This window comes from Methylobacterium ajmalii (assembly GCF_036448855.1).
GTDB lineage: Bacteria > Pseudomonadota > Alphaproteobacteria > Rhizobiales > Beijerinckiaceae > Methylobacterium > Methylobacterium ajmalii.
Genome location: NZ_JAZFXT010000011.1, coordinates 1 through 100,204 on the forward strand (window position 1 = coordinate 1; position 100,204 = coordinate 100,204).

At 71.7% G+C, this 100,204-nt stretch carries 97 protein-coding genes and 1 pseudogene; 49 read left to right on the forward strand and 49 right to left on the reverse strand.

Translation table 11 applies throughout. The features are described from left to right. The coding region (locus tag V3T34_RS04605; protein ID WP_331369106.1) for a transposase at window positions 1–156 on the forward strand (156 nt) is incomplete at its 5' end. A 455-nt stretch (window positions 157–611) separates the two neighbouring features. Here V3T34_RS04605 and V3T34_RS04610 read toward each other — a convergent pair. The 9 genes and pseudogenes from V3T34_RS04610 to V3T34_RS28530 all read right to left on the reverse strand — a co-directional run bounded on the left by V3T34_RS04610 (window position 612) and on the right by V3T34_RS28530 (window position 8,825). After that, on the reverse strand, window positions 612–1,535 hold the full coding sequence (locus V3T34_RS04610) for a 3'-5' exonuclease (RefSeq protein ID WP_305079784.1): 924 nt from the start codon (window positions 1,533–1,535) through the stop codon (window positions 612–614). Window positions 1,536–1,539: 4 nt separating this feature from the next. Further along, a complete protein-coding gene (locus V3T34_RS04615; RefSeq protein ID WP_305079783.1) occupies window positions 1,540–2,382 on the reverse strand; it encodes a metallophosphoesterase family protein in 843 nt (280 codons plus the stop codon). Between the two features lie 98 nt (window positions 2,383–2,480). After that, window positions 2,481–4,430 carry an AAA family ATPase gene (locus tag V3T34_RS04620; protein WP_305079782.1) on the reverse strand — a complete coding sequence of 650 codons (1,950 nt, stop codon included), beginning with the start codon at window positions 4,428–4,430 and terminating at the stop codon, window positions 2,481–2,483. A 147-nt stretch (window positions 4,431–4,577) separates the two neighbouring features. Continuing rightward, window positions 4,578–4,706, reverse strand: coding sequence for a hypothetical protein (locus tag V3T34_RS04625; RefSeq protein ID WP_305079781.1), 129 nt, complete (start codon window positions 4,704–4,706; stop codon window positions 4,578–4,580). Between the two features lie 381 nt (window positions 4,707–5,087). Continuing rightward, on the reverse strand, window positions 5,088–6,149 hold the full coding sequence (locus V3T34_RS04630; RefSeq protein ID WP_305079780.1) for a hypothetical protein: 1,062 nt from the start codon (window positions 6,147–6,149) through the stop codon (window positions 5,088–5,090). A gap of 259 nt (window positions 6,150–6,408) precedes the next feature. Then, on the reverse strand, window positions 6,409–6,714 hold the full coding sequence (locus V3T34_RS04635) for a hypothetical protein (protein ID WP_305079779.1): 306 nt from the start codon (window positions 6,712–6,714) through the stop codon (window positions 6,409–6,411). Between the two features lie 12 nt (window positions 6,715–6,726). Continuing rightward, the gene (locus V3T34_RS04640) at window positions 6,727–7,506 is read right to left on the reverse strand and encodes a hypothetical protein (RefSeq protein ID WP_305077785.1); all 780 of its coding nucleotides are present in this window, start codon (window positions 7,504–7,506) and stop codon (window positions 6,727–6,729) included. Window positions 7,507–7,813: 307 nt separating this feature from the next. Next, window positions 7,814–8,373, reverse strand: a pseudogene (locus tag V3T34_RS04645) (class I SAM-dependent methyltransferase); the annotation flags it as partial. Between the two features lie 203 nt (window positions 8,374–8,576). Continuing rightward, window positions 8,577–8,825 carry a helix-turn-helix domain-containing protein gene (locus tag V3T34_RS28530; protein WP_407942675.1) on the reverse strand — a complete coding sequence of 83 codons (249 nt, stop codon included), beginning with the start codon at window positions 8,823–8,825 and terminating at the stop codon, window positions 8,577–8,579. Between V3T34_RS28530 and V3T34_RS04650 the strand changes: the two genes are divergently transcribed. The 4 genes from V3T34_RS04650 to V3T34_RS04665 all read left to right on the forward strand — a co-directional run bounded on the left by V3T34_RS04650 (window position 8,751) and on the right by V3T34_RS04665 (window position 11,969). Next, a complete protein-coding gene (locus V3T34_RS04650; RefSeq protein WP_305077786.1) occupies window positions 8,751–9,692 on the forward strand; it encodes an 8-oxoguanine DNA glycosylase in 942 nt (313 codons plus the stop codon). The two genes, V3T34_RS28530 and V3T34_RS04650, sit on opposite strands and share 75 nt — an antisense overlap. Before the next feature lie 254 nt (window positions 9,693–9,946). After that, window positions 9,947–10,156 (forward strand): hypothetical protein, encoded by a 210-nt coding sequence (locus tag V3T34_RS04655; RefSeq protein ID WP_305077787.1) that lies wholly within the window; start codon window positions 9,947–9,949, stop codon window positions 10,154–10,156. A 152-nt stretch (window positions 10,157–10,308) separates the two neighbouring features. Beyond that, entirely contained in the window at window positions 10,309–11,340 is a 1,032-nt protein-coding gene (locus V3T34_RS04660) for a PfkB family carbohydrate kinase (RefSeq protein WP_305077788.1), read from the forward strand. After that, window positions 11,337–11,969 (forward strand): 7-cyano-7-deazaguanine synthase, encoded by a 633-nt coding sequence (locus V3T34_RS04665; RefSeq protein WP_305077789.1) that lies wholly within the window; start codon window positions 11,337–11,339, stop codon window positions 11,967–11,969. Before V3T34_RS04660 ends, V3T34_RS04665 begins: the two co-directional genes overlap by 4 nt. A 134-nt stretch (window positions 11,970–12,103) precedes the next feature. On the opposite strand, the gene V3T34_RS04670 is transcribed toward V3T34_RS04665, so the two are convergent. Both V3T34_RS04670 and V3T34_RS04675 read right to left on the reverse strand, forming a co-directional pair. Then, window positions 12,104–12,571 carry a hypothetical protein gene (locus tag V3T34_RS04670; RefSeq protein ID WP_305077840.1) on the reverse strand — a complete coding sequence of 156 codons (468 nt, stop codon included), beginning with the start codon at window positions 12,569–12,571 and terminating at the stop codon, window positions 12,104–12,106. Window positions 12,572–12,682: 111 nt separating this feature from the next. Further along, window positions 12,683–12,925 carry a hypothetical protein gene (locus V3T34_RS04675; protein ID WP_305077790.1) on the reverse strand — a complete coding sequence of 81 codons (243 nt, stop codon included), beginning with the start codon at window positions 12,923–12,925 and terminating at the stop codon, window positions 12,683–12,685. A gap of 1,416 nt (window positions 12,926–14,341) precedes the next feature. Between V3T34_RS04675 and V3T34_RS04680 the strand changes: the two genes are divergently transcribed. The 8 genes from V3T34_RS04680 to V3T34_RS04715 all read left to right on the forward strand — a co-directional run bounded on the left by V3T34_RS04680 (window position 14,342) and on the right by V3T34_RS04715 (window position 25,125). Beyond that, window positions 14,342–14,926 carry a hypothetical protein gene (locus V3T34_RS04680; protein ID WP_305077791.1) on the forward strand — a complete coding sequence of 195 codons (585 nt, stop codon included), beginning with the start codon at window positions 14,342–14,344 and terminating at the stop codon, window positions 14,924–14,926. A 466-nt stretch (window positions 14,927–15,392) separates the two neighbouring features. Then, a complete protein-coding gene (locus V3T34_RS04685; protein WP_305077792.1) occupies window positions 15,393–15,539 on the forward strand; it encodes a hypothetical protein in 147 nt (48 codons plus the stop codon). An 846-nt stretch (window positions 15,540–16,385) separates the two neighbouring features. Then, window positions 16,386–16,949, forward strand: coding sequence for a TnsA endonuclease N-terminal domain-containing protein (locus V3T34_RS04690; RefSeq protein ID WP_305077793.1), 564 nt, complete (start codon window positions 16,386–16,388; stop codon window positions 16,947–16,949). After that, entirely contained in the window at window positions 16,946–19,090 is a 2,145-nt protein-coding gene (locus tag V3T34_RS04695) for a Mu transposase C-terminal domain-containing protein (RefSeq protein WP_305077794.1), read from the forward strand. The genes V3T34_RS04690 and V3T34_RS04695 overlap by 4 nt, the downstream gene beginning before the upstream one ends. Continuing rightward, window positions 19,069–20,208 carry a TniB family NTP-binding protein gene (locus V3T34_RS04700; RefSeq protein ID WP_305077795.1) on the forward strand — a complete coding sequence of 380 codons (1,140 nt, stop codon included), beginning with the start codon at window positions 19,069–19,071 and terminating at the stop codon, window positions 20,206–20,208. Before V3T34_RS04695 ends, V3T34_RS04700 begins: the two co-directional genes overlap by 22 nt. Next, window positions 20,205–22,100, forward strand: a complete 1,896-nt coding sequence (locus V3T34_RS04705) for a TniQ family protein (protein ID WP_305077796.1) — start codon at window positions 20,205–20,207, stop codon at window positions 22,098–22,100. The genes V3T34_RS04700 and V3T34_RS04705 overlap by 4 nt, the downstream gene beginning before the upstream one ends. Next, window positions 22,051–23,970, forward strand: coding sequence for a TniQ family protein (locus V3T34_RS04710; RefSeq protein WP_305077797.1), 1,920 nt, complete (start codon window positions 22,051–22,053; stop codon window positions 23,968–23,970). Before V3T34_RS04705 ends, V3T34_RS04710 begins: the two co-directional genes overlap by 50 nt. Window positions 23,971–24,147: 177 nt before the next feature. Beyond that, window positions 24,148–25,125 carry a phosphoribosylaminoimidazolesuccinocarboxamide synthase gene (locus tag V3T34_RS04715; protein WP_305077798.1) on the forward strand — a complete coding sequence of 326 codons (978 nt, stop codon included), beginning with the start codon at window positions 24,148–24,150 and terminating at the stop codon, window positions 25,123–25,125. Window positions 25,126–25,517: 392 nt separating this feature from the next. On the opposite strand, the gene V3T34_RS04720 is transcribed toward V3T34_RS04715, so the two are convergent. The 12 genes from V3T34_RS04720 to V3T34_RS04775 form a co-directional block, all read right to left on the reverse strand. Further along, on the reverse strand, window positions 25,518–25,826 hold the full coding sequence (locus V3T34_RS04720) for a phage holin family protein (RefSeq protein ID WP_305077799.1): 309 nt from the start codon (window positions 25,824–25,826) through the stop codon (window positions 25,518–25,520). A gap of 103 nt (window positions 25,827–25,929) precedes the next feature. Further along, window positions 25,930–26,409: a nuclear transport factor 2 family protein gene (locus tag V3T34_RS04725; RefSeq protein ID WP_305077800.1), complete on the reverse strand. Its 480-nt coding sequence runs from the start codon at window positions 26,407–26,409 to the stop codon at window positions 25,930–25,932. A 137-nt stretch (window positions 26,410–26,546) separates the two neighbouring features. Further along, window positions 26,547–26,816, reverse strand: a complete 270-nt coding sequence (locus V3T34_RS04730; protein ID WP_305077801.1) for a hypothetical protein — start codon at window positions 26,814–26,816, stop codon at window positions 26,547–26,549. 102 nt (window positions 26,817–26,918) lie between these two features. Next, window positions 26,919–28,355, reverse strand: coding sequence for a dihydrolipoyl dehydrogenase (lpdA, locus tag V3T34_RS04735; protein WP_305077802.1), 1,437 nt, complete (start codon window positions 28,353–28,355; stop codon window positions 26,919–26,921). Continuing rightward, the gene (locus V3T34_RS04740) at window positions 28,356–28,751 is read right to left on the reverse strand and encodes an endonuclease domain-containing protein (protein ID WP_305077803.1); all 396 of its coding nucleotides are present in this window, start codon (window positions 28,749–28,751) and stop codon (window positions 28,356–28,358) included. It lies immediately after the preceding gene. A gap of 156 nt (window positions 28,752–28,907) precedes the next feature. Continuing rightward, window positions 28,908–30,401 (reverse strand): 2-oxo acid dehydrogenase subunit E2, encoded by a 1,494-nt coding sequence (locus tag V3T34_RS04745; RefSeq protein WP_305077804.1) that lies wholly within the window; start codon window positions 30,399–30,401, stop codon window positions 28,908–28,910. Window positions 30,402–30,405: 4 nt separating this feature from the next. After that, window positions 30,406–30,999: a Uma2 family endonuclease gene (locus tag V3T34_RS04750; RefSeq protein ID WP_060847632.1), complete on the reverse strand. Its 594-nt coding sequence runs from the start codon at window positions 30,997–30,999 to the stop codon at window positions 30,406–30,408. An 8-nt stretch (window positions 31,000–31,007) separates the two neighbouring features. Continuing rightward, complete coding sequence (locus V3T34_RS04755; protein ID WP_060847633.1) at window positions 31,008–31,292, reverse strand: DUF5076 domain-containing protein; 285 nt, start codon at window positions 31,290–31,292, stop codon at window positions 31,008–31,010. A 5-nt stretch (window positions 31,293–31,297) separates the two neighbouring features. Further along, window positions 31,298–32,761, reverse strand: a complete 1,464-nt coding sequence (locus V3T34_RS04760) for a pyruvate dehydrogenase complex E1 component subunit beta (RefSeq protein ID WP_305077805.1) — start codon at window positions 32,759–32,761, stop codon at window positions 31,298–31,300. A gap of 103 nt (window positions 32,762–32,864) precedes the next feature. Beyond that, window positions 32,865–33,857 (reverse strand): pyruvate dehydrogenase (acetyl-transferring) E1 component subunit alpha, encoded by a 993-nt coding sequence (gene pdhA, locus V3T34_RS04765; protein WP_091751467.1) that lies wholly within the window; start codon window positions 33,855–33,857, stop codon window positions 32,865–32,867. Between the two features lie 171 nt (window positions 33,858–34,028). Next, a complete protein-coding gene (locus tag V3T34_RS04770) occupies window positions 34,029–34,340 on the reverse strand; it encodes an FtsB family cell division protein (protein WP_048428464.1) in 312 nt (103 codons plus the stop codon). Window positions 34,341–34,383: 43 nt separating this feature from the next. Next, window positions 34,384–35,319: a helix-turn-helix domain-containing protein gene (locus V3T34_RS04775; protein WP_305077806.1), complete on the reverse strand. Its 936-nt coding sequence runs from the start codon at window positions 35,317–35,319 to the stop codon at window positions 34,384–34,386. Window positions 35,320–35,494: 175 nt separating this feature from the next. Here V3T34_RS04775 and V3T34_RS04780 point away from each other — a divergent pair, with 175 nt between their 5' ends. Continuing rightward, entirely contained in the window at window positions 35,495–36,412 is a 918-nt protein-coding gene (locus V3T34_RS04780; protein ID WP_305077807.1) for a DMT family transporter, read from the forward strand. Window positions 36,413–36,463: 51 nt separating this feature from the next. Here V3T34_RS04780 and eno read toward each other — a convergent pair whose 3' ends face one another. After that, entirely contained in the window at window positions 36,464–37,744 is a 1,281-nt protein-coding gene (gene eno / locus V3T34_RS04785; RefSeq protein WP_060847637.1) for a phosphopyruvate hydratase, read from the reverse strand. A gap of 194 nt (window positions 37,745–37,938) precedes the next feature. Between eno and queF the strand changes: the two genes are divergently transcribed. Further along, complete coding sequence (queF, locus tag V3T34_RS04790; protein WP_305077808.1) at window positions 37,939–38,403, forward strand: preQ(1) synthase; 465 nt, start codon at window positions 37,939–37,941, stop codon at window positions 38,401–38,403. Between the two features lie 78 nt (window positions 38,404–38,481). On the opposite strand, the gene V3T34_RS04795 is transcribed toward queF, so the two are convergent. From V3T34_RS04795 to kdsA, 3 genes are all read right to left on the reverse strand, one after another. Beyond that, on the reverse strand, window positions 38,482–38,814 hold the full coding sequence (locus tag V3T34_RS04795; RefSeq protein ID WP_091888534.1) for a hypothetical protein: 333 nt from the start codon (window positions 38,812–38,814) through the stop codon (window positions 38,482–38,484). A gap of 201 nt (window positions 38,815–39,015) precedes the next feature. Continuing rightward, window positions 39,016–40,218: an MFS transporter gene (locus V3T34_RS04800; RefSeq protein ID WP_305077809.1), complete on the reverse strand. Its 1,203-nt coding sequence runs from the start codon at window positions 40,216–40,218 to the stop codon at window positions 39,016–39,018. A 10-nt stretch (window positions 40,219–40,228) separates the two neighbouring features. After that, window positions 40,229–41,104 (reverse strand): 3-deoxy-8-phosphooctulonate synthase, encoded by an 876-nt coding sequence (gene kdsA / locus V3T34_RS04805; RefSeq protein WP_060847641.1) that lies wholly within the window; start codon window positions 41,102–41,104, stop codon window positions 40,229–40,231. Window positions 41,105–41,407: 303 nt separating this feature from the next. Here kdsA and V3T34_RS04810 point away from each other — a divergent pair, with 303 nt between their 5' ends. After that, a complete protein-coding gene (locus V3T34_RS04810) occupies window positions 41,408–41,869 on the forward strand; it encodes a DMT family transporter (RefSeq protein WP_060847642.1) in 462 nt (153 codons plus the stop codon). A 58-nt stretch (window positions 41,870–41,927) separates the two neighbouring features. On the opposite strand, the gene V3T34_RS04815 is transcribed toward V3T34_RS04810, so the two are convergent. Further along, the gene (locus tag V3T34_RS04815) at window positions 41,928–42,134 is read right to left on the reverse strand and encodes a hypothetical protein (RefSeq protein WP_305077810.1); all 207 of its coding nucleotides are present in this window, start codon (window positions 42,132–42,134) and stop codon (window positions 41,928–41,930) included. A gap of 518 nt (window positions 42,135–42,652) precedes the next feature. Here V3T34_RS04815 and V3T34_RS04820 point away from each other — a divergent pair. Both V3T34_RS04820 and V3T34_RS04825 read left to right on the forward strand, forming a co-directional pair. Beyond that, entirely contained in the window at window positions 42,653–44,206 is a 1,554-nt protein-coding gene (locus V3T34_RS04820; protein WP_091888538.1) for an ATPase domain-containing protein, read from the forward strand. Next, window positions 44,193–45,233, forward strand: a complete 1,041-nt coding sequence (locus V3T34_RS04825; protein WP_060847645.1) for a sensor histidine kinase — start codon at window positions 44,193–44,195, stop codon at window positions 45,231–45,233. Before V3T34_RS04820 ends, V3T34_RS04825 begins: the two co-directional genes overlap by 14 nt. A 33-nt stretch (window positions 45,234–45,266) precedes the next feature. On the opposite strand, the gene V3T34_RS04830 is transcribed toward V3T34_RS04825, so the two are convergent. After that, on the reverse strand, window positions 45,267–45,938 hold the full coding sequence (locus V3T34_RS04830) for an HAD hydrolase-like protein (protein WP_305077811.1): 672 nt from the start codon (window positions 45,936–45,938) through the stop codon (window positions 45,267–45,269). After that, window positions 45,929–46,705 (reverse strand): hypothetical protein, encoded by a 777-nt coding sequence (locus V3T34_RS04835; RefSeq protein ID WP_060847646.1) that lies wholly within the window; start codon window positions 46,703–46,705, stop codon window positions 45,929–45,931. The genes V3T34_RS04830 and V3T34_RS04835 overlap by 10 nt, the downstream gene beginning before the upstream one ends. Window positions 46,706–46,934: 229 nt before the next feature. Here V3T34_RS04835 and V3T34_RS04840 point away from each other — a divergent pair, with 229 nt between their 5' ends. Then, complete coding sequence (locus tag V3T34_RS04840) at window positions 46,935–47,705, forward strand: NAD-dependent deacylase (protein ID WP_305077812.1); 771 nt, start codon at window positions 46,935–46,937, stop codon at window positions 47,703–47,705. Window positions 47,706–47,724: 19 nt separating this feature from the next. Here the strand turns inward: V3T34_RS04840 and V3T34_RS04845 are convergent, their stop codons facing one another. Continuing rightward, window positions 47,725–49,590: an AsmA family protein gene (locus V3T34_RS04845; protein WP_331369105.1), complete on the reverse strand. Its 1,866-nt coding sequence runs from the start codon at window positions 49,588–49,590 to the stop codon at window positions 47,725–47,727. Between the two features lie 315 nt (window positions 49,591–49,905). On the opposite strand from V3T34_RS04845, the gene V3T34_RS04850 reads away from it, so the two are divergent. Continuing rightward, entirely contained in the window at window positions 49,906–50,661 is a 756-nt protein-coding gene (locus tag V3T34_RS04850) for a CoA transferase subunit A (protein ID WP_060847649.1), read from the forward strand. Between the two features lie 21 nt (window positions 50,662–50,682). After that, on the forward strand, window positions 50,683–51,348 hold the full coding sequence (locus tag V3T34_RS04855) for a 3-oxoacid CoA-transferase subunit B (protein ID WP_060847650.1): 666 nt from the start codon (window positions 50,683–50,685) through the stop codon (window positions 51,346–51,348). 241 nt (window positions 51,349–51,589) lie between these two features. On the opposite strand, the gene V3T34_RS04860 is transcribed toward V3T34_RS04855, so the two are convergent. The 5 genes from V3T34_RS04860 to V3T34_RS04880 form a co-directional block, all read right to left on the reverse strand. Next, window positions 51,590–52,417, reverse strand: a complete 828-nt coding sequence (locus V3T34_RS04860) for a phosphodiesterase (RefSeq protein WP_305077814.1) — start codon at window positions 52,415–52,417, stop codon at window positions 51,590–51,592. Window positions 52,418–52,502: 85 nt separating this feature from the next. Further along, complete coding sequence (locus tag V3T34_RS04865) at window positions 52,503–53,831, reverse strand: ABC transporter substrate-binding protein (protein WP_305077815.1); 1,329 nt, start codon at window positions 53,829–53,831, stop codon at window positions 52,503–52,505. Between the two features lie 14 nt (window positions 53,832–53,845). Next, complete coding sequence (locus V3T34_RS04870) at window positions 53,846–54,694, reverse strand: carbohydrate ABC transporter permease (protein ID WP_305077816.1); 849 nt, start codon at window positions 54,692–54,694, stop codon at window positions 53,846–53,848. Then, entirely contained in the window at window positions 54,691–55,617 is a 927-nt protein-coding gene (locus tag V3T34_RS04875) for a carbohydrate ABC transporter permease (RefSeq protein ID WP_305077817.1), read from the reverse strand. Before V3T34_RS04875 ends, V3T34_RS04870 begins: the two co-directional genes overlap by 4 nt. Window positions 55,618–56,153: 536 nt before the next feature. Next, on the reverse strand, window positions 56,154–57,551 hold the full coding sequence (locus V3T34_RS04880; RefSeq protein WP_091888555.1) for a cytochrome P450: 1,398 nt from the start codon (window positions 57,549–57,551) through the stop codon (window positions 56,154–56,156). Between the two features lie 171 nt (window positions 57,552–57,722). On the opposite strand from V3T34_RS04880, the gene V3T34_RS04885 reads away from it, so the two are divergent. The 5 genes from V3T34_RS04885 (at window position 57,723) to V3T34_RS04905 (ending at window position 60,533) form a co-directional block, all read left to right on the forward strand. After that, complete coding sequence (locus V3T34_RS04885) at window positions 57,723–58,154, forward strand: RNA polymerase sigma factor region1.1 domain-containing protein (RefSeq protein WP_305077818.1); 432 nt, start codon at window positions 57,723–57,725, stop codon at window positions 58,152–58,154. A gap of 77 nt (window positions 58,155–58,231) precedes the next feature. Then, the gene (locus V3T34_RS04890) at window positions 58,232–59,353 is read left to right on the forward strand and encodes a carboxylate-amine ligase (protein WP_091888559.1); all 1,122 of its coding nucleotides are present in this window, start codon (window positions 58,232–58,234) and stop codon (window positions 59,351–59,353) included. A gap of 306 nt (window positions 59,354–59,659) precedes the next feature. Beyond that, window positions 59,660–59,887, forward strand: a complete 228-nt coding sequence (locus V3T34_RS04895) for a hypothetical protein (protein ID WP_305077819.1) — start codon at window positions 59,660–59,662, stop codon at window positions 59,885–59,887. Continuing rightward, window positions 59,884–60,171 carry a type II toxin-antitoxin system RelE/ParE family toxin gene (locus V3T34_RS04900; RefSeq protein WP_305077820.1) on the forward strand — a complete coding sequence of 96 codons (288 nt, stop codon included), beginning with the start codon at window positions 59,884–59,886 and terminating at the stop codon, window positions 60,169–60,171. Before V3T34_RS04895 ends, V3T34_RS04900 begins: the two co-directional genes overlap by 4 nt. Further along, complete coding sequence (locus tag V3T34_RS04905) at window positions 60,168–60,533, forward strand: cupin domain-containing protein (protein ID WP_091888561.1); 366 nt, start codon at window positions 60,168–60,170, stop codon at window positions 60,531–60,533. The genes V3T34_RS04900 and V3T34_RS04905 overlap by 4 nt, the downstream gene beginning before the upstream one ends. On the opposite strand, the gene V3T34_RS04910 is transcribed toward V3T34_RS04905, so the two are convergent. The 5 genes from V3T34_RS04910 to V3T34_RS04930 form a co-directional block, all read right to left on the reverse strand. Next, complete coding sequence (locus tag V3T34_RS04910) at window positions 60,500–61,309, reverse strand: MBL fold metallo-hydrolase (protein ID WP_060847658.1); 810 nt, start codon at window positions 61,307–61,309, stop codon at window positions 60,500–60,502. The genes V3T34_RS04905 and V3T34_RS04910 overlap by 34 nt on opposite strands. A gap of 13 nt (window positions 61,310–61,322) precedes the next feature. Then, a complete protein-coding gene (locus tag V3T34_RS04915) occupies window positions 61,323–62,162 on the reverse strand; it encodes a TatD family hydrolase (RefSeq protein WP_305077822.1) in 840 nt (279 codons plus the stop codon). Then, complete coding sequence (metG, locus tag V3T34_RS04920; protein WP_305077823.1) at window positions 62,159–63,718, reverse strand: methionine--tRNA ligase; 1,560 nt, start codon at window positions 63,716–63,718, stop codon at window positions 62,159–62,161. Before metG ends, V3T34_RS04915 begins: the two co-directional genes overlap by 4 nt. Before the next feature lie 128 nt (window positions 63,719–63,846). Next, complete coding sequence (locus V3T34_RS04925; protein ID WP_407942673.1) at window positions 63,847–65,730, reverse strand: glycoside hydrolase family 15 protein; 1,884 nt, start codon at window positions 65,728–65,730, stop codon at window positions 63,847–63,849. Window positions 65,731–65,835: 105 nt separating this feature from the next. Then, window positions 65,836–66,072, reverse strand: a complete 237-nt coding sequence (locus tag V3T34_RS04930) for a DUF6894 family protein (protein WP_060847661.1) — start codon at window positions 66,070–66,072, stop codon at window positions 65,836–65,838. A 274-nt stretch (window positions 66,073–66,346) separates the two neighbouring features. Here V3T34_RS04930 and V3T34_RS04935 point away from each other — a divergent pair, with 274 nt between their 5' ends. Continuing rightward, the gene (locus V3T34_RS04935; protein ID WP_305077825.1) at window positions 66,347–66,886 is read left to right on the forward strand and encodes an RrF2 family transcriptional regulator; all 540 of its coding nucleotides are present in this window, start codon (window positions 66,347–66,349) and stop codon (window positions 66,884–66,886) included. 27 nt (window positions 66,887–66,913) lie between these two features. On the opposite strand, the gene V3T34_RS04940 is transcribed toward V3T34_RS04935, so the two are convergent. After that, entirely contained in the window at window positions 66,914–67,534 is a 621-nt protein-coding gene (locus tag V3T34_RS04940; protein WP_305077826.1) for a cation efflux transmembrane domain-containing protein, read from the reverse strand. A gap of 249 nt (window positions 67,535–67,783) precedes the next feature. Between V3T34_RS04940 and V3T34_RS04945 the strand changes: the two genes are divergently transcribed. Continuing rightward, window positions 67,784–68,905, forward strand: coding sequence for an alpha/beta hydrolase (locus tag V3T34_RS04945; protein WP_305077827.1), 1,122 nt, complete (start codon window positions 67,784–67,786; stop codon window positions 68,903–68,905). Between the two features lie 75 nt (window positions 68,906–68,980). On the opposite strand, the gene V3T34_RS04950 is transcribed toward V3T34_RS04945, so the two are convergent. Beyond that, the gene (locus V3T34_RS04950; protein ID WP_305077828.1) at window positions 68,981–70,651 is read right to left on the reverse strand and encodes a methyl-accepting chemotaxis protein; all 1,671 of its coding nucleotides are present in this window, start codon (window positions 70,649–70,651) and stop codon (window positions 68,981–68,983) included. Window positions 70,652–71,039: 388 nt separating this feature from the next. Between V3T34_RS04950 and croR the strand changes: the two genes are divergently transcribed. The 6 genes from croR to V3T34_RS04980 all read left to right on the forward strand — a co-directional run bounded on the left by croR (window position 71,040) and on the right by V3T34_RS04980 (window position 76,766). Further along, window positions 71,040–71,501, forward strand: a complete 462-nt coding sequence (gene croR / locus V3T34_RS04955) for a 3-hydroxybutyryl-CoA dehydratase (RefSeq protein WP_060847665.1) — start codon at window positions 71,040–71,042, stop codon at window positions 71,499–71,501. 28 nt (window positions 71,502–71,529) lie between these two features. Continuing rightward, window positions 71,530–72,330: a TrmH family RNA methyltransferase gene (locus V3T34_RS04960; protein ID WP_305077829.1), complete on the forward strand. Its 801-nt coding sequence runs from the start codon at window positions 71,530–71,532 to the stop codon at window positions 72,328–72,330. 178 nt (window positions 72,331–72,508) lie between these two features. After that, entirely contained in the window at window positions 72,509–74,080 is a 1,572-nt protein-coding gene (crtI, locus tag V3T34_RS04965) for a phytoene desaturase family protein (RefSeq protein WP_305077830.1), read from the forward strand. Continuing rightward, window positions 74,077–74,499, forward strand: a complete 423-nt coding sequence (locus V3T34_RS04970) for a DUF2141 domain-containing protein (protein ID WP_060847668.1) — start codon at window positions 74,077–74,079, stop codon at window positions 74,497–74,499. The genes crtI and V3T34_RS04970 overlap by 4 nt, the downstream gene beginning before the upstream one ends. 78 nt (window positions 74,500–74,577) lie before the next feature. Beyond that, entirely contained in the window at window positions 74,578–75,558 is a 981-nt protein-coding gene (locus tag V3T34_RS04975) for an ABC transporter ATP-binding protein (RefSeq protein ID WP_305077831.1), read from the forward strand. Beyond that, on the forward strand, window positions 75,555–76,766 hold the full coding sequence (locus V3T34_RS04980; protein WP_091888581.1) for an ABC transporter permease: 1,212 nt from the start codon (window positions 75,555–75,557) through the stop codon (window positions 76,764–76,766). The genes V3T34_RS04975 and V3T34_RS04980 overlap by 4 nt, the downstream gene beginning before the upstream one ends. 22 nt (window positions 76,767–76,788) lie before the next feature. Here V3T34_RS04980 and V3T34_RS04985 read toward each other — a convergent pair whose 3' ends face one another. The 3 genes from V3T34_RS04985 to V3T34_RS04995 all read right to left on the reverse strand — a co-directional run bounded on the left by V3T34_RS04985 (window position 76,789) and on the right by V3T34_RS04995 (window position 77,701). Next, entirely contained in the window at window positions 76,789–77,202 is a 414-nt protein-coding gene (locus V3T34_RS04985; protein WP_091888583.1) for a hypothetical protein, read from the reverse strand. A gap of 200 nt (window positions 77,203–77,402) precedes the next feature. Continuing rightward, a complete protein-coding gene (locus V3T34_RS04990; RefSeq protein ID WP_268926675.1) occupies window positions 77,403–77,534 on the reverse strand; it encodes a hypothetical protein in 132 nt (43 codons plus the stop codon). Then, entirely contained in the window at window positions 77,531–77,701 is a 171-nt protein-coding gene (locus tag V3T34_RS04995) for a hypothetical protein (RefSeq protein ID WP_165602076.1), read from the reverse strand. Before V3T34_RS04995 ends, V3T34_RS04990 begins: the two co-directional genes overlap by 4 nt. A gap of 275 nt (window positions 77,702–77,976) precedes the next feature. Here V3T34_RS04995 and V3T34_RS05000 point away from each other — a divergent pair, with 275 nt between their 5' ends. The 9 genes from V3T34_RS05000 to V3T34_RS05040 all read left to right on the forward strand — a co-directional run bounded on the left by V3T34_RS05000 (window position 77,977) and on the right by V3T34_RS05040 (window position 87,468). Further along, window positions 77,977–78,288 carry a polyhydroxyalkanoic acid system family protein gene (locus tag V3T34_RS05000; RefSeq protein ID WP_060847672.1) on the forward strand — a complete coding sequence of 104 codons (312 nt, stop codon included), beginning with the start codon at window positions 77,977–77,979 and terminating at the stop codon, window positions 78,286–78,288. A 188-nt stretch (window positions 78,289–78,476) separates the two neighbouring features. Continuing rightward, window positions 78,477–78,728, forward strand: a complete 252-nt coding sequence (locus V3T34_RS05005) for a hypothetical protein (RefSeq protein ID WP_288579995.1) — start codon at window positions 78,477–78,479, stop codon at window positions 78,726–78,728. A gap of 250 nt (window positions 78,729–78,978) precedes the next feature. Then, entirely contained in the window at window positions 78,979–79,068 is a 90-nt protein-coding gene (locus V3T34_RS05010; RefSeq protein ID WP_099905332.1) for a K(+)-transporting ATPase subunit F, read from the forward strand. Between the two features lie 11 nt (window positions 79,069–79,079). Next, a complete protein-coding gene (gene kdpA / locus V3T34_RS05015) occupies window positions 79,080–80,798 on the forward strand; it encodes a potassium-transporting ATPase subunit KdpA (RefSeq protein WP_305077832.1) in 1,719 nt (572 codons plus the stop codon). Between the two features lie 3 nt (window positions 80,799–80,801). Further along, window positions 80,802–80,987, forward strand: a complete 186-nt coding sequence (locus V3T34_RS05020) for a hypothetical protein (RefSeq protein WP_060847674.1) — start codon at window positions 80,802–80,804, stop codon at window positions 80,985–80,987. Between the two features lie 261 nt (window positions 80,988–81,248). After that, window positions 81,249–83,378 (forward strand): potassium-transporting ATPase subunit KdpB, encoded by a 2,130-nt coding sequence (gene kdpB, locus V3T34_RS05025; protein WP_091888589.1) that lies wholly within the window; start codon window positions 81,249–81,251, stop codon window positions 83,376–83,378. 30 nt (window positions 83,379–83,408) lie between these two features. Then, window positions 83,409–84,017 carry a K(+)-transporting ATPase subunit C gene (locus V3T34_RS05030; protein WP_060847676.1) on the forward strand — a complete coding sequence of 203 codons (609 nt, stop codon included), beginning with the start codon at window positions 83,409–83,411 and terminating at the stop codon, window positions 84,015–84,017. Further along, on the forward strand, window positions 84,014–86,782 hold the full coding sequence (locus tag V3T34_RS05035) for a sensor histidine kinase (RefSeq protein ID WP_305077833.1): 2,769 nt from the start codon (window positions 84,014–84,016) through the stop codon (window positions 86,780–86,782). The genes V3T34_RS05030 and V3T34_RS05035 overlap by 4 nt, the downstream gene beginning before the upstream one ends. After that, window positions 86,779–87,468 carry a response regulator transcription factor gene (locus V3T34_RS05040; RefSeq protein WP_060847678.1) on the forward strand — a complete coding sequence of 230 codons (690 nt, stop codon included), beginning with the start codon at window positions 86,779–86,781 and terminating at the stop codon, window positions 87,466–87,468. The genes V3T34_RS05035 and V3T34_RS05040 overlap by 4 nt, the downstream gene beginning before the upstream one ends. Here the strand turns inward: V3T34_RS05040 and V3T34_RS05045 are convergent. Beyond that, entirely contained in the window at window positions 87,444–87,635 is a 192-nt protein-coding gene (locus V3T34_RS05045; protein WP_060847679.1) for a hypothetical protein, read from the reverse strand. The genes V3T34_RS05040 and V3T34_RS05045 overlap by 25 nt on opposite strands. 358 nt (window positions 87,636–87,993) lie before the next feature. On the opposite strand from V3T34_RS05045, the gene V3T34_RS05050 reads away from it, so the two are divergent. Beyond that, window positions 87,994–88,149, forward strand: coding sequence for a hypothetical protein (locus V3T34_RS05050; protein ID WP_305077834.1), 156 nt, complete (start codon window positions 87,994–87,996; stop codon window positions 88,147–88,149). Between the two features lie 275 nt (window positions 88,150–88,424). Here V3T34_RS05050 and V3T34_RS05055 read toward each other — a convergent pair whose 3' ends face one another. Further along, window positions 88,425–88,757: a hypothetical protein gene (locus tag V3T34_RS05055; RefSeq protein ID WP_060847680.1), complete on the reverse strand. Its 333-nt coding sequence runs from the start codon at window positions 88,755–88,757 to the stop codon at window positions 88,425–88,427. Between the two features lie 333 nt (window positions 88,758–89,090). On the opposite strand from V3T34_RS05055, the gene V3T34_RS05060 reads away from it, so the two are divergent. Beyond that, on the forward strand, window positions 89,091–89,387 hold the full coding sequence (locus V3T34_RS05060) for a hypothetical protein (protein ID WP_305077835.1): 297 nt from the start codon (window positions 89,091–89,093) through the stop codon (window positions 89,385–89,387). Window positions 89,388–89,409: 22 nt separating this feature from the next. Here V3T34_RS05060 and V3T34_RS05065 read toward each other — a convergent pair whose 3' ends face one another. Further along, window positions 89,410–90,003, reverse strand: a complete 594-nt coding sequence (locus V3T34_RS05065; protein WP_407942674.1) for a helix-turn-helix domain-containing protein — start codon at window positions 90,001–90,003, stop codon at window positions 89,410–89,412. Between the two features lie 188 nt (window positions 90,004–90,191). On the opposite strand from V3T34_RS05065, the gene V3T34_RS05070 reads away from it, so the two are divergent. The 4 genes from V3T34_RS05070 to V3T34_RS05085 all read left to right on the forward strand — a co-directional run. Next, complete coding sequence (locus V3T34_RS05070) at window positions 90,192–91,178, forward strand: hypothetical protein (protein WP_305077836.1); 987 nt, start codon at window positions 90,192–90,194, stop codon at window positions 91,176–91,178. A 65-nt stretch (window positions 91,179–91,243) separates the two neighbouring features. After that, window positions 91,244–91,732 carry a nuclear transport factor 2 family protein gene (locus tag V3T34_RS05075; protein ID WP_305077837.1) on the forward strand — a complete coding sequence of 163 codons (489 nt, stop codon included), beginning with the start codon at window positions 91,244–91,246 and terminating at the stop codon, window positions 91,730–91,732. Continuing rightward, window positions 91,729–92,328, forward strand: coding sequence for a TetR/AcrR family transcriptional regulator (locus V3T34_RS05080; protein WP_060849437.1), 600 nt, complete (start codon window positions 91,729–91,731; stop codon window positions 92,326–92,328). The genes V3T34_RS05075 and V3T34_RS05080 overlap by 4 nt, the downstream gene beginning before the upstream one ends. Before the next feature lie 285 nt (window positions 92,329–92,613). Continuing rightward, window positions 92,614–100,204, forward strand: a 7,591-nt coding sequence (locus V3T34_RS05085) for an ExeM/NucH family extracellular endonuclease (RefSeq protein WP_305077838.1), incomplete at its 3' end; no start/stop codon positions are given.

Consider the following 100,204-nt stretch of genomic DNA (forward strand, 5'->3'; position numbering starts at 1 on the left):
CCCGAGATCTCGGGTCGCTACCACCAGGGCATTCTCTGGTCTCCGTCGTATTTCGTGGCGTCTTGTGGCGGCGCACCGCTTTCTGTGGTCGCCCAATACGTCCGACAGCAGCGAGAGAATGCGCGGCCTCCCCGGTCTGAAGGCCGAGGTTTCTAGGATATTTTGATGAGCTTCTTCGGCTGGGTACGGAAGCGCGCGAAGGTCGGATTCACGCGGTTCAAGCCGAGGTCGCGCTGGCGCAGCTTCGGCCTTCTGGAGGCCACGGGCCTGGGGCCCCGGGGGCGAGCGCATCCTGCTGGAGGATCGACCACCCCGTCCGCCTCAACCGCGAGCGGCCCCTGCCCAGCGAGCCAAGATCCTTGGCGTGACGTTCAAGAGCAAGAGGAAGCGGCGGCCCTGGTACGCCGCCTTCACCGTCAGGACCGTCGAGGTTACGGCGACGGCGCACACCGGCGGCGAGTCGATCCGCGGCGGCGTGGGCGTGGAGGCGCCGCTGTCGCTTTCGACCGGCGAGCTCATCCCGACCGTCCGCGCCGCGTCGCGTGCGAGACCCGCGTCTCCCGCCGGGCTCACGCTGACCGGGAGCGTGGCCCGGCATCGGACGCCGTCGGTCACCGAGCGGCTGGCTCGGTGGCGCGACCGCCGCGCGCGACATGCATGGGGGCGGGCCGCGCCGACGCGGCCCACCGGTCCAGGAAGGCCTTGAGGTGGGGACGCTGCACCCCCTCGCGCCGGAGGTAGTCGACGAGGCTGCGCATGGACGCGTCGTGCCCCGCCTCGTCGGACTGCCCGCAGAGGTAGGACCACCTGATGTACAGCCCCAGGGTGTTCAGGACGTCGCACTCGCAGTAGTTCCGGACGCGCTCGATGTCGCCCTCGGCGATGTGGTGCCCGACGTTCGAGCCGTGCTCGCCCGCCTTCCCGGGCAGGCCCATCGCGGCCGCCATCTCGTCGAGGCCCATGCGCGTCGAGGCGCCATGGGCCGAGAGCAGTTCCAGCAGATCGGCGTGGTACTCCTGCGAGTACCTCGCGGAGTACCCCGACCACCTGTCGCCCCGCCGGTACCAGGCACCGGCCGGGATGCCGTGGACGAAGGCGCGCAACTGCAGGACGGGCACGTCGAACGACCTGCCGTTCCAGGTGACGAGCCGGTGCGCGCCGGCGTCGAAGAGCCGCCAGAACCCGCGCAGCAGGCGCTCCTCGCCCCAGGTCGCCTCGCCTCCGCTCCGGCAGTGCTCCACGACGTAGGTCTCCAAGCTCGTCGCGGGATCGGTCACGATGCGCGCCCGGGCGTAGGACACGGCTACGACGCGGTGCCAAGCGGGCTTCGGGAACTTGTCCGCGGGCCAGTCCGCCGGCACGAGCTCCGTGTCCGGGACGGTCTCGATGTCGAGGCACAGCAGCGTCGTCGGCCGAACCGCCGGCGCGGTTCGCCCGGACGCGGCCGACCGGCCGGGAGCCGGCCGCGCCGGGACGGGGCGGCCGTGAAGTACCGACGCGGGGAAGGGCAGGATGCCCTGGGCAGGGGAAGGCATCGTGTCAGGTCTCCAGTACGAGGGCCGGATGGAAGGCTTCGAGGTCGCCGCGGCGGCCCCGCGGGTTGGCGACGACGCGGGTCCGCCCGATCCGGAGGTCCACGGGTCGGGGCACGTGGCCGTGGACCCAGAGGACGGGGGCGCCCCATGCCGTCATGAGATGCTCCAGGTCGGAAGCCTGCGCGGCCGCGCCCCAATCGACCGGGAGCCCGTGCGGGGGCCTCGGCGCCAGCGAGCGGCGGCTGGGCGCGTGGTGGGTCAGGACGATGGCGCGGTCCCCGGGACGCGTGCCGTGCACGAGCGCGACCGGGGAGGTCCCGAAGCTTCCCGACTGGACCTTGATGCTGACGAGCGCGTCCTCGATGAAGGCGCGGCTCCGGGCATGCGCCCCGGCGGCATCGTGCGGCAGGTAGCGGGTGCGCGGGCCGAGCCGGATGCGCCGGCAGTCCGGGTGGAATCGGCGGGCGTACCCGCGGGCAAGGGTCGCCCTGTCCCGTCCCTCGATGCCCCAGTCCGTCCAAAGCGTGCTGCCCAGGACTTGGACGCCCGTCCCGCCCGCGTCCGGGATCCGGACCGCCTCGTCGGAGAGCAGGGTGATCCCGAGGCGGGAGGCGAGGATCCGGCTTTCGCGCAGGGTGTCCGCCTTGCCCCGGCCGTTCCAGAACTCCGCGTTCCCGGGAACGAGCACGACGGGCCGCTCGCCCTGGCGCCCCGCGAGGTTGTCGGCCAACCAGGACAGGGAGGAGCCCAGGTCGTTCGACACGTTCCCGGCCACCAGGAGCACATCGAACGCGGGCAGGGGATCCGGCAGCCGGAGGGGCGCCAAGTCGACCCTGAGGTCCGACATGACCCAGACTCGCAGCTTGGCGGCCGGGGGGCTCGCGGGAACCCGCTGCGGGACCGGCGCTGGCGCGGCATGCCCGGCCGGCGGCGGGACGTGGCGCGTCATTTCCGCTTTCCCTCCGTCGCACGCCCGCCCGCCCCGTGGCCGGCCATCAACGCGCGCAGGGCGTCGCCGCCGACGACGCGGCGGTCGAGGAGTGCCTTGGCGACCGCCTGCACGGCCTCGCCGAACCGCCAGACGAGCTTCTCGGCCTCGGCCTGGAGCCGGGCGAGGTCGGCTTCGACGGCGCCGCGCAGACCGGGGTCGTCCCGGATCGAGCGCGCGACCTCCTCCATGGTGCCGCGGTAGGCGAGGGCGTCGCCGAGGCCCAGCGAGGCGTGGATGCCGGCGACGAAGGCCGTCGCCCGGGCGAGGTCCGACGCGGCGTCCCCGCCAGCGCCCGCGCTGGCCTCCCCTAGGAAGACGGCCTCGGCCGCGCGGCCGCACAGCAGGAAGATGACCATGCGCTCCAACTCGTCCCGGGTGGGGGAGGAGCCGAGGAGCGGCTTGATGCTGGTCGCGCCGGCGGAGTCGCCACGCAGGACGAGGTCGACCTGCGCGACGCGCCCGACCCGCAGGATCTCCGCTCCCACGGCGTGCGCGGCCTCGTGGAGGGCGCTGCGCGCCCGCTCCTGGTCCGAGCGCCCGTCCTCAGGCGCCACCACGCCGAAGAGGTCGTCGGCCCGCAGCGGCCGCTCCTCGGCACGGGCCCGGGCCCGTGCCTCCAGGACCCAGGCGGCCACCTGCGCGCCGGTGGCGCCGAGGGCGAATTCGCCTAGCGTGGCCAGGTCCACGTCCGCGAGTTCGGCGCCGAGGTGCTGGCGGAAGATCGCGGCCAGGTCGGACGCCCGCGGCGGCTCGATCCGGATCACCCGGTTGAGCCGTCCCGGCCGGACCAGCGCGGCATCGAGCTTGTCCGCATGGTTGGTGGCGCCGATAATGCAAATATCTGCCGCATTGTTTGCTGTGTAGTTGTCAATCGTCAAAAGCATATGAGTTACAATAGAGTTCCAATATTCCCTGGCTCGCTCAGTCATGGTTGCTCTGTTTGGAATACTATCGATTTCGTCAAGGAAGATTATAGACGGCGCCAACGATGCCGCATGCGAGAATTCCGTATCTATCTGTTTAATAACCGCGTCGAGATAACCACTAGAGGATGAAAACCAAGCCGATACAGATGTAATGATGAGTGGCAAACCCGACGCTCTTGCAAGCGACCTAACGTAAGTAGACTTTCCGAGGCCCGGGTCCGATGCCAGCACCACGTTCCTGTCGATGCAGCGGAACGGGATCTCCCCTCGCTTCCAGAGGTCGAGGTCGCGAAGCAGCCTCTTGCCCCAGTCGTGGGCGGCGCCGTAGCCGCACAGGGTTTCGAAGGCTGGCGCTTCCGCGCCGGAGGCGTCGGCCACCGACTTCGCCTCCTTCGCCGCGACCAGCCGCTGGACGCACGCCCGGGCCGACGTTCCGCGGATCGCGCTGCACAGCTCCCAGTAGCCCAGCCCGGCCGCCACGCGGGCCGGCATCGCGGGCGGTCGCTGGCCGGTCGCCGACCGGATGACACGCGCGACGACGTCGTTCGAGGGGACCGATACGCGGATGCGCACGTCGACGGCGGCGACGAGCGCCGCCGGAAGGTGGCGCTCGCAGGCGTGCGACACCCCAAGCACCCGTCCACCTTGCGCAAGGGCCTTGGCGACCTTGTCGTTGCCCTTGTCGGGCCGGTCCTCGTTCCGGGAGGAGCCGGTCCGGGCGAAGGTGGCCGACCATTCGCACAGCGCCCGGCACGCTTCCAGGACCGGATCGACCCACTCGGCCGATGGGACCTCGACGACCATGGCGAGCGCTTCGGCGCGCCTCACGCGTCGCCGCGGGCGGTCGCCGAGCGCGTCCTCCACGGCGAGGCGAGCGAGGGTTTCCGTGGCAGGCATGCGCCGGCCCCGGCGGTCGGCCGGGGAGGAGGCGGCCTCCGTGTCGTCGAGGTCTTCGCGCAGGAAGGCAAGGTCATGCATGTGAGGTCTCGCGCATGGGGATCGGCACCGGCCGGGAGGGACGGCGCGGGCGTTGTTAGGGGTGTGGGCTTCGATGCAGAGGGATGGCGGTAGGCGCCGGGCGGGCGAGACCGAGGGGACGGCACCGGCCGCGTGCGGCCGTGCCCGCTAGCGGCCGCCGACCTCCGCGGGGTTGCCGTCGAGGGCGCTGCGGCGTGACAGGACGGCGAGGTTGTGGGCGAGGACCAAGGCGGCGACGTCGCAACCGGCCCGCGCATGGACGAGCAGGCAACTCATCGCGAGGTCGCCTGCAAACTCGTCCGACCCTCGGCCGTGCACGACGTCCACGGCCACGGCGACCATGGCGGCAGCGTCGCCGCTTACGGCTTTGCGCCACAGCCGATGGTGCAGCAGGACGGGGCCGGCGAGCGCCCGGCGGATCTCGTCTAGCGTCGCGGCGTCGACGGCGCCCGGGCCGAGCACGCGCCACGCGGCAAGCGGATGGCACGCGGATAGGGTGGGGGGAGGCCCCCGACGGTCCCCGAGGGCCGCGTTGGAGGGCTCGTCGGCGTCGGCCGGGCGGCTGTGGGGCATGGGACCTCCGGGTCGGGCATGGCTCCGCCATCCCGGCGGACGGCCGGGCGGCGCGGGTGGATGTCTTCGGATGGGTAGGACCTGCTAGTGCAGACCGCCGCCGTCGATGGGGCGGGCAGGCTTGCCGAGCAGGTAGTACCGCGACAGCGTCCGCGCCCAGGTCGCGCCATCTGACGCGTAGAGGTCGGACGTCAGGATCCGCTGGCCATCCCGGATATTCGGATGTCCGTAGACGCGGCCGGTGACGACACGGACGTGGCGCGTCGCCTCGCTCCAGTCCTCCAGGCGGGGAGCCGATGCCAGGTCCTCCCCGGTCGGCTTCACGCCGTCGCGGATGCCCTGGAGCTCGTCGGCGAGGTCGCGGAGCCTATCCCCGGCCTCCCGCTCGTCCGGCCGGCCGGCGTTCGGGAGGACGGCGCGGAGTTCGTCGGCGAGCGAGCTCCCGTCGATGGATGCCGCATTGGGGTTCCCGGCCGCGGCTCGCAGGGCGGCGAGGAGGGTCAGCCCGGCGACGAGGGTCCTCGCCGTCCGGTCCCCCTCGACGACGCGGAGCGCCTCCTTGCGGCTCAGCGCCGGCAGGACCACGGGAAGTACCCGTGCATGGCGTCCGGCGGCCATGCCGCCGAGGAGGCGTCCCACCGCGTCCTCGAAGGCCCGCGCGGCCGGGGCGCCCCCGCCTCGCCCGCATCCCAGGAGCCAGGGCGGAGCGACCTCGGCAAGAGCATCGGGCACCTGGCGGCCGGCGTCCCGTTCCGCGTGCGGATCGGCGGCCAGGGCGCACGCCGCGGCATTCTCGTCGAACGGGGTCGGGCCGACGGCGACGACCGATACGTCGGCCCGCATCCGGAAGGCCCGGTCGGCAAGGCACCGCGGCGGGAGATCGAGCACGACGTGACGCCCCGCTCGGACCGCTTGAGCGGTTTCCCGTTCGACGAGGACGCCGGCGGCCCGCAGGGTCGATGCTTCGTGTTCCACCAGCCGCATCGCATCGGGCCGGATGGCGAGGGCGGGAAGGCGCGGCTCGCCGGGAAGCGTGACGCGCACGAGGGTCGTGGCATCGCCTGCCACGGCGTGAGCGTCGGCGAGGATGAGGGCGGCATGCGCGGCGTCCGTGCGCCCGGGGCAGCCGAAGATGGCGGCGATCAAGGAAGCCTCCGTGAAGGGGGGCGCAGCCCGACCGTCGAGCCGGTCAGGGCGTCGAGCGGTTCGGGTTATGGGCCGAGGTTGACAAGCAGGTATCGAGCACTGGCCTCAATCCAGCGCAGCCTGAGAGGTCGTGGATACGCCAGGTGAAGCGCGGCCCACGTATTCCCGTCTCGTCGGCGACTTGCCGCGTTCGCTTCAGCACCCCTCCCCCTTTCCTAGGGGAGAGATATCGCAGGGCGGCGAGGCTCGGGCCCGCCTGTCACCCGTTCGCGGACCAAGCGTCTTCCTCATCGCGGACGGCGCGGTGCATGTGCCTGGCGGGGGCGAGCGCGTAGTCGTCGTCCTGCCGGTCGAAATCACCGTCCAGGAGGTCTGCCGTCAGCGCCTCCAGGTCCAGGTGCTCCCGCTCGTCGACGAGGAGGGCATCGGCGAGGAGGTGCGGGGCGAGCGGGGAACGGGTCCGGTCCAGGGCTTGGCGCCGGGCGGGGCGCCCGCGGCGGCGGGCGTTCCGGGGCGGGTCGAGCGCGGCGACGGGGTGCGGGACGGGCGTGGCGCGAGTGGTCATGTCTTTCCTCCTTCAACCGGCGACGGTGCAGGTGCAGCGGGCGGGGGGGCGGGACGCGAAGCCTTCGTGGCGGGGCGCGACAGGCCTGCGCCGTGGCGCGAGGTGGCGGGCTCGCCTCGCGCGCTCGGCGCCCGCGGGGCGCGACGGCCCTGTCGAATCGGCGTCGCCCCCGTCGAGGTCGCGGGCGAGGTCCAGGAGCCTGGACCGGAGCTCGACCTCCGAGGCCGTGGCCGGCCCGGCCAGGAGCGCGGCGAGGTCGGCCGGTTTGATGGAGGCAGCGCGGGGATCCTCGGCCGCCAGGCAGAGGGCAGCGGCGAGGCCCGCCGCGCGGGCCGCCAGGGAAGGGCCTGGCCACCCGCGGCGGAGGTGTGCCGCCTCGTCGCAACGCAGAGGCGGCGAGGCGACGGGCAGCACGCGCAGCCCGTAGGGACGCGCACGGGCGCAGCAGGAGAGCATCCATGGAGGATCCAAGGCGGGGTCGGGGGAGGCGCTCACGCAGGCCATCGCGTACCGGGCGACTGCCGTGGCGAGGGGCGTCGGCCCGTGGCAGACAACCGAGAGGTCGACGCTGCCGCGTACGGCGCGGTCGGCAAGGCGCGCCAACGGCAGGGCGACGGCGAGATGGCGGTTCTCCGCGCGCGCGGCGCCCAGGGCCTCTAAGAGGGCGGCGGTGGCGCCGGGCGCGAGGTCCGGCCCCACCTCCGCGGAGCCCGCCAGGCGTGCGAGGGCGGCTCCCGCCAGGAGGGCGGCATGGAGAGCCGACGTGTCGTCAGAGAAGAACGCGATGATCACGGGAGACCTCCGTTGGTGGCCCGCTTCACTTCTGATGTTGGAATTATAAGGCCAGGAATATTATCCCGCCACCGAAATCTCTAAAAGCTAGAGGTTTGAGGTTGTGATGGTTAACGAGGCGTTGCGGCTTTGGACGCGGTTGCGCCCCCTCCGTGTCCGTACGCCGGTCCGGGAAACCGGGACGAGGTCCGAGGCCGCGCCGGTCGAAACGGGCGAAGACTGATCGGGCGTGATCCTCGCCGCGGCGGTCGCAGCAGTCGCCGAGGTGCCGGACGGTGTCGTCGGTGCCCACAGCGGTATTCCGGTGCGTAAACGGGCGCGAGCCCCGGGCGTAGCCAGTGCGCAGGTCAATCAGCCCAAAACCTGCGCCTCGGCTGAGATCGGCGATGGGGCGGTTAAGGTGGCAGCCGCCGGCGAGCGGCTTCCAGGCGGGCGTGACCCAGTCCTGCCAGCGCGTGACCCACCGGTCGGGGCGCGGCCATGCTCCGCGAACAGCAAGGTGCCACCGAAGCGCAGCACGCGCCGCATTTCGGCAAGACCTGCCATGGCGTCAGGCATGGAGCAGAGGGTCCATGTGGTCACGACCGTGTCCACGCTGCCGCCGGCGAGGGGGATGGCCAACGCGGATCCCGCGACGAACGCGACGGGAAGGCGGCCCGCCACGGACCGCCGCTCGGCGAGGGCCAACAAAGGACGTGAGGGTTCCAGTGCCATGAGGTGGCTCACCCCGGAGCCGTAGAACGGAAGGTTCAATCCGGAGCCGAGACCGACCTCCAGCACGCGGCCGGCGGCTGCACCAGCCACCCGCGGCCGATAAGGAACGAGTTCCTCGTTCGCCATGGCCCAGTCCAGGAGTCGGGGCAGCATGAAGTCGGTGAGAAGCTCATGGCCGTCCCTGACCTCCCTGGATTCGCACCGAACAAGGCCCCACGTGCCCCTGCCGCGCGGGCGATCAAGTGCGGCGGGCGATCGTGTTCCGTGGCCGCGACCGAACCGCAGCTCGCCTGTCGAGGCGGCAGGAATCCTGCCAAGCTGCGCAGCGTCCCTTCGCATCCCTCGGGCGCGCCGCATCATTCATTCTCATTCATGAGCAGGAGGGCGGCATCGACCATGTCGCGGAACGCCTTCGAGCGCTCGCAGGCCGCCAGCAGGCGCCCCTGCCACGCCGAGGAGAGGCTCTCGGGCGTTGCGTGCCGCGTCGCAAGGTAGGTTCGGATTGCCTTCGCCAGTGCGGGACGAGGGACGTGTCGTCCACGGAGCAGCTTCGAGACATTAGCCTGGCTGGAGCCGAGGGCGCGGGCGAGCGCCTGCTGGCTCAGGCCGTCCTCCCTGCGAGCCCGTTCGAGCGCCGCCGCGAGCGCCTCGCGCCCGTCGTCGGTCGATCCTGCCTTGCGCGTTTCCATCGCATGAATGAAAATGAATATTCAGGAGCGACGTCAAGGGGCCGGGAAGTGATGCTCGAACCGAACCGCCATATGCCGTTCGCGGGGCGCCCGCAGCCCGACCCGGAGGCCGAGGTGGTGCCCGGCGTCCGCTGGGGGCGGCCGGAATGGGTGCCCAGCGCCGCGTTCTGGGCTGACATGGTCAGCCGGGCGTGCGAGCAATCCGACGGGTTCGTGAACCACGACGGGAGCCTGCAGGAAGAGGTCGGGTTCTGCCTGCTCGGCGGCTACGGCATCACGGCCGAGGTCAACCATGCCGTGCATGACCGGTTGCTGGAAGAAGGCCTGTTCGTGCCCGGACGCCGGCCGAGCGAGCGGGAGATCGAGACCCTCCTGCTGCAACCTGTCCTGCTCCACGGTCGCCCGATCCGCTACCGCTTCCCGCACCAGCGGGCCCGCCGGCTCTCGGTCGCGCTGCGGATGATCGAGGATGATCCGCCCCCGACCGGCGAAGCCCTGGCGTTCCGGCGCCACCTGATGCGGATTCCGGGCATCGGGCCGAAGACGGCATCCTGGATCGCGCGCAACTGGCTCGGCAGCGACGAGGTCGCGATCCTCGACATCCACATCATCCGGGCTGGCATCCTGATCAACCTCTTCGACCGCTCGATGCGGGTCCCGCGTGATTACGAGGTCCTGGAGCGGCGCTTCCTCGAATTCTGCAGCGCCCTCGGCGCCAGGCCGTCGCTGCTCGACGCGGTGATGTGGCGCGCGATGAGGAATATCGGCCGTGGACCCGTTTGACGGCGATTAACAAAAGAGGCCACAATCCTTGGGAATTGCGTCCAGGGATCTCGATGTCAGGCGGCAGCAAGTCCAGCACGCGCAAGGGGGCCCGCTCAGGCCCGGGTGCCCCGGCCTCCCGGCCGACCGGCCGGGTCGGGGAGACCGGAGGTGGGACCGGCGGCGGGGGCAGCGGAGATCCATGCGACCTTCGCTGCGACACCGAACTCATCAGCGTGCGTGTCCCCGTGCTGGCAACGGTGCGGGAGCGCGACGTGCTCGACGTGATCCTCCACCGGGACGACGCTTTCGAGACGGCCGTATGCCGCACGCGGCCGACGGCCCAGATCGCGGGATCGCTCGCGGGCATCGAGGGCTTGGACCAGCTCCTGGGATGCCTGCGGGCGGGACACCGGTACGAGGCTCGCGTCATCGAAGTGGACCGCACCCGCTGCCACGTCCTGGTCGAGCGGGTGACGCGTTGATCATCGCCGGAGGCTGTTACCTCGAAGTCTGTACCGTTCCGCGTTGGCGGCGCCTGTTCGGGTCCGGCGGTCGGGCCGCCGCGGCCGTCGGCCGACTCTCCCCCGGGACGCAACTGCACACCTACGCCCACCGGACCTGGGTTCCCGACATCGTGAGCTCGCTGCACGCCTTCGGGGTAACCGCGAGCGTGCGGCCCATCGACCAGCGGATCTCGTTCTCCTACTTCCATCCCCTCTCGCCCGCCCTGCTCGAACCCGCCGAGCCGACGCCGCAGGCGGCCCTTTCCGTGTCCGGCGACGTCGTGCTGCGCTTCGGCTTCGTCGAGGGCGACGCCGTCGTCGAGGCGCGACGCGCGGTCCACGACCCCCAGACCGGCCAGGCGGCACAGGCGTTTCGCGCCAACGGCTCCCGGGCCGAGACCCTCGCCATAGTCCTGAACCAGGGCGAGGCTGAGGTGGCGACAGGCGCGGCGGGCGACGACGTCGGCGCCGCGCTCCTGGCGTCGCACGACGCCGAGGTCGTCGTCGTCAAGCGCGGGTGCGAGGGGGCCCGGGTGTTTCGGGCCCAAAGCGCACCGAGCGACATCCCGGCCTATCGCTCGGAGCGCGTCTTCAAGATCGGTTCCGGCGACGTCTTCAGCGCCGCCTTCGCGCATCATTGGGGCGAGCGCGGCCTGGAACCATCCGTCGCCGCGGACCTAGCCTCGCGCCACGTCGCGCATTTCGTGGATTACCACGCGCTTCCCCTGCCCACGCCCGCGGAACTCGGGGCCCAGACGCCGCTCCCCGCCGGTCGCCGCCCTGGCCTGATCTACCTGGCCGGCCCTTTTTTCGACCTCGCGCAGCGCTGGCTGGTCGAGGAGGCACTCGAACGGCTGCAGGCGCTCGGCGCGCCGGTGTTCTCGCCCCTGCACGAGGTCGGGATGGGACGCCCGGCAGAGGAGACCGCGGCTGCCGACCTCGAAGGCCTCGACCGATGCGCCGCGGTGCTCGCGCTGCTCGACGGCGCCGATCCCGGCACCCTGTTCGAGGTCGGCTACGCGCGGGCCCACGGGAAGCCGGTGGTCGTCCTCGCGGAGCGGGTCGAGGACCTGCACCTGACGATGCTCACCGGCAGCGGCTGCGCGGTCGTGCGGGACCTGACCTCCGCGCTCTACCGCACGGTCTGGGCTGCGATGGAATGAGGCTCCTCCTGCTCTCCGGCGGCCTGGACTCGGCGGCCATCGCCGCTTGGCAGCGGCCGGACGCCTGCCTGACGGTCGATTATGGGCAGCGGCCGGCCAAGGGGGAGATCGCCGCGGCTGCCTCGGTCGCCCACGAACTCGGGCTGCGCCACGAGGTCGTCCGGGTCGACCTGTCTGCCCTCGGCCTCGGACCGCTCGCCGGGCGGCCGCCCTCGGACCTGGCGCGGGCGCCCGAGTGGTGGCCCTACCGCAACCAGATGCTGGTCACCCTGGCCGGCATGCGGTTCGTCGGGGAGGGACTGACCGAGATCCTGCTCGGTGCGATCGACACGGATGTGCACGCCGATGGGCGGGCGCCCTTCCTGCGCGCCGTCGACCGGCTGATGCACCTCCAGGAGGGCGGCGTGCGGGTGACGGCACCGGCGCGCCGCCTCTCGGCCCTGGAGCTTCTTCGAGTGTCGGGGCTGCCCCGTTCCCTCCTGGGCGCGACCTTTTCCTGCCACGTCATGGAATACGCCTGCGGGCAATGCCGCGGCTGCGAGAAGCACCGCGAGACCTTGGCCGGCCTTGCGCGGGAGGAGGACACCCGGGACGCGGCTGACCGGTTCGCCGAACGAGCGAGGGTCTGAAGACATGTCGGGACTGCCGCTCGGGCGTCGGCGACCGCTGCCGAAGCCCCGCCGCCCGGACGCCAGGGCCGATGCGGGCGACCTCCTGTGAATCGGCGTGGAAAAGGGCACTGGCGCGGTTTTGATGATACAGCTCACGGGTTTGGGCCGATGAGGCGGGCCTGGAGAAGGTCGAGCTTGCCGCGCCCATACATCGCGCACTTCACGAGCTTCAGCTTCATGACGCGCCAGCCACGCTCGTCGCGGACGAAGCGGTAGCTGACCGGCGGCCCCGGCGGCAGGGTCGGGTCGAGCGCGTGCAGCCGGTGCCGGATGAGCCCGTCGGCGACGGTGTGGCGCCCGTGCCCGAACCAAAGGCCATCGAGGATCACGGAGTGGATGCAGGTGCCGTTCGAGGCAAGGTAACCGCCGTCGGCGAGGTGGGCGACGGCACGGGGCAGCCTGAGTTCGAGACTGAACGTACCATCCTCGCGCGGGTTGAGGCGCACGAAGGCGTTGCCGTCAGTCTTGCCCGCATTGCCCTCGCTGACGAACTGGGCGGACCGCGCGTCACGCCAAGCCTTGCGCCATTCCTCGTGGCTGGCGAAGCCGTTCTTGAACAACGCGTGCTGGGCGGCGAAGAGGTCGCGGGTTCCGAAAGCGAACGACGGGTCTGCGGCGCGCTCGTCGAGCCGCCTGGCGTCGGCGAGCAGCGCGTCGGCCTTGCGCCTGTGCTAGTGGATCGGGTGCTTGAGGCGGTCGATCAGCCGGTCGGCCTTCTCCACCTTGCCCTTCTCGGCGGCCCTGGCCTTGCGCTTGGCGGCCTTGGGGTCTGGCTCCGGCTCGCGCACGGCAGCGACGGCGTCGTGGAGCGCCTGTCGCCTGGCGTCGAGCTTCTCGCGCTTGAGCCGCTCCTTGGCAAGGCGCTTGTCCTTGGCCTCGGCCTGGGCGGTCTTGGCCTTTGCCTTCTCCCTCAACCCCTGGGCCTGGGCTGCCGCGCCCTCGCAGACAGCCTTGAGCTTGGCTTCGAGGCCGCGTCTGACGTGGTCGACGTAGTCGGAGGTGACGTCGAAGCGCTCGTAGAGGGTGAGTTGGAGGTCGCCGCTCCATGGTCTCCCGCCTTCATGGCGGCGTGGAGGGTTCGCTCGATGCGTCCGTACAGGTCGTCCATGGCGTCGAGGGCCGGGTGGTCCGGCAGCCGCGTCTGGACGGTGGGGAAGGTGGACGGCACGCGGGCCCGCAAGCGGTTGACGAACTGGAACGGAGCATGAACAAGGTTGCCATGGTGTCAAGGCGAAAACGCTGCCATCAACAAAGGTTTCTCGCTACCCCATATGACCGAGTGTAGTGACGACGTCGGTCTCGGTGCACCTGATGAAGCGTTAGCCTGCGCGGCGTGGCGCTCGCCGCAGCCGTGTCCTACGGCACATTGGTCGGGCCGTCTCAAGTCGGAGCCCGTATCGTCGAGATGGCCAACAAGATCCGGCATCCCTTGCCCCGGACGCCGACTGCCGTCGTGACCCTCGTGGTGCTCGGACCAGCCATCCCGGCTGTCGGCATCCCTGTGGCCGGCATCGCCTTGGTGCCCTGCGAGGCGCGCAACGGGACCTCCTCAGTCGCCAGAGGCACGGTGCCGCTCGCGCCTTGTCCGGGGGCGGAGCGCCACCGGTCCCGGTGGGCCACCTGGCTCGGGCGGGCCTGGGCGCCCAGGCCCTCGTCCCATCGGCGGGCGCCACGGCACTCACGTACGGTGCCTCGACACGGACCATGCTTTTCCGGCGGCGCACGAGCTGGCGAACGTTGGCCGGGCGCGCGCCTAATGGGCTACGCGGCCAGGAGTGGGCGGCACCCATCGCGACACTCAGTCATACCCGAGGGGCGGGTGGTCCGCGTCGCCAGAAAAGTCGAAGGGCCGCTATCGGGAGTGACCCTACGATACGCGTGGTCGCTCCGGTGCGGAACTATGGTGCCCAAGACCGGATACGGGGTCGGCTATCTGCGGGACATGGCCAAGCGGTGGGCCGGCGGACGCAACGGTTTGTTAACCATAGACTCAGCAGGAGTCTTGCCATTTCTATTAGAGCATTGCATGTTTGGCGGTTTCCTTGCTAATATTCCTAGACTCAAGCCCATACGGTTGATGGGCTCATTGCGAACGCGGATCCGGTGGCGCCACCGAGGTATGGCCCCTCGCGGGCCGTACCACCGAAACGGTTGCGCCGAGGGTGCGACGGCGGACCGGACCTGGACCTGACGACACCGGAATGCGGCAGGGCGCGTAGGCATGGAGGCATCTCTGCATTGCCGACGACCACCATGCCTGGTCCATGTTTTTACAGTTGACTCCGGAACGCGAGCGCCCCAGATTGGCGGCAGGGGATGCCGGAGCATTCATGCGGACGAACGCCGACCTATTGACCGAGGAGCTCAAGGCCTACGAAGAGCTGGACGCGAAGGTACACGCGCTGATGACGATGTTGGTCGGAGCGCAGAACGCGCTACTGGAACTTCAGGCCACCACTGCCGCCGGACGCGCAAGGGTGGCCGGCCGGCTCGCCGAAGTTACCGTCCGCGTGGCTGCCGATCCGCCGTCAGGCGAGTGTCTCGACGTCGCTCAGGCAGCCGAGCGCACCGGCTCGGACGGCCAGGCGCAGCCAATCCCGCGGCTCCGGTCCCGGGTGGCCCAGCTCATCGTTGATGCCTTGGCTGAAGCTGGCGACGCAGGATTGTCGGGCCAGGCTATTAATGAGATTGTTGTCAAATCCCAATATGGCAAAGACGCGAGCGAGAAAGCTAAGCTATTTTTGAAGCGCAACGGCTTGGTTCGTCATGATAGACAAGCAATGCATTGGTATTCAATCGGAAATGGTCCCAAAAATATTGCCGGCGAGCAGAATGATCGGAAGCGTGGAATTCCTGAAAACCTAGGCCGCGTAAGAAGCAAGTCTAGAATAAATGCGAACTCAACTATAAAGTAAGTAAATATCTGACCGTAAACCTAAACTTTGAATATATACTGCAGTTAAATATTTAAGTCACACTACGTCTACTAGATAAACTAACTGCGTCCGGACGAAACATGTCAGGACGTTGGCTGAACCTATCACTTAACCAGCGGGAGCGTGCGGTGTGGAGTAGATCATTGCCGGCAATGGCGCGCGGCCCACCTCTGGCAAACGGAAGCGTTCCCTTGGCCGATCCACAAGGCGGCTCCCCGGCGCGATGTTGTCATCGCGTCGGGGAGACCTTGATCGCTCGGCGTGTCCAACCACGCCAAGCGACCGCTCGGCCATTCCCTTTACGGAGCTTCGTACCGGCCGGACTCGCAGGGCCAAAAACCCGACGAGGAATCCTCTTTATGCCCGCTCCACGCGCTCATTGCAAGCGGGAAGGCGGATTTCTGCGGGCACGCGCCGTGGTTTTCCACAGCGAGGAGGACTGCAGTTGATCGACGAGGATATCAAGGCGCTCGACGACGCACCTGACATGGGGCTGGCCGATGCAGTCGGCCTGCTCGACGCGGACTTCGATTACCAGCCGACGGACGAAGTCCACGCCTCACCCAAGGCGTTCGGTGCTTCAAAGGGCTGACGTTCTACCGGACAACCTTGTCTAGCATGGGACCTACGGCCCCGCAACGGGCCGTAGGTCCCGCACCCCCTCACCACAACGATCAGGCTCCGGCGCCGGCCGCCGGGCCGTGGGAGATTTTCCATGTGCGAGGACACCCTCCGACCGGCCGACCGAACCCTTTTCAGCATCGTCGGCATCGTCCTACCCGTCCACCGCGCGCCTCGACGGCCCGCTCTCCCCAAGAAGCCGGCTGTCGGTACGACCACGGACAAGGCCGGGGCGGAGCCCAGGCCCGGCGACCCTGTGGGCGCCTGAGAAGCGCGGTCCCTTCAATGAGGGCTGCCCGCCGCGGCGTCCCTCCCACTACCGAATTCTCGTCACGCGAACGGACGCGCCCATGCCACAATCCCGCAAATCGCGCGACGCTGTCGTCGCACATGATGCAACGACGCAAACGAACGAGGCCACCCGACGGCCGCGCTGCGTGGCTGCCCTCGACGATGCCGTTCGCGGGAGACAGCAGGTGCTTGCGGCGCTTGCGGCGGTCGCCCATCGCCATGTGGAAGCTGTTTCGTCCCCCTGCCAAGTCCCTCGCTGGCAGGCCGGGTTTGACGGGCGCGGCACGCAAGAGACGGCCATTCTCGACCGTCGTTGGATGAGCGCGCTCGTCGTCCGCCGCTGCGGCGAGCCGCCGGTGCGACGCCGCGTGCTCATGGGCATGTATTCCGGCAAGTCGGCCTTGGGGGTGGCGGTCTCATGCGAGCCCCGGGGGCGCCGCATATGAGGCCCATGCGACCGCCGGCCAGGAAAGTGGTCACCGGCCGCCGGACGGGGGCCCTGACCGGTTATCACCCGAGCCGCAAGATGGGGGCGCCCGTCCCGTTCGAGAGCCTGCTCGAACTCGACGCCCTCGTGTTGCTGGAGGTGGACTGGAAAGTCGTGCAGTTCGCGACCCAGCCGGTCACGTTCCAGTGGCGCGATGCCGGCCGTGTCCGCCGTTACACGCCCGATCTCCTCGTCGTCACGGCGCTCGGCCGCACGTTTCGGGAGGTCAAGCCTGCACGCCGGCTCGCCCGAGATCCCGTCCTGCGGGGTCGGAGGGAGCGCATCGAGGCGGAGTGCGCGGCGCTCGGGGCCGATTTCGAGGTCTGGACCGACAAGGACATCAGGCGCGAGCCGCGCCTCTCGAACTCCCGGGCGGTCCTCTCCGAGGGTCGCCGTGTCGGCGACGCATTGGCGGAGCAGCGCGTCCGTGCCGTGCTGCCGCGTTGCGCGACGGTCGGGGAAGCGGCCTGGGCAGGCGGCCTGCCGCCGGTCCGTGCCCTTCGGGCGGCCATGCGCCTCGCCGCGCGCGGCGAGGTCGGCCTGGACCTGGACCTCGCGCTCGGGGCGTCCACGCGGATACTGGCAGGAGGTGCATCACGATGAGCGGCAGCCCGCAACGGTACGTGGAGGGCGACCATCTCCGAATCACGGAGGCGGACGGTACCCCGCATCTCTGGGTCGTGCGGAAACGCGTCGTCCGGGGCTGGCGCCTGGAACCGGTCGGCGGCGGCGACACACGCACCATGACGGACCATGACATCACCCGCACGCGCCAGCAGATCGAGCACTATCCCCAAGGCCGGGCCGGTTTGACGGCGGACCAGGAGGAGCTCCTCAATAGGACGTTCGAGAGCAACAAGACGGAGTCGTGCATCGAGGCGATGCGGCGCGCGGAGTATCTCTGGCATGCGTACCGATTGCACAATGAAGGCATTCCTCTGAACACCGCGTTCGAGCGCGCAGCGTCGGAGATTTTCGCCGAGAAAGGACCGACGTGGCAGAAAGAGGACGACGAGGCCGCCGCCGCCCGCGAAACGGCGCGCGCCGAGCGCCGCCGCGTGCCCCCCGAGTTGCTGAAGAACCCGGACAAGCCCCGGGAGCCCCTGGCCGCGCCCAAGCCCAGCACGATCGAGAGCTGGTATCACCCCTGGATGGCGGTGAGCCGGGACATTCGCATCCTGGTCCCGTTGATCGAGAAGCGCGGGAACCGAACATCGCGGTTCAAGGATGAAAAAGCCTTCATCCCTGAGAGAATGAAGATCTACATTGAAACAATGTTTCTCAACGACCGCCGGGCATCGCTGAGCGAAGTCCACAAGCTTCTGAATAAAGAATTAAAATCAAAAGGCTTCAAAGTAAGCTATAAATGCTTTAGAGCATATCTTCTGAAAAACTACTCTGAACATGAAGAAATTAAGAAACGTTTTAATTGGCGGAAAGCGCATCTCGAAACCGGCGTGTTTAAACGCAAGCGCCCGCCTGCGAAGCCACTCGAAGAAATCGAGGTCGATCACAGCCTTCTAGACATCATCGTCGTCAACGAGACGTCAGGTAGACCCTTGGGCAGGCCGTGGATTACCTTGGCTTTGGACAGATGTACTCGGATGGTGCTCGGGGTGCACGTGAGCTTCGAGCCCCCGAGCTTCGCTTCACTGCAGCGGTGTTTAGCCCACGCATTCTGGCCCAAGGACCTCACGGGATTGGGGCTGAGGAATCCGTGGCCTGCCGAGGGCATCCCCCGGCTGGTGTTCTGTGACAACGGCAAAGAATTCCACAGTCGGTCCCTGAAGCTCTCCGAGTTGTCGATGGGCTTCACGGTCGTCAACTTACCTCCGCGTCAACCCTGGTTGAAGGGTAAGGTCGAAAGAATTTTCGGCAGGATAGGAATTCAAGTCTTCGACCTCATGGAGGGAAAAACATTCAGCAGCCCATCGAAAAGAGGAGAATACAAATCAGTCGCGAGTGCCAAGCTGAATCTCTCGGAGGTGAAGGAGAAGCTGCTAAGATATTTTGTGGACGATTACCATGTGACTTTCCATGACGGGTTGAAGGGAACCCCCCTTGAGGAGTGGCAACGCCACGCCGAGGTGGACCGGGTCGAGGGCGTGCGCTCCTACGAGGACATCAGGCGCCTAATGGGCGCCACCTTCCTGAAGCCGATCACGAACGTCGGCATCAAGATCTTCGGGCTCGTCTACTACCACGACGACCTTAAGGAGCTGCGCCGCCGGCGCGGAGGCACGACCAAGCGGTTCCAAGTCCGCGCCGATCCGTTCGACCTAGGGGAGGTCGAGGTGCTTGACGAGGAGACAGGCCGGTGGATCGTGGTGCCCTGCGACCGGCCCGAACTCGCGGCCGGGGTGTCGCTCCACCAGGCCAGGACCAACGACAAGCGGGCGCGAAGGCTCGCGGAGGGCGGACCGGTAACCGATCTGCACCGAGCCGAAGGGCAGCGCCTCGAAGCGGAGGAGGCGGCCGTGGCCCTGGATGACACCGAGGCTAAGACCACCGCCGCGCGGGCGGCACGGTACGGGCTGAACAACGGCTGCTTCTTCACGCCGCTCGTCGGACAGCCGACGCCCGCGAATGATCCTGCGCCGGTTCCCGTTGGGGGCGAGGCCGAGGGTCATGAGGGCGGCGGGGACCGGGCTGGTAACTCGGGGTCGGCCGGAGGCGGCGCCGACCCGGACGTTCAAGCGGCGATGCTCGCGATGATGGCACAATGGACCAGGAGGTCGGCGTGAAGGTGGCGACGGAGCAAGCGATCGGACCGGGGCCCGAGGCGGCTGGCGGCGGGGACGTCGTCGTCGACTTCGAGACCCGGACAGTGCCTCACCAAGCCCTGCTCGACGGCAAGGCGGAAATCGCGAATCTGCAGGCCCGGTACAGGCCCGAGAGGCGCCGCCGCCTGAAGGCACGGGCATTGGTCATCGCCGGACCCTCCGGGGCAGGGAAATCCACCATCCTCGAAAGTTACGCCGAGGACCATCCGCACCTGACGGATGGCCCCGACGGCGACGTCCGACGCGTGATCCTCGTCGAGGCCCCGAAGCGCCCGACGCAGAGATCGTTCGTCGCGGCCATCATGCGCGCGCTCGGGTCGAAGGCTCGGGACACCTGGAACACCGACGAGATCATCGCGAAGATCGGCTGGCTCTGCGACGAGCTCAAGGTCGAGCTGATCCTCATCGACGAGGCGCACCACCTCTGCGAGCACATCAGCCAGGACAACGAGGAGGACGTCTCTGAATTCCTCAAAAGTCTGCTCAACCGGCTCGGCACGCAGATCGTGCTGGCCGGCCTGCCGAGCCTCCTCCACCTGCGGGACTACCCGCAGCTGCGGCGTCGCATGCAGCCGCCGGTCGTGCTCCATCCCTATTCCTGGTCCTCCATCGAGGGGCGCGCCGCATTCATGGCCATGCTCGGGCTGTTCGAGGCCCAGCTCGGCTTGCCCGAGCCGTCGTTCCTCTTCGAGCACGAGACGGCCAAGCGGTTGTATTGCGCGACGGGCGGTTATCCGGGCCTCGTCTCGAAGACCCTGAGCGAGGCGCTGAGCGTCGCCCTGGAGAGGAAGGCAAGGCGGATCGATCTCACCTTGCTCGGACAGGTCTGGGAGCGGTTCGAGCCCGCCGGGGCGCCGCAACTGTCGGTCGACCCCGACGCGCGACCGGTGCCGGCACGCGAACTGGCCCGGGGAACCGCTCGCAATCCCTACCTCGCCGGCAAGGACGCGTTCCTGAAGCTCTGGGTGCGGATGGCAAGGGAGCACGCGACAATGTCCGAGCGCGCGAACCGCCGTCGCCCGAGGCAATTGGCCTACCGGCCGGTCAGGGACGACGTTGAGGAGAGGCTCGCCGCGTGAGCCGGCAGACCGTCGAGCCGCTCGCGCTACGTGTCCGTCCGAAGCCGTACGAGGGAGGTGCGAGCCTCCTCGGACGGCTCGCAGCGCGCCATCGGGACGGGGACTTGGCCGCCTTCTGTCACGAGCATGGGCTGAGCCTTCGGAAGCTCGGTTTCGGCCGAGGGGTCGAACGCCTGGCGATGCTCGCGCGCGTGGACGCAACCGACCTGCTGCTGTCTTCCCCGAAGGTTGATGCTCGCTCGCGGTCGGTCCGGATCGGCCATACCGTCGTCGGACTTGCGGACTGGTCCAAGGACGGCGGCCGATATTGCCCGCATTGCGTGCGCGAGGACGTCCTGCTCGCGCGAGCCGCCGGGCGCGACGCTGCCGTCGATGTCCATCGTCGCCTCTGGTGGGATGTCCTGTCGGTAACGCGCTGCCCGACGCACGGGACGGGATTGAGCGCCGGCTGCCCGCGCTGCGGGGCCCGTCCGGCTTGGGGATGCGCTCCCGGTCGGTGCAGGCTATGTGGCTGCAGCCTGGCCGCACCCCGTCCGCCGGATCCTCGGGGGCCCGCGGGCTTTTCCGAATACGCGGCTGCACGGCTCGCGGGTTGGCCTACCGACGTTCCGCTCTTTGGCGAAATGGACCTTAGGGAAGCGGTTCCGCAGATGGAACGGCTCGGGCTGGTCATCACGGGGCCTCTATCCGCCCTCAAGCCACGCCGGGATGCCGCGGCCGCCGCGGAGATCCGGGAAGTCGCGTTTCGCGCGCTGGTGTCCTGGCCGACGCAGTTCGTGGCGGCGCTCGACCGTGGGCTCGCCCGGTCGCGGGATGGAGGGACCGGGACCGGACTGACGGGGACGTACGGCTGGGCTTACGAGCACTGGGCGGCGAAGCTCGAACATGCCTCGGTTTTCGGGTCCGCGGTGCGGTCGGCGATGCGTGGCCACGCAATCAAGCACGGGGTGATCTCCGACCGGGAGGGCGCGCTGCTCTCCACGCCGTCGCCGCGCGATCCCGGGATCTCCGGAGCCGCGCGCTCGATGGGGTGGAGCTTCGCGCGCATCAAACGGGAGGCGTCCCGACGTGGCTTGGTCCCGCGCGGTGCGCGTCGGGGTGTCGGCATCCGGATCTCCTCGCAAGAGGTTTCTACCATCCTGAGGGAGCAAGCCGAGCTCGTCGGAATCGACGAGGCATCCCGCCTGCTCGGCATCGGCAAGTCGCAGGCAGGCAGGATCGCCGCGGCCGGTCTGCTCGGGCCGTCCGAGGCCAAGCCCACTCGCATTCGCCGGGAGGCGTGCGAGGATCTGGTTCGTCGCCTCGCGGCCGGCGCGAACCGGCTCGAAACGCGACCGGACGGCATCCTCCCGCTCCCGGCGGCCTGCCAGGCAGCCGGGGTCCCGCTCGACCACGCCTGCCGGCGCATCCTCGCGGGTGACGTGTCGCCCGCCGGCGTGGTCGGCGACGCCCGTACGCTCGCGCAAGTCCTCGTCGATCCGAAGGCGCTCAAGCCGGGGCGCCCCGACGGCAATGTAAGCATCGAGCAGGCGGCGGCGGAACTGCGCCTGCACTACCAGGCCGCACGCCACCTTGCGCGCGTGGGGTTGCTGGGACGGCGATGCGGTTCGGCGACGCGGGTCGACCGCGCTGGACTGGCCCGGTTCCGTGATGCATACGTGACCGGAAGCGAGGCAGCTGCCATGTTCGGCACCTCGCCGAAAGCCGTCGTCTCGCGGCTCGGACGGCTCTCCGTCGTCCCTGTCGCCGCCCCGCCGGCGTGCAGGCAGGTCATCTTCCGGCGGGCCGACGTGGAGACGGCATTCCACGCGGTCCCCGGTCCCGCCGCGACGGACGTGCCGCTTGCCCGAGGAGTTGCCGAAGCCCGCTCGCGACCGCCGCAACAGGGATGAGGAGTTCGAGCCGCGCGCGTTGCGCGTGCGCTTCCGGCCCGAGCCGGCATACTCGTTGTTCGGCCGGCTGGCCGCCAGGAACGGCGAGACATCCTGCCGCGCCTTCGCCGCTGAGGTCGGGCTTCGGTATTTCGGGGAGGTCCTGGCCGGCCGGAGGATCGAGGCGGTCGAGAACCTCGCGGGTCTGGCTGGATCGGACATCGCCCGGTACACCGCCGTGAGCTCGGGGCCACGTCAGGCGGTGGTCCTGAATGGTGAGACGCTCCTGGCGAGGTCCTGGGCGCCGAAGAAGCGACGGTATTGCCCGCGCTGCCTGGAAGGCGACCTGCGGGGAACGGTCGAGAATGACGGCCCCCGACTCTTCCGCCCATACCGCCGCGCTTGGTGGGACGTGGTCCACGTCGACAATTGTCCGATCCATTATTGCGAGCTCCTGCGCGCCTGTCCCGCATGCGCCGAGCCCGTCGACGTCGACTGCGCTTGGCCCTGGCGATGCCGGTGCGGGGGGGACCTGACGAACGCGGCCGCCATCCCGCGTTCACCGAACGAGTGTTCGTTGGACCGATACGTGGTCGGGCGTCTCGGCGGATGCGAGCCGCTCCCGTCGCGTATCCTGGACGGCGTCACGTTGGAGGCGGCTATATGGGCGGCCTTTTACGTCGGATGGATTGCGGGCCACGGCCGAGCGCTCGACATGCGCCGGGCCGACCACGCTACCAAGGCGGCGGCGCGCCGGCGCGGATTGGAGCTTCTCGCGGATTGGCCGCTGTCGTTCGAGGCGCTTCTCGATGCCATGGTCGAGGACGTGCCCTCGCGCGACATGCAGAGCCTCTCGCCACGGACCGCGTATGGTGCCCTCTCGATGTGGCTGGCCCGGTCGCCGGAACGGTCGCTTGAGCTTCTGCGGGCCGCCGTACGCAATCATGCCGAGAAGTCGAGGCGGTCCGCTCCGGCCGGAGTGACCTTTACCGAAGCCGCCAACCAGTTGAGGGTGAGGCGCAAAACGCTCGTCGCGGTCGCCGAGCAACTTGGCCTTCTTCCCTCGGGCACCGATCTTCGGTCCAGGATCGTGATCGACGAGGAGGCGGTTTCTAAGGTTCGCGACCTGCTAACACGAACATTGGGGCAACGGCACGCCGCCAGGTTCCTCGGGATCAGCGTCCCGGCGTTCCAGCGCTTGGTCGATGCCGGCGTAGTCGCCACCCACGATCCGGTCGTGACTGGCCGCCGCGACAGGACCTACTCACCGGAGGAGCTTGAGCAACTGCTTGGCCGGCTATCCGGCGATGCCCCCGAATGCCACGACCTGGTGGGGGACCTGGCAGGATTACCGGCAGCATCGTTCAAGGGACGGGTCGGATTGGACCGTCTGCTCCCGGCCGTCCTCGACGGCCGCGTGAGGCCCAGGGGAAGGTTGCCGTCCGCCCCTGGACTGCAGGGTATTCTCGTATCCGTGGGAGAGGTCGTCGCCCTGCACGGGCATCGCCCCGACAGCATGCTGCTTGAGGAAGCCGCGAAGCGGTTCGGCGTCAACTACTGGGGTTTCCTCGGGTTGGTCCGATCCGGACTGATCCCCGGACGACAGGCTCTCGGCCGAACGAACAAGCGCTGGTGGGTGCGAAGGGCTGATTTCGACCGCTTCTGTGATGAATACGGCACCGTTCGCCATCTCGCCGAACGATACGATCTATCGCGCATTGTGACGCGCGCCATCATCGACAAGCTCGGCCTGAAGCACGCTCCGGTTCCGCAAGGGCATTTCGTTGAGGTATATCGGTTCTGTGACGTCGAGGCTGCCCTGACCGATACGCAGGAGGCGCGGGACCATAGGGCTCGACGGAAACGGCGTCATAAGCGCCCGCCCAAGTGATTGGTTCGACGTCATCACGCTTCGGCTCCAACAGACTCCTCACCGATTTGGGTGAAAAACGGCAAAATTCCCGACGCAATTGGGTATAGCTCCCCAACAGGATATAGGTTAAAACTCCAGAATTCCTCTTATTTTTCAACGGCGCTGAGAAAGCGCTTATAGGAACAGGAAGAATCAATGGATACGGCCACGCTGGCGCCCTTCGCCGACTACGTCCTGCCCGAGGCGACCCTGCCGGAGTTGCCGGGTCACTACCGCGGCAAGGTGCGGGACAATTACGACCTGCCCGACGGGCGGCGGATCCTGATCACTAGCGACCGCCTGAGCGCCTTCGACCGGGAGCTCGCCGCGATCCCGCTGAAGGGCCAGGTCCTGACCCAGACCGCGCGCTACTGGTTCGAGAAGACGCGGGACATCTGCGACAACCACGTGCTGGCCTATCCCGACCCGAACGTGGTGGTGGGGCGGCGCCTCACCATCCTGCCGGTCGAGATCGTGGTGCGCGGCTACCTTGCCGGCAGCACCGGCACCTCGGTCCTGACCCTGTACAAGGCCGGCCAGCGCGAGATGTACGGCCACCGCCTGCCGGACGGGATGCGCCCGCACGAGCAACTGCCGCAGCCGATCATCACCCCCACCACCAAGGCCGGCCACGGCGACCACGACGCGCCGCTCTCCGCCGCCGAGATCCTGGAGCGGGGACTGCTGACGGAGGCGCAGTGGCGCACCCTGTCGGAGACGGCTTTGGCGCTGTTCGCCCGCGGCCAGGCGCTGGCGGCGGAGCGCGGCCTGATCCTCGCCGACACCAAGTACGAGTTCGGCACCGGTTCCGACGGCCGGATCGTGCTCGCCGACGAGATCCACACCCCCGACAGCAGCCGCTACTGGTTCGCGAAGAGCTATGCCGAGCGCTTCGAGGCCGGCACCCTCCCGGAGAGCTTCGACAAGGACGTGGTCCGCAACTGGGTCGCGGCCCGCTGCGACCCCTACCGCGACGCCGTACCGGAGATCCCGCACGAAGTGGTGCTGCAGACCGCCGCCACCTATGTCAGCGCGTTCGAGACGATCACGGGCGAGCGCTTCGCCCTGCCGGACACGCGCGAGGCGCCGCTCGACCGCATTCGCCGCAACATCGCGGCCTACCTGGCGGCCTGACGGGCTGGGGCATTCATCCCGATGAACCCAGGGGAGCCGCACCGGTGCGGCTCTCGACGCGGCAATGCCGAACCTCGTCCGGACGCCGAGGCGGAACACGCAGGGTCGTGCCTGTCGAGAAAGTGGTCGTCCGGCCAAGACCGCGCGGCCCAAAACGACCAGCATAAGAAAAAAGGCCGCCCTTGCGAGGCGGCCCGAAGTCTAGGGAGGAAACGCCCAAAGAGGGCTGCACCGCCGCGACGCCATCGCTGCGGTGCGTCATCCTTCTCCCATGTTGCGGCGCACAGTGCAATCGATTGCACCGCACAACGGTCATGCTCGCGGCGCATGACCGCGCGAAAGTACGGCTTGCGGCATCGCCGAATCGAGCCGTCGCGGCGACGTCGATCGCGCTACCGCCGCACGTCCATCTTGCGCAGGCCCCAGACGGTCAGCAACACGGCCGCGAGCACGAAGGGCGCCGCCCCGATCACCGCGGCGATGGCCTCCGAGCCGATCAGCGCGCCGAGGCCCTTCACCAGGGCCATCAGCAGCAGGAACCCGCTGACGCAGACGAGCAGCACGATGAGGCCGCCCCACAGCGTCCAGGTCGAGACGACCCGGGCGATCCGGTCGACCTCGCTCGAGAACAGCGTGATTTCCTTGACGGCGAGGTTGCTGGCGAGGCGTACCGCCTCGGCGACCAACCTGATCGTGCTCACCTGCCGGTCGGACCGCACCGCTCCACGCTCCCGCTCGCCCCGCGTCCCGAACATCGCGGCGCGAGCGAGAACGCCCGAGCTTGACCGTCGTTCCCGGTCTCCGTCAGGCCGGCTTGAGCGGGCAGCTCTGGCGCGCGAGCAGCTGCCAGGTGCTGTCCTCCTTGAGCCAGACCTGCAGCACCGCGATGTAGGAGCGCCCGGTCTCGCCGTTCGGCAGGATGTCGGCGCCGTCCCAGACGTGGCGGACCATGGCGGTGTCGCCGACGACCTGAATCCACTGCTCCGAAAAGGTCAGCGACTTGTAGTTGGTCTTGCCGGCGAGGCTGGCGACGAACTGCGCCTGGGTCTCGATCTTGCGCCCGCTCGAATGGCCGTAGCTCAGCTGCGGGTGGGTCAGCGCGTCGAGGGCCTTGGCGTCGCCCTCGACGATCGCGGCCCGCAGGGCCTCGAGCCGGCGGCCCACCGCCTCGCTCTCGTCCGCGGCCTGCGCCGGGCTCGCGCCGGTCGCGAGCATCGGCGCCGCCACACCCGCGGCGAGGCCCGCCAGCAGGACCCGCCGCGAGCCCATCGTCGTCCGTTCCATGATCGTCCTCCCGCTCGTCCGGTCGCCGGGCGGCCTGAAGCCGCCGGCGCCGCGCCGTCTCGCGCCGTTCGAGCTTAGCGCCGGAGGCGGGCGCTGACCATCGCGCCGGCGGACGGCAGGGGGAGGGCTGGCCGCGCTCAGCGGCCGGACGGAGGCGCGCTCGCGCCGGTGGCCGTACCGGCGGCATCGAGCTCGCTCTGGCAGGGCGCGCTGATGCGGTCGTAGTTGCGACGCAGGCAGCGCTCGATGCGCCGCGTGTCGGGCACGTCCCGCGAGCACAGCGTCATGGCGTCCGTCATGCAGGCCAGGCGCTGCCGCTCGGTGCCCTGGGCATTCGCCAGGGCGGGCATCAGGATCGCAACGGCCCCAACCGCCGCCGCCAGGCGGGCGGCACGGGTCAACGGCATCCACATTCGACGTCTCCGGGTCTTTCCGAGGCGTCAACACCGAGCCCGGCCTTCCGGTTCGCGGCACAGCTGGATTGCGTTGCCGGAAGGGCCGGGGGGCGATCACGCGTGGATCACCCGCCCATAGGCGTCGAGCACGCTCTCGTGCATCATCTCCGAGAGCGTCGGGTGCGGGAAGACCGTGTGCATCAGCTCTTCCTCGGTGGTCTCGAGATTCATCGCGACGACGTAGCCCTGGATCAGCTCGGTCACCTCGGCCCCGACCATGTGGGCGCCGAGCAGCTGGCCGGTCTTGCGGTCGAAGATCGTCTTCACCAGACCGTCGGGCTCGCCGAGCGCGATCGCCTTGCCGTTGCCCGCGAAGGGGAAGCGGCCGACCCGCACGTCGAAGCCCTGCTCCTTGGCCTTCGCCTCGGTGAGACCGACGGACGCGATCTGCGGCTGGCAATAGGTGCAGCCCGGAATCTTCCCCTTGTCCATCGGGTGGGTGTGCAGGCCCTTGATGGTCTCGACGCAGATCACGCCCTCGTGCTCGGCCTTGTGGGCGAGCATCGGCGGACCGGCGACGTCGCCGATGGCGTAGATCCCCGGCACATTCGTGCGCCCGAGCCCGTCGGTGGCGACGATGCCGCGCTCGATGGCGACCCCCAGCTTCTCCAGGCCGAGGCTCTCGATGTTGCCGACGACGCCGACCGCCGAGATCAGGATCTCGGCCGTGATCTCCTGCGTCTTGCCGCCCTCGGTCTCGACCGTGGCGGTGACCGCATCGCCCTTCGCGACCTTGGTCACCTTGGCGCCGGTGAGGATCTTGATGCCCTGCTTCTCGAAGCGCTTGCGGGCATGCGCCGCGATCTCGTGGTCCTCCACCGGCAGGATCTGCGGCAGCAATTCCACCACCGTCACCTCCGCGCCCATGGTGCGGTAGAACGAGGCGAACTCGATGCCGATCGCGCCCGAGCCCATCACCAGCAGGCTCTTGGGCATCCTCTCCGGGACCATGGCCTCGTAATAGGTCCAGATCTGGCGTCTGTCCGGCTCGATGCCCGGAATCGCCCGCGGCCGGGCGCCGGTCGCCACCACGATGTGCTTGGCCTGGTAGGTGCCCGCCGCCTTGGCGCCCTTCGGGGCCTCGGCGCGCGTGGTCTCCTTGACTACGACCCGGCCGGGCTCGTTGCCCTTCGGCGCGACCTCGATCGCGGCCTCGCCCCAGATCACGTCGACCTTGTTCTTCTTCAACAGCATGCCGACGCCGCCGTTGAGCCGAGCCGACACGCCGCGCGAGCGCTTGACGATGGCGGAGACGTCGAAGCCGACGTTGTCCGCCGTCAGGCCGTAATCCTTGGCGTGCTGCATGTAGTGGTAGATCTCGGCCGAGCGCAGCAGCGCCTTGGTGGGGATGCAGCCCCAGTTGAGGCAGATGCCGCCCAGGTGCTCGCGGTCGACCACCGCCGTCTTGAAGCCGAGCTGGGCCGCCCGGATCGCTGCGACGTAGCCGCCGGGACCGGCGCCGATGATGAGGACGTCGTAGGTGTCGGACATTCAGGTCTCCGGGGCGGGCGGGGCGGCCAGGGCGGCAATGATCGTGTCGAGCGTGTCGTCGATCGCGCGCATCGCGTCTGAATTGGAGAAGCGCAGGACTCGGAAGCCTCGCGCTTCGAGGGCGGCCGTGCGCGCGGCGTCGTAGGCTTGGTGGTCGTCAAAACCGTGCTGGCCGCCATCGACCTCGACGATCAGCCGGGCTCCGAGGCAGCAGAAATCGGCGACGTAGGAGCCTATGGCGACCTGCCTACGGAAATGGGACCCTTCGACCGGCAGCCGGTGGCGCAGGTGCCACCACAGCCGCTTTTCCGCAGGCGTGAGAGCGTGCCGCATAACCTTGGCATTCGCTTTTGCTCGCGGTGATGCCGACTGATCGGGCGATCCGTTCCAGGGCATCCACAATCTCTTCCGCCGATCGGCACGAAAGTAGAGCGCTTCCCCTCCCCCTTGTGGGGAGGGGCTAGGGGTGGGGGTGGTGCAGGAGGCACCGCACAGCCATAGGCGGCACCACCCCCACCCCTGACCCCTCCCCACAAGGGGGAGGGGAAAATGCTACACCAGCATGCCCATCGGGCTCTCGATCAGGCCCTTGAAGGCGGCGAGCAACTCGGCGCCCAGCGCCCCGTCGACCACCCGGTGGTCGCAGGAGAGCGTCACCGTCATCGCCTGGACCACCGCGGGGGCGCCGTTCTTCGCCACCACCCGGGCCTCGCCGGCGCCGACCGCCAGGATGGTGCCGTGGGGCGGGTTGATGACCGCGCCGAACGACTTGATGCCGAACATGCCGAGGTTCGACACCGCCGTGGTGCCGCCCTGGTACTCCTCGGGCTTGAGCTTCTTGGTGCGGGCGCGGGCGGCGAGATCCTTCATCTCGGCCGAGATGGTCGAGAGCGTCTTCTGCTCCGCCTTGCGGATCACCGGCGTGAACAGCCCGCCGTCGATCGCCACCGCGACGCCGACATCGGAGTGGCGGAAGCGTAAGGTACGGTCCTCGGCCCAGACGGAATTCGCCGCCGGCACCCGCTGCAGCGCCAGCGCCAGCGCCTTGATGACGAAGTCGTTGACCGAGAGCTTGAAGGCCGGCTTGCCGTCCTTGTCCTTCGTCGCCCCGGCATTGACCTGCTCGCGCAGGGAGAGCAGCGCGTCGAGCTCGACGTCGAGGGAGAGGTAGAAGTGCGGGACGGTCTGCTTCGACTCGACCAGGCGCTTGGCGATGGTCTTGCGCATGCCGTCGAGGGGCACCTCCTCGTAGGAGCCCGGCTCGAACATCCCCATCACCTGCTTGGCCGTGAGGCCGGACGGTGCGGCCGCCGCAGGAGCGGGCTTCGCCGCGGGGGTTTCCTTGGCGGCCGGGGCCTCCCGATTCTCAGGCTTGGGCGCCGAGGTCGACGCGGCCTTCGACGCAGCATCCTTCGACGCAGCATCCTTCGACGCAGTCTTGGCGGTCCCGCCTTCGAGGGCGGCGCGCACATCGCGCTCGATGATCCGGCCGTGCGGGCCCGAGCCCTGCACGGCGCCGAGGTCGACGCCTTCCTGCTTGGCGATGCGGCGGGCGAGCGGCGAGGCGAACAGGCGGCCGCCCTCAGGCTGCCCGGCAGGAGCGCCGTCCGCGGTCTTGCCGCCCGCCAGGCGCGCGCCTTCCGGGGCCGTGTCGACCCGCTCGTACGACATCGTGCCGCCGCCGGGCGTCTCGTTGCCGGCGGGCGCCTGGGTCTTCGCCGCGTCGGGCTTATCCGCCTTGGCGGGCGCGTCCGCCGTCTTCTCCGGCCCGTTGCCGCCGGCCGTCACGCTGCCGGGATCCTCGCCCTCCTCGGCGATGAGCGCGATCAGCTCGTTGACCGGCACGTCGGCGGTGCCCTCCGGCACCACGATCTTGGCGAGCACGCCCTCGTCGACCGCCTCGACCTCCATGGTCGCCTTGTCGGTCTCGATCTCGGCGAGCACGTCGCCGGACTTGATCGCGTCGCCCTCCTTCTTGAGCCACTTGGCGAGGTTGCCCTTCTCCATGGTCGGCGAGAGGGCGGGCATCAGGACGTTGATCGGCATGGATTCAGGTCTCGGCGGGAGGAGGGGCGGCCGGATCGTCGAAGGGAAACAAGTCGTCGAGGGGGAAGGAGACGGCGTCGAACGGCGGCAGGGTCACTGTCTCGCCGCGCGCGACGGTGCCAAGCAACAGCCAGTGGCCGCCGGTGAGGGCGAAGCCTTCGAGCACGCCGTCCGTGGGATCGAGCAGCCAGAGATGGCCGACACCGGCCTCGGCGTAGATCCGCCGCTTCGGCCCGCGATCGAGGCGAGCGGTAGAGGGGGACAGGATCTTGCCGACCCAATCCGGGGGAATGTCGGTATAGGCGGTCTCGGGTTCGGCCGGCAGCCGTTCGCGGCGCCAGCCGGCGATGTCGGGCACGACCACGTGACGACCGAGATGCACCTCCGGCTCGATCACGAAGATCCAGCCACCCGGCCCGCCGCGCCCGCGCCTAAATGGCAAGGTCAGCTCGGCATAGAGTTCTCCGGCGGCCGTGCCATGACGCATCCGCGGTCGCGGATGCGTCTCCAGCACCCCATCGACGATCTCGGCCACGAGATGGTCCGGCACCGCCTCGAGATCGGCATAGGTGGCCCAACGCGGCGCGGCCTCGGCCATCGGGAGCCTCAGTTGAAGCTCTCGGGATCGAGGCTCTCGGCCTCCATCCCGGCGCGGATGCGCGCGAAGGCCTCCTCCTCGGACATCTCGGTCTCGCGGGCGTAGACCACGGCCGCCTGGCGGGCGAGGTCGATGAACAGGCGCCCCCAGGTGGCCGGGTCGTCGAAGGAGCGGCGCAGCGCGATGCTCACCGCTCCGTCGACCACGGCGGCGCGCAAGACCTCGATCCCGCCCTGCTCCAGGGCGTCGGGCGGGATGTCGAGGGCCTCGAAGCGGGGCTCGTCGTCGGTCATGCCGCTCACCGGTAGCAGACGGCCTTGGCCGCCTCGATCACCTCGGCGACGTTCGGCAGCGCGAGCTTCTCGAGGTTCGCCGCGTAGGGCATCGGCACGTCCTTGCCGGTGATGCGCAGCACGGGAGCGTCGAGGTAGTCGAAGGCGTCGACCATCAGGCGGGCGGCGATCTCGGCGCCGACGCCCGATTGCGGGAAGCCTTCTTCCACGGTGATGCAGCGGCCGGTCTTCTTCACCGACGCGACCACCGTCTCCGAATCCATCGGCCGGATGGTGCGCAGGTCGATCACCTCGGCCTCGATGCCCGCCTCGGCGAGTTCGTGCGCGGCCTTCAGCGCGTAGGTCATGCCGATGCCGAACGAGACGATCGTCACGTCACGTCCCTCGCGATGCACCTTGGCCTTGCCGATCGGCACCGTGAAGTCGTCGAGCTGCGGCACCGGGAAGGACTGGCCGTAGAGAATCTCGTTCTCGAGGAAGACCACCGGGTTCGGGTCGCGGATGGCGCTCTTGAGCAAGCCCTTCGCGTCCGAGGCGGTGTAGGGCATGACCACCTTCAGGCCCGGCACGTTGGAGTACCAGGCGGCGTAGTCGTGGCTGTGCTGGGCGCCGACCCGGGCCGCCGCGCCGTTGGGGCCGCGGAACACGATCGGGCAGCCGAGCTGGCCGCCGGACATGTACAGGGTCTTGGCCGCCGAGTTGATGATCTGGTCGATCGCCTGCATGGCGAAGTTGAAGGTCATGAACTCGACGATGGGCTTCAAGCCCGTGAACGCCGCGCCGACGCCGACGCCGGCAAAGCCATGCTCGGTGATCGGGGTGTCGACGACGCGCTTCGCGCCGAATTCCTGCAGCAGGCCTTGCGTGATCTTGTAGGCGCCCTGGTACTCGGCGACTTCCTCGCCCATGACGAAGACGTTCTCGTCCCGGCGCATCTCCTCGGCCATCGCGTCGCGCAGGGCCTCGCGGACCGTCTGGGTCACCATCTGGGTGCCCTCGGGGATCTCGGCCATCGCCGGATCCTGGCCGCGGTTGGTGATCACCGCCGGCGCGGCGGGTTTCTCGACCGGCTTGTCGTCCTCGGTCTTGGCCGCCGGGGCGGGGCGCTCGGCCTGGCCTTCCGCCTGCATGTCGGGGGCGGGGGCCTTCTGAACCTCGCCCTCGGCCTTGCCGTTCGGCTTGCCGTTCGACTGGCCGCCGCCGGCCTCCACGCCCGCCGGATCCTCGCCCTCCTCGGCCAGCACCGCGATCGGGGTGTTGACCGCGACGTTGTCGGTGCCGTCGGCGACGAGGATCTTGGCGAGCACGCCCTCGTCGACCGCCTCGACCTCCATGGTCGCCTTGTCGGTCTCGATCTCGGCCAGGATGTCGCCGGCCTTGACCGGGTCGCCCTCCTTCTTGAGCCACTTCGCCAGCTTGCCCTGCTCCATCGTCGGCGAGAGGGCAGGCATCAGGATGTCGGTCGCCATAGGGTGCTCTGTCGATCCGGGAGAGGGGCGCCGGGTCGGGCGCCGGCCGAAGGCGAGGGGAGCCGTCCGCGGGGCGGACGGCCGGGGCGCGCGGGGAGGGGCGCTAGAGCAGGATGTCGGTCCAGAGCTCGGAGGGATCCGGCTCGGGATCGCTGGTGGCGAAGTCCGCCGACTCGTTGACGATCGCCCGCACCTTGGCGTCGACCGCCTTGATCTCGTCCTCCGGCACCTTGTGGGCGCCGAGCAGGCGCTTGCGGACCTGCTCGATCGGGTCGGATTCCTCGCGCATGCGGGCGACCTCGTCCTTGGTCCGGTACTTGGCCGGATCGGACATCGAGTGGCCGCGATAGCGGTAGGTCTGCATCTCGAGGATGTAGGGGCCCTCGCCGTCGCGGGCATGCGCGATGGCGCGGGTCGCCGCCTCGCGCACGGCGCGCACGTCCATGCCGTCGACCTGCTCGCCCGGGATGCCGAAGGAGACGCCGCGCTTGGAAAAGTCGGTCTGGGCCGAGGCCCGCGAGACCGAGGTGCCCATGGCGTAGCGGTTGTTCTCGATCACGTAGACCACGGGCAGCTTCCACAGCTGCGCCATGTTGAAGCTCTCGTAGACCTGGCCCTGGTTGGCCGCGCCGTCGCCCATGTAGGTCAGGCTGACCGCGCCGTCGCCGCGGTACTTGTTGGCAAAGCCGAGCCCGGTGCCGAGCGACACCTGCGCCCCGACGATGCCGTGGCCGCCATAGAAGTTCTTCTCGCGGGAGAACATGTGCATCGAGCCGCCCTTGCCGCGGGAATAGCCTCCCTTGCGGCCGGTCAGCTCGGCCATCACGCCCTTCGGCTCCATGCCGCAGGCCAGCATGTGGCCGTGGTCGCGGTAGCCGGTGATGACCTGGTCGCCGTCCTTCGAGGCCATCTGGACCCCGATCACCACGGCCTCCTGGCCGATGTAGAGGTGGCAGAAGCCGCCGATCAGGCCCATGCCGTAGAGCTGGCCGGCCTTCTCCTCGAAGCGGCGGATCAGCAGCATCTCGCGATAGGCGTGAAGATCCTCGTCCCGGCTGAAGGCCGGCACGTTCGAGGCCGGCGGCAGCGCCGCCATCTCGCGGGCCTCGTCGCTCCCGCGGTGGGCCTCTTTCGCGGCATCCATCGGCACCCTCCCGGCTGCTACCTTTATGGGAGAGCTTTTAGGGCAGGCGGGGGCGCAAATCGAGCGCTTTGGGACCGAAAGCCGCTGGCCTGGGGATGGGTTGGGGACGACGGACGCGGCGCGTCAGGGGTTGATGATGACGACGTCGTTGGGATGGACGCGGCCGAGCACCACCCGGGCGCGCTCCTCCAGGAGGTCGCGGTCGATCTGGTCGCTTCGCAGGAGCGCGACGCGGCGCTCCCACTCGGTCCGGTCGGCCTTGGTGGCGTCGAGCTCCTGCTGCAGGCCGTAGGCCTGGATCTTCAGGGCCCGCTTGGCCTCGAGGCCGCGGCTTCCGCTCTCGGCCTCGTGCAGGAAGTAGCCGACCACGAGGATCGACACGGCGTAGAGGCCGAGCGGCAACAGGATGGCACGGGCGCGACGACGGACTACCATGCCGGGGAGAATGGGGCGGGAGGGTTAAGGAAGGCTCAAGGCGTCACGCCGCGCCCCGCCACGCCGCCGGGGTGAACCCGGTCGCCTGCTTGAAGCGGCGGGTGAAGTGGCTCTGCGAGGCGAAGCCGCAGGCGAGCGCGACCTCGGCGAGGCTCTCCCGGCCCGCCGCCGAAAAATCCTCTCCCGGCAGGCCCTTGCCCGGCAGGTCCTTGCCCAGCAGGTCCTTGCCCAGCAGGTCCTTGGCCCTGGCGATCCGCCGCTCGGTCACGTAGCGGTGCGGCGGCACGCCGAAGCTCGCCTTGAACATCTTGGCGAAGTGGAAGGGGCTCAGGCCCGCGGCCTCGGCGAGGTCGTCGAGGGACAGGGCCTCGGCGAGGCGGGCCTCGATGACCTCGGCGGTCCGGCGCCGGATCGCCGGCGAGAGGCCGCCGGTCACCGGCCGCGCGCCCCGGGCGCCGGCATGGCGCCGCAGCAGGGCGTGGAGCAGGAGGTGGCAGGCGCTCCCGAGCGCCATCCGGTCGGCGCCCGCCGTCCAGTCGAGGGGCAACACCGCGCCGCGCATCAGCATCGCGGTGGCGGGGTCCTCCGCGAAGGTCAGCTCGTGCAGCGCGATGGCGCGGGGGTCGACGTCGAGGGCGCTCGCCGCCTGGTAGGCCAGGGTCTCGGGCGCGACGTAGAGGTGCAGCATCCGCAGCGGACCGCCGATCAGCCAGCGGCTCTCGTGGCCGGCCGGCAGCAGGCAGAGCTTGTCCGGCCCGCCGCCCGACACCGCGCCGTCCTCGCGCACCACGCCCTCGCCGCCCTCGAGGTAGAGGCTCAGCGTGTGGTGGCCCGGCCGGTCGTAGCGGGCGCGGTTGTCGCGGTTGTCGCGGTTGTGCCACTCGGCGAGCGACAGCCCGCGGCCGAGATCGGCGCTGCGCAGGAGCGCCGCGCCGGTGCGGGAGAGGGCGTCGCGGACATCGGGATTGGGCGCGGTCACGGTCTCGGGGCCAGGACGAGTGTGCCGGGGAACTGTACGGGCCGGCGCCCGCCGCCCGCAACGGGGCGGGGGGCACGAAACCCCAAGAACGGGCAACGCCGCCGCCGGAACCGGGAAGCCGCCCGGTCCGCGTCCGGTCTATGCCGGGCGTCCGAGCCCGCCGGAACCCGACGCCGTGACGGCCTTCCTGTACGCCCTGACCGTCCTCATCTGGGGCACGACCTGGATCGCCATCAAGCACCAGCTCGGCCCCGTCGCCTTCGAGGCCTCGATCGCCTACCGCTTCGCGCTGGCCGGCACCGTGCTCGCCGGCGCGCTGATCCTCTCCGGGCGGCTCGCGCCGATCCCGCGGCGGCACCTGCCCTTCGTGGCGCTGCAGGCCGTGTGCCTGTTCTCGTGCAACTTCGCCTGCTTCTACCTCGCCGCGCGCTCGGTCCCGAGCGGGATCGTCTCGGTGGTGTTTTCCGCCGCCACGATCTTCAACGTCGCCAACGCCTACCTCTTCCACCGCCGCAGGCCCGCCCCCCGGATCCTCGCCGGGGCGTCGATCGGGCTCCTCGGCATCGCCTGCCTGTTCCGGGACACGCTCGCCGGCACGACGCTCGACCGGGACACCGCGATCGGCCTCGCCCTGGCGCTCCTCGGCACCTGGTTCTTCTCGGCCGGCAACCTCGTCTCGGCCCGCAACCAGCGCCACGGGCTGCCGGTCGCGACGGTGAACGCCTACGGGATGCTGATCGGGGCCGCCCTGGTGGCCGGGGTCGCGGCGTCGCGCGGGGTGCCGTTCGGCTTCGACCCCTCGCCGGCCTATGTCGGAGCGCTCCTCTACCTCGCGATCCCCGGCTCGGTGATCGGCTTCACCGCCTACCTGACGGTGGTGCACCGGATCGGCCCCGAGAAGGCCGCCTACATGACCGTGCTGTTTCCGGTCGTGGCGCTCACGATCTCGGTCTTCGCCGAGGGCTACCGGGTGACGCCGCTGGCGGGCCTCGGCTTCGCCCTGGTGCTGGCCGGGAACGTCGCGGTGTTCGCGCCCCTGCGGCGGTGGCGCGGCCAGCAAAAAGGCCGCCCGGAGGCGGCCTGCGACGCGTGAGATCCCTCGGAGGATCGGGGAGGGGCCGTCCGGCCCCTCCGGATGTGGTGGTCAGCCGACCTTCAGCGCGGCGCGGCCGAGGTAGCGGGCCTGAGAGCCCAGGCCCTCCTCGATGCGGATGAGCTGGTTGTACTTCGCCAGTCTGTCCGAACGGGCGAGCGAGCCGGTCTTGATCTGCCCGCAATTGGTCGCGACGGCGAGGTCGGCGATGGTCGCGTCCTCGGTCTCGCCGGAGCGGTGCGACATCACCGCGGTGTAGCCGGCGCGGTGGGCCATGTCGACGGCGGCCAGGGTCTCGGTGAGCGAGCCGATCTGGTTGACCTTCACCAGGATCGAGTTCGCCGTGCCCTTGGAGATCCCCTCCGACAGGCGGGTGACGTTGGTCACGAACAGGTCGTCGCCGACGAGCTGGCAGCGGTTGCCGACCTTGTCGGTGAGCGCCTTCCAGCCGGCCCAGTCGTCCTCCGACATGCCGTCCTCGATCGATAGGATCGGGTAGGCGTCGACGAGCTTCGCCAGGTAGGTCGCCTGGGCCTCGGGGTCGCGGGTCTGGCCCTCGCCCTCGTAGACGTACGAGCCGTTCTTGAAGAACTCGGTGGCGGCGCAGTCGAGCGCCAGCACGATGTCGCGGCCCGGCTCGAAGCCGGCGGCGCGGATCGAGTCCATCACGAAGTCGAGCGCGGCCTCGGCCGAGGGAAGGTTGGGGGCGAAACCGCCCTCGTCGCCGACGTTGGTGTTGTGGCCGGCCTTCTTCAGGGCGCCCTTGAGGGTGTGGAACACCTCGGCGCCCCAGCGCACCGCCTCGGCGAGCGACTCGGCGCCCACCGGCATGATCATGAATTCCTGGAAGTCGATCGGGTTGTCGGCATGCGCCCCGCCGTTGATGATGTTCATCATCGGCACCGGCAGGATCCGGGCCTGGGTGCCGCCGACGTAGCGGTAGAGCGGCAGGCCGGAGGCCTCGGCGGCGGCCTTGGCGACGGCGAGCGAGACGCCCAGGATCGCGTTGGCGCCGAGACGGGCCTTGTTCGGCGTGCCGTCGAGCTCGATCATCGCCTCGTCGATGGCGGCCTGCTCCTCGGCGTCCATGCCGCCGATGGCGTCCAGGATCTCGCCGTTGACGGCCTCGAGCGCCTTCAGCACGCCCTTGCCGCCGTAGCGCGACTTGTCGCCGTCGCGCAGCTCCACCGCCTCGTGGGCGCCGGTCGAGGCGCCGGACGGCACGGCGGCGCGGCCGAAGGAACCATCTTCCAGGAGGACGTCGACCTCCACCGTGGGATTGCCCCGGCTGTCGAGGATCTGGCGGGCGGCGATGTTGGTGATCGCGGTCATGAGAGGATCTCTCGGGCAGGCATCGAGCGTTCGCGCGGCTTATCGGCCAAGATGCCGCCTGCGGCAAGCCGCCCGAGGGTCGAGACCGGCCAGGGCTGGGGACCGGCGAACGAAGGGACGGCCGGCGATCGTCGGGAAGACCGTGCGCGGGGCAGCCGGTTTCGCGCGGGCCCGCGCGGGTCTATAGGGCAGGCATGACGCAAGACATCACCGACCATGCCCGGCAGCTCGGGCAGCCCATCGCCCAGCCGCGCTCGCCGGAGGAGGCCCAGCTCGACCGGGTGCCGAACCCGCATCCGGACACCGATTACTGCGCCCGCTTCACCGCGCCGGAATTCACCTCGCTCTGCCCGGTGACCGGCCAGCCCGACTTCGCCATCCTGGTGATCGACTACGTGCCGGACCAATGGCTCGTCGAGTCGAAGTCGCTGAAGCTCTACCTGCACAGCTTCCGCGATCACGGCGCCTTCCACGAGGATTGCACCGTCGGCATCGGCCGCCGGCTGACCGCCCTGCTGGAGCCGCGCTACCTGCGCATCGGCGGCTACTGGTACCCGCGCGGCGGCATCCCGATCGACGTGTTCTGGCAGACCGGCACCCCGCCGGCCTCGATCTGGCTGCCCGACCAGGGCGTGCCGCCCTACCGCGCCCGGGGCTGAGCAAGAGAGGGGCCGAGCAAACGAAAGGGCGGCCGGGTCACCCCGGCCGCCCTTCGTCATCTCGGATCGGCTGCGATCTCAGTAGCCGTAGCCATACCCGTAGGCCGGGGCCGGAGCACCGTAGCCATAGCCGTAGCCGTTGCGGCGGGCGGCATCGGCTGCGGCGGCCGCGCCGATCGCGCCCACGGCGGCACCGGCGATGCCGAGGCCGACGGCGGCGCCCGGCGAGATGCCGCGGCGGCGCCCGCCATAGGCGTAGTTCCGGCCGACATACCCACGGCCGTAGCCGTGGCCGTAATGGTGGCCGTAGCCGTGACCGCGCCAGCCCTGGGCCTGGGCCGGGGAGGGGGCGACGGTGGACACGGCGCCGAGGGCCACCGCGAGGGCCGGGATGATCGCCAGCTTGCGCATCGTTGATCTCCTGCTTTCGTTCAAGCGATTGACCCGAACAACGAGCTCGGCCGGGAAGGGTTCCCGTAATCGCTCGGCCCGGGTCCGCCCGCCGGCGTGGCGATGGACCGGTCGTCCGGTCCCCGCCACGGGGGACGTGACTGTCGCTGATCCTGGCGGCCGCCGCCTGAACTCGGGCTGAACTGGCGCTCGACCGGGACGTCAGCCCGGCCGAGCGAGACGCCGGGCGGTGACGAGGCCGACGGCGAGGATCGTGGCGGCGCACAGGGCGAGCGCCGGCAGCTGGCCGAGGGTCTCGAGGCCCAGGCCCAGCACCGCCACGCCGATGGCCTGGCCGCAGAAGAACGAGAAGGCGTGCAGCGCCACCGCCGAGGCCCGGGCCTCCGGCACCACCTCGGTCACCTGCACCTGGAAGGTGTTGTGCAGCATGTAGAAGCCGAGGCCGAGGGCCACGAGCGCCGCGGCGTCGGTCTGCCAGGCGCCGGCGAGGCCGACGGTGAGCAGGGCGCCGCCCGAGACCGCGCCGCCCGCCATCAGCATCCGGGTCTGGCCGAGGAGGCGCAGCAGGAGCCCGACCGTCAGCGAGTAGGTCAGGCCGCCGGCCGCGAAGCCCGCCAGGACCAGCCCGGCCTCCCGGGGACCGCCCTCGCCGCGGGCCTCGATCAGGTGGGCGAGGTGCGGGAAGATGCCGAACACCGCGACCGCCTCGACGAAGACGGCGGCGAAGAGCACCCGGGCGCGGGGGGTGCGCAGGATCGTGCGGTAGCGCGCCAGCGCCGGCGCCAGGGCGAAGCGGCCCCCGGGCGCGCGCAGGCGCCGGGCGAAGCCGAGGGCGACGCCGAGGAGGCCGACGATCCCGACCCCGGTCGCGAGGGCGAACACGCCGCGCCAGCCGATCGCCCCCTCGATCAGCCCGGCGATGGTCGAGCCCGAGAGCTGGCCGAGGATCACCGCGACGAGGAAGCGGCCGATCGCCACCTGGCGCTGGGCCATCGGGATGCGGTCGCCCATCATGGCGAGCGAGAGCGGGATCACCCCGCCGGCCGCCGCGCCCGCGACCATGCGCAGGCCGAACAGGGTGCCGATGTCGCCCGCCACCGTGCAGGCGGCGAGCGCGAGGCTCATCACCACGAGGCAGGTGACCACCACCCGCTCCTTGCCGAGCGCGTCGCCGACCGGGCCGAGGATCGGCTGGATCAGCGCGTAGGGCAGGGCGAAGGCGGTGGAGAGGAGCGCCACGGTGGCGGGCGGGCTCGCGAGGTCGCGGGCGAGCACGCCGACCAGCGGCTCGACCACCCGTCCCGCGAAGGTGCTGGCGAAGCCCCCGGCGGCCAGGACCGCGATCAGGCGGGCGGGCGACCCGTGTTGGAGCGATCCTTGCTGCGGCGTCCCGGCGGCCTGCATCGCCCCCGCCTCAGCCGCCGGCCCCGTCGGTCGCTCGCGCCTTGGCGAGCCGGTCGAAGGCCTGGAGCTCGGCGAGCAGGGCCGGCATCTGGCGCAACGGCACCATGTTGGGCCCGTCCGAGGGCGCCCGGTCGGGATCGGCGTGGGTCTCGATGAACACGCCGGCGACGCCCACCGCCACGGCGGCCCGGGCGAGCACCGGCACGAACTCGCGCTGGCCGCCCGAGGTGGCGCCCTGGCCGCCGGGCTGCTGCACCGAGTGGGTGGCGTCGAACACCACCGGCAGGCCGCCGCTCACCTGCGCCATGATCGGCAGGGCGCGCATGTCGGAGACGAGCGTGTTGTAGCCGAACGAGGCGCCGCGCTCGGTGAGGAGCACGTTGGGGTTGCCTGCGCCGGTGATCTTGGCCGCGACGTGGGCCATGTCCCAGGGTGCGAGGAACTGCCCCTTCTTGACGTTGACGACCCGCCCGGTGGCGGCGGCCGCCAGCAGCAGGTCGGTCTGCCGGCACAGGAAGGCCGGGATCTGCAGCACGTCGACGGCCTGCGCGGCCTCGGCGCAATGCCCGGCCTCATGCACGTCGGTGACGACCGGCAGGCCCAGGGTCTCGCGGATCTCGGCGAAGATCGGCAGCGCCTGGCTCAAGCCGAGGCCCCGGCTCGACCCGGCCGAGGTGCGGTTGGCCTTGTCGAAGGACGACTTGAACACGAGGCCGATGCCGAGCCGCGCCGTCATCTCCTTGAGGGCGCCGGCGACCTCGAGGGCGTGGGCCCGGCTCTCCAGCGCGCAGGGGCCGGCGATCAGGCCGAGCGGCAGGTGGTTGCCGAAGCGGACGGAGCCGGCGGCGACGGTGACGGGCGAGGCCGAAGGGGATGGGGTCGACATGGTGGGGAGGCGTAGCGGGTTTCGGGGAGCGCGGGAAGGTGGCGGGCCGCAGGGCACGCACTCGCGCGGCATGGCGGGCGATCCGTCGGGATCCGACCCGTCCCGATGCGCGAGGACCGCGCCCTCGGGTCCGTGACCGGCGGTCGGCCCCCACCACCGGTCGCCCGGAAGGCCCGCGGCACCCTCCCGCTGACGTATCTGGTATTTGACAATCGTCCATCATAGGAGATGATTGCAGCACGACAGGAGCCGCGCCATGCCAACACGTCCCGATCCCGCGCCACCATCCACCGGTGTCGCCCGATGACCGGCGCGGCGATCCTCTGCCTCGTCGCCGGGGCGGGACTGGTGGTGCAGAACGCGCTGATGGGCGCCATGGCGGCGCGGGGCGCCGGGCTGACCGGAGCGCTCCTGTGCAACTCGCTGGTCGGGCTGTCGCTGCTCGGCCTCGTCGAGGCCTGGCGCAGCGGGCCGGCCTTTCCGCTGCGGCTGATCGAGCGGGTGGAGCCGTGGTTCGTGGTGCCGGGGCTGCTCGGGACGCTGTTCGTCGCCGCCTGCCTGTACGGCTACCGCCAGCAGGGCGCGACCGTCACGGTGACGATGGTGGTGGCCGGCCAGCTCGCGGCGGGGATCGCCGCCGACGCGGCCGGCCTGACCGGGCGCCGGAGCGGGATCGAGGCCCCGCTCGGCTGGCAGACCTGGATCGGGGCCGCGCTGCTCGTCGTCGGCGCGGTGCTGGTCCTGCGCGGGCGGGGGACGGCGTGACGGAATGGGGGCGGACGAGACCGCCCCGTCGGCCGCCACCCCGGCTGGCCCTCGGCCGTCAGCCCCGGGCGCCGCGGGGCGCCTCGGTGGCGGTGGCGGCGAGGCCGTCCGGTGCCGCGGCACCCGAGCCGAGCAGGTTGACGGCGACGTGCAGGCCGATGGCGGGTCCGAAGACCAGGGCCAGCATGAGAAGCAGAACGACCACGACGCTGCGGTCGCGGGTGGCGGCGCCGCCGGAGCGGGCGGTCATCGTCGTCAGAGTCATGGCTCACCTCGTTCGACCGGCCGCATCGGCGCCGGTCGCGGGCGAGCCCGATCAGCGATCAGGCGCGGGTCACGCGAGGCGGCACCGAGGCGGCGCGGTCCGTCGACTACTGTCGCTGGGCATGGGGGATTCAGGATTCCGGTGATGCCGCGCGGCGCCGAGTCGTCGGACCCCACGCGGACCAGGGCCACATGCGTGCGAACCCATCCGACGTCAAGGGGGAGGCGGGAGTTTTTATCGCGGTGCAGCAGGCGTGCCCGGGCGCGACGCCACGCCCACGCCGGAACCGGCGGACGGCCCGCACGATCCCTTTGTTCTCGCCGCATTTCTTTGCCACAAGCCGATACGACCCCTGCCGGGCGAGAACGACCCGTCGCCGATCGCGGGGCGCCTCACCGAGACCTCCCGCCGCATGCCGCCGCCTCGAACGGGCGATCGGCCGCGACCGGGCGTTGTCCGGGGATACCCGACGATCGGATCGTCACGAGACCCGTCTGCCGAAGGCCCGCCCGCCGTCCATGCCCGATCCCCAGCTTTCGCCACCCGACGACGCCGCCCCGATCCCGACCGGTGTGCCGGGCCTCGATTCGATCCTGGAGGGCGGCTACGCGGCCAACCGCGCCCACCTGATCGAGGGCCGGCCGGGCTCGGGCAAGACCACCCAGGCGCTGCAATTCCTCATCGACGGGGCGCGGCTCGGCGAGCGCTGCCTCTACATCACCCTGTCGGAGAGCCGGCGCGAGCTGATCTCGGTCGCCACCCGCCACGGCTGGTCGCTCGACGGCATCGAGATCTTCGAGCTGGTGCCGCCCGAGCTCAGCCTCGACCCGCGCCAGCAGCAGAGCCTCGTCCATTCCTCCGACCTCGAGCTCGGCGAGACCGTGCGGCTCGCCGTCGCGGAACTCGACCGGGTCAAGCCGCAGCGGGTGGTGTTCGACAGCCTCTCGGAGATCCGGCTGCTCTCGCAGGGCTCGCTGCGCTACCGCCGCCAGGTGCTGGCCTTGCGCAGCTACCTCCTCATCCACGACGCCACCGCGCTCCTCCTCGACGACCTCACGGCGGAGCAGGACGACCTCAACCTGCACAGCCTCTGCCACGCGGTGATCCAGCTCGAGCAGCTCGCCCCGCTCTACGGCGGCGAGCGCCGTCGCCTGCGGGTGATCAAGATGCGCGGCACGCGGTTCCGCGGCGGCTTCCACGACTTCGTCATCCGCCGCGGCGGCCTCACGGTGTTTCCCCGCCTGGTCGCGGCCGAGCACGGCCATTCCTACGCGATCGACCGGCTCGGCAGCGGCAATCCGGGCCTCGACGCGCTGCTGGGCGGCGGGCTCGACCGGGGCACCAGCACGATGCTGCTCGGGCCCTCGGGGGTCGGCAAGTCGTCGACGGCGCTGGCCTACGTCACGGCGGCGCTGGCGCGCGGCGAGCGCGGGCTGATCCTCAGCTTCGACGAGCCGACCGGGATCCTGCGGCGTCGGGCCGCCGGTCTCGGCATGGCCGTCGACGGGCCGATCGCCGACGGCCGCCTGCGGGTCGAGCAGATCGACCCGGCGGAGGTCTCGCCGGGCGAGCTCGCCGCGATGGTGCGCAACGCCGTCGAGCGCGACGGCGCGCGCGTGGTGCTGATCGATTCGCTCACCGGCTACCACAACGCGATGCCGGGCGAGCAGTATCTGCTGCTGCAGATGCACGAGATCCTGACATACCTGAACCAGCAGGGCGTGACGACGCTGCTGGTACTGGCCCAGCACGGGCTCGTCGGCCAGATGTCGGCGGCGGTCGACCTCACCTACCTCAGCGACACCGTGGTGCTGTTCCGGTACTTCGAGGCGGACGGGCACTTGCGCCGGGCGGTGTCGGTGGTCAAGAAGAGGGTGGGGCCGCACGAGGCTACCATCCGGGAACTCCGGATCGACGGCGACGGTTTGCGTGTCGGCGAGCCGCTGGTGGGCTTCCGGGGCGTCCTGACCGGCGTGCCGGTCTTCCAGGGCCGCCTGCCGGCCGAGGGCGCGGGACCCGAGCGGGATCTGCCGGTGGGGTCAGCCGATCGGGACAGCCATGAGAGAGAATGATCCCCCGGTCCTGATCCTGGCCCCGACGGGCCGCGACGCCGAGGTGGCGTCGAGCATCCTTGAGGAGGCCGGCCTGCGGGCGGAGGTCTGCGCCGACCTGCCGGCGCTGGTCGCCCGGCTCGACGAGGGCAGCTGCGCCGTCCTGACCGAGGAGGCCCTGCGCGCCTCCGACCGGCACGGGCTCGCCGCCTACCTCGCCGGGCAGGAGCCGTGGTCGGACTATCCGTTCGTGCTGCTCACCCTGCGTGGCACCCCGCCGGAGGCGCGGCTGATGGAATCCCTCGGCAACGTCACGCTGCTGGAACGGCCGTTCCACCCCGCCACCCTGGTGACCGCGACCCGCTTCGCCGTCCGGGCGCGCCGGCGCCAGCGCGAGGCCGCGGCCTTCCTGCACGAGCGCCAGCAGACCGCCGAGCGCCAGGCCCTGCTGATCCGCGAGCTGCACCACCGGGTGAAGAACACGCTCGCCACCGTGCAGGCGCTGCTCGGGGCCTCGGCGCGGGGCGCCACCAGCGTCGACGAGTTCTACCAGGGCTTCTCGGCCCGGGTGATCTCGCTCGCCAAGACCCACAACCTCCTGACGGAAGATTACTGGCAGATGGCCTCGCTCCAGGAGATGCTGGAGAACGAGCTCGGCCCCTACAACGACGAGGCCGGCAAGCGCATCGCCCTGAAGGGCCCGCTGGTCGAGCTCACCGCCGACCTCGCGGTGCCGACCGGCATGGCGATCCACGAGCTGACCACCAACGCCGCCAAGCACGGCGCCCTCTCGGTGCCCGAGGGGCGCATCACCGTGACCTGGGACGTGGCGCAGGACGAGGCCGGCCGCCGCCTGCGGCTCGACTGGACCGAGCGCGGCGGACCGCGGACCGCGGAGCCGACCCGCAAGGGCTTCGGCTCGACCCTGCTGCAGCGCGTGCTCACCATGCAGTGCGGCGCCGACATCAAGTTCGACTTCAAGCCGACCGGGCTGCACTTCCGCATGGAGGCGCCGCTGGTCGAGCACCGGACGGTGCCGCACTACTGACGCGCGCCCCGGACGCCTGCGTCCGGAGCGTCCTCATGCCGCCCGGACGGCGGCGGGCAGGAGCGCGGCCGCCACCGCCGCGGGACTGTCGAACAGGTGATCGGGCCCGGCGGCCGCGAGCGCCGGCGCGCGCGTGTAGCCCCAGGTCACCGCCCCGAAGGCGAGGCCCGCCCGCGCGGCGGCCGCGTGGTCGCGCAGCTCGTCGCCGAGGCACAGGACGCGGGACGGCGGGATGCCGCTCGCGCGCACCACGGCGGCGAACCGGCGCGCCTTACCGAACACGCCGGCGCCGCAGGCGTAGTGCCCGATCAGGCCGGCGCAATCCGGGCCGAGCACCCGGCGCGCCACGTCCTCGCGGTTCGAGCTGACGAGGGCGAGCGTGATCCCGCCCTCCCGCAACCGCCCGAGCAGGGCCGGGATGCCGGGAAACGGCGCCAGCATGCCGGCGTCGCGGGCGGCGAGGCCGTGCATGTGGCGGGCGATGAAGGGCAGCTTCCAGCCGGGGACGCCGAGGCGCCGCATCACGCCCCGCGCGTCGAGCGCCCGCAGGGCCTCGACCTCGTCGGGCGCGGGCCGGCGGAAGCCGTAGCGGTCGGCGACGCCCGGCAGGACGCCGGCGAACCACGGGAAGGTGTCGGCCAGCGTGCCGTCGAAATCGAGGACGACCAGCCGGTACGGCGGGCCGCCCCGGTCGGCTACCAGCACACGCGGGGCAGCCGGCGCTTCCAGCGCTGGCCGACGCGCAGGTCCTCGTCGCCGGCGCGGCGCTTGGCCCGCAGGCGCATCTCGCCGGTCTCGGCCGCCTCGGCCACCGGAGCCTTGGACTGGGGTGCCTCGGGCTGGGGCGCGGCGGCCTGGATCCGCGGGGCGGCCGGCAGCGCGATGGGGGCGGGGGTCTGGATCGGCGCCTCGTCGGGCCAGTCCTCGGGCCAGACGAAGGCCGGCCGAGGGCCGGGCGTGCGGCGCTGCGCCGGGGCGGCGGTCCGGTAGCGGCGCACCCGCGGCAGCTTCGGCTCGGGTTCCGGCGCCGCCTCCGGCTCCGGCTCGGGCTCCGGCGGGGCGATCAGGCTCGGCAGAACGCGCTTGGCGCCGGCGTTCCTGGGGTCGGACGCGGCGGCCGGCGAAGGCTTGGAGAAGACGTCTCTCGCCAGGGCGTCCCGCGCCGACGAATCCTTCGCGGCGGGCGACTTGAGGGAGGAGTCCTTGGCGAAGGCCGGGGCCTCCGGCGGGTCGAAACGGCCCGACTGGGTCGCCGCGGCGGCCTCCTCGAACAGGCCGGTCCCGGCCCAGAGGTTGCGGCCGGGGGCGGCGGGACGGCGCTCGGGCTCGCCCGTCGCGGCGGGGCTCGCCGGGGGCTTGCTCGCGGGGCGCTCGCTCTGGGGCCGCTCGCTGTCGGGGGTGGCGATCAAGGGGGATGTGCGGCTGCGCTTGATCTCGACCGTGAATGACGGTCTCGCGCGGTGGCGCGTCATTGAATGTCCTGAAGCGATCTGTTCGGAATCAATCACCCGCGGCCATGCGCGCGGGCACGATCCTCACTTAGGATGGGTTAGGGGAATTGTCCATGGCAAGAATTGATAAAGTCTCAACGGAGGTCACAGTGACGGCATCCCGATGGTCTGGCGTCCGCAATGTTCTGTCGGCCGCGAGATTTGACTCAATCGTGTCGCAGTCGTGCCGTGTCCCGGCGGGAGGCCGCGCGTGAGCCGGCCGGTCGCCCGCGTCTTCGTGCTCACGGGAGCCGGGATCTCGGCCGAGAGCGGGCTCGGCACCTTCCGGGATCCGGGCGGGCTGTGGCGCCGCTTCGACCCGATGCGGCTCGCCACCCCCGAGGCCTTCGCCCGCGAGCCCGAGGAGGTCCACACCTTCTACAACCTGCGCCGGCAGGGGGTGCGGGAGGCCGCGCCCAACGCCGCCCACGCGGCGCTGGCGCGGCTGGAGGTGGGCCTTGCCGCCCGCGGCGGCGGGCTCTTCCTGTGCACCCAGAACGTCGACGACCTGCACGAGCGCGCCGGCTCGCGGTCGGTCGTGCACATGCACGGCGAACTGATGCGGGTGCGCTGCACCGCCTGCGGCGCGGCCGCGCCCTGGGCGGAGGATCTCGGTCTCGACACCGCCTGCCCGGCCTGCGGGCGGCGGGGCGGGATGCGCCCGGACGTGGTGTGGTTCGGCGAGGTGCCGCTCCACCTCGACGCGATCGGCGACGCCCTCGCGGCGGCCGACCTGTTCGTCGCCATCGGCACCTCCGGGGCGGTCTATCCGGCGGCGGGCTTCGTGGCGCAGGCCCGGGCCGCCGGGATCCCGACCCGGGAGATCAACCTCGCGCCCTCCGACACCGCCGGCCTGTTCGACGAGGCCACCTACGGCCCGGCCACCCGGGCGGTCCCGGACTTCGTCGCGGAGCTTCTCGACGAAGATCTACCGGGCGGAGACGGGCCGGGCCGGGACCGGCACGGCGGACGGGAGGCGTGATCTTCCTCCGGGCGGAAGGTCAGGGCGCGTAGGCGCTGGCGGCCGCCGGCAGGGACAGGGCCGGGAGCGGCCGCGCCGCGAGCGGCCGCAGCACCGGCCGCAGCCAGGGGCCCTCGATGGCGAAGTGCCCGGCGGGCCGCCCGTCGGGCCCGGGCTCGATCCTCGCCTCGGCGCCGAGGCGGCGCTCGGCCAGGAAGACCCGGCCGCCGAGGGTCGCCGTCAGCCCCCCGCCGCGGACCTGGCCCTGGCCGATCTCGGCGACCCCGTCGGCCACCGTCAGGCTGACCCGGGCGCGCTCGAAATGGGTGCGGCCGCCCCGGCGCCGGGCGACGGCGGTGGAATCGGGCCGCTGGGCGAGGTCGGCGAGGTTGAGGCCGAGGATCTCGCCGCCCTCCACCGTGGCGACGGCGCGCCCGCCGAGGCGGCCGACGAGGTCGGCGAGGCTCGATCCGGCCGTGTCGAGCACCGCCGAGCCCTGGCCGCGGCCGAGGATCCAGCGCGGCCAGCCGAGATCGGCGAACAGGCCGCCGAGGTCGACCCGGTCGGCGCTGCCCTGGAGGCGGGCGTCGAGGCCGGAGGGCAGGGCGGCCAAAGCCGCCCGCCCCTTGACGGTGCCGCCCTGCACGGTGGCGCGCCCGAGCGTCGCCTCGACGGTGCCGTCGCGCACCAGGAGGCCGGCGGCGACGTCCTGCGCCTCCAGGGACCCGAGGCGGGCGGAGGCCGCGGAGAGCCGCAGGTCGAGGTCGCCCCGGGTGAGGGCGTCGAGGCCGAGGGGCGCCCGGCTCCAGCCGCCGCCGGGCTCGACGTCGGGCAGGAGACCCGACAGGTCGAGCCTCTCGGCCGCCAGGGTGCCGCTGACGGACAACCGCCCCCGCGCCAGGGCGAGGGCGCCGGCTCCCTCGAGCCGGTTGTCGCCGAACCGCACCCGGATCTCGGGCCATTCGACGCCGCCCGGACGAGCCGTGAAGCGCCCCTCGACGCCGACCGGGCCGGCGAGCGCGGCGGGACCGGGCTCGACCCCGAGCCAGGCCAGGGTGCGGGCCAGGGCCGGGGTGGTGAACCGGCCCTGGCCGGACAGGCGCGGGCCGTCCGTGGCGGGGCCCGCGGACGCCTCGTTGGCAGGGACATTCGCGGCGGGAGAATTCGCGGCGGTCGTCCCGGCCCAGACCAGGCTGCCCTCGATCTCGGCGCTGCCCTCCGCGGAGGGTCCGTCGATGCCGGGGCCGGCGACCCAGGTCAGGGCGGCGGTGAGCGGGGTCTCGGCGCCGGCCGCGAGCGCGGGCGGGCGCAGGCCCGACACGGTGAGCGTCGCCGGCACGCCGCGCCAGGTGAAGGCGGCCGAGAGGTCGAGCCCGGCGCTCGGGCGCGGCCAGCTCGCCACCAGGTTCAGGCCGGTGACCGTCTCGCGGCTGCCGGTGCGGGGATCGCGTCCGGAGAGCGTGGCGTCGACGAGGACGAGGCGGCGCAGGTGGCGGCCGCGCCCGGCGGCGACGCGGGCGGCCAGCCGCGCGGCCGGCTCGGCCCAGTCGACCGCCGCGTCGTCCGGCAGGGCGATCCGGGCCCGGTCGAGGACGAGGCCGGTGACCTCGGCCCGGCCGGCGAGGAGCCCGGCGAGGCCGAGCTGCACCTGCAGGCCGGCGCTCTCGACGAGGTCGTGGTCGCCCCGGCGCAGCCGCGCCCGGGAGAAGCTGAGGGACGGGGCCGGCAGCAGGGTCAGGGTGGCGGGCCCGGCGGCCGAGAGGCCGAGGCCGTAGCGCCGCGCGAGGTCTCGCTCGGCGAAGGCGACCGCCCGCGGCGCCGCGATCGTCCAGGGCAGGGAGGCGGCCGTGAGCGCGAGGGCCGCCGTGGCGGCGCCGCTCAGGGCCAGGATGGTTCGGCGCGACATCGCTCTCCGGCTGCCGGCGTGGACGAGAAGACGATGCCCCCCCGGGCCGCCGCCGCCTGCGGTCCCTCGGACCTGCCGGCGGCGGGCGCCATCCCAAAACTTCCCTTTGACGGCCCCGGTATAATCCCTCGTGCGCGTCTTGTCTCCCCGGGCCGGCGCGCCGCCCCCGGCCCCGCCGGAGCGGACCATTTTCCCGGCACCGCCCGGTGGTGCGGCGCCGCAACGGTGCTACACAGGGCGGCGAGGCGCCGCATCCGTGCGGGAACGAGGGCATCCGAGCCCCGGCGGCACCAGAATGGATTGGGGAAACGAGGGATGAAGAAGGTATACCCCGACGCCACCGCCGCCCTGGCGGGCGTCCTGCGGGACGGCATGACGATCATGGCCGGCGGCTTCGGCCTGTGCGGCATTCCCGACGTCCTCATCGACGCGGTGCGCGAGAGCGGCGCCAAGGACCTCACGGTCATCTCGAACAATGCCGGCATCGACGGCGTCGGCCTCGGCGTGCTGCTCGAGACGCGCCAGATCAAGAAGATGATCTCGTCCTATGTCGGCGAGAACAAGACCTTCGCCAAGCAGTACCTCGCCGGCGAGCTCGAGATCGAGTTCAACCCGCAGGGCACGCTGGCCGAGCGCATCCGTGCCGGCGGCGCCGGCGTCCCGGCTTTCTTCACCAAGACCGGCGTCGGCACCCTGATCGCCGAGGGCAAGGAAACCCGGGAGTTCGACGGCGAGACCTACGTGATGGAGCGCGGCCTGTTCGCCGACGTCTCGCTGGTCCACGCCTGGAAGGGCGACCACGAGGGCAACCTCGTCTACCGGAAGACCGCCCGCAACTTCAACCCGATGATGGCGTCGGCCTCGCGCATGACCATCGCGCAGGTCGAGCACCTGGTGCGCCCCGGCGAGATCGACCCGGACCACATCATCACGCCCGGCGTGTTCGTGAAGCGGATGATCCACGTCCCGAACGCGGAGAAGCGCATTGAGCAGCGCACCACCCGCAAGCGTGCCGAGGCCGCCCCCAACGCCGAGCCCGCGCCCGCCCCCACGGGCGGCGGCGCCATCTGACGAGCGAGAGAGGAGACCACCATGGCTTGGACCCGCGACCAGATGGCGGCCCGCGCCGCCCGCGAGCTCGAGGACGGCTTCTACGTCAACCTCGGCATCGGCATCCCGACGCTGGTGTCGAACTACATCCCCGATGGCATGTCGGTGCAGCTCCAGTCCGAGAACGGGATGCTGGGCATGGGCCCGTTCCCCTACGAGGGCGAGGAGGATCCCGACCTCATCAACGCCGGCAAGCAGACCATCACCGAGCTGCCGACCACGAGCTACTTCTCGTCGGCCGATTCCTTCGGGATGATCCGCGGCGGGCACATCGACCTGTCGATCCTCGGCGCGATGCAGGTGGCCCAGAACGGCGACCTCGCCAACTGGATGATCCCCGGCAAGATGGTGAAGGGGATGGGCGGCGCGATGGACCTCGTCGCCGGCGTCAAGAAGGTCGTCGTGGTGATGGAGCACGTCGCCAAGGCCAAGGACGGCTCGGAATCGCCGAAGCTGCTCGAGGCCTGCGACCTGCCGCTCACCGGCACCCACGTCGTCGACATGGTGATCACCGATCTCGGCGTCTTCACCATCGACAAGAAGGGTGACGGCGGCATGAGCCTGGTGGAACTCGCCGACGGCGTCACCGAGGACGAGGTGCGGGCGAAGACGCAGGGCCAGTACCGGGTGGCGCTGAAGAACGGCTGAGGACGGCCTGCCTGCACGAGCAGGCAGATCGAACGACACCGTCGACACGTCACTGAGTCATCCCGGGGCTCGCCGCAGGCGAGAACCCGGGATCCATAACCGCCGACCTTCGAGAATGAGGCGGCGTCCGTCCTGCTTCATCTGCATCTCAGCGGTTATGGATCCCGGGTTCCGCTGCGCGGCCCCGGGACGACGATGGCAACTGTCAGCTGCGTCGACGAGGTAGCCGGGCAGGCTTGGATCAGTGCTGCCCCGGATACGCCGCATCCAGCACGAACGGGTACGGCCCATCGAAACTCTCGACATAGACCATGTGACTGACGATCCCGCTCTCCGGGGTGTAGCGGTGGAGCAGATAGGCCGGCGGCTCGAAGACCAGGGCGCCCGCGTGCGCCGGGTCTAGATCGAAGGCGACCTGGTGCGTCACGCTCGGGGCGATCTGCGCGATCGTGCCGGCATAGCGGGTCACGATCGGCCGGTGGTGGTGGCCGCACAGGATCCGCTCGATCGAGGTCTCACCGGCGATCAGCCGCCGGAACGACGCCTCGCCGTCGAGGAGCCGGATCTCGTCCATGTGGACGAGGCCGCACTCGAAGGGCGGGTGGTGCATGAACACCAGGGTCGGGCGGCCGTCGCCGCCGGCGAGCGCCCGTTCGAGGAAGCCGAGGCGCTCGGTGCAGAGCGCGCCGTGGCTCGCGCCCGCCACCAGCGTGTCGAGGGCGATCAGGCGGACCGGGTGATCCTCGACCGTATATTGGATGAAGCCGTCCGTCGCGCCGGGCATCCAGGCCGCCGGCAGGACCTCGCGCATGGTCTCGCGCCGGTCGTGGTTGCCGGGGATGACGTAGACCGGCATCGGCAGGCGGGCGAGGAGGCCGCGCAGCTCCTCGTATTCTTCCGCCAGGCCGCAATCGGTCAGGTCGCCGGAGATCAGCACGAGATCCGGCCGGGGCTCGAGGGCGAGGAGCTGGGCCACCGCGCGGGCGACCATCTTGTTGGTCTCGGAGACCCGGTAGGCCGGCAGCCCGTGGGGGCGCACGTGCAGGTCGGTGATCTGGGCGATGAGCATGGGACTCGGGTCCGGCAATCGGGGGCAACGAGGCCCCGTCCCGGATGCGCCCGGGACAGGGGGGATGCGTTTCAGCGCGAGGCGATCACTCGGCGCCCGGCAGGCGGAGCGCGGTGTCCTCGACGTAGGGGCGCATCAGGGCGTCGGCGGCCTTCTGGGCGGCGGCGAGCGCCTCCTTCGGCTGGCGCTTGCCGGAGAGCACGGCCTGCAGCTCGTCCTCGATCGCCTTGCGCACCGGCACGGTGCGGTAGGTGGCAAACCACGGCTTGGCGTTGGCGAGCTGGTCGACGGCGATCTTGGCGTCGGGGTTCTTGTCGAGGAAGGCCTTCATCTCCGGCAGGTCGTAGGCGGCCTTGTTGGGGGCGAAGTAGCCCGTGGCGCGGCTCCACCAGCCCGACTTCTCGGGCGAGGTCAGCCACTGGATCAGGGTCCAGCCGGCGGCGCGCTTCTCGGGCGAGAGGCCGGTCGGCTGCACCAGCGAGGCGCCGCCGATCGGCACCGCCTGGCGCACGTTCATCGGCACGAAGGCGACCTTGAACGGGAACTTGGCGGTGTCGCGAATGAAGGTGAGCGAGCCGGTCGAGATGATCATCATCGAGGCCTGGCCGGCCAGGAACGCGCCGGTCACCGCCGGGCCCTTCTGCTCGCCGGCCGGGTGCACCTTGGCCTTGTGCACGAGGTCCGACCAGAAGGTGAGGGCGCCGAGCATCGTCGGGGTGTCGTAATAGACCTCGCCGCCATACTCCTCGTTGTAGTAGCGCCCGCCGTTCGACATCGTCAGGGCTTCGAGGATCCAGCCGCCGTAATCGTAGTTCGAGGGCATCATCAGGCCCCAGCGGGTGGTGCGGTCGCCCTCGCGCCTGGTCAGCTTGCGGGCGGCGTCGGCGAGCTCGGCCCAGGTCCGCGGCGGCTTGTCGGGGTCGAGGCCGACCTCCTTGAAGTGGTCGGCGTTGATGTAGAGGAGCGGCGTCGAGTTGTGGAACGGCACGCCGTAGACCTTGCGGTCGATGACGGCGTTGGGCAGCAGCGCCGGGAAGAACTGGCCGGTGAAGGCGTCCTGGCTCTTGCCATCCTTGGCGATCAGGTCGTCCATCGGGGCGATCTCGCGCTCGATCGACAGGTCGGTGAGGAAGTTCGCCGACATGATGACGGCAGCCGGCGGCTTGCCGGCCTTGATCGCCGCGCGGGTCTTCAGGAGCGTGTCGTCGTAGGACCCGGTGAAGACCGGGACCGCCTTGATGTCGGGGTGGGAGTCGTTGAACTCCTTGATGAGCCCCGACATGTTGCGGGCGAGCGCACCGTCCACCGGAACGGGGAAGAACAGCTCGATGTCGGTCGCGAACGCAGGCTGCGGCGCCGCGAGGCCGGCCGCCGCCACGAGGGCGAGGGCGGCGCCCTTCCACCAGGAAATCATCTTGTCGGTCCTCTTTACTTGATGCCGGAGGCGAGGAAGCTGTTCACGAACCGGCGCTGGAAGATCAGGAAGGCGGCGAGCAGCGGCAGGCTGACCAGGAAGGTGCCGGCCGCGATCAGCCCCCAGGCCTGCATCCCCTCGGCGCTGAGCGTGAAGCTCGCGAGACCGAGGGTCAGGGGCCGCCTGTCGGGGGAGTTGATGACCATCAGCGGCCACAGGAACTCGTTCCAGTGGCTGGTGACCGAGACGATCGAGAAGGCGACGAGGGCGGGCTTCGTCAGCGGCAGGTAGATGAGGCGGATGCGGGCCCACCAGCCGGCCCCGTCGATCATCGCGGCGTCTTCCAGCTCGCGCGGCACCTCGCGGAAGCTCTGGCGCATCAGGAAGGTGCCGAAGGCGGTGGCGAAGTAGGGCGCCATGACGCCCGGCAGGGTGTCGTAGAGGCCCAGAGCCGCGACCGTCTTCAGGTTCGGCACCAGCAGCACCACCGGCACCAGCATCAGCTGGACCAGGAACAGGGCGAACAGGATGCCGCGGCCGGGGAATTCGAGGCGTGCGAAGACGTAGCCGGCAAGCGACGCCGTGACGAGCTGCACGACCAGGATGCCGGCGCAGATCGCGAGCGAGTTGAGGAAGTAGAGCGGGAAGTCGGCCGAAGCCCAGGCCTCGGCGAAGTTGGCCAGCGTCGGCGCCAGCGAGGGCAGGAGCGAGGCATCCGCCCCCGATCCCGCCGGCCGGAACGCCGCCACCAGCATCCACCAGAACGGCACCGCCCAGACGAGCGCGAGGCCGGCGACGACGAGGCGGGCGATCTGCGGGGTGACCTCGCGGGTCACCGGGCCGGATTGAACCTTGGCGGTCATCGGGCCGCCTCCGGGCCCTGGCCGCGGGCGAGCGACAGGGTGGTGAGGGCGGCGAGCAGGCCCAGGGTCACCACGGTCGCGGCGGCGGCGCGGCCGGCATCGTAGCGCTCGGCGGCCTGCTCGTAGATGTAGAACAGGAGGAGCTTCGTCGCGTCCGAGGGACCGCCCTTGGTCAGGACGAAGACGTGGTCGACCTGCGTCACGGCGTTCAGGAGCGCGATCACCCCGACGAAGGCGAAGGTCGGGCGGAGCGCCGGCAGGGTCACGAAGCGCAGGCGCTGCCACGGCCCGGCGCCGTCGAGGAGCGCGGCTTCCTTGGCCTCGTCGGGGATCGCCTGCAGGCCGGCCAGGATGAACAGCATGTAGTAGCCGGCGTTCTTCCACACGGTGAGCACCGTGATGGCGGCGAGCGCGAGATCGGGATCGCCGAGCCAGTTGGCGCCGGGGAGCCCGAGCCGGGCGAGGTGGTAGTCGATCAGCCCGATGCCGGGCAGGAACAGGAACAGGAAGAGCGCGGCCGCCGCCACCAGCGGGATCATCACCGGCAGGAAGAACAAGGCCCGCATCAGGGCCCGCACCCGGCCGGCGCCGTTGAGCGCCAGCGCGAAGGCGAGCGCCAGGACCAGGCTCGGCACCACCGTGCCGACCGCGTAGAGCGCGTTGTTGAGGAGCGCACGCTGGAAGGTCGGGTCGGCGAAGAGGGCGGCGAAGTTGTCCAGGCCCACGAAGCGGGTGCCACGCCGCGTTACCGCGTGGGTGGCGTCCCACAAAACCTCGACCACCGGCCAGTAGGTGAACAGGGCGAGGAAGACGAGGGAGGGGCTCAGCAGCGCCAGCGGCAGGAGGAGGCCGGCCCGGGGCTGCCGGGCCGCGGCGGGCACGGCGGTCGGAACGGCCGGAATCGTATCGAGGACGTGGGTCAAAGGGTCCGCCGGAGATGTCGTGACCGGCGCGTCATCGGGCGGTTTCGTGACAGGCGAATGAAATTCGATCCGCCCTCGACCGTGTTTCCGGCGCTCCCGCCGCCACGATCCCGGCCCCATGGCCGTTTCAGACGGATTTTCGACAATGGCACGCGGTGGCAATCGCCGGATCAACGACAACCCTTGCTGGCGTCCGCCGCGATCCGACATGCAAGATCTTGCCGAATCGCTCCCGCATGACGGATATCACGTTACGTAACTTGAGAGTCCGGTGGAGCCGGGCCTGTCGACGCCGACGGGGACGATCGGCAGGAGAGAGGAGGGGGCGCATCATCGTGCCGGATCGGGCGGACCGGACCGTCCCCGGGAGATGCCGATGCCCTTCGGTCGCGCCTTTCCGTCCGGCGGATATCCGACGGGCTCGGGCAGAACGCGCACCGCTTCGTTTCGAAGCGGCGGCGGATATGGATCCCGGATTTCCGCCTTCGGCGGCCTCCGGGATGACGAGGAAGGTCGGACGACCGGAGTTCGGCGCGTCAGCGCCGGCTCACCCGCATCGGCATGCCCTCGGAGGGCCGCAGGGTGATGCGCTGCTTGAGCACCGGCAGGTAGCCGGGCCGGAGCGAGAAGCGGAGCGAGCGGACCAGCACCGCCAGGATCGCCACCGCCTCGGACAGCGCGAACCCCATGCCGATGCAGATGCGCGGGCCGGCGGCGAAGGGCAGGTAGGCGTAGCGGTCGCGGGCCTTGGCGGCCTCGGGGGCGAAGCGGGCGGGGTCGAAGCGCTCCGGCTCGTCCCACAGCGCCGCGTGGCGGTGCACGGCGTAGATCGGGATCGTGATCGGCGTGCCGGCACGCACCGGTATCCCGTCGAGGTCGACGTCGCGCAATGCGGCCCGCACCACCACCGGCACCGGCGGGTAGAGCCGCATCGCCTCCAGGATCACCTGGCGGGTGTAGGGGAGGGCGTCGACGTGCTCGGGCGCGAGCGGCCCGCCGGCGGTCGCCGCCTCGACCTCGGCGGCGATCAGCGCCTCGCTCTCCGGGTGGTGGGAGAGCAGGTAGAGCGCCCAGGTGAGGGCGAGCGCCGTGGTCTCGTGCCCGGCGGTCACGAAGGTGAGCAGGTTGTCGGCGACGTCGCGGTCGTCCATCGCCTGCCCGGTCTCCGGGTCGCGGGCGGCGAGCAAGAGGCTCAGGAGGTCGTTGCGCCCCTCGGTGCCGGTGCGGCGCCCCTCGGCGGCGAGGCGCAGCAGCTCGTCGCGCAGGTAGGTCTTGGCCCGCTCGGCCTTGGCGCGACCCGGGAACGGCAGCCAGGCCGGCGCCCGCAGCAGCGTGAGGGCGACGACCCAGCTGGTCGATTCGAGGTAGTCGGTGATGCCGCGCTCGACCCGGGCCGCGTCGATCCCGCCGGCGCCCGGCAGCATGGTCTCGACGATGATCTCGAAGGTGGTGCGCATCATCGTCTGGGCGAGGTCGACCTCGGCGCCCGGATCGGCCGCGAGGGCGTCGCGGGTGCGCTCGGCCGCCGCGATCATCGCCGGCACGAAGCTGCGGATGCGCTCGGCCCGGAAGATCGGCGCCGCCGCCCGGCGCTGCCAGCGCCAGCGCGCGCCGTCGGCGGTCAGGATCGCGTCGCCGAGCGCCGGCGAGAGGGCGCGGCGCAGGACCTCCGACTTTTCGAAGGCGTCGGCGTCGTCCACCATCACCCGGCGGATCAGGTTCGGCGCCATCACGAACAGGCTGGAATTGCCCAGGACGGTCGAGGTGTAGACCGGCTCGCGGTAGATCGTCTCCGGCCAGGCCTCGAGGGGGTTGCGCACCACGGTGCTCAGGAAGCGCCACGGCCCGAGCGGCTGGGCCGGCGGCGTGATCCGGGCGAGGACCGGCCGGGCCCCCTCGGGGGCCGGACGGACGTGGGACGGATGCGCGTTCATGGCTCGCCTGGGTTCGGTGGTCCCGACGGGCACCGGGAGCCCGGAGGTTGTCTACCCGCTTCTGGGCGCGAGCGTGACCGGGAAACGCATCCCGGCCGGTGCGCGTTGGCACATTGCGCGCGGTGCCACGGTCACGGGAGAACCTGGGCCCGCCGGACCGGAGATCCGCCGATGCAGGCCGCCTTCGACAGGACCACCCTCGACCGCCTGATCGCGCTGGGCCGCAGCCGGGGCGAACTCACCCCCGACGACCTGCGCCGGGCCCTGCCGGTCGACCGGATGAGCGCCGAGGACATCGCGCTGGTGCTGATCGAGCTGGAGGAGGCCGGGATCGCGGTCGATCCCGACGAGATCCTGCTGCAGGGCGGCGGAACGCCGTTGCCCGCCGGCGCGATCCGGCTGCCCGAGCCGCCGGTACCGGCCCCCGCCGCACCCGTGGTGGAACCGCCGCCCGCCGCAGCCACAGCCGCGACGACATCTGCCCCGGACCGGGTGTCGCCGCCGCCCGCCCGTGGCGGCGCGCACCGGGCGGTGATCCTGGCGGGGCTCGCCGCCCTCGCGCTCGCCGTCCTCGTCCTGACGCTGTGGGCCCTGCGCGGCTGAGGGCGCGGCCGGCCGGCGTGGTCGGCCGCCGCGTGGCCGCTATATCCCGCCCTCCCTCGACCAAGGATTCCGCGCGCATGACCGGCCCCGCCTACCGCTTCGGCATCGAGGAGGAATTCTTCCTGGCGGACGCCGCCACCCGGGGCACGCCGGGCCAGGGCGTCCAGGGGTTCCACGCCGCCGCCAAGGCGCTGCTGCCGGCGGCCGAGCGCGAGCTGCTGCAGAGCCAGATCGAGATCGCGACGCCGCCCGCCACCACGCCCGCGGAGGCGCGCAGCGGCCTGTCGGCCCTGCGCCGCGGCCTCGCCGAGATCGGGCGGGCGCACGGGATCCTGGTCTTCGGCGCCGGCACCCATCCGGGCGCGGCCTGGGACGCGCAATCCCCGACCGACGGGGCGCGCTACGACGGCATCCTCGACGCGGTGCGGATGATCGGGCGGCGCACGCTGGTGAGCGGCATGCACGTCCACGTCGAGGTGGCGCGGCCCGACGACCGGGTCGACCTGATGAACCGGCTGCTGCCGTTCCTGCCGGCGCTGCTGGCGCTCTCGGTCTCCTCGCCGTTCTGGGAGGGGCGCGACACCGGCCTTGCCGGCTACCGCCTCAGCGTGTTCGGCGAGATGCCCCGCACCGGGCTGCCGGACCCGTTCGCGAGCACGGCGGAGTTCGAGCGCTTCGTGTCGGTGATGAAAGCTGCCGGGGCGATCGAGGATGCGAGCTTCCTGTGGTGGCACCTGCGGCCCTCGATCCGCTACCCGACGCTCGAGTTGCGCATCGCCGACAGCTGCACGCGGGTCGAGGACGCGGTGGCGATCGCGAGCCTGTACCGCTGCCTCGTGCGCGCCGCCGAGCGCCGGCCGGACCTGAATGCCGCCCTCGACGGGGTCGCCCGGGCGGTGATCCGCGAGAACCTGTGGCGGGCCCAGCGCGACGGCGTGCGCGCCGCCCTGATCGACCCCGGGGCCGGCCGCGCCGTGCCGTTCGGCGAGGCGATCGAGGAAATCCTCTCGCTCGTCGCCGAGGACGCGGCGGCGCTCGGGTGCGAGGACGCCCTCGACGACGCCCGCCGCATCGCCCGCGACGGCACCAGCGCCGACCGCCAGCGCGCGGCCTACGCGGCGGCGGGCAGGAGCGACGGTTCGGGAATCGCCGCGGTGGTGGACGCGCTGGCACGGGAGACCGAGGGGCGGGCGGCGTAGGGCGGGGGCGCGTCCCCGCCGCGGCGCCGACGAAAGCCCGCGGCGGCGGACGGTGCTGTCGCGGTTCCGTTCTGCAGGCGGCCGATCGCGGCCACGCCCGCTTCGGAGATCACCCGACCGCCTCGGGCCGCTCACGCCCGGAGCGGACCACCGCCGACAGCGCGACGTGGTCCTGGATCCCACCCCCCGCCGTGAATCGCATAATGTATCTTATGGAACTTGGCCGGGATCAGCAGGCCGGGACGCCCGATCGGGACACGCCCGGTTTCCCTTCATGCCGACCCGAATCAGATGCACGATGCCACCATGACCGAACTCCTGGAACACGCCATCGAACGCGTCCGCACCCTCTCGCCCGAGGCACAGGACGATGTCGCCCGCGTCATGCTGGCCGTCCTCGACGACGAGCCGGGGCTCGTCGTTCTCGACCCCGGGGAAAAGGCGTCGTTCGCCAAGTCCCTGGCGCAGGCCGCCCGGGGCGAATTCGCGAGCGACGAGCGGATACGAGCCATCTGGGCGAAGCACGGCCTGTGAAGTTGCGCTACACGCCCGAGGCGGCGGACGAACTCGAACGGATACTGGACGGGATCGCCGAGAAATCCCCGTACGGCGCCCACCGCATCCAGGCGGCGATTGAGCGCTTGCTCGAACAGCCCGGCAGCGGACCACCGACCGCTCTCCGTCCCATGCGCAGGACCTTGGCGAGCCCCTACCTGATCTTCTACGTCGCGACCGAGAACGAGATCGTCGTAGTCGGCATCCGGCACGGCGCTCGCGACCCCGCCACGATGCCGAACACGCCACGACGACCCGCATGACGACCGCCAACCTCTTCGCCGGCCTGCCCGCCGCGCCGCAATCCGACGAGACGACCGACGTCCTGGCGCAGGCCCCGCATGGCCGCGTCGAGCGGATCGTCTCCACCGGCCAGGCGAGCCCGCCGGGCTTCTGGTACGACCAGCCCTGGGACGAGTGGGTCGTGCTGCTCTCGGGAAGCGCCGGCCTGCACCTGCACGGCGAGCCGGCGCCGCGGCGGCTCGGACCCGGCGACCACCTGACGATCCCGGCCCGCCTGCGCCACCGGGTCGAGTGGACGAGCCCCGACGAGGCGACCGTCTGGCTCGCGGTCCACCTCCGGCCGGCCGATCAGCCGTCGACCGCGAGCGAGAGCCCGTCATAGGCCGGGACCACCCCGGGCGGCAGGCGCCGGCGCAAGGTCTCGTAGTCGAGGTCGGTGTGGAGGTTGGTCAGGACGGCGCGGCGCGGCGCCACCTCCTCGATCAGCGCCAGGGCGTCCGAGACCGAGAAATGGGTCGGATGGGGCGAATCGCGCAAGGCGTCGACGATCAGGAGATCGAGGTTGCGCAACCGTGCCTTGGCGGCGTCCGGCATCGTGCTGACGTCCGGCGCGTAGGCCGCGTCGGCGAAGCGGAAGCCGAGCGCCTTCTCCTCGGGCCCGTGCTCCATGACGAAGGCCGTGGCGGTCACCGGCCCGCCCGGGCCCTCGACGGTCACCGGCGCGCCGGCCTCGAGCGCGTGCAGGTCGAGGATCGGCGGGTAGAGGCTGCCCTCCCGGGACGTGAAGCAATACGCGAAGCGGGCGCGCAGCAGGTCGGAGGTCGTGGCGTCGGCGTGGACCGGGATGCGCCGGCGCATGTGGATCACCAGCGGGCGCACGTCGTCGATGCCGTGGGTGTGGTCGGCGTGGGAATGGGTGAACAGGATCCCGTCGAGGCGCGCCACCGCGGCGTCGAGGAGCTGCTCGCGCAGGTCCGGCGAGGTGTCGACCAGCACGGTCGTCGCCTCGTCGCCGGCCTCCCGTCGCTCGACCAGGAGCGAGCAGCGCCGGCGCCGGTTCTTGGGCTCCGCCGGGTCGCAGGCGCCCCAGCCGTAGCCGACCCGCGGCACGCCGCCCGAGGAGCCGCAGCCCAGGATGCGAAGGGTCAGGGTCGGCATGCGGTCGGAGCCCTCAGCTGTGTGCGGCGGCCTTGTCGAACAGGCGGTAGAAGTTGGCGGTGGTGAGGGCCGCGAGCGCCTCGGGCGCGAGGCCCACGGTCTCGGCCAGCACCCGGGCGGTGTCGGCGACGAAGGCCGGCTCGTTCGGCCGGCCGCGATGCGGCACCGGCGCGAGGTACGGCGCGTCGGTCTCGACCAGCAGGCGGTCGTGCGGCACGCCCCTGGCGATGTCCCGGATCTCGTCCGAGTTGCGGAAGGTGACGATGCCGGAGAACGACACGGAGAGGCCGAGCTCCACCCCCACCTCGGCGAGCCGCCGCCCCGACGAGAAGCAGTGCAGCACCGCCTTGAACGGCCCGCGCGCCATCTCCTCGGTGAGGATCGCCGCCACGTCCTCGTCCGCCTCGCGGGCGTGGATGACGAGCGGCAGCCCGCTCTCGCGCGCCGCCGCGATGTGGGTGCGGAAGACCTTCTGCTGCACGTCCCGCGGGGCGTAATCGTAGTGGTAGTCGAGCCCGGCCTCGCCGATGCCGATGCAGCGCGGATGGCGCGACAGGGCGACGATCTCGGCCGCCGGCACGTCCGGCTCCTCGCCGGCCTGGTGCGGGTGGGTGCCGATCGTGAACAGCACCTCGGGGTGGGCCTCGCTCAAGGCCCGGTAGGTCTCGAACCGGGCGACCCGGGTCGAGATCGTCACCATCCGGTCGATCCCGGCACTCTTCGCCCGGGCCAGCACCTCGGGCAGCCGCTCGGCGAGGCCGGGCGAATCGAGGTGGCAATGGCTGTCGACCAGGCTGACGCCTCGGGGGCTGTCGACCAGGCTGACGCCTCGGGGACTGTCGACCGGGCTCACGCCTCGGGCTCCACGTAGCGCGGGAAGATCGGGCTCGGCGCCGGCAGGGCCGTGCCGGGCGCGAGCCGGTGATCCGGCCCGATGGCGGCGAGGTTGCGCGCGTCGGGCGCCACCGCCAGCAGGTCGAGGAGCCGGGCGGCGGCGCTCGGGATGAAGGGCTGGACCAGGATGCCCACCGCCCGCAGCACCTCGGCGGTGGTGTACAGAACCGCCTCCATCCGGGCCGGGTCGGTCTTGCGCAGGGCCCAGGGCTCCTGGCCGGCGAAGTAGCGGTTGGCCTCCGCCACGACCGCCCAGATCTCGGCCAGCACCGCGTGCAGGGCGAGGTCCTGCATCAGCCCCCTCGCCTTCTCCGGCAGCGCGTCGGCCAGCGCCAGCAGCGCCCGGTCGGCGGCGGACGGCTCGCCGGCTTGCGGGAAGGGTGCGGGGATTTGGCCGCCGCAATTGCGGGCGATCATGGTCAGCGAGCGCTGGGCGAGGTTGCCGAGGTCGTTGGCGAGGTCGGCGTTGAGGCGGTTGACGATCGCCTCGTGCGAGTAGCTGCCGTCCTGGCCGAACGGCACCTCGCGCAGCATGAAGTAGCGCAAGGGGTCGACGCCGTAGGCCTCGGCGAGCGCCGTCGGGGCGACGACGTTGCCGAGCGACTTCGACATCTTCTCGCCCTTGTTGAGCAGGAAGCCGTGGCCGAAGACGCGCTGCGGGACCGGGAGACCGGCCGACATCAGGAAGGCCGGCCAGTAGACCGCGTGGAAGCGGATGATGTCCTTGCCGATGACGTGGAGCGCCGCCGGCCACTGGCGCCAGCGCGGCGCGCCCTCGTCGGGGAAGCCGCAGGACGTGATGTAGTTCGTCAGCGCGTCGACCCAGACGTACATGACGTGGGCCGGGTTGCCCGGCACCGGCACGCCCCAGTCGAAGGTGGTGCGGCTGACCGACAGGTCCTGCAGGCCCGAGCGGACGAAGCTCGTCACCTCGTTGCGGCGCGAGTCGGGGCCGATGAAGTCCGGGTTCGCCTCGTAGAGGGCGAGCAGGCGCTCGCCGTAGGCCGAGAGCCGGAAGAAGTAGCTCTCCTCCTCGACCCACTCGACCGGCGTGCCGGTCTTCTCGGCCCGGCGGCTGCCGTCGGGCGCGGTGACGAGCTCGGCCTCGTCGTAATAGGCCTCGTCGCGGACCGAGTACCAGCCGGCATACTTGGCGAGGTAGATGTCGCCGTTCTCCTCCATCCGGCGCCACAGCGCCTGGGCGGCGGCGACGTGGTCGGCGTCGGTGGTGCGGATGAAGCGGTCGAAGGAGCAGTCGAGCTGCTCGGCCATGGTGCGGAAGCGCGGCGCCATGTCGTCCACGAAGGCGCGCGGGCCGATCCCGGCCTTGGCAGCGGTCTGCTGGATCTTGAGGCCGTGCTCGTCGGTGCCGGTGGTGAAGAACACGTCGTAGCCGTCGAGGCGCTTGAAGCGCGCGATGGCGTCGGCGGCGATCACCTCGTAGGCGTGGCCGATATGCGGCACCCCGTTGGGGTACGAGATGGCGGTGGTGATGAAGAACGGCTCGCCCGCCACGGCTGGTTTCCCGGTATGAAGGATTCGGATCGGGCCCGCCCGCGAGGCGGCGCCCGTCCGTGCCTTAGAGCAAATTCGGGCAGCGGTGCCCACCCCCCGCGAGGGCGTTCCCGCCGCTCCGCCGCGCGTCAGGCCCCGACGGCCTGGCGGAACGGCTCGTCCATCGGCGCGTCCCGGTGGCGCGCCGCCCGGTCGAGGCGCACCGCGTGGTTGATGATCGCCATGTGGGTGAAGCCTTGCGGGACGTTGCCGCGCTGCTCGCCCGACCCCGCGTCGATCTCCTCGGCGAACAGCCCGAGATCGTTGCCGCGGGTCAGCAACCGGGCGAAGAGCGGCTCGGCCTCGGCCATGCGCCCGGCGAGCGCCAGGCAGCCGACGCGCCAGAACGCGCAGGCCGCGAAGGTCGCCTCCGGGTGCTCGAAGCCGTCGGCGTTGCGGTAGCGGTAGAGGAGGTCGCCGTCGCCGAGCCCGGCGCTCACCGCCTCGAGCGTCGCGGCGACCCGGGGCGAATCGGGCTCGAAGGCGCCGAACAGCACCGTGCGCAGGACCGCGGCGTCGAGGTCGTCGGAGCCGTAGGCCTGGGTGTAGGCGCCGACGCGGGGGTTCCAGCCCTTGTCGTGGTACTCGGCCCGGATCTCGGCGGCGACGCGCCGCCACTCCTCGACCCGCTCGGGGGGCGCCACCTCGACGGCCTCGGCGATCTGCACCGCCCGGTCGAGGGCGACCCAGAGCATGCCCTTGGTGTGGAGGATCTGGCGCGTCTCGTCGCGCAGCTCCCAGATGCCGTGATCGGGCGCGTGGCGGCAGCGGATGACGTGGTCGGTGAGGTGGCCGAGCGCCTCGGGCAGGTGGTCGTTGACCTTCACCGGCGGGTCGTAGTCGACGGCGTCCAGGAAGGCGTGGAGCGCCACCAGGAACTCGCCGTAGATGTCGTACTGGTGCTGGCCCGAGGCCGCGTTGCCGATCCGCACCGGGCCGACCCCGCGCCAGCCGCGCAGGTGGTCGAGGATCTCCTCCTCCGGCACGCGCCCGTTGATGCCGTACATCAGTTCCAGGTCGCGGCCGCGGCTGTGGTCGGCGTCGCGCAGGAAGCGCAGGAACTCCGCCGCCTCGCGCACGTAGCCGAGATTGACGAAGGCCGTGACGGTGAAGCTCGCGTCCCGCATCCAGACGTAGCGGTAGTCGAAGTTGCGGGTGCCCGGCACCGCCTCCGGCAGGCTGGTGGTGGAGGCCGCGATGATCCCGCCCGAGGGCGCGTGGGTCAGGAGCTTGAGCACCAGCGCGCTGCGCAGCACGCTGTCGCGGTGCGGCCCGTCATAGGTGCAGCGCCCGGACCATTCGTGCCAGTAGCCTTCCGTCGCCGACAGGCTCGCGGCGGCGTGCCCGATGTCGCCGTCGTCGTCCTTCCGATGGGCGAGGACTAGGGACACCCCCTCCCCGGCCCTCAGGGCGAACGCCGCCTCGACCCGGTCGCCGAGGACCGCGAGCGGCACCGTGGCGGCGACCCGCACGCCCTCCGGCTTCGAGCGGCGCCGGCACAGCACCGTCCCCCCCGCCTCCGGCTCGAGGACGGCGCCGTCGCGGGCGTAGTCGAAGGTCGGGCGCACCCGGAAGCGCCCCGACACCGTCCCGGCCTCGCAGGCGGCGATCCGCACGATCCGGCCGTGGGGGGCGCCGTCCGGGCCCTCGTCGGGCACCTCCGCCAGGGGGTGGAGCGGCATGAAGTCGGTGAGCCGGAGCGTCCCGGTCGCGGTGACGAACACCGTCTCCAGGATGGTGGTGCCGGGCCGGTAGGCCCGGCGCGTCTCGCGCACGTCGTCGAGGACGATCTCGCAGGCCCCGCCCTTGTCCTCGTCGAGGAGGCGCAGGAACACCGCCGGGCTGTCGTGGCAGGGCCAGCACAGCCAGTCGATCGACCCGTCGCGGGCGACGAGCGCCGTCGTGCAGGTGTCGCCGATGACGGCGTAGTCCTCGATCGGCCGGTCCGTCACGTCGCCTCGCACCCAACACACGTTAAAGCGCGGGGGTAACGGTCCGTCGGGGGCAGGGTTTCGGGGCGCGACGGTTTGCGCCGCACCACGCCCCGGCGGCCGTCCGGCAAGGTCCCTCGGTCCGGGTCAGTCGACCCAGGTGCAGGACACCGCCAGCGACGCGACGCCGAGCACCGCCCGGACCTCGTCCCGGATGGTGACGAACAGGTGCAGCCGGTCCTGGCGCCGGGCCTCGTCGCGGGCGATGTCGGCCAGGACCCGCATGGCGTGGGCCTGGGCGGCCTCGCGGCTCGGCCACTCGCTGCCCTCGTCGTCGCGGTGCGACAGGTCGTGGTCGTTGATGTCGAAGAAGTAGCGCGGCACCGGCGGCCCCTGGAGTGTCGAGAAGGCCGCCGGGCGGAAGATCCCGGATCCCGCCGACCGGTCTCGCCGATCGGGGCGCCTCGAGGCTTCACTTAAGACGCAACGTCATCGTCTGCCCTCGCAAATGTTTATTGAACGCTGGTTTTCCCGCGGGACAAACAAGCACTTGAATTACCACGTTTAGACAGTCCCGTCCGGCGCGAATGCCGGCCCCATGCGACCCGCAGCCGGGGCGCCCTGGCCAATTTCGCTGGCCGGCGATAGGGTTGCGCGGGTGGTTTCCCCGCCCGCCGGGTGCGCCGGCGATCCGCGGCCCGCCGGCGGCGTCGCCGACGAAGAAGGACAGCGTGCCCTGCGGCTCTCGCTCTACACCGACCTGTCGCTGCGCCTGCTGCTCTATCTCGGGACGGTGGAGGGCGGCGGCTGGACGACGACGCCCGCCGTCGCGCGCACCTTCGGGGTATCGCTGAACCACCTCCAGAAGGTGGCGCGCGGGCTCACGGGGGCGGGCTACATCGAGGCCCGGCAGGGCCGCTCCGGCGGGGTGCGCCTGGCCCGGCCGCCGGCCGAGGTGCGCCTCGGCGCCGTGGTGGCGGAGCTGGAGGGCCTCGGCTGCCTCGTCGAGTGCGGCCGCGGCCCCTGCCCGCTCGCCGGGCGCTGCCTGCTGAAGACCGCGCTGGACGCGGCCGAGCGGAGCTTCATCCGCGAGCTCGACCGCTTCACCCTGGCGGACGTGCTGGCCGGCCCGACCGGGGCGACCCTGCGCGACCTGATCGGGCGCGACGCCGAGGGGGCGGGAGAGCCGGGCGCGTAGCACCCCGTCGGCCCGGGGATCGCCGCCTCACGCCGCCTCGCGGGCGGCGCGGCGCTCGGCGGCGGCGGCCTGCCAGATCTCCCAGGCGGCGTCGGCGTTCATCGCCGCGATGCCGAGGCCGACCACCAGGTCGGGCCAGGGGGCGAAACTGGGCCAGGTCGACAGCGTGGCGGCGGTGACGAGCCCGGCCGCCACGATCGCCACGTTGGCGACCGCGTCGTTGCGGGCCGACAGGAAGGCCGCCCGGGTCAGGCTGCCGCGGCCCTCGCGGTGGCGCGCCAGCATCAGCGCGCAGGCGAGGTTGACGGCGAGCGCCCCGAGCCCCGTCAGGGTCAGGGGCACCGGATCCGGGGCCGTGAAGGCGCCGAATTTCTGCCAGGCGGTCCAGGCGGCGGCGAGCCCCGGCAGCAGCAGGATGCCGGCCATCGCGGCGCCGAGCCGGGCCCGCGCCGCCGGCCGCCAGCCGAGGCCGGCGACGATCAGCAGGTTGAGCGCGGCATCCTCCAGGAAGTCGACGCTGTCGGCCACCAGCGCCACCGAGCCGATCGCCACCGCCACGCTCGCCTCGATCCCGAAATAGCCGAGATTGAGCAGGGCGACGCGGCCCACGGTGGCGCGCAGGCCGGGATCGGTGTCGGAGGGGGTCACGGGGCGGGCCTCGCGCGGATGGCGGCCGGTCGTCTATGCCCCGGCCGGGCGCCGCCGGCCAGGGCGCGCCCGCGCCGCACGACGCCGCATCGGTGCCATGCCGGGCCGGCGGTTGCACCGGGCCCCCGCGCCGGCTTCACTGCCGTCAGCCGCCGACCACAGGCGGAGATCCGCCGGGACACGGTGGGCACCCACCGAGACGCGGTGGGCAGCACCCACCGGGAAGCGGCGGGCCAGGAGGAGACGACCATGCCGCATTCATCACCGCCCCCGTCCCCGGGGCGGATGCCCCGCCGCCTCGTCCTCGGCGGGCTCGCGGCGGCACCCGCCGCCTTGGGTAGCACCCTCTCGGGGTCCGCGGCCTCGGCGGCGCCCGCCGCCTCGCAAGCGGCCCCGCCCCGTCTGGCGATAGAGGAATTCCGGCTCCCCGGCCCGGAGGACGGGGTCTCGGTCTACCTGCGCAACAAGCGCCCGGCCGGGACCGAGCGGTTCGCACCCGACCGCATCCTGCTCTACGTCCACGGCGCGACCTACCCGGCCTCGACCGCCTTCGACCTGCCGCTCGCCGGCCTGTCGATGATGGACTACCTCGCGGGCCAGGGCTTCGACGTCTACCTCGTCGACCTGCCGGGCTACGGCCTCTCGGGCCGCCCCGCCGCGATGGGCCGCCCGGCCGCCGACGGAAAGCCCTTCATGCGCACGGGGGACGCCGCCGCGGTGGTCGGCCAGGCGGTCGACTTCATCCGCCGGCGGCGCGGGGTCGACAGGATCGACCTGATGGGCTGGTCCTGGGGCACCTCGACCATGGGGCTCTACACCAGCACCCACAACGACACGGTCAACCGCCTCGTCCTCTACGCGCCGCAATGGCTGTCGCGCACGCCCTCGCTCCTCGGCACGAGCGGGCCGCTCGGCGCCTACCGGAGCGTGAGCCGGGACAGCGCGAGGGAGCGCTGGCTCAAGGGCGTGCCGGCGGACAAGCAGGCGGACCTGATCCCGCCCGGCTGGTTCGAGCAATGGGCCGACGCCACCTTCGCGACCGACGCCGCCGGGGCCGCGCAGACGCCCCCGGTGCTCCGGGCGCCGAACGGGGTGGTGGCCGATTCGCAGGAGTACTGGCAGGCCGGCAAGCCGCTCTACGATCCCGGCGAGATCCGGGTGCCGACCCTCGTCATCCACGCCGAATGGGACGCCGACCTGCCGAGCTACCAGGCCCAGGAATACTTCGCCCGCCTCACCCGCACGCCCTACAAGCGCTTCGTGGAGCTCGGCGAAGGCACCCACACGGTGATGATGGAGAAGAACCGGATGCAGTTCTTCCGCGAGGTCGCCGCCTTCCTGACCGAGGCCGACCCGCAGGCGCTGAACTGACCGCACAAACGACGAAGGACCGCCCCGGAGCCCGGCCTGGGGCGGTCCTTCCGATGTCTCGGTTCCGTACGGGCGTCAGGCCGCCCGCACGGTGTCGAGGAAGCGGGCGACCTCGGCCGAGAGCTGCTCGGACTGGCGCGACAGCTCGGAGGCCGCCGAGAGCACCTGGCTTGCCGCCGCGCCGGTCTCGTCCGCCGCCCGGGCGACGCCGGAGACGCTCGCCGTCACCTCGCCGGTGCCGGCGGCGGCCTCCGAGACGTTGCGGACGATCTCCCGGGTCGCCGTGCCCTGCTCCTCCACCGCCGCGGCGATCGCGGTGGCGACGCCCGCGATCTCCTCGATCCGCGCGGTGATCCCGCTGATCGCGCCGACCGCCTGGCCGGTCGAGGCCTGGATCGCCGCGATCTGGCCGGTGATCTCCTCCGTCGCCTTGGCCGTCTGGCCGGCGAGCTCCTTGACCTCCGCCGCCACCACCGCGAAGCCGCGCCCCGCCGCTCCGGCACGCGCCGCCTCGATGGTGGCGTTCAACGCGAGCAGGTTGGTCTGGGCGGCGATCGACGAGATCAGCCCGACCACGTCGCCGATGCGGTGGGTCGCCTCGGTCAGCGCCTGGACCTGGGCCGCGCTCGCGCCGGCCTCCCGGACGGCGGCCCCGGCGAGCCGGGCCGAGCCGTCGACCTGGCGGCCGATCTCGGCTACCGAGGCGCCGAGCTCTTCCGCCGCCGCCGCCACCATGCCGACATTCGAGGCGGCCTGGGCGGCGGCGTCTGCCGCGCCGCCCGACTGGCCGGCGGTCTCCCGGGCGGTGACCGTCATGGTCCGGGCGGTCGCCTGCAGCTCGGTGGCGGCGGCCGCGACCGCGCCGACGATGCCGCCGACCGCCCGCTCGAAGGCGTCCGCCATCGCGCGGGTCGCCTGCCGGCGCTGCGCCTCGGCGCCGGCCCGGGCGAGCGCCGTCTCCTCCTCCAGCGCCCGGGTGCGGACCAGGTTGTCGCGAAACACCGCGAGCGCCCCCGCCATGGCGCCGAGCTCGTCCCGGCGGCCGGCGCCCGGGATCGCGGTCGCGGCCTCGCCCTCGGCCAGGCGGCGCATCGCGCCGGTCATGCGGCCCAGCGGCCGGACGACGCGCACGAGGCAGAACAGCACCGCCGCGAGCGTGACGAGAACCGACACCGCGAGCATCGCGACGGCGTTGCGGGTGGCCTCGGCCCGCTCGGTCCGGGCGGCCTCGCCGGCGGCGGTGCCGGCGGCGGCGTTGAGGGCGACGAGCTTGCCGGCGGTGTCGATCGTGGCGCGGTAGGTCGCGTTCATCGGCCCGCGGAAGTAGGCGTCGATCTCGGCCTGGCTCGGGAGCCCCTTGAGGCGGGCCCAGTCGGCCCGGAAGGCCGCGATCCTGGCGCTCAGGCTCCCGAAGATCTCCTCCTCGGCCGGCGAGTCGATCAACCCCCGGTAGCGCGCCATCCGCTGGCCCAGTGCCGCGTCCATCTCGGAGAAGCTCTTGGCGGCGAGCGCCTTCTCGGCCTCGCCGTCGGCGGTGATGAACCGGAACTGCCAGAGCCGGGCCCGCATCACCAGGGCGTTGATCGCGTGCGCCTCGTTGATCGAGGGCACCGCGTCGTCGGCCAGGGTGGCGATGCGGGCCTCGATCGAGCCGAGCTTCCACAGGGAGAGGCCGCCCTGGGCCAGGGTCAGCAGCAGGAGGATCCCGAACAGGCCGGTGAGGCTGCTCTTCAGGGACAGACGCATGGGACAAGCCGTGGGTGAGCGATCGTCGGACCGCGCTCTTGTCGCGCCGATACCGCTAAAATTTTATTAATGCATCGCAACGCCAAAATGAAGTCACATAGCCGATGAGACGAAGACGAGATCAATTCTTTCTCGCTTGATAGTGCCCGACCCGGGCCGATGACGAAACGGAACGCGACGGACCCGCGCCAGCAACGCCGCACGGCCGGGCGCCTTTCTCTCGGTGAGGCGCGGGCGCCCGGCCCGGCCGCCGCGGCGGCGCCGCCCCTTCCGACCTTTCGCCAGTGGATTTCCGGCCCCGTCCCGTGCGACCCCGGGGGACCCGGCGGGACGGCGGAGCCCCGCGCGCCCGGCCGCGGCCCCAAGACGTCCACCGGGAGCGACGCCGATGATGCCCGAACTGCGCGTGCTGTACTTCGAGGACCTGAGCGTCGGGCTGTCCGAGACGCTGTCGAAGACCATCGCGACCTCCGACGTGGTCGGCTTTGCCGAGATCACCGGCGACCGCAACCCGATCCACCTCTCCGAGCACTTCGCCGCCCGCACCCCGTTCGGCACCCGCATCGCCCACGGCCTCTACACCGCCGGGCTGATCTCGGCGGTGCTCGGCACCCGCCTGCCCGGCCCCGGCGCGATCTACATCAGCCAGAGCCTCAACTTCCGCGCGCCGGTGCGCATCGGCGACACGGTGGACGTCACCGTCGAGGTGGCCGAGCTGGTGCCGGAGCGCCGCCGCGCCCGCCTGACCTGCACCTGCGCGGTCAACGGCGAGACGGTGCTGGACGGCGAGGCCCTGGTGAAGGTACCGACCCGGGCCGAGGCCGACCCGCTCGCCGCCCGCAAGGGCTGATCCCCAGAAGGGCCAGAACCCGGACCGCATGACGCCGATCCCCGTCGACGACCCCGCCGACCCGCGCCTGTCCGCCTACACGCAGATGCGCGAGCGCGACCTCGTCGGGCGCGAGGGCCGGTTCATCGCCGAGGGCGAGGTGGTGCTGCGGGTGCTGCTCTCGGGCGCCGCCCGGTTCCGGATCGAGTCGGTGCTCGTCTCGCCCGAGCGGCTGCCCGGGCTGGCGCCGGCGCTCGCCGGCCTCGCCGCCCCCGTCTACGTCGCCGCGAAACCCGTGATGGGCGCGGTGGCGGGCTTCCCGATCCATCGCGGCGTGCTGGCGGTGGGCCTGCGCGGGCCGGAACCCGACCCCGACGCCCTGGTGCCGGCGGGCCCGGCCCTGCTCGTCGGCCTCGTGGGGCTTGCCAACCACGACAATGTCGGCGGGCTGTTTCGCAACGCCGCCGCCTTCGGGGCCGACGCGGTGCTGCTCGATGCGGAAACCTGCGACCCGCTCTACCGCAAGGCGATCCGGGTCTCGGCCGGCACGAGCCTGACCGTCCCCTTCGCGCGGCTGCCCACCGGCGACGCCCTCCTCGCTCTGTGCGAGCGCCACCGGCTCACGCCCCTCGCCCTCTCGCCCCGGGGCGAGGATATCGGGCGCTTGCCGCCCCTGCCCCGGGCGCTCCTCCTGCTCGGCACCGAGGGCCCCGGCCTGCCCGAGGCGCTGATGGCCCGCGCCCGCCGGGTAGCGATCCCGATGGCGCCGGGGGTCGATTCGCTCAACGTCGCGGTGGCGGGGGCGGTGGCGTTGCACCGGTTGGGCGGGGGGCGGCTGGCGCCGATCTGATCGGGCGGCAACGCCAAGGACCGCGCTTCGGCCTACCCGTCGACGCCCCGCCACACCCCGGCGAAAAACCCCGTCTCACCCCGCCGCGACAATGCGCAACCATTGCCGACTCACCGTCGCGCACCACAACTAGGCCGTACGCACGGACATGCGTTTCGGTCTGGCAGGAGGTGGAGCGTTGTTGCAGCCGCGGGATGGGTACCGCACCCTGTCGGGGCGGCGGGCGGTGGTGGTCGGGGCGGGGCCGGGCGGCCTCGCGGTGGCGCTGATGCTCGCGCGCGACGGCGTGCAGGTGACGGTGATCGAGAAGGAGGACTGCGTCGGCGGGCGCACCCGCACGGTGACGGCGCCGGGCGGCTACAGGTTCGACATCGGGCCGACCTTCTTCCTCTATCCGCGCATCCTGGCCGACATCTTCGAATCCTGCGGCGAGCGGCTGGAGGACCACCTCACCCTCGAGCGGCTCGATCCGCAATACCACCTCGTCTTCGAGGGCGGCGGCGAGATCAAGGCGACGCCGGACGTGGAGCGGCTCGAGGCCGAGATCGCCCGCATCGCGCCCGACGACGCCAAGAACGTGCGCCGCTTCCTCGAGGACAACCGCCACAAGCTCGCGGCCTTCATCCCGGTGCTGCAGCAGGCCTGCGACTCGCTTCGCAGCTTCGCCTCGCCGGCGATGCTGGCGGCCCTGCCGCTGCTCCGCCCGCACGCCACCGTCGACCGCGACCTGGCGCGCTACTTCAAGGACCCGCGGGTCCGCCTCGCCTTCTCGTTCCAGACCAAGTACCTCGGGATGTCGCCGTTCCGGTGCCCGAGCCTGTTCACCATCCTGAGCTTCCTCGAATACGAGCACGGGGTCTACCACCCGGTGGGCGGCTGCGGCGCGGTGTCGGAAGCGATGGCCGGCCTCGCCCGCCGCATGGGCGTCGAGATCAAGCTCGGCACGAGCGTCGACCGGGTGCTGTTCGAGGGCAAGCGCGCCGTCGGGGTCGAGGCCGGGGGTGAGCGCATCGCCGCCGACGCGGTCGTCATCAACGGCGACTTCGCCAAGGTCGTGCCCGAACTCGTCCCCGAGGCGCGCCGGCCGCGCTGGCGCGACGCCAAGGTGGCGAAGGCCCGCCTCTCCTGCTCGACCTACATGCTCTATCTCGGCATCGAGGGTCCGATGCCCGAGAGCCTCGGCCACCACACCATCCTGCTGTCGGAGGATTACGCCCGCAACATCCGCGAGGTTTCCGACGGGGTGCTGCCGATGCAGCCCTCGGTCTACGTCCAGCACGCCGGCTACACCGACGGCGGCATGGCGCCCCCCGGCCATACCAGCCTCTACGTGCTGGTGCCGGTGCCGAACCTGCGCGCCGGGATCGACTGGGCGAGCGTCGGCCCGTCCTACCGGGCGCTCGTGCTCAAGCGGCTGGAGAAGCTCGGGCTCACCGACATCGAATCCCGCATCCGCTACGAGCGCGTGGTCGACCCGACCCAGTGGCGCGACGAGTTCGACGTGTACGAGGGCGCGACCTTCAACCTGTCGCACGACCTCCTGCAGATGCTCTACTTCCGGCCCCACAACCGCTTCGGGCCCGGGCTCTACCTCGTGGGCGGCGGCACCCATCCGGGCTCCGGCCTGCCGGTGATCTACGAGGGCGCCCGCATCACCGCCCGGCTGATGGCCGAGGACCTGGCGCTCGGGACGGTGCCGGCCCGCGGCCTGCCGCTCGCGACCGCCCCGAGCCTCGGGGAGGCCTCGTGAGGGGCCCCCTCGCGCTGGTAGCGCTTCTGGCCCTGGCGGGTCCGGCGTCGGCCGCCGACCTCGCGATCGAGGTCGACGGGGTCGAGCCCGGCGCCGGCCGGGTCTTCGTCGCGCTCTGCACCGGGTCGCTCGCCGAGGAGGCCTGCCGCATCGGCCAGAACGGACCGGCCTCGGGCCCGAGCCTGCGCTTCGGCTTCACCGACGTGCCGCCGGGCAGCTACGCGGTGGCGGCGTTCCAGGACCTCGACGGCGACGGGCGCCTCGGCCGCACGCCCCTCGGCCTGCCGACCGAGCCCTACGGCTTCTCGAACGGCGCCGGCCGGCGCGGCCGCCCGGATTTTGCCGCCGCCGCCTTCCGCCTCGGCGAGCCGGGCGCATCGCTGCGGGTGCGGCTCACCCGCGCCCTGCCGGCCCGGTAGGTCCTGTCCAGGGTGGGTCCTCCTGCGCACCGGCGTCCCTCCCCGGGAATGCCGCAAAGCTCTGCTGTGGTCGGGACCATGACACCCGATCCGGCGGCGACCGTCCGCGACCTCGCCTTCTCGTACCGCAACCGGCGGGTCCTCGATCGCGTCGACCTCGTGTTCGCGCGCGGCGAGACCGTGGCGTTGCTCGGCCCCAACGGCGCCGGCAAGACCTCGCTGATGCGCCTCCTCGCCGGCCGCCTCGTGCCGGAGCGCGGCAGCGTGCGGGTGGCCGGCGGCGATCCGGGGCGCTCCTCCGCGGTGCGGCGCGCCATCGCCTGGGTGCCGCAGGAGATCGCCCTCTACCCGCGCCTCACCGTGCGGGAGAACCTCGAGGTCTTCGCCCGCCTCCTGGGACTGCCCCGGGCGGCGCGGGCGCCGGCGGTGGCCCGGGCGCTGACGCGGACCGGCCTCGACGACGTCGCCTCACGCCTCGTCGGCGTGCTCTCCGGCGGCTACCAGCGCCGGGCCAACATCGCGGCGGCGCTCCTCGGCGAGCCCGCCCTCGTCCTCCTCGACGAGCCGACGCAGGGCGTCGACCAGGCCGCCCGGGCGGCGATCCACGCGGTGCTCGAGCGCCTGCCGGAGACCGGCGCCGCGCTGCTCGTCGCCACCCACGACTTCGCCGAGGCCGAGCGCCTCGCCGGGCGGGTCCTGGTGCTCCAGGACGGGCGCATCCGCCTCGACGGGCGCCTCGCCGACCTGCTCGCGCGCCTGCGCGCCGGCCCGCCCGAGCACGAGGTGGCGCTGGCCGAGGCCGCGGGCCCGGCGGCGGCGGCCGCCCTGCGCCAGGCCGGCTTCCATCCGGCCTCGCCGCTCGTCTGGCAGACCGACAGGCGGGCCGGCGACGCGGTGGCGGGCGGGCGCGACGGCGCGGCGCTCCTCGCCCACCTGCGCCGCCACGGCGTGCCGGTGCGGGAGATCCGGGTGCGCGAGCCGGGGCTCGACGTGCTCTACCGCGACGTGACCGCGGGCGAGCCCCCGGCGGACCTTCGCCCCGTGGAGGCCGTGGCATGATCGTCGCCGCGTTCCGGGTGATGCTGCTCACCCTCTGGCGCGATCGCGCCGCCCTGGTGATGGCCTTCGTCCTGCCGACCGTGATCTTCTGCGTGTTCGCGGCGATCTTCTCCGGCGCCGTCGGCGAGCGGATCCGCATCCAGGTCGGGCTCCTCGACCAGGCCCGCACCGCCACGACCGGACGGCTCGTCGCCGCCCTCGAGGCCGACCCGGCGCTGCGCACGACGCGCCTCGACGGCGACCCGCTGACGGCGGTGCGCCGGGGCGAGGTCGACGTCGCCCTGGTGCTGCGCGGCGACCTCGCCGCCGGGAGCACCTCGGCCGACGCGCCGATCCTCGTCGTCGAGAGCCCGGCACGCGCCCTTGCCACCCCGATCGCGCTGGGCCAGGTCCAGCGGGTCCTCAACGAGGCCCTGCCCGACGTGGTGCTGTCGCGGGTCGTCGCCGACGTCGAGCGCACCGGCAAGATCGGCCCGGACGAGCGCGCCTTCCTGGACCGCGCCTTCGCCGAGAGCCGCGAGAAGAAGGAGGCCTTCTCCTTCGCCGCCCTGGTCGCCCGGACCTCGACGGCCGAGGGGCATGGCGGGCCGGACGGGGGCAATGCCCGCGTCGCCTACTATGCCGGGGCGATCGCGGCGGTGTTCCTGATGTTCGCCGCGATGCAGGGCGCCCTGTCCCTGGTCGAGGAGCGCCAGTCCGGCCTCGCCGACCGCCTCGCCGCCGCCCCCGGCGGCCTGCCGGTGGTGGTGCTCGGCAAGTTCCTGTTCCTGGTGCTCCAGGGCACCGCCCAGGGCGGCCTGATCTTCGCGGCCGCCGCCCTGGTCTACGGCGTCTCGGTCGGCCCGCACGTCGTGGCCTGGCTCGTCACCGGGGTGCTGGTCGCCGCCATGGCGGCGGGCCTGGGGCTCGCCGCCTGCGCGGCGGCGCGGACCCGCCAGCAGGCCCACCTCGTCTCGACCTTCGGGGTGCTGCTGCTCTCGGCGGTCGGCGGCAGCATGGTGCCGCGCTTCCTGATGCCGCCCTGGCTTCAGAGCCTCGGCTGGTTCACCCCGAACGCCTGGGCGATCGAGGCCTACCAGGCGGCCCTGGCCGAGGGCGCCGGCGGCGCCTGGCCGGCCTGGGCCGTGCTGGCGGGGCTCGCCGCCGCGGGCCTGGGCGCGGCCCTGGCGCTCACCGCGCGGCCGGCCCCCGGGCCGGCGCGGGCGTGAGGTCGGTGCCTCCCCGCGGGCGTCAGCCCTTCAGCCGCTTGTTGCACTCGGAATAGTAGCCGCCGCCCTTCTCGATCCAGTTGAGGCCGCCGTTGCCGGCGCCGCCGGCCGCCTTGTTGGCGTTGTACTGGTCGAGGCAGGTGTGCTGGCGGGCGCTGCCCGGGGACTCCTTGGCGTATTTCGGCGCGACCGCCGTCGGATAGACCGCGCCGGCGGCCGGCGCGCGGGGGGCGGCCGCGTTGCCGGCGGGCGCCGTGCCGGCGGGGCCTTGCGCGGCCGGCGCCGCGGGCTTGGCCGGGATGGCGGGCGGGTTCGGCGGCGGCGCCGGGTTCGGCTTGGGCGCGCCGGGGCTGAACGGGTTTGGGGCCGTCGTCTGGGCGTGGGCCGGGACGGCGAGCGCACCGAGGATCAGCAGGGAAGCGAGGGAGAGACGCATCGGGTTTCGTCCGGGTTCGGGCGCCGCCAGCTTAGCAGTCCCGACCCGCCGGTGCGACAGCTACCGCAAGCGGGGATCGGCTTGAGAGCACTTCACGATCGCGCTGCAATCGCGAAGCTCTCTAAGTATTTGTGTTTACCGCATTTTCTGCGACGAACCGGTATCCTCTTCGTCGGAAAATGCTCTAGCGCAGGCCTGCTTCAGCGCAGGTGAAACGCGAGCCACAGCACCGCGACGGCGACGAGGAGCGCGACGCACCCGCGCGCCAGGGGCCGGGCGAGGGTCGAGAGCCGGGCGAGCCGTGCCAGGGCCGTCCGGCGGTCGTCGCTCACTCGGAGGAGCGCCGGACGGCCGCGCCCGCGATGATGGTGGCGAGCGCCGCGGCCCCGAGGCCGTCCTGCAGGGCCCGCACCGGCTCGTCCGGCATCGCGAGCAGCCACAGGCCGGCCGTGGCCGCGATGCACACGGCGACGGCGCCGAGAATTCCCCGCTCGATCACGTGACGACCGGCCTCCGTTCGCGGGGCGCGCCAGCCCGCGCCGCTCCCCGCCCCTCTACGCCAGGCCGGCGGGCTTGCCCAGCATCCGCGAGCGAACATTCGGCGGGACATCCGGTCTGGGCCGGCCCCTGCCACATTCCTTAACCCTCCGCGGTCGCCACCGATTGAATTCCCGACCGTCCTGATAAAATTCAACCGCAGAGATTCGATGCCGCCGGGGCATGATGCCCGGATGCGCCTCCCGCGAAGGGGCGCGGCGGCCCGTGGAGACGGTGATGGCGAAACCCCTGGTTGTCGTGATTCCCCACCAGCTCGGTCGGAGCGAGGCACGGCGGCGCATCGATGCCCGGATCGGCCAGGGTCGGGATCTCGTCCAGAAGGCCGGCCTCACCATGCAGGATCCGGTCTGGACCGGCGACACCCTCGGCTTCCAGGTCGGCGCCATGGGCCAGTCGGTCAGCGGCACCATCGCGGTCGAGGACGAGGCCGCCCGCGTCGAGGTCCACCTGCCGCTGCTGCTCGGGGTCTTCTCCGGCAAGGTGCGGCAGGTCATCGCCGAGAAGGGCGGCGAGCTCTTGGCGACCTGACGGTCGCAGGCGGCGACCTGACGGTCGCGAACGGCAACCTGACGGTCGCGGACGGTCGGCGGGCCCACCCGCGCCTCCCCGGCCTTGATGGAATCTTGATAATCCGGGCCGTCCGCCCGCCTTGTTCCTTTCCCGGAGCCGATCCCAGAACCCCGCGATGCGCAGCAGCGTCGCCCGGGGTGGTCGTGATGGTATCGAGTCAGGGCCGGCGAGCCCGCCGCCTTCCGCGGGGCGTCGCGCCGTCCGATCCGGCGCTGTGCCGGGTGCAGGCCGCCTGCCGGCTCTGCGGCTTTCCCGTCCGGGGCTTTCGCCACGGCACCACCTGCGTGCTCCGGATCGACCGCCTCGCCCTGCATTCCGCCTGCCGCGGCGCCGAGCACGCCTGCCCCGGCCTGCAGGAGGCGGTCCGCGCCGCCAGGTGCCCCGCCGACCGGGCCTGACCCCGCGATCTTTATGCCGCCTTTATGGCGGGGCGCCCCGTCCCCTCTCGAATCCCTACGCGATCAGGAGGATCTCCGGTGTCGGGGCCGCAGCGCGCGGCCCGGTTCGATGCGGCGGCGCCCGTCGTCCCCGCGCCGCCCGACGGGGATACCCCATGTTCGATCTTTTGATGCTGGCGGCCGGCCTGGGCTTCTTCGCCCTGTCGCTCGGCTACGTCTCCTTGTGCGAACGCCTGTGAGGAGGCCCGCGATGACCCTCGATTACGGGCTCGGCGGCCTGATGACCCTCGGGCTGCTCGCCTACCTCGCCTACGCCCTCGTGCGGCCTGAGCGGTTCTGAGGAGCCCCCCCATGACGCTCTCAGGCTGGCTCCAGGTCGCGCTGTTCTGCGCGATCGTCCTCGCCCTGGTGAAGCCGCTCGGTCTCTACATGACCCGGGTCTTCACCGGCGCCTCCACCCCCCTCTCGCCCGTGCTGCGCCCGATCGAGCGCGGCCTCTACCGGCTGGCCGGCATCGACGAGACCCACGAGCAGCACTGGCTCGCTTACGCGGGCGCCATGCTGGTCTTCCACGCCGCCGGCTTCGCCCTGCTCTACGGCATCCTGCGGCTGCAGAACCTCCTGCCGTTCAACCCCGCCGACCAGGGCGCGGTGGCGCCGGACCTCGCCTTCAACACCGCCGCGAGCTTCGTCACCAACACCAACTGGCAGAACTACGGCGGCGAGAGCACCCTCTCCTACCTGTCGCAGATGCTGGGGCTGACGCACCAGAACTTCCTCTCGGCGGCGACCGGCATCGCGCTCGCCGTGGCGCTGATCCGGGGCTTTGCCCGGGCCTCGGCCCGCACGGTCGGCTCGTTCTGGGTCGACCTGACCCGCTGCACCCTCTACGTGCTGCTGCCGCTCTGCATCGTCTACACGCTGTTCCTGGTCTGGCAGGGCGTGCCGCAGACGCTCGCGCCCTACGCCGAGGCCACGACGCTCGAGGGGGCCAAGCAGACCATCGCGCTCGGGCCCGTGGCGAGCCAGGTGGCGATCAAGATGCTCGGCACCAACGGCGGCGGCTTCTTCAACGCCAACGCCGCCCACCCGTTCGAGAACCCCACCGCCTGGTCGAACCTGATCCAGATGGTGTCGATCTTCGGTTTAGGTGCCGCGCTCACCAACGTGTTCGGCCGCATGGTCGGGGACGAGCGCCAGGGCTGGGCGATCCTCGCCGCGATGGGCGTGCTGTTCCTCGCCGGCGTCGCGATCACCTACGCGGCGGAGGGCGCCGGCAACCCGCTCCTCAACGCCCTCGGGCTCCAGGGCGGCAACCTCGAGGGCAAGGAGCTGCGCTTCGGCATCCCCGGCTCGGCCCTGTTCGCGGTCGTGACCACCGCCGCCTCCTGCGGCGCGGTCAACGCCATGCACGACGCCTTCACGGCGCTCGGCGGCCTGATCCCGCTCGTCAACATGCAGCTCGGCGAGATCATCGTCGGCGGCGTCGGCGCGGGCCTCTACGGCATGCTGGTCTTCGTGGTGGTGGCGATCTTCGTCGCCGGCCTGATGGTCGGGCGCACGCCCGAATATCTCGGCAAGAAGATCGAGGCCCGGGAGGTCAAGATGGCGATGCTCGCCATCCTCTGCCTGCCCCTGATGATGCTCGGCTTCACCGCGCTCGCCACGGTGCTGCCGGCGGGCCTGGCGGGTCCCGCCAATGCGGGTCCGCACGGCTTCACCGAGATCCTCTACGCCTTCACCTCGGCGGCGGCCAACAACGGCTCGGCCTTCGGCGGGCTTTCGGGCAACACGCCGTTCTACAACCTGACGCTCGGCTTCGGGATGCTGGTCGGCCGGTTCTTCGTCATCATCCCGGCGCTCGCCATCGCGGGCTCGCTCGCGGCGAAGAAGACCCTGCCGGCCTCCGCCGGGACCTTCCCGACCCATGGCGGCCTGTTCGTCGGCCTCCTCGTCGGGGTGATCCTGATCGTCGGCGGCCTGACCTTCTTCCCGTCGCTGGCGCTGGGACCGATCGTCGAGCACCTGGCCGGGGCGGCGGGCCAGACCTTCGCGGCGGCGGGGGGCTGAGCCATGACCACCCACGCCGACCGCATCCGCCGGGGCCTGTCCCGGCACCGGCCGCGCTCGGGCCCGCGCCACGACCGCTCCACCTTGCGGCCCTGCGACATCGTCCTGGCGCTCACCGGCCTCGCCCTGCTCGGTTCCGGCGCGATCTGGGCGGCGGTCATGCTCGGGGCCGCGGCGCTCGCGCCGTGACCGACCGCTTCGAGCGACGAGAACTCATCCCCTTCGCAACCTCATCCTGAGGTGCCCACGAAGTGGGCCTCGAAGGAGGGCTCCAGAGACCACAGCGATGTCTGGAGCCCTCCTTCGAGGTCGCGGGTGGGAGACGATGGACCCACTGCCGAGCCGTCCGATCTCGGAAGAACGATCCTCTCCGCTCGACACGTCACCTCCTGGGTGCTGCGGCCACGGCCGCCTGCCCCAACCTCCTCGCCTCATCCGGATCCCAGGATCATGGCCCAGTCCCAAAAATCCTCCCTCCCGAAATCCTCCCTGCTGAGCGCCGGCCTGATCGGGCCCGCGCTCCTCGGCGCGGTCACCAAGCTCGACCCGCGCCAGATGGTGAAGAACCCCGTGATGTTCGTGGTCGAGGTCGTGGCGGCCTTCACCACCCTGCTGTTCGTCCGCGACCTGATCTCGGGCGGGCAGGACCTGATGTTCACCGGCCAGATCATCCTCTGGCTCTGGTTCACCGTGCTGTTCGCCAACTTCGCCGAGGCGGTGGCGGAAGGCCGCGGCAAGGCGCAGGCCGATTCGCTGCGCCGCACCCGCACCGAGACGACCGCGAAGCTGCTCTCCGGCCCCGCGGCCGCTCCCGGCGGCCCACGCAGCGGTTACGAGACCGTGCCGGGCGCCGGCCTCAAGGTCGGCGACGTGGTGCTGGTGGAAGCCGGCGACGTGATCCCGTCGGACGGCGAGGTGATCGAGGGCATCGCCTCTGTCAACGAGGCGGCGATCACCGGCGAATCCGCGCCGGTGATCCGCGAATCCGGCGGCGACCGCTCGGCGGTGACCGGCGGCACGCAAGTGCTCTCCGACTGGATCCGGGTGCGGATCACGGCCGCCGCCGGCTCGACCTTCATCGACCGGATGATCGCACTCGTCGAGGGCGCCTCGCGCCAGAAGACCCCCAACGAGATCGCGCTCAACATCCTGCTTTCCGGCCTCACCATCGTGTTCGTGTTCGCGGTCGGCTCGATCCCGAGCTTTGCGTCCTACGCCGGCGGCGCGATCCCGCTCGCCGTCCTGGTGGCGCTCTTCGTCACCCTGATCCCGACCACGATCGGCGCGCTGCTCTCGGCGATCGGCATCGCCGGCATGGACCGGCTGGTGCGGTTCAACGTACTCGCCATGTCGGGCCGCGCCGTCGAGGCGGCGGGCGACGTCGATACGCTGCTCCTCGACAAGACCGGCACGATCACGCTCGGCAACCGCCAGGCGACCGAGTTCCGACCCGTCCGCGGCGTCACCCCGGGCACGCTGGCGGACGCCGCCCAGCTCGCCTCGCTCGCCGACGAGACGCCGGAGGGCCGCTCGATCGTGGTGCTCGCCAAGGAGGCGCACGGCATCCGGGCCCGCGACATGGGAAGCCTCGCCGCCACCTTCGTGCCGTTCACCGCGCAGTCGCGGATGTCGGGCATCGACCTCGACGGCTCCTCGATCCGCAAGGGCGCGGTCGAGGCGGTGATCGCCAGCCTGGAGGCGGCCCCCGCGCCGGTCGGGCGCGAGGCCACCGCCCGGGTGATCCAGCCCCGCCTCGACGCGATGGCCGCCCAGGAGATCCGGGCCATCGCCGAGGAGATCGCCAAGGCCGGCGGCACGCCGCTGGCGGTCGCCCGCGACGGCAAGCTGCTCGGCGTCGTCCACCTCAAGGACATCGTCAAGGGCGGCATCCGGGAGCGCTTCGCGGAGCTGCGCCGGATGGGCATCCGCACGGTGATGATCACCGGCGACAACCCGATGACCGCGGCCGCCATCGCCGCGGAGGCCGGCGTCGACGACTTCCTCGCCCAGGCCACCCCGGAGGACAAGCTGGCGCTGATCCGGCGCGAGCAGGCGCAGGGCAAGCTCGTGGCGATGTGCGGCGACGGCACCAACGACGCGCCCGCGCTCGCCCAGGCCGATGTCGGCGTGGCGATGAACACCGGCACGGTGGCGGCCCGCGAGGCCGGCAACATGGTCGACCTCGATTCCGACCCGACCAAGCTCATCGAGATCGTCGAGATCGGCAAGCAGCTGCTGATGACGCGGGGTGCGCTGACCACCTTCTCGATCGCCAACGACGTGGCGAAGTACTTCGCCATCATCCCGGCGATGTTCGTCGGGCTCTACCCGCAGCTCCAGGCCCTCAACGTGATGGGGCTCGCTTCGCCCCAGAGCGCGATCCTGTCGGCGATCATCTTCAACGCGCTGATCATCGTGGCGCTGATCCCGCTCGCCTTGCGCGGGGTGAGCTACCGCGCCGTCGGCGCCGCCGCGTTGCTGCGGCGCAATCTCCTGATCTATGGTCTCGGCGGGATCCTGGTGCCGTTCGTCGGCATCAAGGTGATCGATCTCGCCGTGAGCGCCCTCCACCTCGCCTGATCGAACTCGGCTCGAACGGACAAGAACGCCATGCTCCGGCACCTCCGCCCCGCCCTCGTGCTCCTCACCGGCCTGACCCTCGTCACCGGCCTCGCCTATCCGCTCGCCATGACGGGCATCGCCGGGCGGCTCTTCCCGGCGCAAGCCGAGGGCAGCCTGATCCGCAATGCGGACGGCACGCTCGTCGGCTCCGCGCTCGTCGGCCAGAGCTTCACGAGCGAGCGCTACTTCCACGGCCGCCCCTCGGCGACCGTGGCGCCCGATCCGGCCGATTCCACGAAGACCGTGGCGGCGCCCTACAACGCCGCCAATTCCGGCGGCGCCAATCTCGGGCCGACCAACCCGGCGCTGATCGACCGGGTGAAGACCGACCTCGCCGCTCTCAAGGCCGAGAACCCGACCGACCCGGTGCCGCAGGACCTCGTCACCACCTCGGGCTCGGGGCTCGATCCCGACGTCTCGCCCGAGGCCGCCCTGTTCCAGGTGCCCCGGGTGGCGAAGGCCCGCGGCATCTCAGAGGATGGCTTGCGCGCCCTCGTCGCCGGGCAGGTGCAGGAGCCGAGCCTCGGTGTCCTCGGCGAGCGCCGGGTCAACGTGCTCGCCCTCAACCGCGCCCTCGACGTCCAGCAGGCCCGATGAGGGACACGTCCCGTCCCTCGGGCGAGGGCTTGCGGCCCTTGCGCGAGGGCCTGCGGCCCTCGCCCGACGCCCTCCTGGCGCAGGCGCGCCGGGAGGCGCCCGGGCGCGGGCGCCTGAAGATCTTCCTCGGCGCCGCGCCGGGGGTCGGCAAGACCTACGAGATGCTGACGACGGCCCATGCGCGCGTGCGCGAGGGCGTCGACGTGGCGGTGGGCGTGGTCGAGACCCACGGCCGGCCCGAGACCGAGGCCCTGGTCGCCGGGCTCGCGGTGCTGCCCCGCCGCACGGTCGCGTATGGCGGCGGCACGTTCGACGAGATGGACCTCGACGGGCTCTTGGCCCGCAAGCCGCAGCTGGCGCTGGTCGACGAGCTCGCCCACACCAACGCCCCGGGCTCGCGCCACCCCAAGCGCTACCTCGACGTCGAGGAGCTGCTCCAGGCCGGCATCGACGTCCACACCACCCTCAACATCCAGCACGTCGAGAGCCTGAACGACGTGGTGGCGCAGATCACCCGGATCCGGGTGCGCGAGACGGTGCCGGATTCGATCCTCGACCGGGCCGACGACATCGAGGTCATCGACCTCTCCCCCGACGACCTGATCCGGCGCCTGCAGGAGGGCAAGGTCTACCTGCCGCGCCAGGCCGAGCGGGCGCTCAAGCACTACTTCTCTCCCGGCAACCTGACGGCGCTCCGCGAGCTGGCGCTGCGCCGCACCGCCCAGCAGGTCGACGACCAGCTCGTCACCCACATGCGGGCCCACGCGATTCCCGGCCCCTGGGCGGCGGGCGAGCGGGTGCTGGTCTGCGTCAGCGAGGATCCGCGCTCGGCCGGGCTGGTGCGCACCGCCAAGCGCCTCGCCGACCGGCTGCGGGCGCCGTTCACCGCGCTCACCATCGAGAGCCGGCGCAGCGCTCAGCTCGGCGAGGCCGAGCGCGACCGCATCGCCGATACGCTCCGGCTCGCCGAGCGCTTGGGCGGAGAGACCGCGACCCTGCCGAGCCAGGGCCGCATCGCCGACGACGTGGTCGCCTTCGCCCGCGAGCACAACGTCACCCACGTGGTGATCGGCAAGTCGACCCGCTCGCGCTGGTTCGAGCTCCTGAACGGCTCGGTGGTGCACGACCTCCTGCGCCGCTCGGGCTCGATCAGCGTCCACGTCGTGGCGGGCGAGGAGGCGGCAGGGGCGCCGGCCCCCCACAAGGGCGTGCGCACCGCCGCCCCGCCCCGGCCCGGCCTCCTGCCCTACGCGGCGGCGCTCGCCGCGGTCGCGGGCGCGCTCGGCCTCGGCCTCGCGCTCCAGCCCTCCCTCGGCCACGAGAGCACCGACCTCGTCTTCCTCACCGCCGTGGTGGCGGTGGCGGTGCGCTTCGGGCTCGCCCCGTCGCTCGTCACCGTGGTGGCGGCGTCGCTGGCCTACAACTTCTTCTTCCTGCCGCCGCTCTACACCTTCACCATCGCCGACCCCACCAACGTCGTCGCCCTGTTCTTCTTCACCCTGGTGGCGGTGGTGGTCTCGAACCTCGCCGCGCGGGCGCGGGCCGAGGCGACGATCTCGCGCACCCGCAGCAAGGCCACCGAGGCGCTCTACGGCTTCTCGCGCAAGCTCGCCGGCTGCGGCACCCTCGACGACGTGCTCTGGGCCACCGCCTACCAGATCGCCCTGATGCTGCGCCTGCGGGTGGTGCTGCTCCTGCCGCAGGGCGGCACCGTCACGGTGATGGCCGGCTATCCCCCGGAGGACGAGCTCGACGAGGCCGACCTCGCGGCGGCGAAATGGACCTTCGACCACGGCCGCCCGGCGGGGCGGGGCGCCGACACCCTGCCGGGAGCGAAACGCCTCTTCCTGCCCCTGCGCACCGGCCGCGGCATGGTCGGGGTGGTCGGGCTCGACGGCGACAAGCCGGGGCCGCTCCTCACCCCCGACCAGCGCCGGCTCCTCGACGCGCTCGCCGACCAGGGGGCGCTCGCCATCGAGCGGGTCCACCTCGTCGAGGACCTCGATCGCGCCCGCCGCTCGGCCGAGACCGACCGCCTGCGCCAGGCCCTGCTGTCTTCGCTCTCGCACGACCTCAAGACGCCGCTCGCCGCGGTGCTCGGCTCGGCCACGACCCTGCGCGACCTCGGGGACGCCCTCGACCGCGACGGGCAGGGCGAACTGCTCGCGACCATCATCGACGAGGCCGAGCGGCTGAACCGCTTCATCGCCAACCTCCTCGACATGACGAAGCTCGAATCCGGGGCGCTCGCCCCGAACCTCGCACCCCACGACCTCGCCGAGATCGTCGCGACGGCGCTCCAGCGGGCGGACAAGATCCTGGCGCATCACCGGGTCGCCCTGGCTCTCGGCGCCGGCCTGCCGCCCTTGCGCCTCGACGCGGTGCTGACCGAGCAGGTGCTGTTCAACCTCCTCGACAACGCCGCCAAGTACGCCCCCGAGGGCAGCCTGGTGCGGATCGAGGCCTGGCAGGAAACCCAGGATGGGGACGACGTCGTGCGGGTGCGGATCCTCGACGAGGGCGAGGGCATCCCGGAGGGCGACGAGGAGCGGATCTTCGACACCTTCTACCGGGTGAGGAAGCGCGACCGGGTGCGGGCCGGGACGGGCCTGGGCCTTGCCATCTCGCGCGGCTTCGTCGAGGCGATGGGCGGGCGGATCACCGCCCGCACCCGGGGCGACCGGCACGGGTCCCCCTGCCCGGGCGCCGCCTTCACCCTGACCTTCCCGGTGCCCCGCGCCGCTCAGGAGGACGCCGCCGCGTGACCAACGACCCCCGCATCCTGGTGATCGACGACGAGCCGCCGATCCGCAAGCTCCTGCGCGTGGGCCTCGGCAGCCAGGGCTACCAGGTCGTGGAGGCGCAGAACGGCCGCACCGCCCTCGACCTCCTCAGCCGGGAGGACATCGCGCTGGCGATCCTCGATCTCGGCCTGCCGGACATCAAGGGGCACGACCTCCTGGCGCAGATCCGGGGCCTGAAGCCCGACCTGCCGGTGATCGTGCTGTCGAGCCGCGACGACGAGGCCGGCAAGGTCGAGGCGCTCGATCTCGGGGCGGACGACTACGTCACCAAGCCCTTCGGCATGAACGAACTGCTCGCCCGGATGCGCACGGCGCTCCGCCACCAGCTCGCGGTCGGCGGCGAGCGCCCGGTCTTCCGGGCCGGCGAGCTCTCGGTCGACCTCGTGCGCCGCATCGTCCGGGTGGGCGAGCGCGAGGTGAAGCTCTCGCCCAAGGAATACGACGTGCTGCGTCTGCTCGTGCACCATGCCGGCAAGGTGCTCACCCACGCCCACCTGCTGCGCGAGGTGTGGGGCAACGCCGCCGACCCGCAATACCTCCGGGTCTACGTGCGCCAGCTGCGCCAGAAGCTCGAGCCGGAGCCCGAGCGCCCGCGCTACATCCTGACCGAGACCGGGGTCGGCTACCGGATGCGGGCGCCGGACTGAGGCGGACGCTCGGCCGGGACGGCGGGCGCTGAGGGCGCGCGGCGCACCCAGGCGTCGAGGGCCCAGCCGATGCCCCGTCCCGCGGCGGCCACGAAGGCCAGGGACCCGGCGAGGTGGAGGAGGAGCGGCGCGTCCGACGCGGCGGGCAGCAGGGCAGGTACGGGCATGAGCTCTCCGATCTTGCCGTGGGAGAAGACCGCCGGGGCCGCGGCGAACGCCAGTGCTCCGGCGCCACACCGCCCCGGGCGGTGGCGCCCGCCGGAGGGCGCCGGCGGCGATCCGGTTCGCGGGTGTGGCACCGGAGCACGGGTGGCCGGCGCGGTCCGGTACCCGTCCGGGTCACCCCGGCCCGAATCGCCCTCACCCCGAACTACCCCTGTGCCCGAAGCACTCTCGTCCGAATCGCGCCGTCCGCCGGAAGGCCGGTCAGCGCCGGGCGGCGCCCGCCGGCGACCGGGACGTCAGGGTCGCCGCCAGCGTCGCGCAGCAGGGGATCGGCAGCGGGCAATCCCCCCCGACCCCGCGATGGCACCGGCGGCGGGCCGGCGCGGCACGGCGGTCGACGCGATCGCCTCCCGCCTCGCCGCCGGCCAGCCGCCCCAGCAGCACCGCCTCGTGGTGGTATTCGAGACCCAGGGATACCCGGATGCCGCGCAGGACATTCCGCTCGCGGTCGGTTGACAATCCCTGTCGCTCGCGCGCCGCGATCAATGAAGCCTGCCGGACCGCCCTGTCGCACGTCGCACCGATGTCGGACTGAACTTGGACGAGCAGTGATCTCGCATCCATCGCGTCCCCCGCTGCCTTTTTTGCATTGCAGCATCGGCGGATCTTCTCGTATCCGCACTGGGGGAAATCTTATCCGAGCCGATCCGGTTGGCGAGGTACATCACGGTTAGGCAAAAGTGGGACGCGTCCGGGTGTGGCAGAAGGGCCGTCCCGCCCGGCTCGGGCCCTCAAGGCCGGACGGACTGCGCGCGGGCGTGAGCAAGGCGGGAATGGGCGAAACGGGAATGCGCAAGGCGGGAATGCGCGACCGGCCGGCCCGCCACCGCGGGGGACGGCACCGAGGCGGTGCGGTCGGCCTCCGCCCGGGCCGCGGCCGCCTCGCGCTGCTCCTGCTGCTCGTGGTCGACCGCCATGAAGCGGTACATGTCCCACTTCGTGGTGCCCTCGCTGAACATGCCGGAGGGGGCTTTGTAGCTGTAGATCTCCTTCGCCGACTGGGCCGAGGCCGCGGTCGCGGCGAGCAGGGTCGCCCCGGCGAGGAGCAGGGTGGTCTTCGTCATCGTCGATCTCGTCGGTCATGCGCGGCCGGTCGCCGGGATTGCGCCGCCGCTCGACGCCGGATCTAGGTTGTGCCCTCGACGATCCCTGTGCGCTCGCGCACATGTACGACGGTCGATGGGCGAATCTCGGGATTAAATGCGCTTTGCCGACTTAGGCTTGATTGGCGTTTCGAAAATTCTCTTCTCTGCAAGAGCCAGAATGGATGAAATTCTTCCGTTCTCGCCGGTTTCGGTGGGCGACCCGGCCGTCGCCGCGCCGGCGCCCCACAAAAAGCCATGCTCGCCTGTCTTTCGTGGCCTGCACGAATCGCAAGGGACCGGAGCGCGAGACCGATGATGCAGATAGCCGCCTTCCTGGTGTTCCTGGCCATGGGCGTGACCAACCTCCTGGCGGTGCAGGCGGGCTTGACCGCGGCACTCGGGGTGCCGGTGCTGCTCGGCCTCGTGGTCGCGGTGCCGGTGTTCTACTTCCGCTTCGTCGGCTCGGCGGCCGGCATCGTCGGGGCGATCGTCGGCTGGCAGATGTCGGCGCCGATGGCGGTGCTGCTCTTCTGCTGGCCGGTGCTGGTCTACGGCTTCCTGCGCGGCGGGGCCGAGGCCCGGACCTTCCTCACCCGTCGCGCGGCGTGAGCCTCCGGCGCCGGCGGCTCCCTCAGCGCTGCCGCGCGACGGCGACGAGGTAGCGGCAGGGCCGGTCGCTCCGGTTGGCGAAGACGCACTCGGCGGGCGCGCCCAGCGCCAGGCAGTCGCCGGCCGCGAGAACGTGGACGGCCTCGCCCTCCCGGAAGGTCAGGGTGCCGTCGAGCATCCAGATCATCTGGCGCAGGAAGGCGTAGGAGGCCCCCGGATAGGCGATCTCGGCCCCGGCCGGCAGCTCGACCTCGGTCAGGTCGAGGGGATGCTCCCCCATCAGCGGCGAGAGCTGGCGGCGGCGGTAGCCGGTCGCCGGGTCGACCCAGACCGGCTGGGACGCGGCGCGCCGCAGCTGGCCCGTCTCCCCCTCGGCCCGGGCGAGCAGGGTCGAGAGGGTGAGCCCGAAGGCGCCCGAGAGCCGGCCGAGCAGCACGGCGGTCGGGCTCGCCTCGGCCCGCTCGACCTTGCTGATCATCGCCTTCGAGACGCCGGAGCGCGCCGCCAGGTCGCCGAGCGACCAGCCCCGCGCCTCCCGCTCCAGCCGCAGCCGGCGCGCGAGCCCGTCGGTCGGGTCGGGCGCGGGCACCGGCGGCGTCGGGTCGGGCATCGTCATGGTGCCACCATAGGGGCTTTCGGGCGGGCCGGCACCCGTCCTGCCGGGCCGGACGGGTGCCGCAGGGACAGGGGGCGGGGCCGCTCGGCAAGCCCTCCCGGGCGCCATCCCCAGGTTTTTCGTCTAAGTCTTTGCCGCGGATGCACTTTCCTTACGATCGGGTGCATAATGACCGGATCGCGCCGTGGGTGCGCGCAGCGGGGCGGGTGAGCGTGCGGGACGGAAGCGGGCGATGGGGGCTCGGCCTGGCGGCGCTCGCGGCGGTCGCCATTCCGTTCGCGGTGATCGCGGTCCTCGACCCGCGCATCGGGCTCCTGCGCGCGCGCCCGGCGAGCGAGGCGGGCAACAGCTCCCCCGGCCAGGCGTCCCCGGCCCAAGCACCCTCGACCCAAGCCTCCCCGGCCCAGACGTCCTCGGCCCAGGCGCCGGCCCCGCCCCTGTCGCAGGGCCCGATGCCGGGCCCGCCCGCCTCGCCGTCCCGGCAGCCCTGGATCGACGAGGCCCGGCCGCAAGCCGCCGAGCGCCCCTGCCCCGTCTGCGCCGCCGAGGCCGGGCCGGTCGCGATCCGCGGCACCCTCGCCGACCAGGAGATCCAGGTCCCCGACGTGACGGCCGAGCGGACCGCCCAGCGCGAGCGGCTCATCGGCTGGACCGCCCATCCCGACCGGGTCCCGGGCTCGGCCGCCACTCTCGACCTGATCGGCCTCGTCTACACCGCGCCGCGGGAGGCCGGTGCCGGCTACCGGCCGCTGGCGATCGACCTGTCCGGGGCGCCCGGCCGGGCCGTGGTGGTGCTGACCGAGCAGCCCGTCAGCCTCGGCCTCGCGACCGTCCCGGCCGACCGGGCCGGCGCGCTCGGCGTCGAATCGAGCGCCGCCTTCGCCCTGGCGGAGGGCCGCCCCGGCCTGCTGGCGGGGTTCCGCGCCCTGCCCTACGGCGCCGCCGAGGTCGCGCCGGTGCTCGATCCCCTGCGGTTCGGACCCGGGACGCGGCGCGGCTTCTGCGAGGCCTTGCGGCTGTGGGCGGTGCAGTTCGGCCTGCCGGCCTGGCGCACCCGCTACACCCTGATCGAGAACCCGACCCGGATCGCGCTCGCCGGCGAGGCCCTGCGCACCGACGGCACCACCCGCGGACGGGTCTCCGGCCCGCGCCTCGCCCGCCTGTGCCGGGCCTGACCGCGCCGCACGCTTGACCCCGGCCCGCCGGCTCTTTACCGATCGGTACAGAGAGGGAGCCCGTCATGTCCGATCCTACCGTCCCCGAGAACCGCCCGCCGCTGCCGCCCTTCACCCGGGAGACCGCCCTCCTGAAGGTCCGGGCCGCCGAGGACGGCTGGAACGGCCGCAACCCCGGCAAGGTCGCGCTGGCCTACACGCCGGACAGCCGCTGGCGGAACCGGGCCGAGATCTTCCGGGGCCGCCCGGCCATCGTGGCGTTCCTGACCCGCAAATGGGCGCGCGAGCACGAGTACCGCCTGATCAAGGAGATCTGGGCCTGGTCGGACGCCCGCATCGCGGTCCGCTTCGCCTACGAGTTCCACGACGAATCCGGGGCGTGGTTTCGCGCCTACGGCAACGAGAACTGGGAGTTCGCAGAGAACGGCCTGATGGCGGTGCGCCACGCCAGCATCAACGACCTGGCGATCACCGAGGGCGAACGCCTCTTCCGCTGGGACCGCTCGGGCCCGCGCCCGGCCGACCATCCCGGCCTGACGGAGCTGGGGCTCTGACGCGCCCGCAGACCCGCGCGGCGGTCCTGCCGCTCCTGGCGGAGGCGTTTCGCGAGCACGGCTACGAGGGGGCGAGCCTGTCGGTGATCGCCCGCCGCACCGGGCTCGGCAAGGGCAGCCTCTACCACTTCTTTCCCGGCGGAAAGGAGGAGATGGCCGCCGCCGTGCTCGCCGAGATCGAGGCGTGGTTCGAGGCGCGGATGTTCCGCCCCCTGCGCGAGGACCCGGACCCGGCGGCGGCGTTGCGCGCCATGCTGGCGGAGACGGAGGCCTATTTCCGCTCGGGGCGGCGGATCTGCCTCGTCGGCGCCTTCGCGCTCTCGGCCACCCGCGATGCCTTCGCCCGGCGCATCGACGCCTATTTCGCCGCCTGGCGCGACGCGGTCGCCGCCGCGCTGACCCGGGCCGGGGTGGCCGAGGCCCCCGCCCGCGATCTCGCCGAGGAGACCGTCACGGCGATCCAGGGCGCGCTGGTGACGGCGAGCGCGCTGCAGGATCCGGGCCTGTTCGGGCGCACCCTCGCCCGGCTCGCGGCGCGGCTGGAGGCGGCGACCGCCGCGGAGTGCCGCGGGCACGGGGCGGCCCCGCTCTCCTGAGGGACCGGCCGACCGGACGGACGCCGCGCGCCCCGTCCGCGGTACCGGGGCGGCCGCCAACCTTCACAGCGCTGTCGCAAAACCCCCTTACAGACCGAAACCAGCCTGAAACAAGCTGCAACAAGGCCGCCTCGCCCCATCCGGTCCGACACGTCGAACGATCGCGGGTGAGCCCGGTGCCTCCTGCGCGTCCCTGACTCTTCAAGCCCTAACAGCTTCGCGCCGAACGGTGGCGCCCGGTCCGGGCCCGCCGCCGCTCCCGCGCGCCCGGAGACACTGGAACCCATGGCCACCACGCTTGCCGCCGGCGACATCGCCATCGTCGGCTACGACGCCACCAACCCGGACGACTTCGCCTTCGTGGTGCTGCGGGACGTCGAGGCCGGCACGGCCATCAGCTTCACCGACAACGGCTGGAGTTCCAGCGCCAACGCGTTCCGCACCGGCGAGGGCACCTACACCTACACGGCGCCCTCGGCGCTCGCCGCCGGCACGGTGATCCGCCCGACCACCGACAGCGCCGCCGCCGGCACCAACTCTCCCGCGTTCACGGCGCAGAACTTCGCGCTCAACGCCTCGGGCGACCAGATCCTGGCCTACCAGGGCACGGCCGCGAGCCCGACCTTCCTGTACGCGATCAACTTCGCCGACGGCGGCACGGCATTCGCCGCCAACGCCACCAGCGCCAGCACCTCGGCCCTGCCGCCGGGCCTGACGCCGGGCCAGACCGCCGTCGCCCTGCCCTCCGCCAACGGCCGCTATGCCGGCGCGACCGCGGGCACCCGCGACCAGATCCTGGCCTCGGTCGGCGCGCCCTCGTCCTGGACCCAGAACAACACCACCCGGGTCGGGGATGCGGCTTACACCCCCTTCGCGGTGACCGCCGCCCAACCCCTGCCGACCCTGTCGATCGACGACGTCCAGGCGGCCGAGGGCGATTCCGGCACGAAGCAGCTCGCCTTCACGGTGTCGCTGAGCGCCGCCGCGCCCGCCGGCGGCGTGACCTTCGACATCGCCACCGCGGACGGCACGGCGACCGCCGGCAGCGACTACGCCGCCCGCAGCCTCACCCGCCAGACCATCGCGGCGGGCGAGACCCGCGCCACCTTCGCGGTCGACATCACCGGCGACACGGTGGTGGAGCCGACCGAGACCTTCACGGTCGACGTCGCGAACGTCGCGGGCGCGACCGTGGCGAAGGGCCAGGGCACCGGCACGATCCTCAACGACGATACCGGCACCCGGATCGGCGGCACGGCGATCTTCGACGCCGCGCCCTCGCTGCAGGGCCTGTCGGGCGCGACCGCCACGACCCCGCCGAGTGCCACCAACGCGCTCCAGCTCGTGCGGCTCGGCGCCTACGCCACCACCAACGACACCGCGACGACGATCGCGCCGAATGCCGAGGTGGTGGCCTACGATTCGACCACCAGCCGGCTCTACGTCCAGAACACCAACGAGAACCGGATCGAGATCGTCGCCCTCGACGCCGCCGGGTCCCTGCGCAAGACGGGCGAGATCCTGCTCTCCAGCCTCGAGCAGTACGGCGCGGTGAACTCGGTCGCGGTGGTCAACGGCCTCGTGGCGGTGGCCTATGCCAATGCGACCGGGGACGCTCCCGGCCGCGTCGCGCTGTTTACCGCCGACGGCACGCTGCAGCGCTCGCTCGCCGTCGGGGTCGGGCCCGACCAGATCGTCTTCACCCGCGACGGCAGCCGCCTCCTCGTCGCCAACGAGGGCGAGCAGGCGAGCCAGGCCAGCAACCCGGTCGGCAGCGTCTCGATCATCGACGTCTCGGGCGGCGCGTCCGGCGCCTCCGTCGCCACGACCGTCGGCTTTTCCGGGCTCGACGGGTCCGAGGCGACGTTGCGCGCCCGCGGCCTCGCGATCACGCCCGGCAAGGCGGCATCCGCCGACATCGAGCCCGAATACATCGCGATCTCGCCCGACAACCGCTTCGCCTACGTCACCCTGCAGGAGGTGAACGGCGTCGCGGTGATCGATCTGACCAATCCCGGCACGGCGCCGATCGCGATCCAGCCGCTCGGCGCGGTCAACCACGCGCTCCCCGGCAACGAGTTCGACGCCTCCGACCGCGACGGGCCGAACGGCACCGCCTCGATCCGCATCGCCGCGACGCCCGCCGGCACCCCGATCTACGGCCTGCTCCAGCCCGACAGCGTCGCGTCGTTCACCACCGGCGGGGCGACCTACTTCGTCACCGCCAACGAGGGCGACCAGCGGGTCATCGGCGGCGCCGACGACGCCAACGACGTCGCGCGCCTGAGCGCGGTGCCGAATGCCCGCCTCACCCCGGCGCTCCAGGCGCTGAAATCCGACCCGGCCTATGCCCGGCTCAACGTGCTCCTGCGCACCGGCGACACCGACGGCGACGGGGTGATCGACCAGCTCAATACGCTCGGCGGCCGCGGCATCTCGATCTTCCGCCAGAACGCCGACGGCACGATCACCAAGGTGCGCGAGACCGGCGGCGAGTTCGAAAAGATCTTCGCCCGGATCGCGCCGGAGCGGTTCAACAACGACCAGACCGTCGCCGCCACCCCCGACGACCGCTCCGACAACAAGGGACCGGAGCCCGAGGGCATCACCGTCGGCACGGTGAACGGGCGCATCTACGCCTTCGTCGGCCTGGAGCGCCAGAGCGGCATCCTGGTCTACGACGTGACCGACCCGGCGAACGCCAACTACGTGTCCTACGTGCCGCCGCTCGCCGGTTCGCCCGCCGATCTCGGCCCGGAGGTGCTGACCTTCATCCCGGCCGACCGCAACCCGACCGGCACCAACCTCGTGGTCTCGGCCAACGAGGTGGCGAATGGCGGCGCCACCCTCTACGCCGCCCTGCCCCAGGGCGCGACGCAGGAGGTCTCTTTCGCGCCCGACTCGCTCAGCGTGAGCCGGGCGGAGGGCCATGGCGGCACCACGACCTTCAGCTTCACGGTGCAGCGCACGAACGGCACGCTCGGCGCGGTGACCTTCACCGCCGAGCTCGCCGGTACCGGCACGAACCCGGCGAATTCCGCCGATTTCGCCGGCGGCCCCACCCTGCCGCTCACCGTCACCGGCACGATCCCGGCGGGCGCCGCCTCGGCGGTCGTCACCGTCACCGTCCAGGGCGACGCGACGCCGGAGCCGAGCGAGACCTTCGCGCTCACGCTCACCGGCGCCAGCACGAGCCAGGCCGGCCTCACCGCCACGGTGGCGGCCGCCAACGCCGCCGCCACCGGTACCATCGTCAACGACGACGTGACCCTGATCTCGGCGGTGCAGGGCACCGGCAGCGCCAGCCCGCTGGTCGGCCAGACCGTCACGGTCGAGGCGATCGTCGTCGGCGACTTCCAGAACGGCGACGCGGATGCCAAGCGCAACCTCGGCGGCTTCTACCTGCAGGAGGAGAAGGCCGACCAGGATTCGAACCCGCTGACCTCGGAGGGGCTGTTCGTCTACGAGGGCACCGGCAACCGCCTCGTCGACGTGAACGAGGGCGACCGGGTCCGGGTCACCGGCACGGTCACCGAGTTCAACGGCGAGACGCAGCTCACGGTGAACGCCGCCTCGGGCATCCAGGTCGTCCAGGCCGGCGCCCTCTCGGCCGCCGAGGTCAAGGCGCAGGCGGTCGACGTCAGCCTGCCGGCGGCGGGCGTGGTGGGCACCGGCACGACGGCGCAGCCGGACCTCGAGCGCTACGAGGGGATGCTGGTCCGCTTCCCCCAGACCCTCACGATCTCCGAGCAGTTCAACCTCGACCGCTTCAACGAGATCCGCCTCGCGGCGGGCGGCCGGCCCGAGACCTTCACCAACGCATTCGAGCCGAATGCGGCCGGCTACGCCGCGTATCTCGCCCAGACCGCCGCCCGCTCGATCACCTACGACGACGGGTCGAACAGCCAGAACCTGCCGATCGAGACTTTCGACGGCTTCGGCCCCACCTATTCCACCGCCACGGCGCCCCGCATGGGCGACACCGTGACCGGCCTCACCGGCACGCTGGGCTTCGGCCCGACGAACGCCTTCCGGGTGCGGTCGATCGAGGACGGCTCGAACACCTTCACGAAGGCCAATCCGCGCCCGAGCACGCCGGACGCGGTCGGCGGCACGCTCAAGGTCGGCAGCCTCAACGTCCTCAACTACTTCACGACGCTCGCGGGCACGGCGAGCGCGACGACGGCGATCGGCCAGCAGCCCCGCGGCGCCAACACCGGCGAGGAGCTGGCGCGCCAGACCGAGAAGCTCGTCACCACGCTGATCGGCACCGGGGCCGACGTGCTCGGCCTCACGGAACTCGAGAACCAGTTCCAGCCCGGCAATCCGGGCAACGCGCTCGAATACCTCGTCGGCCAGCTCAACGCCCGGGCCGGGGCCGGCACCTACGCCTACGTGAACCCGGGCAGCCAGCTCGACCAGGGCCAGTTCCTCGGCGGCGACGCCATCGCGGTCGGCTTCATCTACAAGCCGGGCAAGGTCGGCGTCGCGCTCGACACCACGATCGAGAAGCTCGACGATGCGGACGTGGCGCGGATCGATCCGGCGCTCTTGCAGCAGAGCACGACCGGCCACCTCTTCAACGGGGTGAACACCAGCCGCGCGTCCCTCGCGGTGACCTTCCACGAGATCGCCAGCGGCGAGGATTTCACCGCGGTCATCAACCACCTGAAGTCGAAGAGCGGCACCGGCACCGGCGCGGATGCCGACCAGGGCGACGGCCAGGGCAACTGGCAGCAGCAGCGCGAGCTCGCCGCCAAGGCGCTGACCGAGTGGGTGGCGACGAAGCCGACCGGCACGCAGGATTCCGACATCATCCTGCTCGGCGACTTCAACGCCTACCTCAAGGAGGACGCCCTCGACACGATCAAGGCCGGGGGCTTCACCAACCTCGCCGAGGACCGCCTCGCCGACCCCTATTCCTACGTCTTCGACGGGGCCTTCGGCGCCCTCGACCACGCCTTCGCCACCCCGAGCCTGAACGGCCAGGTGACCGGCGTGACCGAGTGGCACGTCAATGCCGACGAGGCGGACGCGATCGACTACAACCTCGATTTCAACCGCCCCGCCTCGTATTTCGACGGCAAGGTGGCGGCGCGCGAATCCGACCACGATCCGGTCCTGGTCGGCCTCAAGCTCGACCAGACCGCCCCGACCCTCGTCGCCGCCACGCCGGCCGACAACGCCACCGGGGTCGCACCCGGCGCCGCCATCACCCTGCGCTTCAGCGAGGCGGTGAAGGCCGGGACCGGCGCGATCACGATCACCGACGGGGCCGGCGACACCCGCACCATCGCGGTCTCCGACGCCGCCCAGGTCGCGATCGCGGGCGACACCGTCACGATCGATCCGAGCGCCGACCTCAAGGCGGGCACCGCCTACGACGTGATCGTGCCGAAGGGCGCCTTCACCGATACGGCCGGCAACGCCTTCGCGGGCCTCGCCCAGGACCAGCTCGACTTCACCACCCAGCAGGCCGCCCCGATGACCTACACGCTCCAGATCCTGCACGCCTCCGACTGGGAGGCCGGCCTCCTGGCGACCCAGCGCGCGCCGAACTTCGCGGCGATCGTCGACAAGCTCGAGGACGCGACCCCGAACTCGATCACGCTCTCGACCGGCGACGGCTGGATCCCGAGCCCGTTCTTCATCGCCGGCGCCGACCCGCAGCTGAACGCGACCTATAACGGCGTCTACAACCAGCTCTACGGGCTGTCGGGCGCCAACGCCTACGGCAAGCTCACCGCCTCGCCGGGCCGGGCCGACATCACGATCCAGAACATCATCGGCGTGCAGGCCGCGGTGTTCGGCAACCACGAGTTCGACTCGGGCCCCACGGAAGTCGCCAACATCATCGGGGCCAATCTCGGCTCGGCCCCGGGTGCTTCCGACGACACCTGGGTCGGGTCGCAATTCCCCTACCTCTCGACCAACCTGAACTTCTCGCGCGAATCGGCGCTGTCGGGCCTCGTCCATAAGGACGGCGACGCCGCGAGCTTCGCCGAGACCGGCCCGGCCTCGACCCAGACCGGCACCGGCGCCGACAAGATCGCCAAGTCGACGATCATCACCGAGAACGGCGAGAAGATCGCCTTCATCGGCGCCACCACCCAGCTCGAGCCGCTGCTGACCACGCTCGGCAACGTCACGCTCGACGGCTTCACCGGCCGCGACGAGATCGCGCTGCTCGCCCAGCAGATCAACGCCGAGGTCGACCGGGTGCTCGCCGCCAACCCGGGCCTCAACAAGGTCATCGTCGGCACCCACCTGCAGCAGCTGTCGAACGAGCAGGCGCTGGCCCCGCTCCTGCGCAACGTCGACGTGCTGATCGGCGGCGGCTCGCACACCCTACTCTCCGATTCCAACGACCGGCTGCTGCCGGGCGACGTGTCGGGCGGCGCCTACCCGCAATTCTTCACCAACGCCTCGGGCCAGACCCTGGCGCTGATCAACACCGCCTCCGAGTACTCGTATGTCGGCCGCCTGACCGTCACCTTCGACGACCAGGGCAACGTCATCCGCGACTCGATCACGCCGCAGAACTCGGGCGCGGTCGCGGTCGACGACACCAGCGTGGCGCAGCTCTGGGGCTCGAAGGACGCGGCCTTCGCGCCGGGCACCAAGGGCTACCTCGTCAGGGAAATGATCGAGGGCCTCGACGTCAACAACGACGGCATCCAGGAGACCGCCGGCGTCGCCGACATCATCCGCCAGCAGGACGGCAACATCCTGGGCCGCACCAGCGTCTACCTCGAAGGGCGCCGCGGCGAGGTCCGCACCGAGGAGACCAACCTCGGCGACCTCTCCGCCGATGCCAACCTCTGGTACGCCAAGCAGTACGATGCCTCGGTCGCGGTCTCGATCAAGAACGGCGGCGGCATCCGCGACTCGATCGGCTCGTTCTCGACCGCGGGCGGCGGCACCGCCGAATTGCCCCCGGCGGCCAACCCCTCCGCAGGCAAGCAGTCGGGCGACATCTCGCAGCTCGACGTCACGAACTCGCTGCGCTTCAACAACGCGCTCGCCGTCACCACGGTCTCGGCGCTGGAGATGAAGCGGATCCTGGAGCACGCGGTCTCGGCCACCGCCTCGGGTGCGACGCCCGGGCAGTTCCCGCAGATCGGGGGCCTGAGCTTCTCGTTCGACGCCGGCAAGACCGCCCAGACCCTCGACGCCAACGGCACCGTCACCCGCGAGGGCCAGCGGATCCTCAACGCGGCGATCGTCGACGAGAACGGCCGGATCACCGACACCCTGGTCCAGAACGGCCAGATCGTCGGCGACCCGAACCGCGGCATCCGCACCGTCACCCTCGACTTCCTGGCGACCGGCACCTCGACCGCACCGGGACTGGGCGGCGACAACTACCCGTTCCCGGCCTACGGCGAGAACAAGGTGGCGCTCGCCTCCGCCACGCCCGGCCGCTCGCTGCCGAACACCGCGACCTTCGCCGCGCAGGGCACCGAGCAGGACGCGATGGCCGAGTACCTGCGCGCCTTCCACGCCTCGACGCCCTACGGCACCGCCGACACGACGCCGGCCGGCGACACCCGGATCCAGAACCTCGCCACCCGGGGCGACACGGTGCTGGCCCGCGGCGTCGTGCGCACCGGCACCGACGGCAACGACACGCTGACCGGCACGCCCTACGACGACATCATCAGCGGCGGCGCCGGCACCGACACCCTGGTGTTCGGCTCGCGGCTCGCCGACGCCACCGTCACCCGCGACGGCGCCTACACGCTGATCACCGGGCCGGAGGGCCGCGACCGGGTCGCCGGCTTCGAGCGCTACCAGTTCACCGACGCCACCGTGGTCACCGGCGACGGCGCGCCCCTCGTCGACGACCTGTTCTACCTCGCCGCCAACAAGGACG

Bases quoted from the DNA above. Each gene is read 5' to 3' on its own strand.
- V3T34_RS04610 (WP_305079784.1), bottom strand. From the start codon at position 1,535: ATGCCTTCCCCTGCCCAGGGCATCCTGCCCTTCCCCGCGTCGGTACTT.
- V3T34_RS04615 (WP_305079783.1), bottom strand. From the start codon at position 2,382: ATGTCGGACCTCAGGGTCGACTTGGCGCCCCTCCGGCTGCCGGATCCC.
- V3T34_RS04620 (WP_305079782.1), bottom strand. From the start codon at position 4,430: ATGCATGACCTTGCCTTCCTGCGCGAAGACCTCGACGACACGGAGGCC.
- V3T34_RS04625 (WP_305079781.1), bottom strand. From the start codon at position 4,706: ATGAGTTGCCTGCTCGTCCATGCGCGGGCCGGTTGCGACGTCGCCGCC.
- V3T34_RS04635 (WP_305079779.1), bottom strand. From the start codon at position 6,714: ATGACCACTCGCGCCACGCCCGTCCCGCACCCCGTCGCCGCGCTCGAC.
- V3T34_RS04665 (WP_305077789.1), top strand. From the start codon at position 11,337: ATGAGGCTCCTCCTGCTCTCCGGCGGCCTGGACTCGGCGGCCATCGCC.
- V3T34_RS04680 (WP_305077791.1), top strand. From the start codon at position 14,342: ATGCGGACGAACGCCGACCTATTGACCGAGGAGCTCAAGGCCTACGAA.
- V3T34_RS04690 (WP_305077793.1), top strand. From the start codon at position 16,386: ATGGGGGCGCCCGTCCCGTTCGAGAGCCTGCTCGAACTCGACGCCCTC.
- V3T34_RS04695 (WP_305077794.1), top strand. From the start codon at position 16,946: ATGAGCGGCAGCCCGCAACGGTACGTGGAGGGCGACCATCTCCGAATC.
- V3T34_RS04700 (WP_305077795.1), top strand. From the start codon at position 19,069: ATGGACCAGGAGGTCGGCGTGAAGGTGGCGACGGAGCAAGCGATCGGA.
- V3T34_RS04715 (WP_305077798.1), top strand. From the start codon at position 24,148: ATGGATACGGCCACGCTGGCGCCCTTCGCCGACTACGTCCTGCCCGAG.
- V3T34_RS04725 (WP_305077800.1), bottom strand. From the start codon at position 26,409: ATGGAACGGACGACGATGGGCTCGCGGCGGGTCCTGCTGGCGGGCCTC.
- V3T34_RS04730 (WP_305077801.1), bottom strand. From the start codon at position 26,816: ATGCCGTTGACCCGTGCCGCCCGCCTGGCGGCGGCGGTTGGGGCCGTT.
- lpdA (WP_305077802.1), bottom strand. From the start codon at position 28,355: ATGTCCGACACCTACGACGTCCTCATCATCGGCGCCGGTCCCGGCGGC.
- V3T34_RS04740 (WP_305077803.1), bottom strand. From the start codon at position 28,751: ATGCCCTGGAACGGATCGCCCGATCAGTCGGCATCACCGCGAGCAAAA.
- V3T34_RS04745 (WP_305077804.1), bottom strand. From the start codon at position 30,401: ATGCCGATCAACGTCCTGATGCCCGCCCTCTCGCCGACCATGGAGAAG.
- V3T34_RS04750 (WP_060847632.1), bottom strand. From the start codon at position 30,999: ATGGCCGAGGCCGCGCCGCGTTGGGCCACCTATGCCGATCTCGAGGCG.
- V3T34_RS04755 (WP_060847633.1), bottom strand. From the start codon at position 31,292: ATGACCGACGACGAGCCCCGCTTCGAGGCCCTCGACATCCCGCCCGAC.
- V3T34_RS04760 (WP_305077805.1), bottom strand. From the start codon at position 32,761: ATGGCGACCGACATCCTGATGCCTGCCCTCTCGCCGACGATGGAGCAG.
- pdhA (WP_091751467.1), bottom strand. From the start codon at position 33,857: ATGGCGGCGCTGCCGCCGGCCTCGAACGTGCCGGCCTTCAGCCGGGAC.
- V3T34_RS04770 (WP_048428464.1), bottom strand. From the start codon at position 34,340: ATGGTAGTCCGTCGTCGCGCCCGTGCCATCCTGTTGCCGCTCGGCCTC.
- eno (WP_060847637.1), bottom strand. From the start codon at position 37,744: ATGACCGCGATCACCAACATCGCCGCCCGCCAGATCCTCGACAGCCGG.
- queF (WP_305077808.1), top strand. From the start codon at position 37,939: ATGACGCAAGACATCACCGACCATGCCCGGCAGCTCGGGCAGCCCATC.
- V3T34_RS04795 (WP_091888534.1), bottom strand. From the start codon at position 38,814: ATGCGCAAGCTGGCGATCATCCCGGCCCTCGCGGTGGCCCTCGGCGCC.
- V3T34_RS04800 (WP_305077809.1), bottom strand. From the start codon at position 40,218: ATGCAGGCCGCCGGGACGCCGCAGCAAGGATCGCTCCAACACGGGTCG.
- kdsA (WP_060847641.1), bottom strand. From the start codon at position 41,104: ATGTCGACCCCATCCCCTTCGGCCTCGCCCGTCACCGTCGCCGCCGGC.
- V3T34_RS04810 (WP_060847642.1), top strand. From the start codon at position 41,408: ATGACCGGCGCGGCGATCCTCTGCCTCGTCGCCGGGGCGGGACTGGTG.
- V3T34_RS04815 (WP_305077810.1), bottom strand. From the start codon at position 42,134: ATGACTCTGACGACGATGACCGCCCGCTCCGGCGGCGCCGCCACCCGC.
- V3T34_RS04820 (WP_091888538.1), top strand. From the start codon at position 42,653: ATGCCCGATCCCCAGCTTTCGCCACCCGACGACGCCGCCCCGATCCCG.
- V3T34_RS04825 (WP_060847645.1), top strand. From the start codon at position 44,193: ATGAGAGAGAATGATCCCCCGGTCCTGATCCTGGCCCCGACGGGCCGC.
- V3T34_RS04835 (WP_060847646.1), bottom strand. From the start codon at position 46,705: ATGACGCGCCACCGCGCGAGACCGTCATTCACGGTCGAGATCAAGCGC.
- V3T34_RS04845 (WP_331369105.1), bottom strand. From the start codon at position 49,590: ATGTCGCGCCGAACCATCCTGGCCCTGAGCGGCGCCGCCACGGCGGCC.
- V3T34_RS04850 (WP_060847649.1), top strand. From the start codon at position 49,906: ATGAAGAAGGTATACCCCGACGCCACCGCCGCCCTGGCGGGCGTCCTG.
- V3T34_RS04855 (WP_060847650.1), top strand. From the start codon at position 50,683: ATGGCTTGGACCCGCGACCAGATGGCGGCCCGCGCCGCCCGCGAGCTC.
- V3T34_RS04860 (WP_305077814.1), bottom strand. From the start codon at position 52,417: ATGCTCATCGCCCAGATCACCGACCTGCACGTGCGCCCCCACGGGCTG.
- V3T34_RS04865 (WP_305077815.1), bottom strand. From the start codon at position 53,831: ATGATTTCCTGGTGGAAGGGCGCCGCCCTCGCCCTCGTGGCGGCGGCC.
- V3T34_RS04870 (WP_305077816.1), bottom strand. From the start codon at position 54,694: ATGACCGCCAAGGTTCAATCCGGCCCGGTGACCCGCGAGGTCACCCCG.
- V3T34_RS04880 (WP_091888555.1), bottom strand. From the start codon at position 57,551: ATGAACGCGCATCCGTCCCACGTCCGTCCGGCCCCCGAGGGGGCCCGG.
- V3T34_RS04885 (WP_305077818.1), top strand. From the start codon at position 57,723: ATGCAGGCCGCCTTCGACAGGACCACCCTCGACCGCCTGATCGCGCTG.
- V3T34_RS04890 (WP_091888559.1), top strand. From the start codon at position 58,232: ATGACCGGCCCCGCCTACCGCTTCGGCATCGAGGAGGAATTCTTCCTG.
- V3T34_RS04895 (WP_305077819.1), top strand. From the start codon at position 59,660: ATGACCGAACTCCTGGAACACGCCATCGAACGCGTCCGCACCCTCTCG.
- V3T34_RS04905 (WP_091888561.1), top strand. From the start codon at position 60,168: ATGACGACCGCCAACCTCTTCGCCGGCCTGCCCGCCGCGCCGCAATCC.
- V3T34_RS04910 (WP_060847658.1), bottom strand. From the start codon at position 61,309: ATGCCGACCCTGACCCTTCGCATCCTGGGCTGCGGCTCCTCGGGCGGC.
- V3T34_RS04945 (WP_305077827.1), top strand. From the start codon at position 67,784: ATGCCGCATTCATCACCGCCCCCGTCCCCGGGGCGGATGCCCCGCCGC.
- V3T34_RS04950 (WP_305077828.1), bottom strand. From the start codon at position 70,651: ATGCGTCTGTCCCTGAAGAGCAGCCTCACCGGCCTGTTCGGGATCCTC.
- croR (WP_060847665.1), top strand. From the start codon at position 71,040: ATGATGCCCGAACTGCGCGTGCTGTACTTCGAGGACCTGAGCGTCGGG.
- V3T34_RS04960 (WP_305077829.1), top strand. From the start codon at position 71,530: ATGACGCCGATCCCCGTCGACGACCCCGCCGACCCGCGCCTGTCCGCC.
- V3T34_RS04975 (WP_305077831.1), top strand. From the start codon at position 74,578: ATGACACCCGATCCGGCGGCGACCGTCCGCGACCTCGCCTTCTCGTAC.
- V3T34_RS04980 (WP_091888581.1), top strand. From the start codon at position 75,555: ATGATCGTCGCCGCGTTCCGGGTGATGCTGCTCACCCTCTGGCGCGAT.
- V3T34_RS04985 (WP_091888583.1), bottom strand. From the start codon at position 77,202: ATGCGTCTCTCCCTCGCTTCCCTGCTGATCCTCGGTGCGCTCGCCGTC.
- V3T34_RS05000 (WP_060847672.1), top strand. From the start codon at position 77,977: ATGGCGAAACCCCTGGTTGTCGTGATTCCCCACCAGCTCGGTCGGAGC.
- V3T34_RS05005 (WP_288579995.1), top strand. From the start codon at position 78,477: ATGGTATCGAGTCAGGGCCGGCGAGCCCGCCGCCTTCCGCGGGGCGTC.
- V3T34_RS05010 (WP_099905332.1), top strand. From the start codon at position 78,979: ATGACCCTCGATTACGGGCTCGGCGGCCTGATGACCCTCGGGCTGCTC.
- kdpA (WP_305077832.1), top strand. From the start codon at position 79,080: ATGACGCTCTCAGGCTGGCTCCAGGTCGCGCTGTTCTGCGCGATCGTC.
- V3T34_RS05020 (WP_060847674.1), top strand. From the start codon at position 80,802: ATGACCACCCACGCCGACCGCATCCGCCGGGGCCTGTCCCGGCACCGG.
- kdpB (WP_091888589.1), top strand. From the start codon at position 81,249: ATGGCCCAGTCCCAAAAATCCTCCCTCCCGAAATCCTCCCTGCTGAGC.
- V3T34_RS05030 (WP_060847676.1), top strand. From the start codon at position 83,409: ATGCTCCGGCACCTCCGCCCCGCCCTCGTGCTCCTCACCGGCCTGACC.
- V3T34_RS05035 (WP_305077833.1), top strand. From the start codon at position 84,014: ATGAGGGACACGTCCCGTCCCTCGGGCGAGGGCTTGCGGCCCTTGCGC.
- V3T34_RS05045 (WP_060847679.1), bottom strand. From the start codon at position 87,635: ATGCCCGTACCTGCCCTGCTGCCCGCCGCGTCGGACGCGCCGCTCCTC.
- V3T34_RS05050 (WP_305077834.1), top strand. From the start codon at position 87,994: ATGGCACCGGCGGCGGGCCGGCGCGGCACGGCGGTCGACGCGATCGCC.
- V3T34_RS05055 (WP_060847680.1), bottom strand. From the start codon at position 88,757: ATGACGAAGACCACCCTGCTCCTCGCCGGGGCGACCCTGCTCGCCGCG.
- V3T34_RS05060 (WP_305077835.1), top strand. From the start codon at position 89,091: ATGATGCAGATAGCCGCCTTCCTGGTGTTCCTGGCCATGGGCGTGACC.
- V3T34_RS05065 (WP_407942674.1), bottom strand. From the start codon at position 90,003: ATGACGATGCCCGACCCGACGCCGCCGGTGCCCGCGCCCGACCCGACC.
- V3T34_RS05075 (WP_305077837.1), top strand. From the start codon at position 91,244: ATGTCCGATCCTACCGTCCCCGAGAACCGCCCGCCGCTGCCGCCCTTC.